The sequence below is a fragment of the Dongia sp. genome (assembly GCF_041909655.1).
Taxonomy (GTDB): domain Bacteria; phylum Pseudomonadota; class Alphaproteobacteria; order Dongiales; family Dongiaceae; genus Dongia.
The window spans coordinates 541,041-644,522 of sequence record NZ_JAYRDA010000002.1; the positions used below are offsets into that span (position 1 = coordinate 541,041).

At 63.0% G+C, this 103,482-nt stretch carries 116 protein-coding genes and 1 tRNA gene; 56 read left to right on the top strand and 61 right to left on the bottom strand.

Translation table 11 applies throughout. From position 1 onward, the window contains the following. Nucleotides 1–182: 182 nt before the first annotated feature. From ACE3PR_RS05630 to ACE3PR_RS05645, 4 genes are all read right to left on the bottom strand, one after another. A complete protein-coding gene (locus tag ACE3PR_RS05630) occupies nucleotides 183–908 on the bottom strand; it encodes an OmpA family protein (protein ID WP_374369086.1) in 726 nt (241 codons plus the stop codon). A 342-nt stretch (nucleotides 909–1,250) separates the two neighbouring features. Then, nucleotides 1,251–1,919 carry a heme exporter protein CcmB gene (gene ccmB / locus ACE3PR_RS05635; protein ID WP_374369088.1) on the bottom strand — a complete coding sequence of 223 codons (669 nt, stop codon included), beginning with the start codon at nucleotides 1,917–1,919 and terminating at the stop codon, nucleotides 1,251–1,253. Then, nucleotides 1,916–2,560, bottom strand: a complete 645-nt coding sequence (gene ccmA, locus ACE3PR_RS05640) for a heme ABC exporter ATP-binding protein CcmA (protein ID WP_374369090.1) — start codon at nucleotides 2,558–2,560, stop codon at nucleotides 1,916–1,918. The genes ccmB and ccmA overlap by 4 nt, the downstream gene beginning before the upstream one ends. 45 nt (nucleotides 2,561–2,605) lie before the next feature. Then, nucleotides 2,606–3,946, bottom strand: a complete 1,341-nt coding sequence (locus ACE3PR_RS05645; protein ID WP_374369092.1) for a TldD/PmbA family protein — start codon at nucleotides 3,944–3,946, stop codon at nucleotides 2,606–2,608. Between the two features lie 225 nt (nucleotides 3,947–4,171). Between ACE3PR_RS05645 and ACE3PR_RS05650 the strand changes: the two genes are divergently transcribed. Further along, on the top strand, nucleotides 4,172–5,893 hold the full coding sequence (locus tag ACE3PR_RS05650) for a monovalent cation:proton antiporter-2 (CPA2) family protein (RefSeq protein ID WP_374369094.1): 1,722 nt from the start codon (nucleotides 4,172–4,174) through the stop codon (nucleotides 5,891–5,893). A 17-nt stretch (nucleotides 5,894–5,910) separates the two neighbouring features. On the opposite strand, the gene ACE3PR_RS05655 is transcribed toward ACE3PR_RS05650, so the two are convergent. Next, complete coding sequence (locus ACE3PR_RS05655; protein ID WP_374369096.1) at nucleotides 5,911–7,503, bottom strand: lysine--tRNA ligase; 1,593 nt, start codon at nucleotides 7,501–7,503, stop codon at nucleotides 5,911–5,913. A gap of 120 nt (nucleotides 7,504–7,623) precedes the next feature. Further along, nucleotides 7,624–8,703: an endonuclease/exonuclease/phosphatase family protein gene (locus ACE3PR_RS05660; protein ID WP_374369098.1), complete on the bottom strand. Its 1,080-nt coding sequence runs from the start codon at nucleotides 8,701–8,703 to the stop codon at nucleotides 7,624–7,626. 193 nt (nucleotides 8,704–8,896) lie between these two features. On the opposite strand from ACE3PR_RS05660, the gene ACE3PR_RS05665 reads away from it, so the two are divergent. Beyond that, nucleotides 8,897–9,673, top strand: coding sequence for a DUF4344 domain-containing metallopeptidase (locus ACE3PR_RS05665; protein WP_374369100.1), 777 nt, complete (start codon nucleotides 8,897–8,899; stop codon nucleotides 9,671–9,673). A 37-nt stretch (nucleotides 9,674–9,710) separates the two neighbouring features. On the opposite strand, the gene ACE3PR_RS05670 is transcribed toward ACE3PR_RS05665, so the two are convergent. Together ACE3PR_RS05670 and ACE3PR_RS05675 are read right to left on the bottom strand one after the other, a co-directional pair. Beyond that, nucleotides 9,711–10,436 (bottom strand): M48 family metallopeptidase, encoded by a 726-nt coding sequence (locus ACE3PR_RS05670; protein WP_374369102.1) that lies wholly within the window; start codon nucleotides 10,434–10,436, stop codon nucleotides 9,711–9,713. Between the two features lie 153 nt (nucleotides 10,437–10,589). Then, on the bottom strand, nucleotides 10,590–11,477 hold the full coding sequence (locus ACE3PR_RS05675) for a bifunctional transcriptional activator/DNA repair enzyme AdaA (RefSeq protein ID WP_374369104.1): 888 nt from the start codon (nucleotides 11,475–11,477) through the stop codon (nucleotides 10,590–10,592). Between the two features lie 123 nt (nucleotides 11,478–11,600). Here ACE3PR_RS05675 and ACE3PR_RS05680 point away from each other — a divergent pair, with 123 nt between their 5' ends. The 3 genes from ACE3PR_RS05680 (at nucleotide 11,601) to ACE3PR_RS05690 (ending at nucleotide 13,116) form a co-directional block, all read left to right on the top strand. Beyond that, complete coding sequence (locus ACE3PR_RS05680; protein WP_374369106.1) at nucleotides 11,601–12,029, top strand: DUF1810 domain-containing protein; 429 nt, start codon at nucleotides 11,601–11,603, stop codon at nucleotides 12,027–12,029. Between the two features lie 72 nt (nucleotides 12,030–12,101). Then, nucleotides 12,102–12,683, top strand: a complete 582-nt coding sequence (locus ACE3PR_RS05685) for a biotin transporter BioY (RefSeq protein WP_374369108.1) — start codon at nucleotides 12,102–12,104, stop codon at nucleotides 12,681–12,683. A gap of 7 nt (nucleotides 12,684–12,690) precedes the next feature. Further along, nucleotides 12,691–13,116 (top strand): DUF1284 domain-containing protein, encoded by a 426-nt coding sequence (locus ACE3PR_RS05690; RefSeq protein ID WP_374369110.1) that lies wholly within the window; start codon nucleotides 12,691–12,693, stop codon nucleotides 13,114–13,116. On the opposite strand, the gene ACE3PR_RS05695 is transcribed toward ACE3PR_RS05690, so the two are convergent. Together ACE3PR_RS05695 and cobS are read right to left on the bottom strand one after the other, a co-directional pair. Next, entirely contained in the window at nucleotides 13,097–13,723 is a 627-nt protein-coding gene (locus ACE3PR_RS05695) for a histidine phosphatase family protein (protein WP_374369112.1), read from the bottom strand. The genes ACE3PR_RS05690 and ACE3PR_RS05695 overlap by 20 nt on opposite strands. Before the next feature lie 13 nt (nucleotides 13,724–13,736). Continuing rightward, the gene (gene cobS / locus ACE3PR_RS05700) at nucleotides 13,737–14,564 is read right to left on the bottom strand and encodes an adenosylcobinamide-GDP ribazoletransferase (protein WP_374369114.1); all 828 of its coding nucleotides are present in this window, start codon (nucleotides 14,562–14,564) and stop codon (nucleotides 13,737–13,739) included. A gap of 140 nt (nucleotides 14,565–14,704) precedes the next feature. Between cobS and cobT the strand changes: the two genes are divergently transcribed. The 3 genes from cobT to ACE3PR_RS05715 all read left to right on the top strand — a co-directional run bounded on the left by cobT (nucleotide 14,705) and on the right by ACE3PR_RS05715 (nucleotide 18,367). Beyond that, nucleotides 14,705–15,730: a nicotinate-nucleotide--dimethylbenzimidazole phosphoribosyltransferase gene (cobT, locus tag ACE3PR_RS05705; protein WP_374369116.1), complete on the top strand. Its 1,026-nt coding sequence runs from the start codon at nucleotides 14,705–14,707 to the stop codon at nucleotides 15,728–15,730. A 33-nt stretch (nucleotides 15,731–15,763) separates the two neighbouring features. Then, on the top strand, nucleotides 15,764–16,942 hold the full coding sequence (locus ACE3PR_RS05710) for a DNA glycosylase AlkZ-like family protein (protein WP_374369118.1): 1,179 nt from the start codon (nucleotides 15,764–15,766) through the stop codon (nucleotides 16,940–16,942). A gap of 111 nt (nucleotides 16,943–17,053) precedes the next feature. Then, complete coding sequence (locus ACE3PR_RS05715; protein WP_374369120.1) at nucleotides 17,054–18,367, top strand: sensor histidine kinase; 1,314 nt, start codon at nucleotides 17,054–17,056, stop codon at nucleotides 18,365–18,367. Here the strand turns inward: ACE3PR_RS05715 and ACE3PR_RS05720 are convergent. Together ACE3PR_RS05720 and ACE3PR_RS05725 are read right to left on the bottom strand one after the other, a co-directional pair. Then, nucleotides 18,315–19,112, bottom strand: coding sequence for an ABC transporter permease (locus ACE3PR_RS05720; RefSeq protein ID WP_374369330.1), 798 nt, complete (start codon nucleotides 19,110–19,112; stop codon nucleotides 18,315–18,317). The genes ACE3PR_RS05715 and ACE3PR_RS05720 overlap by 53 nt on opposite strands. Then, a complete protein-coding gene (locus tag ACE3PR_RS05725) occupies nucleotides 19,112–19,861 on the bottom strand; it encodes an ABC transporter ATP-binding protein (RefSeq protein ID WP_374369122.1) in 750 nt (249 codons plus the stop codon). The genes ACE3PR_RS05720 and ACE3PR_RS05725 overlap by 1 nt, the downstream gene beginning before the upstream one ends. 162 nt (nucleotides 19,862–20,023) lie before the next feature. Between ACE3PR_RS05725 and ACE3PR_RS05730 the strand changes: the two genes are divergently transcribed. From ACE3PR_RS05730 to ACE3PR_RS05740, 3 genes are read left to right on the top strand one after another with little or no spacing between them, the layout of a single operon-like run. Beyond that, a complete protein-coding gene (locus ACE3PR_RS05730; protein ID WP_374369124.1) occupies nucleotides 20,024–21,442 on the top strand; it encodes an ActS/PrrB/RegB family redox-sensitive histidine kinase in 1,419 nt (472 codons plus the stop codon). A gap of 60 nt (nucleotides 21,443–21,502) precedes the next feature. Further along, a complete protein-coding gene (locus ACE3PR_RS05735; RefSeq protein ID WP_374369126.1) occupies nucleotides 21,503–22,042 on the top strand; it encodes an ActR/PrrA/RegA family redox response regulator transcription factor in 540 nt (179 codons plus the stop codon). Between the two features lie 3 nt (nucleotides 22,043–22,045). After that, the gene (locus ACE3PR_RS05740; protein WP_374369128.1) at nucleotides 22,046–22,534 is read left to right on the top strand and encodes an NUDIX domain-containing protein; all 489 of its coding nucleotides are present in this window, start codon (nucleotides 22,046–22,048) and stop codon (nucleotides 22,532–22,534) included. 45 nt (nucleotides 22,535–22,579) lie between these two features. Here ACE3PR_RS05740 and ACE3PR_RS05745 read toward each other — a convergent pair whose 3' ends face one another. Next, nucleotides 22,580–22,981: a DoxX family protein gene (locus ACE3PR_RS05745; RefSeq protein ID WP_374369130.1), complete on the bottom strand. Its 402-nt coding sequence runs from the start codon at nucleotides 22,979–22,981 to the stop codon at nucleotides 22,580–22,582. 146 nt (nucleotides 22,982–23,127) lie between these two features. Between ACE3PR_RS05745 and ACE3PR_RS05750 the strand changes: the two genes are divergently transcribed. Further along, complete coding sequence (locus tag ACE3PR_RS05750) at nucleotides 23,128–23,892, top strand: SDR family NAD(P)-dependent oxidoreductase (RefSeq protein WP_374369132.1); 765 nt, start codon at nucleotides 23,128–23,130, stop codon at nucleotides 23,890–23,892. Nucleotides 23,893–24,029: 137 nt separating this feature from the next. Here ACE3PR_RS05750 and der read toward each other — a convergent pair whose 3' ends face one another. Genes der through ACE3PR_RS05765 form a run of 3 tightly spaced genes read right to left on the bottom strand, consistent with a single transcriptional unit; the run spans nucleotide 24,030 to nucleotide 27,512 of the window. Then, nucleotides 24,030–25,463 (bottom strand): ribosome biogenesis GTPase Der, encoded by a 1,434-nt coding sequence (gene der / locus ACE3PR_RS05755; RefSeq protein ID WP_374369134.1) that lies wholly within the window; start codon nucleotides 25,461–25,463, stop codon nucleotides 24,030–24,032. 38 nt (nucleotides 25,464–25,501) lie between these two features. Continuing rightward, nucleotides 25,502–26,839, bottom strand: a complete 1,338-nt coding sequence (locus ACE3PR_RS05760; protein ID WP_374369136.1) for a PQQ-binding-like beta-propeller repeat protein — start codon at nucleotides 26,837–26,839, stop codon at nucleotides 25,502–25,504. Between the two features lie 25 nt (nucleotides 26,840–26,864). Beyond that, on the bottom strand, nucleotides 26,865–27,512 hold the full coding sequence (locus tag ACE3PR_RS05765; RefSeq protein WP_374369138.1) for a tetratricopeptide repeat protein: 648 nt from the start codon (nucleotides 27,510–27,512) through the stop codon (nucleotides 26,865–26,867). A 223-nt stretch (nucleotides 27,513–27,735) separates the two neighbouring features. On the opposite strand from ACE3PR_RS05765, the gene ACE3PR_RS05770 reads away from it, so the two are divergent. The 4 genes from ACE3PR_RS05770 to ACE3PR_RS05785 all read left to right on the top strand — a co-directional run bounded on the left by ACE3PR_RS05770 (nucleotide 27,736) and on the right by ACE3PR_RS05785 (nucleotide 30,080). Next, nucleotides 27,736–28,110 (top strand): hypothetical protein, encoded by a 375-nt coding sequence (locus ACE3PR_RS05770; protein WP_374369140.1) that lies wholly within the window; start codon nucleotides 27,736–27,738, stop codon nucleotides 28,108–28,110. 128 nt (nucleotides 28,111–28,238) lie between these two features. Next, nucleotides 28,239–28,574, top strand: coding sequence for a DUF2794 domain-containing protein (locus ACE3PR_RS05775; protein WP_374369142.1), 336 nt, complete (start codon nucleotides 28,239–28,241; stop codon nucleotides 28,572–28,574). A 224-nt stretch (nucleotides 28,575–28,798) separates the two neighbouring features. After that, the gene (locus tag ACE3PR_RS05780) at nucleotides 28,799–29,338 is read left to right on the top strand and encodes a GcrA family cell cycle regulator (RefSeq protein WP_374369144.1); all 540 of its coding nucleotides are present in this window, start codon (nucleotides 28,799–28,801) and stop codon (nucleotides 29,336–29,338) included. A 406-nt stretch (nucleotides 29,339–29,744) separates the two neighbouring features. Further along, a complete protein-coding gene (locus ACE3PR_RS05785; protein WP_374369145.1) occupies nucleotides 29,745–30,080 on the top strand; it encodes a hypothetical protein in 336 nt (111 codons plus the stop codon). A gap of 48 nt (nucleotides 30,081–30,128) precedes the next feature. On the opposite strand, the gene ACE3PR_RS05790 is transcribed toward ACE3PR_RS05785, so the two are convergent. The 4 genes from ACE3PR_RS05790 to ACE3PR_RS05805 all read right to left on the bottom strand — a co-directional run bounded on the left by ACE3PR_RS05790 (nucleotide 30,129) and on the right by ACE3PR_RS05805 (nucleotide 35,190). Then, on the bottom strand, nucleotides 30,129–32,771 hold the full coding sequence (locus ACE3PR_RS05790; protein WP_374369147.1) for a cation-translocating P-type ATPase: 2,643 nt from the start codon (nucleotides 32,769–32,771) through the stop codon (nucleotides 30,129–30,131). Nucleotides 32,772–32,774: 3 nt separating this feature from the next. Continuing rightward, nucleotides 32,775–33,794, bottom strand: a complete 1,020-nt coding sequence (locus tag ACE3PR_RS05795) for a sodium:calcium antiporter (RefSeq protein WP_374369149.1) — start codon at nucleotides 33,792–33,794, stop codon at nucleotides 32,775–32,777. A 171-nt stretch (nucleotides 33,795–33,965) separates the two neighbouring features. After that, a complete protein-coding gene (locus tag ACE3PR_RS05800) occupies nucleotides 33,966–34,496 on the bottom strand; it encodes a hypothetical protein (protein ID WP_374369152.1) in 531 nt (176 codons plus the stop codon). 79 nt (nucleotides 34,497–34,575) lie between these two features. Then, nucleotides 34,576–35,190: a TetR/AcrR family transcriptional regulator gene (locus ACE3PR_RS05805; RefSeq protein WP_374369154.1), complete on the bottom strand. Its 615-nt coding sequence runs from the start codon at nucleotides 35,188–35,190 to the stop codon at nucleotides 34,576–34,578. 101 nt (nucleotides 35,191–35,291) lie between these two features. Here ACE3PR_RS05805 and ACE3PR_RS05810 point away from each other — a divergent pair, with 101 nt between their 5' ends. Then, the gene (locus ACE3PR_RS05810) at nucleotides 35,292–36,179 is read left to right on the top strand and encodes an NAD(P)H-binding protein (protein WP_374369156.1); all 888 of its coding nucleotides are present in this window, start codon (nucleotides 35,292–35,294) and stop codon (nucleotides 36,177–36,179) included. Between the two features lie 84 nt (nucleotides 36,180–36,263). Here the strand turns inward: ACE3PR_RS05810 and ACE3PR_RS05815 are convergent, their stop codons facing one another. Beyond that, nucleotides 36,264–36,752 carry a winged helix-turn-helix transcriptional regulator gene (locus ACE3PR_RS05815; RefSeq protein WP_374369158.1) on the bottom strand — a complete coding sequence of 163 codons (489 nt, stop codon included), beginning with the start codon at nucleotides 36,750–36,752 and terminating at the stop codon, nucleotides 36,264–36,266. Between the two features lie 100 nt (nucleotides 36,753–36,852). Between ACE3PR_RS05815 and ACE3PR_RS05820 the strand changes: the two genes are divergently transcribed. Continuing rightward, nucleotides 36,853–37,512 (top strand): glutathione S-transferase family protein, encoded by a 660-nt coding sequence (locus ACE3PR_RS05820; RefSeq protein ID WP_374369161.1) that lies wholly within the window; start codon nucleotides 36,853–36,855, stop codon nucleotides 37,510–37,512. 7 nt (nucleotides 37,513–37,519) lie between these two features. On the opposite strand, the gene ACE3PR_RS05825 is transcribed toward ACE3PR_RS05820, so the two are convergent. From ACE3PR_RS05825 to ACE3PR_RS05855, 7 genes are all read right to left on the bottom strand, one after another. Next, complete coding sequence (locus ACE3PR_RS05825) at nucleotides 37,520–37,870, bottom strand: ArsC family reductase (RefSeq protein ID WP_374369163.1); 351 nt, start codon at nucleotides 37,868–37,870, stop codon at nucleotides 37,520–37,522. Nucleotides 37,871–37,883: 13 nt separating this feature from the next. Beyond that, nucleotides 37,884–38,429: a 2'-5' RNA ligase family protein gene (locus tag ACE3PR_RS05830; RefSeq protein ID WP_374369165.1), complete on the bottom strand. Its 546-nt coding sequence runs from the start codon at nucleotides 38,427–38,429 to the stop codon at nucleotides 37,884–37,886. 19 nt (nucleotides 38,430–38,448) lie between these two features. After that, nucleotides 38,449–39,585 carry an aminotransferase gene (locus ACE3PR_RS05835; RefSeq protein ID WP_374369167.1) on the bottom strand — a complete coding sequence of 379 codons (1,137 nt, stop codon included), beginning with the start codon at nucleotides 39,583–39,585 and terminating at the stop codon, nucleotides 38,449–38,451. Nucleotides 39,586–39,705: 120 nt separating this feature from the next. Continuing rightward, nucleotides 39,706–40,134, bottom strand: a complete 429-nt coding sequence (locus ACE3PR_RS05840) for a cupin domain-containing protein (RefSeq protein WP_374369169.1) — start codon at nucleotides 40,132–40,134, stop codon at nucleotides 39,706–39,708. A gap of 45 nt (nucleotides 40,135–40,179) precedes the next feature. Continuing rightward, nucleotides 40,180–40,935 (bottom strand): SDR family oxidoreductase, encoded by a 756-nt coding sequence (locus tag ACE3PR_RS05845; RefSeq protein ID WP_374369171.1) that lies wholly within the window; start codon nucleotides 40,933–40,935, stop codon nucleotides 40,180–40,182. A 152-nt stretch (nucleotides 40,936–41,087) separates the two neighbouring features. Then, nucleotides 41,088–41,516 carry a VOC family protein gene (locus ACE3PR_RS05850; RefSeq protein WP_374369173.1) on the bottom strand — a complete coding sequence of 143 codons (429 nt, stop codon included), beginning with the start codon at nucleotides 41,514–41,516 and terminating at the stop codon, nucleotides 41,088–41,090. Nucleotides 41,517–41,579: 63 nt separating this feature from the next. Next, entirely contained in the window at nucleotides 41,580–42,632 is a 1,053-nt protein-coding gene (locus tag ACE3PR_RS05855) for a GlxA family transcriptional regulator (protein ID WP_374369175.1), read from the bottom strand. A gap of 211 nt (nucleotides 42,633–42,843) precedes the next feature. Here ACE3PR_RS05855 and ACE3PR_RS05860 point away from each other — a divergent pair, with 211 nt between their 5' ends. The 5 genes from ACE3PR_RS05860 to ACE3PR_RS05880 all read left to right on the top strand — a co-directional run bounded on the left by ACE3PR_RS05860 (nucleotide 42,844) and on the right by ACE3PR_RS05880 (nucleotide 46,973). Continuing rightward, nucleotides 42,844–43,920 carry a class I SAM-dependent methyltransferase gene (locus ACE3PR_RS05860; RefSeq protein WP_374369177.1) on the top strand — a complete coding sequence of 359 codons (1,077 nt, stop codon included), beginning with the start codon at nucleotides 42,844–42,846 and terminating at the stop codon, nucleotides 43,918–43,920. Nucleotides 43,921–43,971: 51 nt separating this feature from the next. Then, a complete protein-coding gene (locus ACE3PR_RS05865; RefSeq protein ID WP_374369180.1) occupies nucleotides 43,972–45,366 on the top strand; it encodes an MATE family efflux transporter in 1,395 nt (464 codons plus the stop codon). An 89-nt stretch (nucleotides 45,367–45,455) separates the two neighbouring features. Further along, nucleotides 45,456–46,055 (top strand): TetR/AcrR family transcriptional regulator, encoded by a 600-nt coding sequence (locus tag ACE3PR_RS05870; protein WP_374369332.1) that lies wholly within the window; start codon nucleotides 45,456–45,458, stop codon nucleotides 46,053–46,055. Further along, a complete protein-coding gene (locus tag ACE3PR_RS05875; protein WP_374369182.1) occupies nucleotides 46,055–46,354 on the top strand; it encodes a YciI family protein in 300 nt (99 codons plus the stop codon). The genes ACE3PR_RS05870 and ACE3PR_RS05875 overlap by 1 nt, the downstream gene beginning before the upstream one ends. 16 nt (nucleotides 46,355–46,370) lie before the next feature. Then, nucleotides 46,371–46,973: a DNA-3-methyladenine glycosylase I gene (locus ACE3PR_RS05880; RefSeq protein ID WP_374369184.1), complete on the top strand. Its 603-nt coding sequence runs from the start codon at nucleotides 46,371–46,373 to the stop codon at nucleotides 46,971–46,973. Here the strand turns inward: ACE3PR_RS05880 and ACE3PR_RS05885 are convergent. The 7 genes from ACE3PR_RS05885 to ACE3PR_RS05915 form a co-directional block, all read right to left on the bottom strand. Continuing rightward, complete coding sequence (locus ACE3PR_RS05885) at nucleotides 46,970–47,989, bottom strand: cupin domain-containing protein (RefSeq protein WP_374369186.1); 1,020 nt, start codon at nucleotides 47,987–47,989, stop codon at nucleotides 46,970–46,972. The genes ACE3PR_RS05880 and ACE3PR_RS05885 overlap by 4 nt on opposite strands. Nucleotides 47,990–48,002: 13 nt before the next feature. Beyond that, a complete protein-coding gene (locus ACE3PR_RS05890; protein WP_374369188.1) occupies nucleotides 48,003–48,512 on the bottom strand; it encodes a DUF1993 family protein in 510 nt (169 codons plus the stop codon). 110 nt (nucleotides 48,513–48,622) lie between these two features. Next, nucleotides 48,623–49,654, bottom strand: a complete 1,032-nt coding sequence (locus ACE3PR_RS05895; RefSeq protein WP_374369190.1) for an alpha/beta fold hydrolase — start codon at nucleotides 49,652–49,654, stop codon at nucleotides 48,623–48,625. Between the two features lie 100 nt (nucleotides 49,655–49,754). Then, on the bottom strand, nucleotides 49,755–50,171 hold the full coding sequence (locus tag ACE3PR_RS05900; RefSeq protein WP_374369192.1) for a GFA family protein: 417 nt from the start codon (nucleotides 50,169–50,171) through the stop codon (nucleotides 49,755–49,757). A gap of 39 nt (nucleotides 50,172–50,210) precedes the next feature. Then, a complete protein-coding gene (locus ACE3PR_RS05905; RefSeq protein WP_374369194.1) occupies nucleotides 50,211–51,428 on the bottom strand; it encodes an MFS transporter in 1,218 nt (405 codons plus the stop codon). A 53-nt stretch (nucleotides 51,429–51,481) separates the two neighbouring features. After that, nucleotides 51,482–51,988, bottom strand: coding sequence for an SRPBCC domain-containing protein (locus ACE3PR_RS05910; RefSeq protein WP_374369196.1), 507 nt, complete (start codon nucleotides 51,986–51,988; stop codon nucleotides 51,482–51,484). Then, complete coding sequence (locus ACE3PR_RS05915) at nucleotides 51,985–52,314, bottom strand: ArsR/SmtB family transcription factor (RefSeq protein ID WP_374369198.1); 330 nt, start codon at nucleotides 52,312–52,314, stop codon at nucleotides 51,985–51,987. The genes ACE3PR_RS05910 and ACE3PR_RS05915 overlap by 4 nt, the downstream gene beginning before the upstream one ends. A gap of 53 nt (nucleotides 52,315–52,367) precedes the next feature. Between ACE3PR_RS05915 and ACE3PR_RS05920 the strand changes: the two genes are divergently transcribed. Continuing rightward, complete coding sequence (locus ACE3PR_RS05920; RefSeq protein ID WP_374369200.1) at nucleotides 52,368–52,625, top strand: hypothetical protein; 258 nt, start codon at nucleotides 52,368–52,370, stop codon at nucleotides 52,623–52,625. 157 nt (nucleotides 52,626–52,782) lie between these two features. Here ACE3PR_RS05920 and ACE3PR_RS05925 read toward each other — a convergent pair whose 3' ends face one another. Further along, on the bottom strand, nucleotides 52,783–56,217 hold the full coding sequence (locus tag ACE3PR_RS05925; RefSeq protein ID WP_374369201.1) for an NACHT domain-containing NTPase: 3,435 nt from the start codon (nucleotides 56,215–56,217) through the stop codon (nucleotides 52,783–52,785). A gap of 396 nt (nucleotides 56,218–56,613) precedes the next feature. On the opposite strand from ACE3PR_RS05925, the gene ACE3PR_RS05930 reads away from it, so the two are divergent. The 3 genes from ACE3PR_RS05930 to ACE3PR_RS05940 all read left to right on the top strand — a co-directional run bounded on the left by ACE3PR_RS05930 (nucleotide 56,614) and on the right by ACE3PR_RS05940 (nucleotide 58,597). Next, a complete protein-coding gene (locus ACE3PR_RS05930; RefSeq protein WP_374369203.1) occupies nucleotides 56,614–56,940 on the top strand; it encodes a cupin domain-containing protein in 327 nt (108 codons plus the stop codon). Between the two features lie 85 nt (nucleotides 56,941–57,025). Beyond that, entirely contained in the window at nucleotides 57,026–57,721 is a 696-nt protein-coding gene (locus ACE3PR_RS05935; RefSeq protein ID WP_374369205.1) for a VIT family protein, read from the top strand. A 90-nt stretch (nucleotides 57,722–57,811) separates the two neighbouring features. Then, nucleotides 57,812–58,597, top strand: a complete 786-nt coding sequence (locus tag ACE3PR_RS05940) for an alpha/beta fold hydrolase (RefSeq protein ID WP_374369207.1) — start codon at nucleotides 57,812–57,814, stop codon at nucleotides 58,595–58,597. Nucleotides 58,598–58,621: 24 nt separating this feature from the next. Here ACE3PR_RS05940 and ACE3PR_RS05945 read toward each other — a convergent pair whose 3' ends face one another. Continuing rightward, the gene (locus tag ACE3PR_RS05945; RefSeq protein ID WP_374369209.1) at nucleotides 58,622–59,101 is read right to left on the bottom strand and encodes a MarR family winged helix-turn-helix transcriptional regulator; all 480 of its coding nucleotides are present in this window, start codon (nucleotides 59,099–59,101) and stop codon (nucleotides 58,622–58,624) included. Nucleotides 59,102–59,282: 181 nt separating this feature from the next. On the opposite strand from ACE3PR_RS05945, the gene ACE3PR_RS05950 reads away from it, so the two are divergent. Further along, on the top strand, nucleotides 59,283–60,071 hold the full coding sequence (locus tag ACE3PR_RS05950; protein ID WP_374369211.1) for an alpha/beta fold hydrolase: 789 nt from the start codon (nucleotides 59,283–59,285) through the stop codon (nucleotides 60,069–60,071). Between the two features lie 79 nt (nucleotides 60,072–60,150). On the opposite strand, the gene ACE3PR_RS05955 is transcribed toward ACE3PR_RS05950, so the two are convergent. Next, complete coding sequence (locus ACE3PR_RS05955; RefSeq protein ID WP_374369213.1) at nucleotides 60,151–61,002, bottom strand: universal stress protein; 852 nt, start codon at nucleotides 61,000–61,002, stop codon at nucleotides 60,151–60,153. Between the two features lie 169 nt (nucleotides 61,003–61,171). On the opposite strand from ACE3PR_RS05955, the gene ACE3PR_RS05960 reads away from it, so the two are divergent. Genes ACE3PR_RS05960 through ACE3PR_RS05970 form a run of 3 tightly spaced genes read left to right on the top strand, consistent with a single transcriptional unit; the run spans nucleotide 61,172 to nucleotide 65,246 of the window. Further along, nucleotides 61,172–61,393 carry a helix-turn-helix domain-containing protein gene (locus ACE3PR_RS05960; protein WP_374369215.1) on the top strand — a complete coding sequence of 74 codons (222 nt, stop codon included), beginning with the start codon at nucleotides 61,172–61,174 and terminating at the stop codon, nucleotides 61,391–61,393. A 15-nt stretch (nucleotides 61,394–61,408) separates the two neighbouring features. After that, nucleotides 61,409–62,476, top strand: a complete 1,068-nt coding sequence (locus ACE3PR_RS05965; RefSeq protein ID WP_374369217.1) for an NAD(P)-dependent alcohol dehydrogenase — start codon at nucleotides 61,409–61,411, stop codon at nucleotides 62,474–62,476. A gap of 55 nt (nucleotides 62,477–62,531) precedes the next feature. Then, nucleotides 62,532–65,246, top strand: a complete 2,715-nt coding sequence (locus tag ACE3PR_RS05970) for a cation-transporting P-type ATPase (RefSeq protein ID WP_374369219.1) — start codon at nucleotides 62,532–62,534, stop codon at nucleotides 65,244–65,246. A gap of 58 nt (nucleotides 65,247–65,304) precedes the next feature. Here the strand turns inward: ACE3PR_RS05970 and guaA are convergent, their stop codons facing one another. Genes guaA through ACE3PR_RS05990 form a run of 4 tightly spaced genes read right to left on the bottom strand, consistent with a single transcriptional unit; the run spans nucleotide 65,305 to nucleotide 68,901 of the window. Then, a complete protein-coding gene (gene guaA, locus ACE3PR_RS05975; protein WP_374369221.1) occupies nucleotides 65,305–66,852 on the bottom strand; it encodes a glutamine-hydrolyzing GMP synthase in 1,548 nt (515 codons plus the stop codon). Nucleotides 66,853–66,887: 35 nt separating this feature from the next. Continuing rightward, nucleotides 66,888–67,565: a hypothetical protein gene (locus ACE3PR_RS05980; protein WP_374369223.1), complete on the bottom strand. Its 678-nt coding sequence runs from the start codon at nucleotides 67,563–67,565 to the stop codon at nucleotides 66,888–66,890. 11 nt (nucleotides 67,566–67,576) lie between these two features. Next, nucleotides 67,577–68,137 (bottom strand): N-acetyltransferase family protein, encoded by a 561-nt coding sequence (locus ACE3PR_RS05985; protein ID WP_374369224.1) that lies wholly within the window; start codon nucleotides 68,135–68,137, stop codon nucleotides 67,577–67,579. Further along, nucleotides 68,134–68,901 (bottom strand): class I SAM-dependent methyltransferase, encoded by a 768-nt coding sequence (locus ACE3PR_RS05990; protein ID WP_374369226.1) that lies wholly within the window; start codon nucleotides 68,899–68,901, stop codon nucleotides 68,134–68,136. The genes ACE3PR_RS05985 and ACE3PR_RS05990 overlap by 4 nt, the downstream gene beginning before the upstream one ends. Nucleotides 68,902–69,037: 136 nt before the next feature. Between ACE3PR_RS05990 and ACE3PR_RS05995 the strand changes: the two genes are divergently transcribed. After that, nucleotides 69,038–70,345 carry a UbiH/UbiF/VisC/COQ6 family ubiquinone biosynthesis hydroxylase gene (locus ACE3PR_RS05995; protein WP_374369228.1) on the top strand — a complete coding sequence of 436 codons (1,308 nt, stop codon included), beginning with the start codon at nucleotides 69,038–69,040 and terminating at the stop codon, nucleotides 70,343–70,345. A gap of 10 nt (nucleotides 70,346–70,355) precedes the next feature. Here ACE3PR_RS05995 and ACE3PR_RS06000 read toward each other — a convergent pair whose 3' ends face one another. Further along, nucleotides 70,356–71,039, bottom strand: a complete 684-nt coding sequence (locus ACE3PR_RS06000) for an ArsR/SmtB family transcription factor (protein ID WP_374369230.1) — start codon at nucleotides 71,037–71,039, stop codon at nucleotides 70,356–70,358. A 121-nt stretch (nucleotides 71,040–71,160) separates the two neighbouring features. Here ACE3PR_RS06000 and ACE3PR_RS06005 point away from each other — a divergent pair, with 121 nt between their 5' ends. Together ACE3PR_RS06005 and ACE3PR_RS06010 are read left to right on the top strand one after the other, a co-directional pair. Continuing rightward, nucleotides 71,161–71,490 carry an NIPSNAP family protein gene (locus tag ACE3PR_RS06005; protein ID WP_374369232.1) on the top strand — a complete coding sequence of 110 codons (330 nt, stop codon included), beginning with the start codon at nucleotides 71,161–71,163 and terminating at the stop codon, nucleotides 71,488–71,490. Nucleotides 71,491–71,513: 23 nt separating this feature from the next. Then, a complete protein-coding gene (locus ACE3PR_RS06010) occupies nucleotides 71,514–71,873 on the top strand; it encodes an antibiotic biosynthesis monooxygenase (RefSeq protein WP_374369234.1) in 360 nt (119 codons plus the stop codon). On the opposite strand, the gene ACE3PR_RS06015 is transcribed toward ACE3PR_RS06010, so the two are convergent. The 6 genes from ACE3PR_RS06015 to ACE3PR_RS06040 form a co-directional block, all read right to left on the bottom strand. Next, entirely contained in the window at nucleotides 71,864–72,274 is a 411-nt protein-coding gene (locus ACE3PR_RS06015; RefSeq protein ID WP_374369236.1) for a hypothetical protein, read from the bottom strand. The two genes, ACE3PR_RS06010 and ACE3PR_RS06015, sit on opposite strands and share 10 nt — an antisense overlap. Nucleotides 72,275–72,361: 87 nt before the next feature. Next, nucleotides 72,362–72,808, bottom strand: coding sequence for a gamma-butyrobetaine hydroxylase-like domain-containing protein (locus tag ACE3PR_RS06020; protein WP_374369238.1), 447 nt, complete (start codon nucleotides 72,806–72,808; stop codon nucleotides 72,362–72,364). A gap of 1 nt (nucleotide 72,809) precedes the next feature. Further along, on the bottom strand, nucleotides 72,810–73,004 hold the full coding sequence (locus ACE3PR_RS06025) for a Trm112 family protein (protein WP_374369240.1): 195 nt from the start codon (nucleotides 73,002–73,004) through the stop codon (nucleotides 72,810–72,812). A gap of 11 nt (nucleotides 73,005–73,015) precedes the next feature. Then, nucleotides 73,016–73,723: an LON peptidase substrate-binding domain-containing protein gene (locus ACE3PR_RS06030; RefSeq protein WP_374369242.1), complete on the bottom strand. Its 708-nt coding sequence runs from the start codon at nucleotides 73,721–73,723 to the stop codon at nucleotides 73,016–73,018. Between the two features lie 15 nt (nucleotides 73,724–73,738). Then, nucleotides 73,739–74,668, bottom strand: coding sequence for a tetratricopeptide repeat protein (locus ACE3PR_RS06035; RefSeq protein WP_374369244.1), 930 nt, complete (start codon nucleotides 74,666–74,668; stop codon nucleotides 73,739–73,741). Between the two features lie 111 nt (nucleotides 74,669–74,779). Beyond that, nucleotides 74,780–75,355 carry a prolyl-tRNA synthetase associated domain-containing protein gene (locus tag ACE3PR_RS06040; protein ID WP_374369246.1) on the bottom strand — a complete coding sequence of 192 codons (576 nt, stop codon included), beginning with the start codon at nucleotides 75,353–75,355 and terminating at the stop codon, nucleotides 74,780–74,782. A 336-nt stretch (nucleotides 75,356–75,691) separates the two neighbouring features. Here ACE3PR_RS06040 and ACE3PR_RS06045 point away from each other — a divergent pair. The 5 genes from ACE3PR_RS06045 to ACE3PR_RS06065 all read left to right on the top strand — a co-directional run bounded on the left by ACE3PR_RS06045 (nucleotide 75,692) and on the right by ACE3PR_RS06065 (nucleotide 80,025). Next, nucleotides 75,692–75,766: transfer RNA gene (locus tag ACE3PR_RS06045), tRNA-Gly, on the top strand. Between the two features lie 560 nt (nucleotides 75,767–76,326). Then, nucleotides 76,327–78,012 (top strand): hypothetical protein, encoded by a 1,686-nt coding sequence (locus ACE3PR_RS06050; RefSeq protein WP_374369248.1) that lies wholly within the window; start codon nucleotides 76,327–76,329, stop codon nucleotides 78,010–78,012. A gap of 204 nt (nucleotides 78,013–78,216) precedes the next feature. Beyond that, the gene (locus ACE3PR_RS06055; protein WP_374369250.1) at nucleotides 78,217–78,609 is read left to right on the top strand and encodes a hypothetical protein; all 393 of its coding nucleotides are present in this window, start codon (nucleotides 78,217–78,219) and stop codon (nucleotides 78,607–78,609) included. A gap of 91 nt (nucleotides 78,610–78,700) precedes the next feature. Then, nucleotides 78,701–79,207 carry a sigma-70 family RNA polymerase sigma factor gene (locus tag ACE3PR_RS06060; RefSeq protein WP_374369252.1) on the top strand — a complete coding sequence of 169 codons (507 nt, stop codon included), beginning with the start codon at nucleotides 78,701–78,703 and terminating at the stop codon, nucleotides 79,205–79,207. After that, nucleotides 79,204–80,025, top strand: coding sequence for an anti-sigma factor (locus tag ACE3PR_RS06065; RefSeq protein WP_374369254.1), 822 nt, complete (start codon nucleotides 79,204–79,206; stop codon nucleotides 80,023–80,025). The genes ACE3PR_RS06060 and ACE3PR_RS06065 overlap by 4 nt, the downstream gene beginning before the upstream one ends. 10 nt (nucleotides 80,026–80,035) lie before the next feature. On the opposite strand, the gene ACE3PR_RS06070 is transcribed toward ACE3PR_RS06065, so the two are convergent. From ACE3PR_RS06070 to ACE3PR_RS06080, 3 genes are all read right to left on the bottom strand, one after another. Further along, nucleotides 80,036–80,446: a cupin domain-containing protein gene (locus ACE3PR_RS06070; protein ID WP_374369256.1), complete on the bottom strand. Its 411-nt coding sequence runs from the start codon at nucleotides 80,444–80,446 to the stop codon at nucleotides 80,036–80,038. A 20-nt stretch (nucleotides 80,447–80,466) separates the two neighbouring features. Beyond that, nucleotides 80,467–81,006: a hypothetical protein gene (locus tag ACE3PR_RS06075; protein WP_374369258.1), complete on the bottom strand. Its 540-nt coding sequence runs from the start codon at nucleotides 81,004–81,006 to the stop codon at nucleotides 80,467–80,469. Between the two features lie 134 nt (nucleotides 81,007–81,140). Further along, nucleotides 81,141–81,389 (bottom strand): ParB N-terminal domain-containing protein, encoded by a 249-nt coding sequence (locus ACE3PR_RS06080; RefSeq protein WP_374369259.1) that lies wholly within the window; start codon nucleotides 81,387–81,389, stop codon nucleotides 81,141–81,143. 149 nt (nucleotides 81,390–81,538) lie between these two features. Between ACE3PR_RS06080 and ACE3PR_RS06085 the strand changes: the two genes are divergently transcribed. Next, entirely contained in the window at nucleotides 81,539–81,931 is a 393-nt protein-coding gene (locus tag ACE3PR_RS06085) for a nuclear transport factor 2 family protein (RefSeq protein WP_374369261.1), read from the top strand. Between the two features lie 6 nt (nucleotides 81,932–81,937). On the opposite strand, the gene ACE3PR_RS06090 is transcribed toward ACE3PR_RS06085, so the two are convergent. After that, entirely contained in the window at nucleotides 81,938–82,465 is a 528-nt protein-coding gene (locus ACE3PR_RS06090; protein ID WP_374369263.1) for a superoxide dismutase family protein, read from the bottom strand. A gap of 153 nt (nucleotides 82,466–82,618) precedes the next feature. On the opposite strand from ACE3PR_RS06090, the gene ACE3PR_RS06095 reads away from it, so the two are divergent. From ACE3PR_RS06095 to ACE3PR_RS06105, 3 genes are read left to right on the top strand one after another with little or no spacing between them, the layout of a single operon-like run. Beyond that, the gene (locus ACE3PR_RS06095) at nucleotides 82,619–83,113 is read left to right on the top strand and encodes a DUF3828 domain-containing protein (RefSeq protein ID WP_374369265.1); all 495 of its coding nucleotides are present in this window, start codon (nucleotides 82,619–82,621) and stop codon (nucleotides 83,111–83,113) included. 2 nt (nucleotides 83,114–83,115) lie between these two features. Next, nucleotides 83,116–84,306, top strand: coding sequence for an aminotransferase class V-fold PLP-dependent enzyme (locus tag ACE3PR_RS06100; RefSeq protein WP_374369267.1), 1,191 nt, complete (start codon nucleotides 83,116–83,118; stop codon nucleotides 84,304–84,306). 14 nt (nucleotides 84,307–84,320) lie between these two features. Beyond that, nucleotides 84,321–84,620: a putative quinol monooxygenase gene (locus ACE3PR_RS06105; RefSeq protein ID WP_374369269.1), complete on the top strand. Its 300-nt coding sequence runs from the start codon at nucleotides 84,321–84,323 to the stop codon at nucleotides 84,618–84,620. On the opposite strand, the gene ACE3PR_RS06110 is transcribed toward ACE3PR_RS06105, so the two are convergent. Beyond that, nucleotides 84,621–85,082 (bottom strand): OsmC family protein, encoded by a 462-nt coding sequence (locus tag ACE3PR_RS06110; RefSeq protein ID WP_374369270.1) that lies wholly within the window; start codon nucleotides 85,080–85,082, stop codon nucleotides 84,621–84,623. It abuts the gene before it with no gap. 5 nt (nucleotides 85,083–85,087) lie between these two features. Beyond that, nucleotides 85,088–85,702, bottom strand: a complete 615-nt coding sequence (locus tag ACE3PR_RS06115) for a TetR family transcriptional regulator (protein ID WP_374369272.1) — start codon at nucleotides 85,700–85,702, stop codon at nucleotides 85,088–85,090. A gap of 94 nt (nucleotides 85,703–85,796) precedes the next feature. Here ACE3PR_RS06115 and ACE3PR_RS06120 point away from each other — a divergent pair, with 94 nt between their 5' ends. The 3 genes from ACE3PR_RS06120 to ACE3PR_RS06130 all read left to right on the top strand — a co-directional run bounded on the left by ACE3PR_RS06120 (nucleotide 85,797) and on the right by ACE3PR_RS06130 (nucleotide 88,386). Next, a complete protein-coding gene (locus ACE3PR_RS06120; protein ID WP_374369274.1) occupies nucleotides 85,797–86,639 on the top strand; it encodes an NAD(P)H-binding protein in 843 nt (280 codons plus the stop codon). A 103-nt stretch (nucleotides 86,640–86,742) separates the two neighbouring features. Then, nucleotides 86,743–87,822, top strand: coding sequence for an NAD(P)H-dependent flavin oxidoreductase (locus ACE3PR_RS06125; RefSeq protein ID WP_374369276.1), 1,080 nt, complete (start codon nucleotides 86,743–86,745; stop codon nucleotides 87,820–87,822). Nucleotides 87,823–87,876: 54 nt separating this feature from the next. Continuing rightward, nucleotides 87,877–88,386 carry a PAS domain-containing protein gene (locus ACE3PR_RS06130; RefSeq protein ID WP_374369278.1) on the top strand — a complete coding sequence of 170 codons (510 nt, stop codon included), beginning with the start codon at nucleotides 87,877–87,879 and terminating at the stop codon, nucleotides 88,384–88,386. On the opposite strand, the gene ACE3PR_RS06135 is transcribed toward ACE3PR_RS06130, so the two are convergent. Then, nucleotides 88,371–89,198, bottom strand: coding sequence for an SDR family oxidoreductase (locus tag ACE3PR_RS06135; protein ID WP_374369280.1), 828 nt, complete (start codon nucleotides 89,196–89,198; stop codon nucleotides 88,371–88,373). The two genes, ACE3PR_RS06130 and ACE3PR_RS06135, sit on opposite strands and share 16 nt — an antisense overlap. 103 nt (nucleotides 89,199–89,301) lie before the next feature. Here ACE3PR_RS06135 and ACE3PR_RS06140 point away from each other — a divergent pair, with 103 nt between their 5' ends. Then, entirely contained in the window at nucleotides 89,302–90,210 is a 909-nt protein-coding gene (locus ACE3PR_RS06140; protein WP_374369282.1) for a LysR family transcriptional regulator, read from the top strand. Between the two features lies 1 nt (nucleotide 90,211). On the opposite strand, the gene ACE3PR_RS06145 is transcribed toward ACE3PR_RS06140, so the two are convergent. Continuing rightward, entirely contained in the window at nucleotides 90,212–92,296 is a 2,085-nt protein-coding gene (locus ACE3PR_RS06145; protein WP_374369284.1) for an elongation factor G, read from the bottom strand. Between the two features lie 257 nt (nucleotides 92,297–92,553). Here ACE3PR_RS06145 and ACE3PR_RS06150 point away from each other — a divergent pair, with 257 nt between their 5' ends. Next, nucleotides 92,554–93,126, top strand: coding sequence for a TetR/AcrR family transcriptional regulator (locus tag ACE3PR_RS06150; protein ID WP_374369286.1), 573 nt, complete (start codon nucleotides 92,554–92,556; stop codon nucleotides 93,124–93,126). After that, nucleotides 93,123–94,109 carry a glycosyltransferase family 2 protein gene (locus tag ACE3PR_RS06155; protein WP_374369288.1) on the top strand — a complete coding sequence of 329 codons (987 nt, stop codon included), beginning with the start codon at nucleotides 93,123–93,125 and terminating at the stop codon, nucleotides 94,107–94,109. Before ACE3PR_RS06150 ends, ACE3PR_RS06155 begins: the two co-directional genes overlap by 4 nt. A gap of 28 nt (nucleotides 94,110–94,137) precedes the next feature. Here the strand turns inward: ACE3PR_RS06155 and galE are convergent, their stop codons facing one another. Beyond that, entirely contained in the window at nucleotides 94,138–95,106 is a 969-nt protein-coding gene (gene galE / locus ACE3PR_RS06160; protein WP_374369289.1) for a UDP-glucose 4-epimerase GalE, read from the bottom strand. An 85-nt stretch (nucleotides 95,107–95,191) separates the two neighbouring features. Here galE and ACE3PR_RS06165 point away from each other — a divergent pair, with 85 nt between their 5' ends. Next, a complete protein-coding gene (locus ACE3PR_RS06165) occupies nucleotides 95,192–95,683 on the top strand; it encodes an N-acetyltransferase family protein (RefSeq protein WP_374369291.1) in 492 nt (163 codons plus the stop codon). Nucleotides 95,684–95,695: 12 nt separating this feature from the next. Here ACE3PR_RS06165 and ACE3PR_RS06170 read toward each other — a convergent pair whose 3' ends face one another. Continuing rightward, nucleotides 95,696–96,157: a hypothetical protein gene (locus ACE3PR_RS06170; protein ID WP_374369293.1), complete on the bottom strand. Its 462-nt coding sequence runs from the start codon at nucleotides 96,155–96,157 to the stop codon at nucleotides 95,696–95,698. Between ACE3PR_RS06170 and ACE3PR_RS06175 the strand changes: the two genes are divergently transcribed. Next, nucleotides 96,121–97,515, top strand: a complete 1,395-nt coding sequence (locus ACE3PR_RS06175) for a D-amino acid dehydrogenase (protein ID WP_374369295.1) — start codon at nucleotides 96,121–96,123, stop codon at nucleotides 97,513–97,515. The two genes, ACE3PR_RS06170 and ACE3PR_RS06175, sit on opposite strands and share 37 nt — an antisense overlap. A 69-nt stretch (nucleotides 97,516–97,584) precedes the next feature. On the opposite strand, the gene ACE3PR_RS06180 is transcribed toward ACE3PR_RS06175, so the two are convergent. Then, the gene (locus tag ACE3PR_RS06180) at nucleotides 97,585–98,376 is read right to left on the bottom strand and encodes an Asp/Glu racemase (protein ID WP_374369297.1); all 792 of its coding nucleotides are present in this window, start codon (nucleotides 98,374–98,376) and stop codon (nucleotides 97,585–97,587) included. Between the two features lie 143 nt (nucleotides 98,377–98,519). On the opposite strand from ACE3PR_RS06180, the gene ACE3PR_RS06185 reads away from it, so the two are divergent. Next, a complete protein-coding gene (locus ACE3PR_RS06185; RefSeq protein WP_374369299.1) occupies nucleotides 98,520–99,098 on the top strand; it encodes a hypothetical protein in 579 nt (192 codons plus the stop codon). On the opposite strand, the gene ACE3PR_RS06190 is transcribed toward ACE3PR_RS06185, so the two are convergent. Continuing rightward, the gene (locus tag ACE3PR_RS06190; RefSeq protein ID WP_374369301.1) at nucleotides 99,095–99,976 is read right to left on the bottom strand and encodes an AEC family transporter; all 882 of its coding nucleotides are present in this window, start codon (nucleotides 99,974–99,976) and stop codon (nucleotides 99,095–99,097) included. The genes ACE3PR_RS06185 and ACE3PR_RS06190 overlap by 4 nt on opposite strands. A gap of 190 nt (nucleotides 99,977–100,166) precedes the next feature. Here ACE3PR_RS06190 and ACE3PR_RS06195 point away from each other — a divergent pair, with 190 nt between their 5' ends. From ACE3PR_RS06195 to ACE3PR_RS06210, 4 genes are all read left to right on the top strand, one after another. Then, complete coding sequence (locus tag ACE3PR_RS06195) at nucleotides 100,167–101,783, top strand: 5-guanidino-2-oxopentanoate decarboxylase (protein ID WP_374369303.1); 1,617 nt, start codon at nucleotides 100,167–100,169, stop codon at nucleotides 101,781–101,783. Continuing rightward, nucleotides 101,780–102,202 (top strand): VOC family protein, encoded by a 423-nt coding sequence (locus tag ACE3PR_RS06200; RefSeq protein ID WP_374369305.1) that lies wholly within the window; start codon nucleotides 101,780–101,782, stop codon nucleotides 102,200–102,202. The genes ACE3PR_RS06195 and ACE3PR_RS06200 overlap by 4 nt, the downstream gene beginning before the upstream one ends. A gap of 204 nt (nucleotides 102,203–102,406) precedes the next feature. Continuing rightward, the gene (locus tag ACE3PR_RS06205) at nucleotides 102,407–102,679 is read left to right on the top strand and encodes a hypothetical protein (RefSeq protein WP_374369307.1); all 273 of its coding nucleotides are present in this window, start codon (nucleotides 102,407–102,409) and stop codon (nucleotides 102,677–102,679) included. 161 nt (nucleotides 102,680–102,840) lie between these two features. Next, nucleotides 102,841–103,422: a tetratricopeptide repeat protein gene (locus tag ACE3PR_RS06210; RefSeq protein WP_374369309.1), complete on the top strand. Its 582-nt coding sequence runs from the start codon at nucleotides 102,841–102,843 to the stop codon at nucleotides 103,420–103,422. Nucleotides 103,423–103,482 lie beyond the last annotated feature (60 nt).

The following is a 103,482-nucleotide window of genomic DNA, read 5'->3' on the forward strand; positions in this document are numbered from 1 at the left end:
GTTATACCCGCCCAGCCCGCCCGGGGCCAGACTCCGTGTGGGGGCCAGCGTCAGTGTGGCGCAGTCAGGGAAATCCCCCCTCCTGAAAACGCCAAGGGCGCCGCCTTGCGGCGACGCCCTTGGTTGCTTCTTTCCAACAGACCTTGTCGGTCGATCAGATCGTGCAGATGGCCAACTTGGGCTTACATGCCCTTGTTGTAGGTACCATGCGGCTGCACGATGATGTCGACACGACGATTCTCTTGGTTTTCCGCGTCATCCGGACCCTCGGCTTCGCCAACGGCCATGACCGAGACGTCGGCCGCGAGCGGCACGCCGGCCTTGCCCATCGCCGCCATGACCGCCTTCGCGCGACGTTGCGCCAGGGCTTCGTTGGCATTGGTCGAGCCAACGGTGTCGGTGTAGGCGTTGATCTGGACGTGAGCGATCGGATACTGGCTGAGGAAGTTGCCGGCATCGGTCATCGCAGCGGTTTCGCTTTCGCGGACCGCGGCACTGCCCGTGTCGAAATAGATCGACGTGGTCTGCGGGCCGACATCCTGCGGGACGTGCAGCGATTCGAGATAGGCAAGACGCGCGCGGATCGGGTCGAGGAAGCGGTTGAGCGCGGCCTCGGCACGGGCACGATGCTCGGCGGCTTCTTCCGCCAGACGCACGCCTTCCTGGCGCAGCGGCAGGTTGGTGTAGAGATACGGCGCGTCAGCGTCGATGCTCTGCTTGATTTCCTCAGCTTCGCGCGACTTATCGCCGGCTTCGTTGAGGTGATAGAGCAATTCGCCGAAATCGCCTTCGCGGGTCTTGTCGACATTCGCCTGAATGTTCGACAGATCCGGTTCGCGGTTCGGCGCCGCGCAAGCCGTCACAGCCAGCAAAGCTGACCCGAGCAGCAGAAGCTTGAAGCTTTTCATGGTTTTTAACCCCCTGGGACGTTCACGTGAAAGGGTGCGAGAATCGCGGTTCGCATCCGCCCAACACCCAACCGAGTGTCGGATGATTAACAATAAGCCGATTCAACTTGTGGAATCCATGTTGATTCAGCCCGATGCCGTCGCCTGTGTCAAAATGCCCGCATCTGTGGCCATTGCGCCACAAGCGGCGTCATCGCAGGTTTTGTCGGTGCCATAGGCATTTTGGTTCGATCTTTAGGCAAATATGTGTGCACTGTCACATTTTTATCAAATGGTCAGGGCAATTTCAGGTTGTAATTCCTAATGCGTCCTGCGGCGCACCGTTGGCGGCAATAAGCGGCTTCAGCGCAGGACTTGGCGCAAAGCCGCGGCCAGAGCCCAGGGACACAACGCCAGCAGCACCAGATCGAGGGCCAAGAGGAGTTGCAGGGCGGCAACGGGGCTCTCGCCCAGCCCCACCGCCGACACAGCCCCCATGCCGAGGATCAGGATCGGGACGAACAGGGGGAGAACGATGAAGGCCAGCAGGATTCCACCGCGCCTGGCACCCAAGGTGAGGCCGGCCCCCAGCCCGCCCAACAGCGACAAAGCGAGCGTCACCCCGAAAAGGGCCAGCAGCAAAATCGGATAGAGGGCGGTCGGAAGCTGTAGCAGGAAGCCGAGGATCGGGGCCGCCACCAGCAGCGGCAACCCGGTGGTCAGCCAATGGGCCAGGACCTTGGCCATGACGACGAGTTCCAAAGCGAGCGGCGAGAGAAAAAGAAGATCGAGACTGCCATCCTCGTAATCCCCGGCAAACAGCCGGTCGAGCGACAGCAAAGCGGCCAAAGCCGCCATCGCCATGACAATGCCGGCGGCGATACGCGCCAGCAATACCGGTTCCGGCCCCAATGCGAAGGGAAACAGCACGCCGGCCGCCAGGAAGAACAGCACGACCGCCAGCAGGTCGACGCCCTGCCGCAAGGCAAGGCCCAGATCGCGCCTGAGCACGGCGAAGAAGGCCCGCCTCATGAGCGGCCACCCAGATCCAGGGTGACGCTGTCGCCGATCGCCAGGGCATCATGGCTCGAAATCACGGCGAGGCCGCCGCCGGCGAGATGCCGTTCAATAAGCCCCAGCACCAAAGCCTGGCCGTCGCGGTCGAGAGCTGTGGTGGGCTCATCCAGCAGCCAGATCGGCACGGGCCGCAGCAGCAGGCGCGAGAGACCGAAGCGCCGCCGCTGCCCGGCCGAGAGAATCTGCGCGGGGAGATCGGCATTGCGCCCCAGCCCCACTTCCGCGAGCGTATCGTCGACGGCGCGCGTGGCACCGTTGAGATCGACCCAGAATTGCAAATTCTCGCGCAGCGACAATTGCGGCTTCAAGGCATCGAGATGGCCGAGGAAGGCAAGCTCGGCGCGATACGCGGCCCCCAGCGCACCGACGTCCCGGCCGCGCCAGGCAAGCCCGCCCGCATCGATCGGCAGCAAACCAGCAACGAGACGCAGAAGGCTGGATTTACCGCTGCCATTGGGACCACGCAACAGCAAAGCCTGCCCGCCGGAAAGCGTGAAATCGAGATCGCGGAACAGCAGCCTTTCGCCGCGCCGGCAGGCGAGCTTCTCGGCCCGCAGCAAGGCTGCACCGGCGCGGTCCGTCTCCGCTGGTCTCACCTCTTCCCCCAAGGCTTTCCCCAAACTGTGGTGACGTCCGGCGGATCAGGCCCCGGCGATGGTCAGGCCGTCGATCCGCAAAGTGGGCGCGTTGGTGCCGTATTTGAAGACCAGATCGTCGGCAGGCGTCACCGCCTTGAACATGTCCTTCAGATTGCCGGCGATGGTCACTTCCGAGACAGGATAGGCGATTTCGCCGTTCTCGATCCAGAACCCGGCGGCACCCCGGCTGTAATCGCCGGTGACACCGTTGACGCCGGAGCCGATCAGCTCGGTCACATAGAAGCCCTGCTTGATCGCGCCGATGAGCTCGGCGCGGCTCACCTTGCCGGCCGCCATATGGACATTGCTGGCACTGGGCGAGGGCGGGCTCGATGTGCCGCGCGCCGCATGACCGTTGGAGACCAGACCCAATTGCCGGGCCGAGCGGCAATCGAGCAGCCAGGTCGTCAGGCGGCCATTGTCGATCAGCTTCTTGGCGGTGGTCGGCAGGCCTTCCCCATCGAAGGGCCGCGAGCGCAGGCCGCGCGCGCGGTGCGGATCGTCGAGGATGTCGATGCCCTGGGCGAACACATCCTTGTCCAGATAATCCTTCAGGAACGAGGTGCCGCGCGCGATGCCGGCACCGTTGATCGCCCCCACCAGATGACCGACGATGGAATTGCTGATGCGGGGGTCGAAGATCACCGGCAGGGATGCGGTCTTGATCTTGGTGGAATTGAGCCGTTTCACGGCGCGGTTGCCGGCGGCCTCACCCAGTTTCACCGGATCCTCGAGATCGGCGAGATAGACGGTCGAGCTGTAATCGTAATCGCGCTCCATGCCCGTGCCGGTGCCGGCGAGGACCGAGACCGAAAGCCCAAAATGGCTGGTGGCATAGCTGCCCATGAAGCCGTGGCTGGTGGCGAGCGCCACTTCCGAACGGCCATAGCCGGCTTCCGCCCCTTCCGAATTGGTGACACCCTTGACGCTGCGCGCGGCATCCTCGGCGGCGCGCACCAGTTCGGTCAGTTGCGCTTCGCTGGGTTCGGTCTTGTCGCAAAGATCGAGCTTTGGCCAGTTCTTGGCCAATTGCGCGGGCTCGGCGAGGCCGCAATAGGGATCCTCCGGCACCGCCCGCGCCATGGCGACGGCGCGCTCGGCCAATTCCTTCAAGGCCGCCGGGGCAAAATCGCTGGTCGAGACAATCGCCTGGCGCTTGCCAACGAACACGCGCAGGCCCAGATCCTGCGATTCCGCGCGCTCCAGCTTTTCCTTGTTGCCCAGCCGCTCGCCCAGCGAGAGCGAGATCGACCGGCCAATGAGCGCGTCGGCGGATTCGGCGCCGGCGGATTTGGCCGTTTTGAGAAGGGATTCGAGAAGGCTGGTCTGGTCGATCTGGGTCATGGCGCTCGATCGTCTGGTGGGGCGTATGGTGGATCGGAAACCGGCATATGGCCATTCCCGCCCAAGCCTGCAATACGGGCCTGCAACTCGGGCCCGCAAGCTGGGACAAAGCAGCGCAAAAGACAAGCCCCGCTTGCCAGCCGATGGCCGCTTCGCGTTAATGGTAAAAGATCCGCCGCCGCGCCCGCCCTATTTGCCCGCTCTATTAGCCCCTGGACCCGATACGTGCATAGCGATGCCATCACCGACATCCTGATCGTGCTCATGGCGGCGCTGGCCATCGTGCCGCTACTGCATCGCTTCGGCATTTCTTCGATTCTCGGCTATCTCGCCGTCGGCATCCTCATCGGCCCCTTCGGATTGCGCGCGATCGACGATCCGGAGGATGCCGCCTGGCTGGCGGAATTCGGCGTCGTCTTCATGCTGTTCGCGATCGGCCTGGAATTGCCGATCGAGCGGCTGCGGACCATGCGCTATTACGTCTTCGGCCTCGGCGGGGCACAGGTGGTGGCGACCGCCATCATCATCGGCCTCGGCGCTCATCTCCTCGGCCTCGGCGCCGAGCCGGCCATGATCGTGGGTGGCATTTTCGCACTTTCCTCCACGGCGACGGTTCTGAAATTGTTGATCGATCGCGGCGAAGCGGCGGCCCGCTTCGGCCGCATCGCGGTCGCTGTCCTGCTGTTCCAGGATCTCGCCGTCGTGCCCATGCTGGCCCTCATTCCCCTGATGGGCGGCGATGGCGGCAACATCATGGTGACGCTCGGCACCGCGCTCGCGAAGGCAGCGATCGCCCTCACCATCATCGCGCTCGCCGGACGCTTTCTCATCCGACCGCTTTTCCGTCAGATCGCACAGACCGGCAATGCCGAGCTCTTCACTGCCGCCAGCCTCTTCATTCTCCTGGGACTGGGCTGGGTGACCGAGCGCGCCGGCATGTCGATGAGTCTGGGCGCCTTCCTGGCCGGCATGCTGCTGGCCTCGACACCCTATCGCCACCAGATCGAGGCGGACATCCAGCCCTTCCGCGGCTTGCTGCTGGGCCTTTTCTTCGTCACCGTGGGGATGAGCTTCGATCTCGCGGCGGTGGGGCGCAATCTCGCCACCATCATGATGCTCACCTTCGCTCTCATCCTGGTGAAGACATTGGTGATGGCGGCGATCGGTTATGCCTTCCGGTTGAAAGCGGAGACCACCTGGCGCACCGCTTTGCTGCTCGCCCAGGGCAGCGAATTCGGCTTCGTGCTCATCGCCCTGGCAAGGTCGGGCGGCATTGTGCCGCCGGATCTTGCCAATCAGATCAGCGCCGCCATCGTGCTTTCCATCTGTCTGACGCCGCTCCTTGCCATGCTGGGTGCGCGCATCTCGATCACCATCCGCGATCGCCGCGGCCGCAAGGCCAGCTCGATCGCGGTGGAATCGGAGGGCCTCTCGCAGCATGTCATGGTGGCCGGCTATGGCCGCGTCGGCCAGGCGATCTGCCGCCTGCTGGATGAAATCGGCATTCCCTACGTCGCACTCGATCTCGACGTGCAGCGCGTGATGACGGCCCGTGCCCGCGGCTTCCCGGTCTATTTCGGCGATGCCGCCCGGCTCGACGTGTTGAAGGCCGCAGGCATCGACCGCGCCGCCCTTGCGATCCTGGCCATCGACAATCCGGCCAAGGCCGAGCGCATGGCGGAGGCCTTGCGCGCGGCTGTCCCCATGCTGGCCATCATCGCCCGCGCCTGGGATAGCGGGCATGCCAAGCGTCTGAGGGAGATCGGCGTCACCGAGGCCATCCCGGAAGATCTCGAAATCGGCTTTGCCATGGGCCGTCAGATGCTCAATCGCCTCGGCAAAGGCGACGACGACCTCGCCGCCCGCATCGCCGAATTCCGCGCCGCCCATGACCAGGATAGCTTCAGCGAGCCCACCGCGATCGGCGAGCGCATCAGCAAAGACTAGCTCCGCCGATCTTGCGATTAGCCGATCTTCCCCGCCAGTGCCTGGCGGATCAACGTCGCGGTCTCGTTCTTGCCGTAGAGCGCGATGAAGGTGCCCATGCGCGGGCCGGTTTCCTGACCCAGCAGCACTTCATAAAGTGTCTTGAACCAGGCGCGGAGTTCCGGGAAGGGATGCTTCTTGCCGATCTCGAAAACGATGTTCTGCAGATCCTCGGCGCTGGCCCCGGCGGGAGCGGCTTCCAAACCGGCCAGCAATTCTTCCAGTGCCTTGCGCTCCATCTCGTCGGGCGCCCGGTACTTCTTATGCGGCTTCACATGGTCGCGATAATAATTGATCGCATAACCGACCATCTTGTCGAGGAACGGCGCCGATTGCGGATTGGCCTGCGGCAGGTAGCGGCTGACGAAGCCCCACAGGGTTTCCTTGGTCTCGGCATTGGCGACCGAGGCGAGGTTCAGCAGGATGCCGAAGGACAGCGCGTTGCGCGGAATCCCATTGCCGGTGGCCGGCGGCTTGCCGTTATGGATGTGCCAGGCCGGATTCTCCAGCTTCTGTGCCGGCGCCTCTTCCTCGAACTTTTCGACGAAGGTCAGATAATCGTCGACCGCGCGCGGGATGACATCGAAATAGAGGCGCTTGGCCGCCCGCGGCTTCTGGTACATGAACAAGGCGAGGCTCTCGGGCGGCGCATATTCAAGCCACTCTTCGACACTGAGGCCGTTGCCCTTCGACTTCGAGATCTTCTGGCCCTTGTCGTCAAGGAACAGTTCGTAATTGAAACCTTCCGGCGGCGGCGAGCCCAGTTCGCGGCAGATCTTGTTGGCCAACTGCACCGAGGGGATGAGATCCTTCCCGGACATTTCGTAATCGACACCCAGCACATGCCAGCGCATCGCCCAATCGGGCTTCCATTGCAGCTTGCAGCGGCCGCCGGTCACCAACGTTTCGACCTTCGATCCGTCCTCGTCCTGATAGACGATGGTGCCGGCGCTCGCATTGGTCTCAAGCACCGGCACCTGCAGCACGCGGCCGGTCTTCGCGCATACCGGCAGGAAGGGCGAATAGCTGGCCGCGCGCTCTTCGCGCAAACTGGGCAGCATGATTTCCTGCACCTGTTCGTAATGCCGCAGCACGTCGAGCAGGCCCTGATCGAAGCGGCCCGACATGTACATATCGGTCGAGGACTGGAACTCGTATTCGAAGCCGAAACCGTCGAGGAAGCCCCGCAGCATCGCGTTGTTGTGATGGCCGAAGCTCTCATGGGTGCCGAAAGGATCCGGCACCTTGGTCAGGGGCTTCCCCAGATGCTGGGCCAGCATCTCCTGGTTGGGGACATTGGTCGGCACCTTGCGAAGGCCGTCCATATCGTCGGAAAAGGCGAAGAGCCGCGTCGGTATGTCCGAGAGGCGCTGGAAGGCCTGGCGCACCATGGTCGTACGCACAACCTCGCCGAAAGTGCCGATATGCGGCAGGCCCGAGGGGCCATAGCCGGTCTCGAACAGCACATAGCCCTTTTTCGGCGCTGCTGCTTTATAGCGTTCGACCAGCTTTCGGGCTTCCTCGAACGGCCAGGCACGCGCGGCTTGGGCATAGGTACGGTCGTCGGTCATTTCCTGTCTCGGGCACTCAATCGTGTGAAAAGGGCAAAAAGCCGCCGGAGACTAGGGATTCCGCCCCCCTGCCGCAAGGGCGAAAGGCGCAAGCGGCTGGGGATCAGGGTTGCGTCCGGATCATTGGGCCAGGCTGACGATCGCCTCGACCGGCAGATGGTCGGAGCCGACATCCGGTCCGGCGGCGAGGGAAATGACGCGGGCTTGCCCCCGCGCCATGATGTGATCGATCGGCAGGCGGATGAGTGCCGGTCCCCAGGCCGGCCAGGAGGGCACCATAAAGCCGGCATTGTCGAAACCGCTCGCCATGCGCAGATCCTGCTGGATGCGGCTCCAGGGGGCCGCATTGAAATCGCCCATCAGGATCGCATCCTCGGGCAGGCGCGCGAGGCCGGCCAGGAGCTGCGCCGCCTGCTCGGCCTGGGCGATGCGGGGCAGGCCGTCCGCGGGCGCGGTCTCATATGGACCGGTCGCAAGTTCCGCCGGCTTTGCCGGCATCAGCGGCCAAACCAGATGCGTGACGGCGATCGTCACCGATTTGCGTCCCGGCAAAGCGATTTCCCCCCAGGCCAGAACCGGCAGGCGCTGGTCGATGCGCGCCGCGCCGGATTTTGTGAAGGGATGTTTCGACAGCAGCATTTCCTCGCAACGCTGGTCGGCGGCGAGGCAATCGACGCCATAGGGATAGAGCGCACGCAACGGCGCGAGCTCCGCCTTCCAGCGCGGCGTCACCTCGACGAGGCCAATCACATCGGCACCGCTCGCCGCCAGATAATCGCGCACCGATTGATAGGAATCGCCGCGATAGAAGACATTGAGCGAGACGATCTTGAACCGCGCCTCGTTGTTCATCGGTGTCAGGACCAGATTCAATCCAGGCCAATAGGGATGAATGATCCAGACCTGGATCAGTGCGATACCGAGGACCAAAGCGAGCCAGCGCCAGCAGCGCAAGGCCAACGCCAGGACGACGAGCAGGATCGCCGCCGCCAAGATCTGAAGGGCGAAATGTTCGGCCACGGCGGTCAACGGCCAAAGCGGATGGAAGAGCGGCATCAAGGCCGCCGCCGCCAGACCCAAGGCCCCCACCGACAAGAGGCCGTGCAGCCATGATGAAATCCTGCGGCGCCCGGAAATACCCGACGCGGGCATATCCGCGCGCCGCAACGTCCCTTGTTCGCTCACATCCACCTCATCCATCGCCCCTTGCCCCGCCTCGCTCCCACATATGGCGACCGGGCGTGGCGACAATATGGCATAGCCCGTCCGTTTTGGCGGCGCGGCGCGGGTTGGTCCCGCCCCATTCTCCGGGCAGTGCCATTTTGCAGGTTTTCATGGCATATAGGACCGATAGCTGGGGGCAGATGGAAAGATCATGGCCGGGTGGCGGAAAATGGCGAAGGGCGCCTTGGCCCTATCCGGGGTTGCCCTGGTCTTCAGCCTTGCCGCGCCGGCGCGGGCCGCCGATGCCAAGGATGACATCGTTCTGGGTGCCCTCCTCGCCGAATTCTATCTCTCGGTCGCCGCCTCGCTCGGCGATACGCAGGGCGAGGTCGACATATCCAGTGAGACTATCGCCACCGCGGTTCAGCTTTCCCGCCTCGCCGCCAGGCAGGCAGACCAAGGCGGCGCCGATGCCGCCGATTTTGATCTGGCGCTCGGTGCCTTCCTCGCTTTCGCCGCCGGTCTCGAGAAGGAAGCGAAGGCGCCGCTCAGCCCGAAACAGGCGCGCGATTTCGCCTGCCATCTGGTCGGCAGCGATCAGGTGGCCTTTGCCGAGCTTGGCCGGCGCGTGAAGCTCGACGGCGAAGGGGCCGCCGCCTGCGCGCTGGCTTTCGAAAAGGCAGCCGCCGCCTGGAACGACCGCTTCAGCGCCTATCGCCGGGGTCCGGGTTTGACGCCGCCTGCCGGTTCAGGCCCGCTTTATGTCGAGATCGCCCCGGTCTTCAACCCCGCCAACGAAGCGATCGCGCAGACCTTGCGCGACAGCCAGCTCTATGACGCGCTGGCCGAGCGCTTGAATGCCGAGATGGTGATGCCGAGCGGCCGCGTGCTGCTGGTGACGGAATGCGGCGGCACCCAGGCCTTCTACAACCCGGAAAGGCGCGAGATCGTGCTCTGCGACGAACGCATCGCCGCCTGGATCACTGCTGCCGAGGCACAGCCCTAGATCGCTGCGGTTTCAGCGTCTTTCTGACGATATCGAGTTAGAACCGGCCGTAGCGATAGAGGTCGGTGCCGTTATTCTCCAGCCACTGCCGCGCGGGTTCGACCTGGCGGCAGATCTCGCCGCACAGCTTCCAGAAGCGGGGGCCGTGATTCATCTCCTTGAGATGGGCGACCTCATGGGCGATGACGTAATCCATCACATGCCGGGGGGCGAAGATGAGGCGCCAGGAGAAGGCGAGCTCGCCCTCGCTGGTGCAGGAGCCCCAGCGGCTCTTGGTGTCGCGGATCGTGATCTTCTTGATCTTCTTGCCGATCGCCTCGGCCTTCTGGATGGCACGTTGTTCGATCTCGCGCTTGGCTTCGATCTTGAGCCAGTCCTGCACCCGGCGCGGCACGTGCTCCTCATGACCCGCGACATGGATTTCTTCCTGTTCGCACCAGACCACACCGCGCGCATTGGGGCGGTGACGGATGCGATGCGGCGCGCCGAGGAAGGGAATCGTGGCGCCGTGGAGGAAGGGCACCGGCTCGTGCAATTGATCGAGGCGCTCCTCGATCCAATCCCTGTTGCTTAACGCAAATCGCTTGCCTTCATCGCGCGAAGTGCGTTTCGGCAGCACCACAATGATGCGCGATGTGCCGTGATCGAGCCGCAGGATGATGCGCCGCGCGCGGTCGTTCTGCTTGAACACCAGCGGCACTTTGCGCTGCGCGAAAGAGAGCATGTGGATGTCGCTCGCCTCGCTCATGCGCTTGCGCTTCACGCGCGCCTTTTGCACCGCGCCCGCTTTGGCACGGCTTTCTGAATTTGCCTTATTTTTCTGATCGTTCCGCATGGCCGTAGAGAATAATCCACATATCCCCAGGGTGAAGCTCCAACCCCCGGGGACCACTCTACGGCCCGCTTGATGTCGCTTTCAACCGCTTACTGTTTTTTTAGAGGAACCCTGCGGTTTCACGGTTAACGATGCGGCTTCCGCGGTGATAAGGGCCTGTTTTCGCTCGCTTCCCCAGGCATAGCCGCCGATGGCCCCATCGTTACGCAAAGCGCGGTGACAGGGGATGGCGATGGCGACCGGGTTGGCGCCGCAGGCCTGGCCGACGGCTTGGGCCGCCCCCGGTTGACCGATCGCCCGGGCGATCGCCCCGTAGGAGGCGGTCTCGCCGGTGGGAATTCGGGTGAGCGCCGACCAGACCCGGCGCTGGAAAGCGGTCATGCGAATGTCGAGCGGCAGGTCCCGGCGCGGGGCCTGACCGGCGATGCGGCGGAGAATTTCGGTGAGGTAACGCCCAAGGCCGGCATCGTCGCGGAGGATCGACTTGGCCTTGGGGAATTCCTCCCGCAGTTCGCTTTCCAGCGCCAGGAGGTCGTCGCCCAGTTCCACGCGGCAGAGACCGCGCTCGGTCGCCGCCACCAGGACCAGGCCCAGATGGCATTCACCGATCGCATAACGGATCTCGGCGCCCTTCCCACCTTCGGCATAGCTGGCAGGCGTCATGCCGAGGGCGGCACCCGCCCGTTCATAGACGCGGCTCGAGGAGCCGAAGCCGGCCTCGAAGGTCGCGGCGGCCACACCGGCACCGCTCCGGAGGCCTTTCTTGAAGCGTTCCAGGCGCAGGCTTTCCTCGTATTCGCGGGGGCTGACGCCCATGGCGCTCTTGAACTTCCGCTGCAGATGCCAGGGCGACAAGCCGCAATGGCTGGCCAGTTCCTCCAGAGTCACGGGGCCGTCGGCCTCGTCTTCCTGGCGGGCTTTGATATAGGCCGTGGTGCGGCCGATGAGGTCAGTCTGGATCTCGGTCATCTTGGCGGGCTTCCCTCTCATGCGAACCATGTCTCGTGAATCCTGCCATCAGATTAGCCGAAGCACCCGAACCCGCTATCCGGCCCTTGCGCTGCCCGGCAAGGCCTGCGCTATCCTTCCGGGATGCCGGATTCCGCCAGTCTACACCGCTTCATCGCCGTCCAGGACCCCGTCTATGCGCGGGTGCTCGCGGAATTGCGGCAGGGGCGCAAATCCAGTCATTGGATGTGGTACGTCTTCCCGCAGATTGCCGGGCTGGGCTTCAGCCAAATGTCCCGCCTTTATGCCATCGCCGATCTCGCGGAAGCGCGAGCCTATCTCGCCGATCCGATCCTGGGGGCGCGGCTGCGGGAATGCACCACTCTGGTCAACGCCATCACCGGCCGCTCGGTCCATGAGATCTTCGGGTCGCCTGACGACGTGAAATTCCAGGCTTCCATGACCTTGTTCCAGGCCGCCGCCACCGATCCGGCCGATCGGGCGCTATTTCACACCGCCCTGCAGAGGTTTTTCGGCGGCGAATCGCATCCAGGCACCCTCGCTCGGCTCTAGCGATTGCCGCCTCGACAGGGGGCGTCCGGTCAATTATCTAGGCTTTACCCAAATCCATTGAAGAGACCCGCCATGACTGAGATTTCCTCGGCCACCCTCCGCGCCACTTCGTTCAGCCCGCTGCGCCTGGAAACCCGCTCCAGAACCTTCCGGATCGGCGCTGTGCTTCTTGGCACGCTCTTCCTCGCCCTCGCCTCCTGGATCGAGGTGCCGATGTATCCGGTGCCGATGACCATGCAGACTTTCGCCGTGACGCTGGTCGGCGCCTTCTACGGCTGGCGCCTCGGTGCCGTCACGATCCTTGCCTGGCTCGGCGAAGCCATGCTGGGTCTGCCGGTCCTGGCCGGCGGCGCGGGTGGCCTGGCGCATTTTGCCGGCCCGACCCTGGGCTATCTCGTTGCCTTCCCGATCATGGGTGCGGCGGTGGGCTATCTCGCCGAGCGCGGCTTCACCCGTTCCCTGCCGGTGGCCTTCGGCGTGATGCTGTTTGCCAATCTGCTCTGCCTGGCGATCGGCGGTGCCTACCTCGCCTCGCTCATTGGCCTCGAGAAGGCGCTGGCTTTGGGCGTCACTCCGTTCATCCTGGGCGGCATCCTGAAATCGGCCCTCGCCGCGTTGACGGTGAAGGCGAGCCAGCGTCTCACCCGCCAGTAAGCAACCCGTGACGGTCAGACTGCGCGCGCATCACCTGCTCTGCATGCTCACTTACGTGGGCAAGGGATACAGCACAGCCTTCACCGAGAATTTCGACCGTATCTGCGAACGGCTGGGGCGGGGCGAGGACATCGAACTGGTCGATGGACCGGACGATGTCTGCGCCCCGCTTCTCGCAGACGAAGAGCCGCATTGCCATAACGAGAGCGTCCTCGTCCGCGACGCGGAGGCGCTGGCCGCGATCAGCCGCCAGTTTGATCGACCTCTCGCCAGCGGCGCTCGCGTGACACTAAATCCGCCACTTCTGGCGGAATGGCGCGCGGCCTTCCGCGACGGTGCGACACGCGCGGCCTGTCATTCCTGCGAATGGCACGACCTCTGTACCGAGATCGCCAATAACGAATTTCCCGAAATCAGATTGCGCGCCGGTTGACGAAGGCGACGCGCCAGGCGGCGCCGAAGCTCTGCCCCTCGATGTGATCGAGGCGTGTCACCGAGCAATTATCGACCGAGAAGCCGAGAGCGCGTTCCGGCTCGATATTGAGCGCAGCCGCCAGTGCCGCGCGAATGGCGCCGCCATGGGTCACCACGACGATGTCATTCCCGGCATGCGCCAAAGTGAGGCGCAGCAGTGCTTTCTCAACCCGCGCCACCACATCGGCAAAGCTTTCGCCATTCGGCGGCCGTTCCGTGGCGGGGGCGTGCCAGAACCGGTGATAGGCACCGTCCCGCGTGGCATCGAGTTCGGCATAGGTGAGGCCCTGCCAATCGCCGAAATGCTGCTCGACCAGATCCGGTTCAATGAGCGGCGCCAGGGGATCGCGTCCCTGCCCGCGATGCAAGGCGGCCAGCGTCTGATGCGTACGGCGAAGATGTGTGGCCACCCAGATCGCTTCCATCGGCAGAAACGTGGCCAGGCCGCGAAAGGTGGAATCGTCGCTGCAATCGGCGTCGTAATCGTCCTGGCCATAGATGCGGCCATGGGCGCCGATCACCGGCGCGTGACGCACCAGCCAGAGTTTGGTTTCCGTATGATCCATAATCGAGATCGATTCAGATGAGCGTGACCAGATTGATGAGAATCGCCATTTCCGCCACCTGCTCGACGGCGCCCAGAACATCGCCGGTATAGCCGCCGAATTTCTTCTGCGCCAGTTTGGCGATGAGCCAGGTGGCCGCAAGCGCTGCCAGCAGGGCGACCAGCGCCGCCACCGGAGCGATGGCGATGACGGCGATGATAAGGGCGATCGCCAGCGACCAATTGGCGGCGGTGACGCTGGGCCGGCCCGCTTGCGCGGCCAATCCTTCGCTGCGCGCCAATCCCATCCGGCTCATGACCAGCGGCAGGACGCCGCGCGCCAGCGCATGCGTGGCGACCAGGGCGCCAGCCACCAATTCCGGCGCGCCGAGGGCTGCCAGGGCCGAGACCTTGATGGCGGTCGCGAAAATGAGCGCCAAGCCGCCATAGCTTCCGAGCCGGCTGTCGCGCAGGATTTCCAGGCGTTTTTCGACACCGCCCCGGGCCCCCAGGGCGTCGCAGACATCGGCCCAGCCATCTTCATGGAGAGCGCCGGTCACAATCCCCGTCGCGGCCACGGCAAGCAGTGCCGCCAGCAGGGGAGAGAGGTCGATGAGGATCGCCAGATAATAGATCAGCGCGCCGATGAGGCCGACGATCAGGCCGGCCAGGGGAAAAGCGCGCACGGCATCGCTGAGCGACCCATCCACCGCTTTCACCGGCAGGCGGGTGAAAAAACCGAGGCAGAGCCAGAAATCGCGCTGCCAGGCCGCAAGCGCGCTGCCGGCCCGGGCCTGTCGGTCAGGGCCGCCGGATGCGCCCGGATTGGGGTCTTCCGCGGGGGATGGGCTGGTATCTGTCATGGCCGAGATTGGATCCCAGGATACTGGCGGGTTGGAGGCCGGCGGGTTATAGGACAGCCGCCGCTATCTGGGGCGCCGCTGGCTGGGGTCGGCGACGGAAAAATGACTGCATGCATGGCATGATTGTGGAGCAAGGCGAGATGTTGGACAACCGATCGATGGCGACTTTTGCGGAAATGCGGCGAATCATCGCTGAATTTCCGGGGCCGGATCAAGCCGCCGCGGCGGAAACCGCCGCCCGCGAGGGGCAATTGACCAAACCCGCCGGTGCTCTTGGCCGGTTGGAGGAACTTGCCGCCTGGCTGGCCACCTGGCAGGGGCGCACACCGCCTGCGATCAATCATCCCCGCGTCGCCGTGTTTGCCGGCAATCACGGCGTCGCCGAACTCGGCGTCTCGGCTTTTCCCGCCGCCGTCACCAAGCAGATGGTTCTGAATTTCACCCATGGCGGAGCCGCGGTGAACCAGCTCTGCAAGAATGCCGATGCCGATCTCCGCGTCTATGAAATGTCGTTGGACGAACCGACCCAGGATTTCACGCAAAGGTCCGCCTTGTCCGAAATCGAAACGGCGCGCGCCATGGCCTATGGCATGATGGCGGTGGAGCCGGGCGTCGACCTCGTCTGCCTCGGCGAGATGGGCATTGCCAACACGACCGCCGCCGCCGCGCTTGCTGCCGCGTTGTTCGGTGGCACTGGCACCGATTGGGCAGGTCCCGGCACCGGCGTCCACGGTGCTCAGCTTTCCCGGAAGGCCGAGGTGATCGATCTGGGCCTTGCCAAACACAAAGCGAGCTTCAACGATCCGCTGGCGATCCTCGCGGCCCTGGGCGGGCACGAGCTTGCCGCCATCACCGGCGCCGTGATCGCCGCGCGCATGGGCCGCGTGCCGGTCCTGCTCGACGGTTTCGCCACCACGGTCGCGGCATCGGTTTTGCTGAAGCTCGATCCCACGGCACTCGATCATTGCGTCGTGGCGCATTGCTCGGCCGAACCCGGCCATCGCCGCCTTCTTGAAAAGATCGGCAAGAAGCCACTCCTCGATTTCGGCATGCGCCTTGGCGAAGCATCGGGGGCCGCCCTCTGCATCCCGATCCTGCGCGCAGCCGCGCTCTGCCACAGCGGCATGGCGACCTTTGCCGAAGCCGGCGTCAGTGGTAAGGATTGATTTCCGTTCACCATTGATTCTCGCCGGAGCTGCATGAGCCAGGAACTCGCCCGCGCCTTTCTTCTCGACCGGTTGGGGCTGCGTGGGGCCTTCTGGTCGCGCGAACAGGCAAAGCCGCGGGCGGTCGGCCTCGGCATGATGCAGATCGACAGCATCCGTTCGACCGGCCTGCGCAATCACGAGATCGCCTGGATTGCCCGCACCGAGGCGCCGATCGCCGATCTCTACGAGCTCTATTACCGCGACCGCGGGATGCTGGAGACGCATTACCCGCTCTTTGCCACCAGACGCGATTGGGTGCCGTTCTTCCTCAAGGATTTTGCGAAGGCCGTCAATCAGGAGCGCCTGAAGGAAATGCGCCCGCTGATGCGGCGCGTGAAACAGCATATCGCCGCGAACGGTCCCGTCTCGCCCGCCGATCTCGACAGCGAGCGCGTGGTGGGCGGCTTCAACACGATCAAGGCGACCACGCGGGCGCTCGAATATCTCTATCATACCGGCCAGGTGCAGATTGCCGGCCGCACCGGCAATTTCCACCGCCTGTTCGATCTCACCGAACGCGTGGCGCCGGAATTGCTGACGCCGCCAGCCGATTACCGCGCGAAGCACAAGGAATTCTTCGTCCTCTCCGCCCTCGCCGTCCTCAAGATGGCGACGCCGCAGCAATTGGCCGAGCGCGTCTCGCATCATGTGGGGTCGTGGCGCGGCGGCGGCCTGCCGGTCGCGCGGAAGCTGATCGAACAGGCGCTCGATCATCAATTGATCGATTGGATCGAGGTGCTGGAAGGCGATACGCATCACCGTTTCCTCGCCTTGAAGAGCGATCTCGACGCCTTCCGGGCCAGCTACCAGCCGGCGGACGAGATCGTCCGCCTGGTGCCGCCCCTCGACAATCTGATGTTCAGCCGCCGGCGCTTCACCGAGCTCTTCGGCTTCACCTACAAATTCGAAGCCTATACGCCCGAAGACCAGCGCCGCTTCTATTTCGCGATGCCGCTTGCCTATCGCGACCGCATCGTCGGCCTCGTCGACGGCAAGAAAGAGGGCGATGATTGGCGTCTTACTGGGCTGGAACTCTATCACCCGGTGCCGATGGACGCCTTGCGCATGGGGATCCATCGCTTCGCCCGCATCGCCGGGTGCAGCCGGGTGACCGCCCCCAGCAGCATCAAGCGCGATCACAAGAAAGCGCTGGCCGGCAGGATCGAATAACCTCCCTCGATCGCCCAGATTGACGATATCCCCTTATTGTCACCCGATAATGTGAGTTTTTCGACAGCCTTGTCATCGGGTTGTCATGGATGCCATGGCACAAGCGGCTCCATGCTGCAGACAAAGGTGAGCATGGGGCCGGACATGTTGGAGCGTAGCGAAAGTGAGCTGCGTCCGGCCGAAATTTCCGTCGCCGAAACCGCCGACCGGGCCCGTGCCTTCACCCTGCTCGCCCGCGATCTCGCCAGCCCCGGGCCGGCGCTGCAACCCGAGGCGACCGGCGCCACGGTCCTCGACCTCTTCCGCAGCAATGCCGCCTTGCCGCTCCTTGCCATCACCGATGCCGACGGGATCATTTTCGGCGCGGTCGAACGCGATCATCTGCTCTCGGTCTTCGCCCAGCCCTTGTGGTTCGACGTCTATTTCAAGCGCTCGATCCAGCCGCTGATGAATCGCACGCCGCTCATCGTCGACGAGATGGTGCCGCTCGACGACATCAAGCGCCTCATCACGACGCAGCATGCGGAAGCGATCGAATCCGGTTTCCTGATCACGCGCCAGGGCCGGTTCCTGGGGATCGGCACCATGGCACGGCTCCTGGAACTCACCGTCGAACAGGCGCATCGGCGCCTCCAGCAATTGGACGAGGCGCGCAATGCCGCCGAATTCGCCGCCGCCTCGCGCGCGCGGTTCCTCGCCACCATGAGCCATGAATTGCGCACACCCTTGAACGCGATCATCGGCTTTTCCGAATTGCTCCTGGGGTTGCCCGATTCCGGCCGCGAGGCGCCGCAGCTCGGCGACTACCTCGGCGACATTCGCGGCAGCGGCAAGCATCTTCTCGATCTCATCAACGACATTCTCGACTATTCGAAGCTGGAAGCCGGCGCCTTGACGCTGGCCCCGGCACCCTTCCATCTCGACGAAATGCTGCATTCGGCCGTGGGCGTGGTGCGCGGCCAGGCCGCCGCGCGCGAGGTCGCACTCGCCTTCGATGCCATGTCGGGCCTCGATCTCGTCGCCGATGAGCGGCGCCTGCGTCAGGTGGTGATCAATTTGCTCTCCAACGCGGTCAAGTTCTCGCCCCAGGGCGGCAAGGTCCTCATCCGCGGGCATCGCGACCTCGCCGGGTCGCCGGTGATCGAGATCGCCGATCACGGCATCGGCATCGCCGCCGCCGATCTCGAACGCGTCTTCGAACCCTTCACGCAGGTGGAGAGCCATCTCAACCGCAAGAACGAAGGGACCGGCCTCGGCCTCTCGCTCTCGCGCCAGATCATGGCGCTCCATGGCGGCCGGCTGCATCTCGAAAGCACATTGGGGATCGGCACGACCGCGATCATGACCCTGCCGCCCGACTGTCTCGGCGAAACTACTCGCCGACCTGCAGCAGCAGCCCAAGTTTCCGCGCCCGCGCAAAGCTGAAGATATAGACCGCGATCCCGGCGACGATCAGGGCCGCATTGAGGCCCAAAGCCGCCATGAAATGGTCCCAGCGGAAAACACCGTCGAAGAGTGCCGCGCGCATGCCTTCAAAGACATGGGTCGAGGGAAGCGCCCAGGCAATCGCCTGCGCCCAGCCCGGCAGCACGCCGATCGGGTAATAGACGCAGGAAAAGGGTGCCAGCAGGAAAACCAGGAACCAGGCCATGTTCTCCGCTGCGAGGCCGAAGCGCAGGATCATCGCCGTGACCAGCAGGCCCAGCGCGCAGCCCATGATGAGAAGGTTGAAGAAGAAGGCGAGGAGCGGGATGCCCAAAGTGAAGATCGAAAAATCATAGAACGGAATGGCGAGCAGCATAGCGGGCAAGACGCCGATCGCCGCGCGCACGAAGGCCATCGCGATCAACGAGACGATATGCTCCAGCGGCGTCAGCGGCGAGCAATAGAGATTGGCCAGATTGCGCGACCACAATTCCTCGATGAAGGACAATGAGAAACCAAGCTGGCCGCGGAACAGCACGTCCCACAGCATGACGCCGGCCAGCAGCACGCCAAAGGCATTCGCGATATAGCTGGAATTGGTGGCGAGGAATTGCGACAGGAAGCCCCAGATCACCATCTGCATGGTCGGCCAATAGGCCATTTCCACCAGCCGCGGCCAGGATCGCCGCATGGTATAGAAATGCCGCAGGCACATGGCATTGACGCGGTTGAGCGAAAAGCCCATCACGACACCACCGCCGCATCGCCCACGCGCCGGTCGCGGGCGATGTCGAGGAAGACCTCTTCGAGATTCTGCCGACCGAAGCGATAGATGAGATCGTCGGGTGTGCCGCGATCGACGATCTTGCCACGCCGGAGCATCAGCACCTCATCGGCCAGGCGCTCGACTTCGCCCATATTGTGAGAGGCCAGCAGGATCGCAGCGCCCGTTTCCTTCTGGAACACTTCGAGATAGTGCCGCACCCAATCCGCCGTATCGGGATCGAGCGAGGCAGTGGGCTCGTCGAGCAGCAGCAATTCCGGCTTGTTGAGCAGCGCCTTCGCGAGTGCCACGCGCGTCTTCTGCCCGGCCGAGAGCGAGCCCGTGCGCCGGTCGATGAGCGCGCCCAGATCCAGCGCCTCGGTCAGTTCCGCGATCCGCTTCGCCGGTTCCCTGAGCCCATAGAGCCGCGCGAAGATGGTGAGGTTCTCGCGCGCCGACAGGCGATGCGGCAGATCGACATAAGGCGAGGAGAAATTCATCCGCGGCAGGACCCGGGCACGCTCCGTCGCGATATCGCAATCGAAGAGGCGGATGCTGCCGGCACTTGGCAACAGCAGGCCCAGCAGCATCGATATGGTCGTGGTCTTGCCGGCGCCGTTGCCGCCCAGAAGGGCCACGGTCTGGCCCGCCGCCACATCAAAGCTGATGCCGCCCACCGCGGCCATCTCGCCGAAGCGCTTTTCCAGGTTTTCGACGTGGACGATGTTCATGATGCCGTGCCGGAAGCTGTGCCACCCTCAATAGCGCAAGGCGTGCCACCTGGGAAAGAGGTCATCCCCGAGTCGCGTTCCCCTGTCGGCAAGTTTGCAAGACTCCGGGCGGGGCCTTTGCTACCCTTGCCGGGAAGCCTATCGCGTGTCCCCAAGGAATCCATGACCACCGAAACCATTCCCGCCCCCGCCCGGTTCCGTCAATTGGAGCGCCGCTCCGTCCGCGGCCGCGTCCGCCTGCAGACCCTTATCGCCATCCGCTGGGTGGCGGTCGCGGGCCAGGCCGGCTCGCTGCTCTTCGTCGATCTGGTGCTGGGCTATGAGATCCCCTTGCTGCCGGCGATCCTCGCCGTGGCGACGCTGGCCGTGGCCACCTTGGTGCCGCAGCTAAGGCGGAAATCCTCGGCCCGCCTCACCGACCGGGATTCCGCCCTCTATTTCGCCTTCGACATGGTGCAGCTCTCGGTCCTGCTCGGCCTCACCGGGGGTCTCCACAACCCCTTCTCGCTCCTGCTCCTTGCCCCGGTCACGGTTTCGGCGGCAGCCCTCAGCTACCGCTCGACATTGGGCCTGACGGCGCTGGCCATCACCTGCATCAATGTGTTGGCCTTCTTCCATTTGCCGCTGCCTTGGCCGGGAGAAAGCCATTTCACCTTGCCCCCCGTCTTCGTGCTGGGCCTCGCCATAGCGCTCGGCCTCGCCGCGGTCTTCATCTCGATCTATGTCTTCAAGGTGGCCGAGGAATCACGCCGCGTCGCCGATGCGCTGATGGCGGCGCAATCGGCCCTCGACCGCGAACAGCGCATCTCCTCGGTGGGGGCGCTCGCGGCAGCCGCCGCCCATGAACTGGGCTCGCCTTTGGGCACCATCTCGCTCATCGCCAAGGAACTGACCCGGGATCTCCCCGCCGATTCACCCTATCGGGGCGATGCCGAATTGCTGCTCTCCCAGGCCGAACGCTGCCGGCTGATCCTGGCCGAGATCGCCGCCCGGCCCGAGGAAAGCTCGAAGGACCATTTTCATGTCCTCCCCGCCCCGCTCCTCATCGAGGTGGCGGCGGAACCCTTCCTGCGCCCATCGGTCGCACTGCGCATAGAAACCTTGCCGGATAGCGGCGAAAGGCAGCCGCCCTTGCTGCCGCGCCGGCCCGAGATCCTGCATGGCCTCGGGAACCTGTTGCAGAACGCGATCGAATTCGCCAAGGAGGAGGTGCGGGTCGCCATCGCCTGGAACCGCGCCGAGATCAGCATCACCATTTCCGATGACGGCAGCGGCTTTCCGCCGGACCTTCTGGCCCGGCTGGGCGATCCCTATGTCTCGGCCTCGGCACCCTATGCCGGCAAACTCGCCGGCCGTTTCGGCGGCAAGCTCGCCGCCCGCGATGGCGCGGGGCGTCAGGGCGGCGAGGCCAAGGCCGAGCGCAAGGGCGATCATATGGGCCTGGGCATCTTCATCGCCCAGAATCTGCTGGAGCGCGTGGGCGGCCATGTGCAATTCAGCAATAACAGCTTCGGCGGTGCCGAGGTGAAAGTGGTCTGGCAGCGCAGCGCCTTTGAAGGCGACCTGCCGGAGACACGTTGAGACGATACGCGACTAAGACGATACGCGATTGAGACTGGAACCTGACGAGGGAAACGAGGCATGACCGAGACAAGCGACAAGAGCCTGCTGATCATCGATGACGACGCGCCCTATCGGCAGCGCCTCGCCATCGCCCTCGAAAAACGGGGCTTCCAGGTGACCCAGGCGGAAAGCGTCGAAGCCGGCATCGCCGCCGCCAAGGCCACGCCGCCCCGTTACGCCGTGGTCGATCTGCGCCTCGCCGATGGCAGCGGCCTCGACGTGGTGCCCGAGATCAAGAAGAGCCGCGCCGATTGCCGCGTCGTGATCCTGACCGGCTATGGCAATATCGCGACCGCGGTCGCCGCCATCAAATCCGGCGCCATCGATTACCTGCCCAAGCCCGCCGATGCGGATCAGGTCGAGGCAGCGCTCCTCGAGCACAAGGACGCCCTGCCGCCGCCGCCCGAACAGCCGATGACCGCCGACCGCGTGCGGTGGGAACACATCCAGCGCGTCTACGAGCAATGCGACCGCAACGTCTCGGAAACCGCGCGGCGGCTGCGCATGCATCGCCGCACCCTGCAGCGCATCCTCGCCAAATACGCACCGCGCGCATAGTTGATGAGCTTCTGGGACAGTTACATCGGCAAGTTGCGCCTCAAGATCGGCAACGATCTGCTCCTGCTGCCAGGCGCCTCATGCCTCTTCGTGAACGCGGCCGGACAGGTGCTGCTGGAGCGGCGCAGCGATTTCGGCGTCTGGGGCATACCCGGCGGCAATATGGAACCGGGCGAGGATATCGTCACGGGTACGCGCCGCGAGATGCTGGAAGAAACCGGCTACGAAGCGCCGGACCTCTTTCCCTATGGCTATGCGTCGGATCCCGCCACGAAGACCCTCACCTATCCGAACGGCCATCGCTGCCAGTATTTCATTCTGATGTTCTGGGCGCCCTGGCCCGCCGGCCGCGAGCCCGTCGCCTCGGCTGAATCCCTCGCCTTTGCCTGGCACGCACCGGATTCCCTGCCCACCGATTGCATGCCGTCGGTCCCCGGTTCAATCGCTGCCTATCAGCGCTTCGCGGCCACCGGCATTTTCCAGATGATCTAAAAATCTCCCGCGCAGTTTCCCCGCGCGGAAGATCGCCTCGGCGGTTCAGCTATCCTTGCCCATCTTCGCATCGACGCTCCACGGCCCCGGGCCGCGGAAGACGAAATAGAGGAAGACGAAGCAATAGAGGATCGCGGCGTCGCCGCCATTGACCGCCGGCATGAACAGACCGCCCGGGGCATGGGCCATGAAATAGGCGACCGCCATGGTGCCCGAAGCGAGGAAAGCTGCAGGCCGGGTGAAGAGACCGAGGGCGATGAGCGCGCCGCAGATGAGCTCGATCCAGCCCGCCCACCAGCCGGGTGAGCCCGCCGGGACCTCAAAGCCGAGGGGTGGCCAGCCGAGATGCTTGCCGGTCCCATGGGCGAGGAAAATCAGCCCCGACATAATGCGCAGGATGCTGAGGACCTTCGGGGCCCAAGGGTTGAGCTGTTCTTTGAGAGCCATGGGATGTTTTCCTTTGCGGGCTGAAACGATGATGTCTCGATGGAAATCTGAGCAAACCTTGGCAACCACCACGGAGGTGGGCTTGATATAGGTTAACCGAGCGACTCGGAAACCACCAAGAACGCACCAAACGGGAGAGAAGATCGATGATCACCGCGGATTTGAAGGGCAAGGTCGCCTTCGTCACCGGCGCCGCTTCGGGGATCGGTCTGGCCGTGGTCGAGCGCCTGGCCGCCAATGGGGCGGCTGTCGCGCTCAATGATCTTGCCCACAATCCGCGCCTTGCCGCCGAAATCGCGCGCCTGCGGGCCGCCGGGCACAACGTGGCGCCCTTTCCCGGCGATGTTTCGAAGCCCGACGACGTCGATGCGATGGTCGCGGCGGCGGCATCGCATTTCGGCCGCCTCGATTACCTCGTCAACAACGCAGCAACACCTGGCACGTCGAAACCCATCCCGGTCGACGATTTCGCCGCGATGGACGAGGCCTTTTGGGCAAAGCTGGTCAGCATCAACCAGATCGGTCCCTATCGCTGCCTGAAAGCCGCGGCGCCGCATTTGAAGAAAGCGGGTGGCGCGGTGGTGAACGTCGCCTCAACCGCGGGCCTGGCTTACGGCGCCTCCTCCTCGGTCTACGCCTCGACCAAGGCGGCGCTCATCCTGCTGACCAAGGAATGGGCCTATGCCATGGGGCCGGAGGTCCGCGTCAACGCGATCGCCCCCAATGTGGTGGATGGCTCCGGCTGGGATTGCCGCTTCGATCCGGCCGGCATGGCCGCCACCATCGCCAAAATGCCCTTGAAGCGCGCGGGCAAACCGGAAGATTACGCCGAGACCATCTTCTATCTGCTGGCGGGCGCGCCTTACGTCACCGGCCAGACCATCGTCATGGATGGCGGCGGGGCGCGGTAAATCTGGCGCTCTCCTTTTTTCTCCTCCCCCCTTCAGGGGGGAGGTAGGAGGGGGGCATGGGTTCGCACCATTCTTCACTTGCTTGCCCCCACCCTGCCCTCCCCCGGAAGGGGGAGGGAAACTTAGTGAAACGCCGCCTAATCCCGGTCCTTGTCGAAGGGATTGTCCGTCCGCCGCAGGATGAGCCGCACCGGTGTGCCGGGCAGGTCGAACACTTCGCGCAGAGACTTCACCATGTAGCGGTAATAGGCGTCCGGCAGATCGTCGGCCCGCGCCGCGAAGAGGGCGAAAGTGGGTGGCCGCGTCTTGATCTGGGTGATGTAGCGGATCTTGATGCGCCGGCCCGCGACCAGGGGCGGCGGATGCTGGGCGACGACGTCGGCCAGCCAGCGGTTGAGCCTTGCTGTGCCGACACGCTTGTTCCAGGTACGGTAGATCGAAAGCACGGCGCCCATCAGCTTGTCGAGACCGCGACCGGTCATGCCGCTGATGGTGACGACCGGAATGCCCTTGGCCTGCGGCAGCGACCAATCGATGCGCTCGCGCAGTTTCTTCAACTGCTCGTTCTTGTCCTCGATCGCATCCCATTTATTGGCGGCGATGATGAGGGCGCGCCCCTCTTCCACCACCTGTCTTGCGATGGTGAGATCCTGCTTTTCCAGCATGTCGTGTGAATCGAGCACCAGCACGACCACATGGGCGTATTGGATGGCGCGCCTGGTATCGGCGCCGGAGAGGCGTTCCAGTTTGCCGGTGACGCGCGCATGGCGCCGGAGGCCGGCGGTATCGATGAGCCGGATCGCCTGATCGCCCCATTGCCAATCGATGGCGATGGAATCCCGCGTGATGCCGGCTTCGGGCCCGGTCAGCAGCCGGTCCTCGCCAAGGAGCGCGTTGACCAGCGTGGACTTTCCCACATTGGGACGGCCGACAATGGCGAGCTGCAGATGCTTGGGCGCTTCGGGTTCGGGGACTTCCTCGCTCTCGCCAGTATCCTCGTCGAGATCGAGCGGGGCCACTTCCTCAAGCTCGGCATCGCGGGCGATCTTCCGGTCCGCCGCGTCTTCCGCCTTCTTCTTGATCGCGATCGGCTCCAGCGCGTCATAAAGCTCGCCCAGGCCCTCGCCATGTTCGGCCGAGATCGGCAGCGGATGGCCGAGGCCCAAGCGGAATCCCTCGAGGGCCGCGGCGCTGCCGGCATGACCTTCCGCCTTGTTGGCGATGAGGATCACCGGCTTTTTTGATTTCCTGAGCAGCCGCGCGAAATGCTCGTCGAGGGGTGTCACCCCGGCGCGGGCGTCGAACACCATCAGCGTCGCATCGGCCTCGGTGATCGCCGCTTCGGTCTGTTCGCGCATGCGCGCTTCCAGGCTGTCATCGGTCGCATCCTCGAAACCGGCGGTATCGATCACGGTGAAGCTGAGCCCGCCCAGCGAGCCTTCGCCATAGCGGCGGTCGCGGGTCACCCCCGGCGTGTCATCGACGATGGCGAGACGCTTGCCGATCAGACGGTTGAACAGGGTCGACTTGCCCACATTGGGGCGGCCGACGATGGCAATGGTTAGGGCCATAGCTTGCGAGGCCGATCATCAAACAGAATTAAGTTGTCTCAACGAAGCGCGATCAGTTCCGCGTCATCCGAGAGCATGAACACCATTTCATTGGCGACCACCGGCGGCAGATGCGACCGGTCCGGCAATTCCTGCTTGCCCAGCACTTCGCCGGTATAGGGCGAGATCGAGAGGGCGATGCCGTTGGAACCGGTCACCAGCAGCCGGTCGCCGACCAGCACCGGTCCCGACCAATAGACCGGATCTTCGCGCGCTTCCATATCCTCGAAAGGCGGCAGCGGGCGGACCCATTTGATGCGGCCATCCTCGCGGGTGACGCAGACCACTTCGCTCGACGAGGTCATCACATAGATGAAATCGCCGGCGACCCAGGGCGATTGCGTGCCGCCGAGATCCTTGTCCCAATAGCGCTCGCCGCGCCTGAGTTCGATCGAAGCCATGACGCCACCATTGCCGATGGCGATGACGCGGTCGCGGTCGATCACCGGACGGCCGCGGATATCGGACAAGGCGGCCACCGACGAGGTGCGCGCGCGGCCGGCGAGGCTGTCGGTCCACAGCGAATTGCCGTTGACCACGTCGAAAGCCAGCAGCTCACCCGAGGTATAGGCGGCGATGACGACATTGCCGAGCACCGCCGGGGTCGAACCGCCCAGCAGCCCCGCAGCTTCCTCGACGCCCGCATTCGACCACAGGCGGCGCCCGTCATCGACGGCATAGGCGACCAGCTGGTTGTCGATGGTGATGACGAAGACGCGGCCGTCGCTCACCGTCGGCGCCGAGCGCATCGGTGCGGGCGCGGTGGCGCGCCAGACGAAGGCACCGGTCTTGGCATCCAATGCATAGACCTCGGCATAGGGCGTGGTGATGAAGATCTTGCCTTCCGCCACCGCGAGACCGCCGCCGAAAAGATCGTCATCCTCGTCTTCCGGGGTCATGTCGGCCTGCCAGACGACGCTGCCGGTCTCGACATCGAAGGCGCGCACCAGCGATTCCGCGTCGAGCGTATAGACCAGACCTTCGGCGACGACCGGCTCGCTCAGCAGACGCTGCGCGGAATCCGCCGAGCTGCCGATATCGGCCGACCACACTTCGGTGAGCACATCGGCACTCGCCTGCAGATGATACATGGCATGGGTGGGATTGCCGCCGACCTGCGCCCAGCCGTCATTCACATAGGGCTTGGGCAGCCGCACCGCGACATCGGCCAGAGTGGGATCGGCGTTGAGTTCGGTATTGAGCTGCAGCACCGAGACGCGCTCGCCGGGCAACGGGACCTTGGCCTTGTCGCAGGCCGAAAGGGCAAGAGCCGCGGCGATCGTGCCGATCGCCAGCCACGCCGACCGCTTCGCCGTCATGTGAATCTGATGCTTCATGGTCTCGCTCCAGGCCCCCGGTTTCTTATTGTGCGAGACGATCGAGCATGATGGCGACACGCTCGCGCATCTGCCCTGGCGCATCATTGGCCGCCGCCAATGGCTCAAGCTGCGTGAAAATCTCGCGCGCCTTGGCGGTATCGCCGGCACCCAAGGCCACAAGGCCGGTCACTTCAAGCGCCAGCAGGCGATAGGCATTGCCCTCGGCCAGCAAAGGCTGCACCAGGGCATTGGCCTGATCGCCCTTGCCAAGATCCAGGGCAAGATAGGCACCCATCAAGGCGGCGGCACCGCGCATCGGCGTGTCGATCTTGGTATCGGCCACCATGGCGGCAAGGATATCGAGTGCCGCCGGCTTGTCGCCGGCCAGCACCGCCGCCCGCGCCATGTCGAAGCGGGCGAGGTCCGCGACCGGCCCGCCTTCCTGGGCTAGTTTGGCAAAAACCTCGATCGCCGCCTTGGGATCCTGGCTGGTGACCTGCAGCGCCGAAAGATAGGCGGCACCCGCCTGTTCCTTGACGCGCCCGTCATAAATGCGCCAGCCGGTAACACCGGCCGTCCCCAGGATCACGAGGGCAACGGCTGCGTAAACGAGGTTCTGGTACTTGTTCCACAGAGCGGAGACCTTGTCGCGCCGTAGATCCTCGTCAATTTCCTGAAAAATATCCGACACTTACTACCCCTGGAGCCACGCTGGGCATGGTTTATGAGCCGCCAATCCGGGCCAGCCGGGCAGCGATTTGGGCGCTAACATACATTCTAGGCTAGGCCCTTGCAAACCAAGGCATTGGGCGCAAGCTGGGCTGCGGCAAGTGGCCCCGGAAGCGGAAATCTCCCCGTCTGGAACAAGAATTGCTTGGTTCTTTCATATCGCCTCGGGAAGCAGGATGAGAGCCATGAAGAAGTTGCGCCTATTGGGATGCCTGGCGGGAGTAGCACTTGCCGCCGGCGGCTGCGACACCACCGCCATTCCGGCCTTTATTTCCGGAACCACGGCCTATGCGGCGGTGGAAGGCATCGCGCTCAATCAGACCGGCCGGACCGCCTCGGACCATCTGGCCTCGATGGCGACGGGCAGCGATTGCTCCCTCCTGGATTTCACCAAAACCGGCAAATACTGCCGGACGGCGGCCGAAATGGCACAGGAACAGGCCATCAAGACCCGTCCCTATCCCGGCTATTGCTATCGCAACCTCTCCAGCGTCGCCTGCTACGACCAGCAGGACCCGACCGCCACCACCGAGATCGGCGTCTATCCCAACGCCTATTGATGGCCCAACGCCTATTGACGGCCCAACGCCTATCGACGGTCAGGCTTTACGAGACGCTGGGTTTGGGCGACACTTTCTTCGGGCTCGGGAATGTGCCCCGAGTCGTTGGCAGCAACGAAAAGGAAAGCATGTCGCAGCTTGTCCTTCTTGCCGATTACCGCCGTCAGGGTCGCCGGGTCTTTTTCAACCGCGACGAACTCAATTTGTTGTTGGGTATCTACAGCCGCAAGGTGGCGCATGCCGTCTGGCGCGATTATGCTATCGACCACCGCAGCAACATGGCGGTCTTCTCGGTCTACCGCCGCGCCCAGGAACAGCCGACTTTCGCCATCACCAAGGTCCTGCTCCGGGGCGACAAGGAAGCCAGTTACGTGCTCCTCGCCGGCAAGCGCCAACTGAAATCCTCCCGCCGTCTCCCTGAACTCATCGATCTTCTGGATCGGCAGTTGAATCCCGTCGACTGACTCGTCATATTGCGCGCCGCTTCACGGGGCGCGACGGCTTAGACACTATATGTTCCCCGATTTTCCACTCTTATCCACAATATTTTGCGGATACCCTCTTGCCTCGCTCTATGTAGTGGGGTGAAATGACTTGCACTCAACATCTTGAGTTGGCCCCGGCCTGACGGCCTCAGGCGCCGACTTACTGACATCACCAGCCAATGATCCGGTGGGGAGAAGACAACATGGAATGGACCGAACAGCGCATCGAAATGCTGCGCAAACTCTGGGGCCAGGGCCAGACGGCGAGCCAGATCGCGACACTTCTCGGCGGGGTTACCCGTAACGCCGTGATCGGCAAGGCCCATCGCCTGGGCCTGACCGGTCGGCCCTCGCCCATCAAGCGGGACGGGACCGAGGCCGGCACCAGCGCGCCGCGCCGCAAATCCGCGGGCTCGCAGCGCCGCCAGCAGCCGGCGATCGCCCCGATGCCGAACCTCCGCCCGGCCGCCGCCGCCCCGTTGAACGCGGAAAGCATCCCATCGGCAGGCATTCTCAATTCCAGCGCAGCGGCCGAAGCACGGCCCAGCGAACCGGCCATGACCAAGGCACCGGCAGCGCCGCGGAATACTGCCGTCCAGGCGGGGTCCAAGACCTGCTCCTGGCCGGTCGGCGATCCGAAACAGCCGGGCTTCCATTTCTGCGGCGACGGCGCCGAGCCGGGCCGGCCCTATTGCGCCCATCATTGCGCGATCGCTTATCACCGCAAATCCGAAGCCGCCTGAGGGCGACGTTTCGGCTGCGCATTCCTGCTTCGGTGGGGGCGTCTGGGGCGACCGGTCATCCGGTCGCCCCTTTTGTTTGCCGCGACATAATATTGCGCGATTGGTCTCGGCAATGTAATTCTATAAAAGCCCCACAATAAGGTAAGGCACCAAATCATGTGCGTTTATTCACAAATGATCTCCCATATATAGGGTTAATAACGTCTGAATAATCGATAAAACCTAAGAGATTTGTCCCAAAACAGTACTAATGCCAATATAGTGTGGGATTTTTATCCACAGGATGTTGCAGGATCGAGACGCTGCCGCCATTTTCTCATGAGATATGCCGCGCGACTCGGGGAAACCCCACCGCCGCGGCAAGTTGCGAGTGACGTGGGTGAGTGGACATAGGACGGACGCGTAAATGATTTCTGCGGATACATCGGTGATCTCGGCACTGGGCGAGGCCGATCATGATCGCCTGGAGGCCGGCCCCGACAAGGACCGAACCGATCCGGGCGCACAAGGCACGCTGCTCTCTCTGGACCCGGATCTGGTGCTGGGTATGGCGGATGCGAACAATGCCCTCTTCGTGCAGGGCGATGCCGAGGACGCGGTTACCTTGCTGGGTGACTGGACCAAGGCGGCGGAAGCCTTTGTCGGCGACGACGGTCAGATCTATGACCAATTTGTCGGCCGCACCCGCGACGGCAGCCGGGTGACACTCTATGTCGATCGAAACGTCTCGACGATTTCCTGAAACGGCGGAACACCGAACGATCGGGCGCTCCCCGCTGGAGCGCCTGTTTTATTTTCGGTGCCGGATCGCCTTCTCGATCTCGACAGCGGCAAAGATGACGATCCCGGCAAGCGCGGTGAGGCCCAGATCCGCCCCATCCAGCGGCGTCACCCGCAGAATCGCGTTCCCCAGCGGCGTATAGAGCGCGGCCAGCAGGAGGAGCGGGATCGGCACGACCGCCAGCAGCAACCAGCGATTGGACCAGAAGCCGCGCCCCAGGGCCGAGCTCCGCGCCGTGTGGATCGCCATCACATGGCCGATTTGCGCGAAGGTAAGGGTCGCAAAGACCATTCCATGCATGTAGGCAGCCGGCTTTTCCAACGACAATGTCTGCGCCGCCAGCGCTAGACCAGCCATCAGCAGCCCGACCCAGAAGGCATGCAGCCACAGCCCGCCCGCGAACAGGCTCTCGCGCGGGGCCCGTGGCTTTCTGTGCATGATGTCCGGCTCGGCCTTGTCGACGGCCAAGGCAAGGCTTGGCAGGCTGTCGGTGGCAAGGTTGATCCACAGGATATGGATCGGCAGCAACGGCAGCGGCAAGCCGAGGAGCGGCGCCAGGAACAGGGTCCACAGCTCGCCCATATTGGTGGTGAGGATGTAGCGGAGGAACTTGCGGATATTGTCATAGATGCGCCGGCCCTCGCGCACGGCAGCGACAATCGATGGGAAAGCATCGTCGAGCAGCACCAGATCCGCGGCCTCGCGCGCCACATCGGTGCCGAGTTTTCCCATGGCGATGCCGATATCCGCGCGCTTCAAGGCAGGCGCATCATTGACGCCGTCGCCGGTCATCGCCGCGATCTCGCCTTGCGCCTGCAGGGCTGCGACGATGGCCGTCTTCTGCGCCGGATCGACCCGCGCATAGACCGCGATGTCGCGCACCCTTGCCTGCAATTCATGAGTGGAGAGAGCCGCGAGCTCCGGCCCGCTCAGCACCGCGCCATTGGCGGCGAGGAGTCCCAGACGGCGCGCGACTGCCGCCGCCGTCACCGGGTGATCGCCGGTGATCATCACGGGATGGATGCCGGCATGGCGGCATTCGGCGATCGCCTCGGCGACACCAGCGCGCGGCGGATCCATCATGCCGACGAGGCCCAGGAACGCGAAATGCGCCTCGCTGGCGGATAGATCGTCCGGCGCCACATCGAAGGTCGCCGTGGCGAAGGCAAGAACGCGGTAACCCTCGGCCGCCATGTCCGCCACCGCCGCCTCGATCTTGTGTCGGTCGAGCGGCGTTGCGCCCGCGGCACCACATTGCGCACGGCAGAGATCCAGCAGCGCCTCCGGCGCTCCTTTCATGAAGCCGCGCAAGGCTCCGTCCGCAGCGCTGTGCAGGGTCGTCATGCGCCGACGCTCGGAGGTGAATGGCGCCTCGTCGACGCGCGGCGCCCCTTCGCGGCAGATCGCGAGATCGATGCCGCCCGCCATCGCGCCCGCCAGCAGGGCCGTCTCGGTCGGATCACCGAGCCAGGTTGTGCGATCAGCGCCCGCAGCACTTGCATCGTTGTTGAGGCACATCGCTTCATGCAGCAGACGCCAGCGGCTGTCCTTCATGTCCGGATGGGTGGCGCCGTCCAGCCACAAACGCTCGACCAACATCTCGTTGCGGGTCAGCGTCCCGGTCTTGTCGGCGCAGATGAAGGTGACCGAGCCCAGGGCCTCGACCGCGCTCAAACGGCGCACCAGCACCTGCTGCTGCACCATGCGCACGGCGCCGAAGGCAAGGGCGATGGTGACCACGGCGGGCAGCGCTTCCGGCACAGCGGCCACGGCCAGCGAGACGGCGGTGAGCAGCATGGTCATCACCGGTTCGCCGCGCAGCAGGCCGAGAGCGAAGAAGATCGCACAGACCGCCAGCACACCCAGCGCCAGGCGTCGCACCAGATCGGCCAGCCGTGCTTCCAACGGTGTCTGCCGTTCGACCGCCTTGGCCAGTGCATGAGCGATGCGGCCGATCTCGGTCCGGGCACCGGTCGCGACGACCAGGCCCAGGCCGCGCCCCCGCGTCACCAGCGTGCCGCGATAGGCCATGTTGGTCCGGTCGCCCAAAGCGATATCGGCATCGGCCAGCGGCGCAATCGCTTTCTCGACCGGCAGCGATTCACCGGTCAGCGTCGCCTCGGCTATGGCCAGGTCGACACTCTCTATGAGGCGCAGATCCGCCGGCACCAGATTGCCGGCTTCCAGCAGCACCAGATCGCCGCTGACCAGATCGGCGCTGGGCACGTTCCGGACGCTACCCTCCCGCCGCACCAGCGCCTGGGACAAGGCAAGATGACGCAGGGCCGCCATCGCCCGCTCCGAGCGCATCTGCTGCACGAAACCGATCCCGGCATTGAGCAGCAGGATCACCAGGATGACGATGGTGTCCTGCGGCTCGCCGATGAAGGCAGCGATCGCCGCCGCCACCACCAGCAGCAGGACCATCACATCCTTGAACTGCTCGGCCAGAATCAGAAACCAGCGCCGGCGCTTTCCTTCCGGTAGAATATTGGGCCCGTACTTGGCCAGACGCGCCGCCGCCTCGGCGGCGCTGAGCCCGTTTTTGATGTCGCTATGCAGATGCTGCGCGATTGCGGCCCCCTCATCCATATGCCAGTGGCTGATATGGTGGGGATGATCCTTCGTCCCTAACCGGGCTGGTTGCGACATCTCTTAGAATCCCAGATGAAACATGACGATCGCGTTGCCGATATAGAGCAAGGTCAGAACCAGGCTCATGCTGCCGACGGCGATGCTGGGTCCGCTCGCCCGGCGATACGACATGGCGGCGATGGCGATGCCCGTCATGACGAGAGTCGTCATCGCCGTCACCGCATGAACCAGAGAGACATGCGCCAGTAACGGACCCTGGCGATAGAGAATGTCGTCGAGCGCCAGAATCACCATGTTGAACATGTTGCTGCCGAAGACATTGCCGACGGCAAGGTCGAGGGCGCCCATCCGCGCCGCCGCCATGGTCACGGCGATTTCCGGTGCCGAGGTGGCGATGGCAATCAGCAGCGTGCCGACAAAGGACTGGTTCCAGCCCATCTGCAGCGCCAGCTCGGCGCCGATGAAGGGCAACGCCGCGCCACCGGCCACCACGAAAACCGAAACGCCCGCAATCGCCAGCACCGTGCCGGATTGGGCCCCCGGGGGCGCTGCTGCGGCGACATCGCCCGGCGTCCCTTCCGCGAGATCGCGCGCGGTCGCGAAGAACACCATGCGAATACCCACCACATAGACGATCAGGATGGCTGGAACGAAGGGGCCGATGCCGAGGAACACGACATTAAGGCCAAGCTGCCGCAACAGCAATTCGCCGGCGACCAGCCCCAGCATGACGATCCCGAAAGCCGCGGGCAAAACATGGCGGCCGCCCATTTGCGCAAAGAGCGGTGTCTGCCGCCAAGTGATGATGTGAATGAGGACCAGCAGAAGCACGTTGAAGGCGGTCGAGCCCAGGATGTCGCCGATCGCGATATCCGGCGTGTCGGCCATGACGACACTGCTGAAGCCGGTGATCAATTCCGGCAGGGAAGTCACGCTGGAAAGCAGAGTGACGCCGATCCAGCTCCCACCCAAACCGGTCTCGTCGCCGAGGCGGTCGGCCAGGATCGAGAGCTTCCGTCCCGCGACGAAGATCAGGCCCAGGCAAAACATGAAGGCCAGCCAGATTGCGGTTTCCCCCACCCCGAATCCCCTTCCCTCCTGTTGCTTGGAATGTAGCTTAGTGCATGGGAACGTCGGTACAACGCACAGGATGACGCAGTTCCTCACGTGCTACCTGCTCGGCCCCGCCTGATCCGGCAGCCACCCCGCAGCCACTGGGCGTGGCGCCGCCGCGAGGCGATGCTGGCGCCGTCAGTTCTGGTACTGCGCGTTCTTGGTCAGCACCCATTCGGTGACGTCGAAATAGAGGCTGTTGTCGCCGGCGCTGGTATCGAACTCGGCCCGGACAAGATATTGGCTTTCCGGACCGCGATAGAGGTGGCCGACAAGGTCGTCGCGATCGGGAAATCGGTCGAGGAGATAATTGTTCAGAGTTTCCATCTGGGAATCAGTAGCCGGGGCGGAAAAGCGGATCGGGTCACCTGCCGTGAGGCCGCTGCCCGCGGTGTCGGCTTTCGCCGGAACGGCATCCGCCGCCGCACCGGCAAACAGCATGCCGAAAAACAAAATCAGCCGCTCATCCGGATTTCCCGACTTCATCTCGTCGAAATTGATCTGGATCTTGATGTGCTTCGCCTCACGGGTATCGCCGCTGGCGAGATAGACGTAATCCGTTGGCGGCTTAGCGGCGGTCACACGCTGCGCCGCCTCGCGGGATGCCGGGCCGCAGGCGGTGAGCACCAGCAGCAGGACGGCAGCGGCATTTCTGGCAAGGCGCGACATCGGTTGATCCTCTTGCCCGTGATGGGCCCGGGGGACCATACCATCTTTCGGCATAGGGTCAGCCTGATGATTGGGCGGGTTACCTGCTGCTTCCAGCCCCCAACAGCCATTCGGCATGGCGCAACAGCGAGGCGACCGGACCCTTGAGGCCGATCGTCTGCATGGCGACGCCGGCACCGTCCAGCAGCATCACCAATTGATCGGCGATCATCTCGGCATCCTTCAAGCCGGCAGCGCGGCAACGTGCTGCAAAGCGCTTGCGCATGCCGCGCTTGTGGGCCTCGATCACGGCGCGGCCGGGATGGTCCGGCTCCGGCAATTCGATGGCGGCATTGGTGATCGGGCAGCCGCGGCTCCCCGGCCGCTCCATCTGGCGTCCCGTTTCGGCAAGCCAGGCGAGAATGTGCCCCTTGGGGTCATCGGCATGGGTGATGGCGAGGCGGTCCCAACTGGCCTCGATCTCCGTCGCGACCTCCTGGAGGTATTCCGCAACCAGCGCATCCTTCGAGTCGAAATGGCGGTAAAGGGTCATCTTGTTGGTCTCGGCGCTGGCCGCCACCAGATCGACACCCACGGCCCGTATGCCCTGGTGATAGAACAGATCATGTGCCGCGCTGAGGATGCGCGCACGCGGCGGCTGGGCGTTCTGCGCCACCGCCATCTCCTTGGTTTTCCGAGCCTTCTTTACCGGCATGAAAATCCCGCTTGACGCTGATGTTACCGATCGGTAACAAGATGCGATGTTACCGATCGGTAACGTAACAGGAATTTGCCACTTCGCACAAGGAGAATGACATGGTGATCGGTGTAACGGGTGCCGGCGGCCAATTGGGCGGCCATATCCTCGATGAATTGCTGGCGCGCGGGCTGAAGGGTGCCGACATCATCGCCATCTCGCGCAGCCCCGAGAAGCTGCAGCGCTTTGCCGACAAGGGCGTCCAGTTGCGGAAGGGCGATTTCGACGATGCCGCGGGTCTGGTTACCGCTTTCAAGGGCATCGACCGATTGCTGATCGTCCCCACCTCCGATCTTCGCCCCGGCATCCGCCTGCCGCAGCACAAGAATGCGATCACGAGTGCGAAACAGGCCGGCGTGAAACATCTGGTCTATATCTCGACCCTGGGCGCCCATCGCGGGCAGGATCTCTTCACGACGCATATCGAGACCGAACTCGCAGTCTTTGCGAGCGGCCTCCCCTGGACCATTCTCCGCATGGGCATGTATTACGACAATCTCTGGATGGGCACGATCCAGTATGCGCTCACTGCCGGCGTCTACGCCGCGACCGCGCCGACGCCCGCCGCCAATGTGGCGCGCACCGACGTCGCCGCCGCGGCGGCGGCTCTCGTCGCGGCGTCGGGCTTCAATGGTTATATCTATCACGCGACCGGCCCGGCCGCGCAAACGCCCGCCGAAATCGCCGCCACCATCGCCGCCGTCTTCGGCAAGAAGGTCGATGCCGTCACCGTGACCCAGGATCAGTTCGACGGCGCCTTGAAGGGTGCGGGGCTGCCGGATTTCGCGGTCGATGCCATCGGCGGCATCGAGGCAGCGCGCGCCCGCGGCATGCTCGATCTCGTCACCCACGACATCGAATACCTCACCGGCCGCAAGGCCCAGACACTGGCCGAATATCTCGCCGCCACCAAGCACCTCGCCGAGGCAAAACCGGCTGGGCATTGAGTTCGTCCCTGCCAATAGCTCCTCCCCCATCAGGGGGAGGAGCAGAGCGCCGAAATGTTACGTCACCTTTGTGACGGACAGATCCTATCCTCTCGCCACTTCCGCCAGATAGGCCGCCTGTAATTCAGCGATGACCGAGCGCTTCGGTCTGGCGGCTCCCAGATGCAGATGCCGCAGCTCATTCATGAAAGCATCCCACATCTTCGGGCCGCCTTCTTCCAGCAATTGCGCGCGGATCGATAATTCCCGGGAGGCAGGCCGGTGCCGCCGGCCCCAGGCACCCAGCTGCGCCATCAACGGCACCAATTGAATCGCCGGCTCGGTCAGGCTGTAGATCACCTTCTGCTTGTGGCTGGGATCGTCGGCTTTGCTGAGCAGCCCCGCCTCGACCAGCCGCTTCAAGCGGTCTGCCAGCATGTTGCTGGCAATTCCCTCGATCGAGTGGTTGAGCAATTCGCGATAATGACGCTCGCCGCCGAACATGATGTCGCGCAGCACCACGATGCTCCATTGATCGCCCAACAATTCGATCGTCAGATTGATCGGACAGCCGGAACGCGGCTCTGCAGCCATCGGCGGATCCTCCGTTTCGAAAACCGCTTGCAAAATAGGATCAGTTTGAATATTTTACAACTGCTTGCAAAAAAGGATCAGTTAACGGGAGCGATCCATCATGAGCCTCATTCTCTACGCCCACCCCTTTTCCTCCTATTGCCAGAAGGTGCTGACGGCGCTCTATGAGAACGCGACGCCCTTCACCTACCGGCAATTGTCACCGGAGGATCCGGCGGCCTCGTCCGAGCTCGCGGCACTCTGGCCGCTGAACCGGTTCCCGGTCCTTGTGGATGAGGGCAAGACGGTACTGGAATCCAGCATCATCATCGAATATCTCGGGCTCAATCATCCCGGCCCGGTATCGCTTCTGCCGCAGGGTTCCGCGGCGGCGCTCGAAACACGCTTGATGGACCGCATCTTCGACAATTACGTGATGACACCGATGCAGCGCATCGTCTTCGATTTTATCCGACCGGCCGAAAGCCGCGACCCGCTCGGCGTCACCCAAGCGCGCGAGATGCTGGACAGGATCTATCCCTGGCTCGATGAAAAGATGAAGGATCGTCCTTGGGCGGCGGGCGACATGTTCAGCCTTGCCGATTGCGCTGCGGCCCCTGCGCTCTTTTATGCCGATTGGACGCATCCGATCGATGCCGGTCTTAAATGCTTGCGCGCCTATCGCGCCCGGCTGCTCGCCCGCCCCTCTTTCGCCCGTGCCGTCGAAGAGGCCCGCCCTTTCCGCGCCTTTTTCCCGCCGGGTGCCCCGGATCGGGATTAAGTGGCCCTTAAACCTTCACCGCCGCCGCGTAGATCTCCGGCTTGAAGCCGACCAGGCGCTTCTTCCCCAGATCCAGCACCGGGCGCTTGATCATCGAGGGTTGCGCCAGCATGAGAGCGATTGCCTTCTTTTGGTCGAGGCCTTCCCGTTCTTTCTCCGGCAGTTTGCGGAAGGTCGTGCCGGCGCGGTTGAGCAGGATTTCCCAACCCAATTCGTCGCACCAGCCTTCGAGCGTCTTCCGCTCGATGCCTTCCGCCTTGTAATCGTGAAACTCATAGGCGATGCCGCGATCCGCCAGCCAGTCGCGCGCCTTCTTGATCGTGTCGCAATTCTTGATGCCGTACATGGTGATCTTCATGGCGGGGAAATCCTCAGACAATGACAAGCGGCCAGCGACCCAGATGGTCATGCCGCCCGGCGCCGTGAAAACTGTGCACAAGCAGGAAATCGCGCACCACCCAGCTAGCCGGTTCGTCCAGGCGGATATCGGGCACCTGCGCGTGATCCCACAGCAAGGTGATGTGCGGCTTGAAGGTTTTGCGCCGGCGGCCGATCCCGGCCTGCGCCAGCGCAGCATCGAGCATTTCATGAAGCGCCGTCAGTTCCGCCGGCACGTCGCGGCAGAGCAGCACGATCGGGTGCCGCGCATCGCGGCGGAAAGTCGCCAAGCGATCGAAAGTTATTTCAAAGGGCGCCACGGTGACCGGCCGCACCGCCGCCACCGCCCGCGCCACCGCGTCCGCCGGCAGACCGTCATAGCTGCCGATCCCCATCAAGGTTACGTGCAGCCGCTCCGGCTCCGGCAGGCTGCCGGACAGGCCATATTGATAGGCTGCCCAATGCGCCCGCTCGATGATCTCGGCGGCGATGTCCGGATCCGGCTTAAGGCCGAAATAGAGATCGTCCCATGTCTCCATCGCTGCCATCGCAGCACGCTTAGGCCGCCGCTTGCGCCGGCAGCTTCGCCAGGAATTCCGACATCCGGGCCAAGCCCGCTGTCAGCACCTCGGGGTTGTTGGCATAGCCGATGCGCAAGTAACCCTCCATGTCCATGGCGCTGCCGGGGGTCAGCATGACGCCGGTCTCCTTGAGGAGCCGGACGCAGAAGTCTTCCGAACTGAGATCGGCTTCGTATTTCAAAAGCGCCGTGGTGCCGGATTGCGGCTTCACATAGGAGATGCGTGGCTCCGCGGCGACCCAGGAATCGAGAATGGCGAGATTGCCGCGCGTGATCTTCTGACTCCGCGCCAGGACCTTGGCGCGGTTCTCGAGTGCCAAGGCAGCGAAATGATCGTCCAGCATGCCGACGCTGATCGTGTTGTAATCGCGGTGGATCGAGACCGCCTGGATGAGCTCGACCGGTGCCGCGATCCAGCCCAGGCGCAAGCCGGCCAGCGAATAGGTCTTCGACATGCTCCCCGTGCTGATGCCCTTCCCGTAGAGATCGGCGATCGAGGTGGTGAAGCCATCGCCGGTCTGGTCCGTGCCGCGATAGACCTCGTCGCAGAGCACCCAGGCGCCGCAATCTTCGGCAATCTTTGCGACCGCGCGCAGGAAGGCTTCGTCCATCAGCGATCCGGTCGGGTTGTTGGGATTGTTGATCGCGATGAGCTTGGTGCCCGGAAGGGCGAGACGGCGCAATTCGTCGAGATCGGGCAGAAACCCGTTCTCCTCGCGCAGTTTCAGTATTTGCACATCGGCGCCGTAGCTGGCCGGGATCGAATAATGCTGCTGGTAGGTGGGCAGGACCGAGATCACCCGGTCGCCCGGCTCCACCAAAGTCTCATGCACCAGGGCATTGGCGCCGATGGCGCCATGGGTGACGGTGATGTTGTGGATCTTTTGCCCCGCATAGAGCGAGGCGATCGCACTCCGCAACCGCTCGCTCCCCTCGATCGCCCCATAGGTCATCTTCAAGGGCAGCAATTCCGCGAGGATCGTCCCGGTCTTCCCCGCCATCTCCAGCAATTCGGCGATGGTCAGGGATTCGACACAGGTCTCCGCCAGATTGAGCGCGCATTGCGTCTCATACTTGTTCATCCAGATCTCGACGCCGAACTCACGGATCTTCATGGGGCGGATACTCCTCTCGCAACAGGCTGCCGCCTTCTTAGCATGCGGCCTCGGTGCCGGAAAAGATAAAGGCGCCCGAGCCGATGCCCGGGCGCCCCGACACGTCCAAGGATGCGTGCCTTACTTCATCGGTGTCGTCAATTCGGTATCGGCGGTATCGACCACGAACACCGCCAGCAATTTCGACGGCTCGGTGTCGCTGGCATTGGCGCTGACACCATGCCGGCTGCCCGGCAATTCGGTGAAGCTCTCGCCCACCTTGTAGACTTTCTCCGGCTCGTCATTGACCTGGCTACGCACGGCGCCTTCCAGCACGGTCGCATAGATGAAGGCCGTGTTGGCATGGGTGTGCGATGGCGAAAAGCCACCCGGGCCGTATTCCACCAGCACGCCCTTGATGCTCTTGCCCGGCACGTTGGGCAGGGCATGTTCATAGACCAATGTCACCTTGGCGTTCTTGCCGCCGATGCTGAGGTCGTCCGCCATTGCGGGGGCGATCGCCGCGAGGCAAAGCAGGATGGCGGCAAACGAAATCTTCAACGCATTCATGTCATCTCTCCATTTGAAAAAGTTTGGGTGGGGATGGGTTGATCGTCAGCGCCCGGTCTCGCGGCCGAGCCAATCGGCCAGCCGGAGGGCGCCGATACGTGCGGTGTCGTCGAGCGGCACCAGGCTGCGCTGGGCCAGGGGGGCACCGAAATAGGTCGCCGCCGCATCCGCCCGCACCCGCCGCGGATCGGCGCGATGGCTCATCTGCCGGCCGACAAAATCGGCGATCGGGGCGGCTTCGGGACCGGCGAGTTCGACGATGCCGTTGCGCGGCGCCAGCAACGCGATTTCCGCCAACAGGGCCGCGACGTCATCGGCGGCCACGGGCTGCAGCAAGGCATCCGGCAGCAGAATTTCCTCACCGCGCGCACCCGCTTCGGCGATGCCGCCCAGGAATTCGAAGAATTGCGTGGCGCGGACGATCGTATAGGGGATGCCGCCGCCTGTGATCAGCCTTTCCTGCGCCAGCTTGGCGCGGAAATAGCCGCTTTCCGGCAGCCGGTCGGTGCCGACGATCGACAGCGCCACGTGATGCTTGACGCCGGCCTTCTTTTCGGCGGCGAGGAGATTGCGGCCCGAAATCTCGAAGAAATCGAGCACCGCCTTATCCTCGAACGAGGGCGAATTGGCGACGTCGACCACCACCGCGGCCCCGGCCAGGGCCGCGTCGAGCCCCTCGCCCGTTAACGTGTTGACGCCAGAACTCGGCGCCGCGGCCACCACCTCATGGCCCTTGTTGCGCAAATTGCTTACCAGCTTGGTGCCAATAAGGCCGCTCCCGCCAATCACAACGATCTTCATCTCGCTCTCCTCGGATTTGCGGCATCAAGACCACCCGGCCCCCCGGGCACCCATACCGCTGCTTTCCCTGAAGAGACGACCGAGCCTTGGCCGTTGTGACATGGCGGGCAAAAATAGTCAGAAAGGGAAGAAATTCCGAAGCGGAGGGCGGCCTAGAACGTGACCTTCACCGAGGGAGCGCTCCGCTTTGCCTCCCCGTGATAGACCGCCTCGATATTGTTTCCGTCGGGGTCGAGCAGGAAGGCGGCGTAATAGCCGGGATGATAGGGCCGCTCGCCAGGCGCGCCGTTATCCTTGCCGCCATGCTTGAGGCCCGCCTGGTAGACCGCCTCGACCGTCGCCCGGTCCTTGGCCTGGAAGGCGAGGTGATGGCGCCCGGTCAATTGGCCGAGGGCGGCCTGGCTCTCCGCGCTGGAGACGAAGAGTTCGTCGGCCCAGAAGTAATCCTCGGCAACACCGCCCATGGGGATGTCGAGCGTCTTGAAAATTGCCTCATAGAAGCGTCGGCTTGCGGCGAGATCCCTGACCACGAGCTGGATATGGTCGATCAGCCGGCCGCGATGCAGTTCCTGTGTTTCCATGTCGCATGCCTCATCGTAAAAAAACGCAACGCAGGATGGGAAGCGCCGGTTCCCTGGATCCGCTCACTTCCGCTTCCTGGTCGTCTGCGCATAAACGGGAATGCGGAATCTTCTCCGATAGGTTCCCGGCGTCAAGCCGGTGACGCGTTTGAAGAGGCGGCGGAAGAAGGCCGGCTCCTCATAGCCCACCTGCCAGGCGATCTCGTCCACCGCGGCCTCGGTGCGCTCCAGGCGGCGCTTGGCATCCTCGATGCGCAGGCGCTGCACATAGACGATGGGGCTGACACCTGTGGCCGCCGCGAAGCGGCGCTTGAAGGTGCGCTCGGTCAAGCCCGTGCGCCGGATCATCTCTTCGAGCGGATTTGCCGCCGCGAAATTTTTCGCGACCCAATCCTGCGCCTTCTCGATCGCGAGATCGCCATGGCCCTTGCGCCCCTCGAAAACGATATAGGGCGCCAATCCGTCCTGATGCCATTGCAGCGCGAAGAAGCGGGCGATGGTCTGCGCCGCGGTGGCGCCGGCATGGCGGGCGATGAGATAGAGCACCAGATCGTGCCAGGTCATCGAGGCGCCGGAGGTGACGAGTTCCTCGCGCTTGCCCGCGATCACCAGCACCCGTTCGGGATGGATCGTAATTTCTGGGTACGCGGCAGCGAAGGCAGCGGCATAGCCGAAATGCACCGTCGCCTCCAGCCCATCGAAGAGGCCCGTTTCGGCGATGAGGAAGATCCCCGAACAGGCCGAGCAGACGAGCGCACCCTTCTTGTGCATGGCACGGAGCCAGGCGACAAGTTCCGGGTGTCGCCCCTTCCGCCAGCCTCCCGGCGCCAGCAGGATCGAGGGCACGATGACGATGTCGGTGGTCGTGATCTCGGCGATCCCCCGTTGCACCGCGATCGGCACGCCGCTCGCCAGCTTCAGCGGACCGGTCTTCAGCCCCACGATCTCGACCTTGAAGGGGCCGGCCGGAAGTGCGGCACTCTCGGCCACCGGCAGGATGGCAAAGGCGTTCATCACGTCATAGATGCCCGAGAGCGTCGAGATCACGGCCTCGGGAATCGCCAGGATGCTCACATGGAGCGGCGCCGATCCGGTGGGAATCGTTGGTCGCGGCATGTCGGGTTCCTTCGACGCGGGATGAGAGACCCTAGCCCAGACTGCGCCGCCGCGTCACGCCTGGCGATCCATATTCAGGCGCCCCATATTCCGACATCAGATGGCACGAATGGCCCGGTTCTGGACATTCCCGCTCTGCCGCTGCCGCCGCGCCGCCGTCATTCTCCGTTCCAGCCCGGGACAGCCGGGTATTGGAACAGGAGTTAACGACATGGACGCCATCCAACCCGGCGCCATCGACCCCGCCAAGCTCGACGCCCTCATCGGCCGCGCCATCGGCGACCTTTCGGCGGGCTATGGCGGCGTGATGCTGAGCCTCGGACATCGGCTCGGCCTCTTCAAGGCGATGGCCGGGGCCGGTCCCCTGAGTGCGCGCGAACTCGCCGCCCGCGCCAAATGCGCCGAGCGTTATGTGCGCGAATGGCTGAACAGCCAGGTGGCCGGCGGTTATGTCGCCTATCACGCGATCAGCGATTCCTACGAGCTCACCCCCGAACAGGCTTTCGTGCTGGCCAATGAGGACAGTCCCGCTTTCATGCCCAATGCCTGGAACGTTCCGGCCTCGATGTGGGCGGATGAAGCCAAGGCGGAAGTGGCCTTCCGCACGGGCAGGGGCATTCCCTGGGGCGATCATGACGGGCGGCTTTATTGCGGCGTCGCCGGCTTCTACCGCAACGCCTATCGCGGCTCGCTGGTCCCCGAATGGCTGCCGGCCTTGGACGGTGTGGTCGGGAAACTGACATCGGGCGCACGCGTCGCCGATATCGGCTGCGGCCATGGCCATTCGACCGTGCTGATGGCCGAGGCCTTTCCGGCATCCACCTTCCATGGTTTCGACACGCATCGCGATTCCATTTTCGAGGCACAGAAAGTCGCGGCGGAGGCGAAGGTCGCGGCACGCGCCAATTTCACGGTGGCCGGTGCTCATAATTATCCGGGCAAAGGGTATGACCTCATCTGCTTCTTCGATTGCCTCCATGACATGGGCGATCCAATCGCCGCCGCGACCCATGCCGCCAAATCGCTGGCGCCCGACGGCACGGTGATGCTGGTCGAGCCCTTCGCCAATGACCGGGTCGAGGACAACATCTCGCCCGTGGCGCGCCTCTATTACGCCGCCTCCACCATGATCTGCTGCGCCCATTCGATTTCGGATGGCGGCCGCCTGGTGCTGGGCGCCCAGGCCGGCGAAGCCCGCTTGGCCGAGGTCTTCCGCAAGGCGGGCTTCACCCGCTTCCGCCGGGCGGCAGCAACGCCGTTCAACCTCATTCTTGAGGCCAGGCTCTAACAATCAAGCCGAGGCGGGGCACGCCCCCGCCTCGGCGCAAAGGATCCTCTCATGTCCCTCACCACGGCTGACCTTGCCCAGCAGACCGGGTCCGACGCTGCATCACGCTGGCGGCTCGGCTTCGGCGAAGCCCGCGCGCTTCTGCGCCTCGCAGCACCCATCGCGCTCATCGCCCTCGTCAATATGGGGATGAGCGTCACCGATACCGTGATGGTCTCGATACTCTTCGGCACCGATGCGCTGGCGGCCGTGGCGATCGGCAGCGATTTTTATTCGATCGTCTTCTATCTCTGCGCCGGCATTCTCGCCGGCATCTCGCCCTTCTATACCGCCGCGGTGACTCGCGCCGATGAGCGGGAGCGGGTGCGCATCACGCGGATCGGCTGGGCGATAGTCGGCCTGCTTGCCGTGCTGAGCGCGCCGCTGGTCTGGACCGCTCCGAACTGGCTTGAGAATCTCGGCCTTGAACGAGGCCTCCTCCAGGCGGGCAGCGGCTATACCCGAGCCATGGCGCTGACCCTCGTCCCGATGCTGGGGGTCATGCTCTACCGCACGATCCTGACGGCGGCCGAGAAGCCGAAAGTCTTCCTCAAGGTGACGCTCGCCATGCTGCCCCTGAACGCGCTCGCGAATTACGCCTTCATGCTGGGCATCGGGCCCCTCCCCGCTTCCGGCCCGACCGGGGCCGGCATCGCGTCGCTGCTGGTCGCCCTGGCAAGCCTCGGCGCCCTCGCTATCATCGCCCGGTATGCTACAGGCGGTAATGCGGCGCGCATAAAATCACCCTTCGACTGGCGCGGCCTCGGATCGGTCCTGCGTATCGGCCTTCCCATCGGCATCGCCACGGTGACCGAGCTCGGCATCTATCTTGGCGCCACACTCTATGCCGCCACCCTCGGCGCCGCCGATGTCGCCGCGCATACGCTCACCTTGCGGACGGCCGGCATCGCCTATGCCGTGCCCGCCGCTCTCCTCCAGGCAGCCATGGTGCGGATGGCACGGGCGGAAAGCCTCCGTGACGCGCAGCATCGTCGGACAAGCGGAAAGGCCGTGATCGCTGGCAGCCTTGGCCTCGCGCTGGTCTGCGGCGGCATCATCCTCGCGATCCTTCTGTTCGCGGCAACGCCGCTCGCCAACATCTTCTTCGATGCAAGCCCCGCCGGCATGGCGGCGGCCTGGCTCGCCGGCGGACTTCTGATGTTGCTGGGCTGCATCGAATGCGTGGCCTGCCCCGGCCTTGCCGCATCCGGCATTCTGCGCGGCTGCAAGGATACCAGGGCACCGATGACCTATACGCTGTTCGGCTATTGGGGGATCGGCGCGCCGCTCGGCATCTTCCTCTGCGAAGGGCTCGATACCGGCATCACCGGGATCTGGCTCGGCCTCGCCGCCGGCACACTGGCGACGGCGATATTGACCCTCAACCGCCTGCGTCGCCGCCCCTGATTCCGGCCCGGATTGACTTTCTAGGGCGTTTGACCTAATTATTTGGTCAATCGTCCTAGATTGCAGAGGGGAGAGAAGACTTGGCGGCGGTGGAGACGAGAAGCCAGATCGTGGCGGCGGCCGACAACCTGTTCTACCGGCAGGGTTTCGCGCACACGTCCTTTGCCGATATCGCCGCGGCGGTCGATCTCTCACGCGGCAACTTCTATTACCACTTCCGCACCAAGGACGAGATCCTGGAGGCCGTCATCGCCGCGCGCCTTGAAAAGACCCAGGCGATGCTGGATCGCTGGGAGCTTGACGGCGACAATCCACAGGCGCGCATCCGCAGCTTCATCCATATCCTGATCGCCAACCGCGCCGACATCAAACGTTACGGCTGTCCGGTCGGCACGCTCTCGACCGAGCTCGCAAAACTCGGCCACGCGGCGCAAGACGAGGCCAATCAGCTCTTCACCCTCTTCCGCCTTTGGCTGCGGCGGCAATTCGCAGCCCTCGGGCGCAAGGCAGATGCCGATGCGCTGGCGCTGCATCTTCTCGCCCGCAGCCAGGGTGTCGCCACCCTGGCCAACGCCTATCACGACGAGGCGTTCATCCGGCGCGAGGTCGCCATGCTCGAAGACTGGCTCCAGACGATTGTCGAGGGGGGCGAGACGCACACCCGGAAACCGAGACAGGAGAAAAATTGATGTTCGTCGTTCTGCTGAAATTCTCAGCCAACAAGGCTGCTGCCGGCCGGTTCATGGATGGTCACAAGGACTGGCTGAAACGCGGTTTCGATGACGGCGTATTCCTGCTGGCCGGCAGCCTGCAGCCGCAACTGGGCGGCGCGATCCTCGCACACAACACGACATTGGCCGCGCTGCAGGCGCGCGTGAACGGCGATCCCTTCGTCGCAGAGAATATCGTCGGCGCCGAAATCCTGGACATCGCGCCATCGCGGGTCCATGACAGACTGGCCTTTCTCCTCGGCGAGGCCGCGGCATGAGAAGGAAGGACACGCGATGAGCACGATCCCCGGTCCCGATGGCAAGGTGCGCTGCCGCTGGGTCGCCGCCGCACCCGAATTCCCCGCCTATCACGATGCCGAATGGGGTTTTCCCGTCGGCAACGACCGGCGCCTCTTCGAGAAGCTCTGCCTCGAGGGTTTTCAATCGGGCCTCAGCTGGCGCACCATCCTGGCCAAACGCGAGAATTTCCGCGCCGCTTTCCATGATTTCGATTTCGACCGCGTCGCCCGCTATACGGACAAGGATGTCGCACGCCTCTTGCAGAATGCCGGCATCATCCGTCATCGCGGCAAGATCGAGGCCGTCATCAACAACGCGCAGCGGGCGCGGGAGATGGTGAAACAGGAGGGCTCGCTCGCCGCCTTCCTCTGGCGCTACGAGCCGGATCCCGCGCATCTGGCGAAGCCGCAGACCGTCTCGACGTCGCCGGAATCGGTGGCCCTCTCGAAGGAGCTGAAGAAGCGCGGCTGGAAATTCGTCGGCCCCACCACGATCTTCGCCTTCATGCAGGCGATGGGCCTCGTCAACGACCATGCCGAGGATTGCGTGATCCGCGCCAAGGCCGCGAAGGCGCGCAAGAGCTTCAAGCGCCCCTAATCGCCGATCGCCTCGCCGTCCCAGTAATCGCGGGGGTTCGACATGTCGAAGATGTCCTGCCGCGACCTGAGAGCACCGACCACCATCTTGTTGGAATCGGGATACACGCAGACCTCGTTGGGATCGCGCGCGCCGATCATCAGATAACGGCATTCGCCGGCACCGCTGTTAAGGAAGGAATGGCCGATCTTCCGTCCCGCCGGAAAGCAGACATAATCGCCGGCCTTCATGAGATGCCGCTCGGCACCCAGCAGCAATGTCACCTCGCCTTCGAGGATCAGCGCATGTTCCTCTTCCAGCATGTGATAATGGCGGGGGCAGAGTCGTTTCCCGGGGGCGGGCGATTCGATCAGCATGCCGATTCGGTAATCGGCACCGGTGGCGGCATAGGTCAGGTGCCGCGCACGCCCGCCGAAATTCGTGCCGATCTGCGTCTCCTCCCATTCCACGGCATCGGAGCTGATCGGGCGCTTCGGATGGGGTTCTTCTTCGGCGGCGATCAAAGCGGCGGGCAGACTCATTGGCAGGCCGGTCTCCTCGCCATGCCAGTAATTGCGCGTTGCCGCCATGTCGAAGATTGCGTTCCGCGCCAAAGCGCGCACCATCACCTTGTTGGAATCGGGATAGACGCAAACCTCGCGCGGATTGCGTTCGCCCACGATCAGATAGCGACAGGTCTCGCTGCTATTATTGACCAGGCAATGCCCGGCGCGCTGTCCCGCCGGGAAGCAGACGTAATCGCCGGCGCGCATGTCATATGTCGCAGCGCCGAGGCGCAGCGACACGACGCCTGCGAGCACGAAGACATGCTCCTCCTCGAAGAAATGATAATGGAAGGGCGCGCTGCGTTTGCCCGGTTCCAGTTCCTCGATGGCGACACCGATCTGGTACCGATCGCCCAGAAGGGCGCGGCTGAGATGCCGCGAGCGCTGCGCGAAGTTGGGCGGGTCCGACCACACCTGCCACGGCACGTTCTCCGATGCGATCGGCCGCACGGGCCCGGCACTTTCCGTCATCGATCGCCCCCTTTCAGGCGAAGCGGCCGAGGTAATTTGCCTTCCCCACTTTCACCCCGTTATGGCGCAGGATGTCATGGGCAGTGGTGACGTGGAAATAGAAATTGGGCAGCATGAATTCGAGCGCATAGGAAATGCCGGTATAGGTGACCGCCCCGGCGCGGAACTTGATCTCGATCTCGCGCCCCTCGCTGTCGGCAAAGGCCGCCTTGGGCACGCCGCGGATGAACTCGGCGGTCTTGGCGATGCGGCCCTTCAATTCGGGCAAACTCGTCTCGGTATCGGCAAAGCTCGGCACCTCGAGCCCGGTCAGGCGCCCGATCGAGGCCTTCGCCGTATCGCTCGCCCGCTGGATCTGCCCGGCAAGGGCAATCATGTCGGGATAGAGCCGCGCATTGACGAGGATTACGGGATCATAGCCCCCCGCCTCGGCCGCTTCCGCGGCGCGGTCCATGTAATAATCCAGCACGTCGAAGCCGCGCAGGAGAGCGGGCACGGTGATATCATAGATCGAAAGGCTCATGGCGGATGGCTCCTCAAGAACAAGGTTGCCGCAATCTGCCAGAAACCAGCGTGAATGCCAAAGCGGGCCACGTCGATGGCCGTCATCAACGCCATCGATGGGAACCGCAATCAGAACCGGTCGACGTCGATGATCGCCTGGGCGAAGGCTTGGGGTGCTTCCTGGGGCGGGTTGTGGCCGATGCCGCCGGTGAAAACTCGGTGCTCATATCTGCCGGTGAACTTCTTGGCATAGACCTTGGCATCGGGGTGCGGTGCGCCATTGGCATCGCCTTCGATCGTGATGGTGGGGATCGTGATGACCGGCCCCGCCGCCAGGCGTTCTTCCAGCGAATCGTATTGCGCCTCGCCTGTCGCGAGCCCCAGGCGCCAGCGGTAATTATGAATGACGATGGCGACATGATCGGGATTGTCGAAGGCAGCCGCCGAGCGATCGAAGGTCACGTCGTCGAAGCGCCATTGCGGCGAGGCCAATTGCCAGATCAGCTTCGAGAAATCGCGCCGATATTCGGCATAGCCGGCGGCACCCCGCTCGGTCGCGAAATAGAACTGATACCACCATTGCAATTCCGCCTTGGGCGGCAGCGGCTTCCTGTTCATCTCCTGGCTGCCGATGAGATAGCCGCTGACCGAGACCATGGCCTTGCAGCGTTCCGGCCAGAGGGCCGCCACGATATTGGCGGTCCTGGCGCCCCAATCATAACCGCCGATCACGGCGCGCTCGATCTTGAGCGCATCCATCAAGGCGACGATGTCGCTGGCCAGCGCCGCCTGCTGGCCGTTGCGCAATGTCGCCTCCGACAGAAAGCGCGTCGTCCCGTAACCGCGCAGGTAGGGCACGATCACCCGGTAGCCCGCGGCAGCCAATAAAGGCGCCACATCGGCGTAAGAATGGATGTCGTAGGGCCAGCCATGGAGCAGGATCACCGCCGGCCCGTCGAGGGGACCGACCTCTGCATAGCCGACATTGAGGAAGCCGGCATCGATCTGCTTCAGCGCGGGGAACGCGGCATGGGTCCCCGGCTGGATTGCCGGCGGGTTATCCGCGCGGGCCGGGCCCATGAGGCCAAGCTCGGCCACGGCGACGCTCAAGGCTGCGGCTCCCAGGAAGCGGCGGCGGGGCAGATTGACAATCTCGGTCATGGCGGGTCCTCGCGGGTTCATCTTTATTAAAACGTATCCGATTAACTCGGATACGATCTATTAAGGCGACAGGACCCCGGATGTCAAGCCCGCCGTCCCCTCACATCGGCGGCATTTCCGCGAAGGCCGTCAGCGCGGGATCGACCCGGTCCCAGGCGGGGCCGCCGCTGCGATAGGTCACCGCCTGCGGCTGATAGCGGGCGGGATCGTCGAGGCTCGCCGCGTGGATGGTGAAGAAATCGGGCATGGCTGAGAAGGTGAGATAGACCGGCGATCCGCAGATGGGGCAGAAGCCGCGCGTCTTCACCTGGCCGCTATCGGCGGTCATCTCCCAATGCGTGGCGCGGCCTTCGAGCTTCACCTTCGGTCGTCCGGCAAAGGTGAGATAGGAGCCATGGCCGGTGCCGCTGGTCCGCTGGCATTGGCGGCATTGGCAATCGTTCTGGAACACCGGTTCCCCCGCGATCTCATAGCGCAGATGGCCGCAGAAGCAGCCGCCGGTATAGGGCTGGGTCATCGTCTTTCTCCGGTTGTGAAGGGTGGTCCGATCGGGCGATCAGGCCGCCACGGCCACCGCCGCCCGGCGGCCGGCCGGCTTGAAGGTCAGGGCGATGAGCACGGCGCCGAGGCCGATGGCCCAGGACCCGATATAGAGCCAGGAATAGCTGGCGAAACTGTCATAGATCCAGCCGCCGGCGACGGGGCCCAGCGCCATGCCGAGGCCGCCCGCGGTGGCCGTGCCGCCGATGACGGTGCCCATCATGTGCAGCGGGAAATTCTCGCGCGCGAGGACCGCATAGAGCGGCATGACGCCCGCATAGATGAAGCCGAACAGCGCCGCCACCGCGTAGAAACCGCCCAGGCCGCCGACGAAGACATAGGCCAAGGCGCCGAAGGCCTGGACCAGCAGCCCCAGGACCAGGATGCGCTTGGCGCCGAAACGGTCGCCGAGGAAACCGAAGGCGACGCGCCCGCCGAGCCCCGCCAGCCCCTCGACCGAATAGATCGAGACGGCGGCGATCATCGGAATGCCGCAGGTGAGCGCATAGCTCACGGTATGGAAGATCGGGCCGGAATGGGTGGCGCAGCAGAAGAAATTGGTCAGCGTCAGGACCAGGAATTGCGGCGAGGTCACCGCGTCCCGCAGGCTCATCCCGCCCCGCTCCATTTCGCCCTCATTCACGGCGGGCGCGGATTCGGAACCCACCAGAGCCGGCGCCGGGCGGACCAGCAACGCGGCCGGGATCATGATTGCGGCCACGACAACGGCGATGACGAGGAGCGCACTGCGCCAGTCGTGCTCCGTCACCAGCCAGGCCGCGAAGGGCGACATGGTCATCGGCGCCATGCCCATCCCGGCCGAGACCAGCGAGACCGCGAGCGCGCGCTGCGTCTCGAACCAGCCGGTGACGCAGGCCATCATCGGCGCGAAGATCGCCGCCACCGCCCCACCCACCAGCACGCCGAAGACCAGCTGGAATTCGAGGAGCGATTGCGCGCGGGCGGCCAGCACCAGAGCAAGGACGAGGAGGACCGAGCCCGTCAGCACCACCGGGCGCGGGCCCCAGCGATCGCTCAGCATCCCCCAGGCCATGCTGGCAAAGGCCATGGCGAGAAAACCGATGGTCATGGCGGTGGACACTCCGGTCACCGACCAGCCGGTATCCCGCGCGATGGGCTGCAGGAAGACCGGCAGCGAGAACATGGCCCCCACGGCAAGACAGCCCAGCAGGCCACCCGCCGCGACGATCACCCAGCGATAGTTCGACGCCATCACCCCACTCCCCCGGCTCGTTTTAGTCCGCTCGCCTCTAGTCCAGCTCACCCCTAATCCATCTCACCGGCCAGCGTGCCGACATTGTGGATCACCTTCTGCCAGCCGTTGCTCATCTTCTCATAGGCCGAGTCATTGCGGGGGAGGACGAAGCCCTCATGCACCAGGTGAAGCCGTGTGCCGCCAGCGACCTTGGTGAGCGTGAAGGTGACCACCGTGTCGAGCGGCGCGCCATAGCCGACATTCCCCGCATCGCCGCCTTTCCAGGCATAGGAGAACAGCTCGTTGGGGACCACCCGCAACACCTCGCAATGAATGGTGCCGTCCCAGGCCCCGGCCGGTGTCGTCTGGTAGGTGAAGCGATTGCCGACGACCGGGGCAAAGCCCTTGGGCTCCATGATCCAGCGCCCCATCAGCGTGTCGTCGGTCAGCGTCTTCCAGATCGTCTCCGGCGCATGCGGGAAGATCTCGTCGACGACGATTTTCCGTGTCTCGGGTTTCCGGGTTTCGGGCTTCTGTGTTTCGGATTGGGTGATGGCTTTCCGCGCAACATCGTTCATGGATCGATTTCCTTCAGCAGAGCGCGGAGATTGTCGAAGCTCTCGCGCCAGAACAGGCCGTAATGACTCATCCAGTCGACCAGCGGCTTGAGGCCCTCCGGCTCGGCCCGGTAATAGACTTTCCGCCCCTCGGGCCGCTCGGCCACAAGCCCCGCCAGCTTCAGCGATTTCAAATGCTGCGAGACAGCCCCTTGCGTGACCCCGCTCCCGCGCGTGAGTTCCACCACGGTAATCTCCGTCGCCCCCACAATGCGCTCAAACACAGCCCGCCGCGTGGGATCGGCAAGGGCCCGCAGAAGGGCGTCAATGGCGGTGGTATCGGTCATGGGGAAAATGATTAGCTGATGCTAATTCATTAGTCAATGCTAATTATAAGGCGGTGAATCCATTCGTCTGCGACAGTTCGGGACGCTTCGTCACCGATGTCACCTGGATCGGCGGCGAGCTGTGGGATGTCTCCTGGGAAAACGACGAAAGCAGCCTGTGGCGCATCAACCCCGAAACCGGCGAGGTCTTGGAACAACTCGATATGCCCGAAGGTGTCGGCGTCTCAGGCCTGGAAGCCACTGGCGACACCTTCTATTGCGGCGGCGGGCGTACCGGAAAAATCCGGGCGGTGAGGAGGCCGGGGAGGTAGGGGGGAGCCACGACGCGGCGAAATAATCCTCCCTAAGCTTCTCCCAGTGTCTCCCACACTGCGCCCCTCAGGACGCTCGGCAACCAGGCTTGCAGCCTCCTGCTCTTCACCTCTTCGTCGTATCCATGATGGCGAGTTCCCGATCATCCATTAAATTTCATTGACGTTTTGTGGCCTTCCCGCCGACTACTCTTCTGTGAGGCCAATACGCATTCCGTAATAATACTCCTTCAGGTGCTTCTCTATCTTCTAACCATGACCAAATTTTCAGCTCTGCTGCGCGATCACCTGAGATCAGCTGATGTAAAGATGTCGCCACTTGAAGCGGTGAATGGGGGCTTTCCTTTGCAGCGGCAAGTAATTCGCCGTATGGAGCGTCGACTTCATTTTGGTAGCCTTGAAAGAATCGCGACCATAAATCTGCTAGCATTATCCAAGCAGCGTGAAATATCTCAGGAGGGCTTGGTTCGCTTTTCTTGAGCTCCGTCACGCAAGATTTCACTGCTTCTTCAGAGATAAAACGATAAACAAATTGGGGCATTTGGGGGACAATAGTTGCACGAATAAGCTCTTGCCAATGTATCTCAGGGTGAAGGTCGTAGTGCTTCACTACGCCCTGCGAAAGCACTCTAACGAATGAGGGCGTCGCGCGAAGGTTTAGCCAAAAGTTATCTCGCAGATGGAGAACAGAGGAAGCAACTTTTCCAAAGTCGTTGATATCAGAAAGCTCGGCAAATCGAACTGTTTCTCGCTGTTCTGCTATTAGCGTCTTATGCCTTCTAGATAACTGGTGCCTCAAGAGCGACAGCACTCCCTCCGAATGCCCTTTAATTATGCGATGTTGCCCGTGGTCTGTTGATCGCGCGTGGCGTTTCGCGTCGCTGTAGTCTCGGTGGAGCGCTTCGACGAAAGGCAAAAGATACTTGCCATAAGGCTTGACCTTTGGGCGCTCGTTCTGCCTTGAATGGCGACCTCTAAGCGTTGCTACAATTGGAGCAGCAAGATCGTTGTCAGATCCAGCCACCGAAAATATATTCCAAAAATAGTCATGGAATGGCCCAGCGGTGCCGCTAAGGACCAGCATTAAAGCGCGCTGGAATTCTCGCTCCCAAGCAAGTGCGGGATTCCCCGCCACAGAGAATGGCATATAGATAGCACTTACTAAATTTGCTTCTGGTGACTCAATGCACCAGTGATCTCGCAGGTCTTGAATGAACTGGAGCCGTTTCGCCGACAGGCCCTTTTCCCTGGAGAAAGCATTCAACCCAACATAATCCCCCAGTGAGTTCGATACTTTCTTTGAAAAATATCGATCACTTACTACAATCTCGTCAGGGACTCCCAGCGTTATGGCTGACAAAAGAGCAACCTTTCGATTGTCGCCCACTTGACCCTTCATGTTTTTATTGAACACATTCAACAGAATTTCTTTGTTGCGTTTGTCCTTTTCTAACCATGATCGAAAATTTCTCTCAAGCAGCCTTAGATTGTCAGCCGTTTTTGCGGCTTGTGCGCAAATTAGGACGCGGTTCATGATCTCGTCGGAGGCTACTTCCGCAGGCTCAATGCCATCTAGCACTAACCCAGCTAAAAGCAGTGCGTTGTCAATTTCGCAATCAGAGTCAGAGAGCAGTTTGCTCAAAAGATACTTCTGACCTTCCCTGCTTTTTAAGCTCGCCACTAGGAGTCGAACCACTTCTCTCCATCGCGGATTATTGATATCCGCACCAATCACCTCCCAAATCTTGCTTAGACCATCTACTTCGCCTCGCGAGATAAGGTAAGTAGCGGTTAGATATTCTTGAAATGTGAGGTGCAAAAAACTGTAAAGTTCGTCTCCAGCTTCGATCAGTAGCCCAGTTCGGGACTTTACGAATTCAAGAAATTCATCTGCTTGATCTTCTGGATCTTCTGAATCTTCAGTCGGATAGGCCTCATTCTTTTCGATGAAATCGCGTAAAAATAACCTCATCTCGTTTCTTGGAACGACGGCTCGCCCTCTATCAGTGCTGACAATTCTCCGTTGCATCCAAAAGGCAATTGCCTCAATCCTCTGACGGTTTCGTCGCTCTATTCGACCTTTCGACTTCTCATCTTCATCCTTAAACTTCCATTTGTACCATGTGTTGAGCAGCGTCTCTGTGCATTTCTGATAGAGCACGACACGCTCATCAGGCAAAACCGCATCTATCCGATGAACTAGCGCAACAATTGTTAGCAGAAGCGGGTTGCGAGCAAGATCGCGAATGGCGGCACTATCCGGGTTTGCAATGATTCGACAAAGGTCGGTTACGTTAGCAGCCTGCTCTACTTCGTTCTCCACTCTCACCGCATACCAATCCCGAATAAACTTCTCAATTTCATCAAGCCGGAGCTTCGCCATTCTGAAATGATTGAACGAGGTCGGGAAACGAATCTTCCCTTCATATCCGGCTATTCTTGAAGTGATAATGATCGTCGCCAAAGGGAACACCGTGGCGAAAGCACGGATTCTTTTTTGAACAACGTCTTTGAACTTGGTAGTCGGCAACTCGTCCAGGCCATCGAACAAAACAACAGCGTGACCGCTTTCTAGATAAAAACAGAAAAATTCATCGGTGGCGTCTTTTATTGAGAACTCTCCGCGAGTCATCTCAACAATGTAGTCAAGTATACTTAAGTTAAATCGGCCCTTCAGTTCGTCTGCATACCTTCGAAGGGTAATGACGATGGGAAGCCGGCCGTCAGGCTCTGCCTTGAATCGAGTCTGGATTGATGAAGACACTCGACTAAGTGCGAGAAACGAAATCAACGTTGACTTGCCTGAACCTGGATCTCCCAATATTACGGACCGCCTTCCAGGCGACATAAGATTTATGGGGTTGGTTCGCGGAAATCGATCTTCGCTATCATCCTGATCCTCTCCGACGAGAGACAATGGAATATATATACTCTCTAGCGGAACTCCTTTAGTGGCCTCCTCTTTGTAAACCGACATGCCGACAAATTCGATGCGCCCATTTCGCTCGCTGATGGCGCTGTTATAGAGTTCTCGAACGGCTTCTATATTTAGCCGCCGAGCGGCCCCTTCCGGAACTATCTCGGGGTAGTAATAAAGTGCTAGATGCTGGGCCTGCAAAAAAAGATTCTGAAGCTTGGTATGCCCAAAATGCTCAATTTCCAGTTCAGGAAACTCTAGCTTGAGATTTTCAAACCAGCTTACATCGCCCCCACCTTTCCGACGAGAGTTAGTAAAGTCGTCTGGGGTTACGATAACCCAGTGACGAATCTTCGAGGTTGTTGACTTCTCAACTGCCCTCCGAAGACTCTCCTTAATTTCGGCTCGATGATTTGTCGAAAGCGGCGATGAGAAAAATTTGTATTGATAGCCGACGGAACCACTTCTTCTGAAACCCTTAGACAAGCTATCGAGCGCGGCATAGTCGCCCGACGCGTCGTCAAACACAGTAAAAGTTTCGTTGCGGTGACGAGCTTCATTGAATAGAAGCAGGTCGACAATTCGAGCAAATTCTTTTCCACTCTCCGTCCCAGCGGGCAGTATCTTGCTCAATGATCGGACTTTTGGAAGTCGAACAATCTTTCTCGTCTTCATTCCCCCTCCAGCAATGGCGCAATATTATTCAAGTAGATGAGCAGCGAACCCGCCAGCGCTCGGCAAGCTATGACTTTGTTAGATGAGAAGGTTGTGCTTTTGCATATATTAGTATGCATTCTCGCATATATACAATATATAGTCGTAGGCGGTAAAGTTAGTGTTTTCAAACCCACTGAAAATGAAAAGACCAAGCGCTGTAGCTCGGTCCTTTCTGCCCAACGCTTAGCGCTCGTCTCCTCACTCACACAGTATCGTTCCTGGCAGCTTCGAGGTATGCCGGCACTCGCCGCCAAGGCGCAGAGTTCGCGGGAAAACTAGAGTGCGGGAACGAGAAATCCCCGCTACGCTGAGCTATCCGAGCCACGGAGCCACCCATGCCTAAACTCTATTGGCGTGCGGGATCTCGGCTACATTCTGACCGTGCTGCCGCCGGGCAAGGTGCAATGTCCGTTCCATTCGCATCATGGCGAGGAGGAGATGTTCTTCATTCTCGAAGGCGAGGGAGAGTTGCGGTTCGGGGATGAGCGTTATCTCATCCGCAAGTTCGACGTCATCGCCTGCCCCACCGGCGGACCGGAGGTGGCGCACCAGATCGTCAATACGGGTGCGACCGAGATGCGCTATCTCGCGGTCTCGACGCTGGCCCCCATCGATGTCTGCGAATACCCGGATTCCAACAAGATTTCGGTCGTCATCACCCACCGCCCCGCCTTGCGCTAGATCACGCCCACAGCCGCCATTCTCGCCTACACTACCCGCCAGCCAACCCACAAACCCGTCACCCCACCAACCCACGGAGGTCAACATGCGTCGCTTGCATGCCGAGCATCATCTGGTGGCGCGGATTGGTTGGTTGCGGGCGGCGGTGTTGGGGGCCAATGACGGGATCGTCTCGACGGCCAGCCTGATCGTCGGCGTCGCCGCCGCCGCGGGTGGGCGATCGGAGGTGTTGCTGGCCGGGATCGCCGGGCTGGTGGCAGGCGCGATGTCGATGGCGGCGGGGGAATATGTCTCGGTCAGTTCGCAATCGGATACCGAGCAGGCGGACCTCGCCCGCGAGCGCGCGGAGCTGGCGAGCCAGCCTGCCTTGGAGCATGAGGAGCTGGCCGCCATCTATATGAAGCGCGGAATCGCCCCGGAGCTTGCGCATCAGGTGGCCGATCAATTGATGGCGAAGGATGCCCTGGGCGCCCATGCCCAGGACGAGCTCGGCATATCCGAGATCACCACCGCGCGCCCGATCCAGGCGGCCCTCACCTCGGCGGCGACCTTCGCCGTGGGGGCTGCCATGCCGTTGCTGATGGTCGTGATCTCGCCCCAGGCGATACTGGTGCCGCTGGTCTCGGCGGCGTCGCTGGCTTTCCTGGCCTTGCTGGGCGGCATCGGCGCAAAGGCGGGCGGTGCCAATATCCTCCGGGCGACCCTGCGCGTCACCTTCTGGGGCGCCCTCGCCATGGGGCTCACCGCCGGGATCGGCGCGCTGGTGGGAACCGTCGTCTAGCGCCGCCGCGCTGCACGCCCCATGCTGTAACGGCGCCGAACGCGCCGACGTAACTCTGGGTACAACCCTAAAGCCCCAGGAAGACAAACCATGACCATGACCCGACGCACATTCTCCACCGCCCTCCTGGCCGGCGCCGCGCTCTCCCTCGCCGCCAAACGCGGCATGGCCGAGACGCCCGCCGTCGCCCCCACGTCCGCGCGCAACGTGGTCCTCGCCCATGGCCTCTTCGCCGATGGATCCTGCTGGGCGCCGGTGATCGCGCGGCTGCAGGCGGCGGGGCTGAATGCCACCGCCGTGCAGAACCCGCTCACCACTTTCGAGGAAGCCGTGGCCTCGGTCACACGCGTGATCGCGCGGCAGGACGGGCCCACCGTGCTGGTCGGCCATTCCTTTGCCGGCATGCTGGTCAGCGAATGCGGAATGCATCCCAATGTTGCGAGCCTGGTTTACGTGGCGGCCCGCGCGCCCGATGCGGGCGAGGATTATCCGGCGCTCGCCAAGACCTATCCCGCACCGCCGGCCAGTGCCGGCATCGTCTTCGACGGCGATGAAGGCCGCCTGAGCGAGGAAGCGTTCCTCAATGATTTCGCGGGCGATCTGCCGGCGGCGCAGGCCCGTGTGCTTTATGCCGTGCAGCAGCCCTTCAACAAGGCGCTCCTCACGGGGAAAACGAGCGCCGCCGCCTGGCGCACGAAGCCCAGTTCTTACGCCATCTCGACCGAGGACCGCACCATCAGCCCCGATCTGCAGCGCTTCATGGCCAAACGCATGAAGGCCAAGACCATCGAGGTGAAGGCGAGCCACCTCTCGCTCATTTCGCAGCCGGAGACGATCGCGGCGCTGATCCTGGAAGCGGCGGGGCACGCGAGCTAGATAGCGCGCGGGGCGCGGCGGGGCCTAGCGCGGCCGCCAGCCACCACCGATATGGCCATAGATCGCATCGCGCAGGGTTTTGACCTTGCCGTTGAGCGCGGCGAGGTCGCCGACCGGCTGCCCGGATGCGGCGAGGAGAGCTTCGCCGAGGCACCCGGCCTTGGCCTTCAGGGCGCGGCCTTCCTGCGTGAGGGCGATGACGACCTGGCGCTCGTTATCGGGGTTGCGCGTCCGGCGCACCAGCCCGGCGGCTTCGAGGCGCTTCAGCAAGGGCGTCAGCGTGCTTGATTCCAGCGCCAGTTGATCGGCGATGGCGCCCACATTCTGCTCATCACCCCGCTCATCCCCGCGCCAGAGGATGTTGAGCACCAGATATTGCGGATAGGTGAGGCCCAATCCGTCGAGGAGCGGCTTGTAGGCCCGCTGAATCGCCATCCCCGCCGAGTAGATGGCGTAGCAGAGCTGGTCGTCGAGATCGACCGGACCTTGCATTTTCTCAACCATATCAATCTCCTGGCCGGCTTCCCGGCACTCAGCATCACGAAAATCATTATCGCGATAAAATTCCTCTGGACAAGAGGCTGGCTCTATCGTACATAGTTATCGCGATAACAATTATCGAGACATAAATAAACCGCCACCCCCGAGAACCACCCCCTAAAAACACCCCCTGAGGAGAACGACCATGATTGCCACCTTCCGGAACGTCATCATCGCCGCCGCCGCTGTCGCCGGCGTCACCGGCACCGCTTTGGCCGAGACGGCTCCCCAGCCGGTCAAGAACGTCGTGCTGGTGCACGGCGCCTTCGCCGACGGCTCGGGCTGGCGCGGTGTCTACGACCAGCTGACCGCGCGCGGCTACCGGGTCAGCATCGTGCAGAACCCGCTCACCTCACTGGCCGACGACGTCGCCGCCACCCAGCGGGTGCTGGCCCGCCAGGACGGCCCGGTGATCCTGGTCGGCCATTCTTATGGCGGCACCGTCATCACCGAGGCAGGCAACGATCCCAAGGTCGCGGGCCTCGTTTATGTGGCGGCTTTGGCGCCCGATAGCGGCGAAAGCACCGGCGATCAGTTCGCCCAGATCCCGGCCCCCAAGGGCTTCGTCATCGAGCCCCAGGCGGACAATTTCGGCTTCGTCAATCTCGCGACCTTCAAGGCCGGCTTCGCCGCCGATGTGAGCGATGCCGACGCCGCCTTCATGCGGGATTCGCAGGTGCCGATCGCCATGTCGGCCTTCGGCGACAAGGTCGGCATCGCCGCCTGGCACGCCAAGCCCAGCTGGTTCGTGGTCGCCACGCAAGACGGCGCCATCGACCCGAAGCTGCTGCGCGCAACGGCCAAGAAGATCGGCGCCGTCACGGAAGAGATCGAGGGCAGCCACGTCGTCTTCCTCAGCCAGCCCAAGGCCGTCGCCGACGTGATCGACCGCGCCGCGCAGGATGCGCTGACCAAGGGTGCTGCCAGCAACTGACCACTCAACCCGCGAAAACGAAACAGGCAGAGCCCAGGGGCCCTGCCTGTTTTTTTATGTGCGCCGCTGGCGCGATGCCTCAATGAGAGAGAAATACGGGGATCGGCGGTTGGGCAATCATGCTCTTGGTTGCACCACCCAGAATGAAGTCTCGGATGCGAGAATGCCCATAGGCTCCCATAACGAGGAGATCTGCATCGCGCGACGCAATGCAAGACTTTAGCACGTCACCGATGCCGCGACCCGCCGCATCGACCGTGTCCAGCACGACCTCCACGCCATGATGTGCCAAATGCTTTGCCAGCTCCGCGCCGGACCGTTTGGTATCAATGACTTTTTCATTGGTGATCGTCACGACGATTATCCGTTGTGCCTTCTCCAAGATTGGAAGCGCGTCTGCGACGGCCCTCGACGCGGGTCGGCTGAAATCCCATGCGACAACGATCGTATCGAGCGAGAATGCGCGCGCTCGCTGGCGCGCATGCGGTATCACCAGCGTCGGGCGGCCAGAACCAAAAATTATCGATTCGGCGAACCACTGATCGAAGAGCTCGCCGTCGGGTACCGGGACGATCGTGATATCCCTGAGGCGAGCGTATTCGACGAGCAGGTCGGGTACTTGCGACACCGGGCAATGCCTGAGTATCCGCTCTTGAAACACGCCGCGTTTCTCGGCGGCGTCCTGGAACGCCGTCAGAAGTGCTTCTGCAGTGTCCGCACTCTTCTTGGTTTCGGTCGCGGCCATCGCTTGAATGTCGAGCAGCGCATTGGCCAAGAGATTGCCCGGCGCGCGTATCTTGACCCCACAGGCAATGGCCGAGAGTTTTGCTCCGACGGCAGCCGCAAAGTCGATGGCTTCGTCAATCACTACAACCGGGGAGGGTTCAGGATAAGACGTCAGCGTTAGCAGAACATCTTTAAAAGGCATCATCGTCTCCTTTGCTGACGCGCTGGCAGAGTACCGGCCGCAAGGCGCGGTCAGAGCGCGTTGGGCGACAAACTGAGCTATTGAGCCATGACCTGCGTTGATCTCGATCAAACAGCATCAGAATTCGCTCAGATACACTCAAATCCATTGATTGTGGTTCGGGAGTACCCAAATGCTGAGTCAACAATTCCTTTCAGTGAAGGATGTCGCCGATCTTCTCAAGGTCGGCGAAACAGGTGTGCGCTCGTGGATCAAGCACGGCGACCTGCGCGCCGTCGATGTGGGGCGGGAATGGCGGATCGCCCCACGTGACCTGGAGAGCTTCCTGCTGCGGCATGCCAACCGTCCGCCAGACGACACCACCCGTCAAAACCAACCCAAACCGAAGGATTGACTCATGGCGCGGAGAATGAAGGCAGCGATTTTCGTCGAGCCAAACCGCATTGTTCTCGATGAAAAGCCGATCCCCGATGTCGGCCCCCTGGACGCATTGATCCGCATCACCACGACGACAATCTGCGGTACGGACGTCCATATATTGAAGGGCGAGTATCCGGTCGCGCGCGGCCTGACCATCGGTCATGAACCCGTTGGCGTGATAGAAAAGCTCGGTTCTTCCGTCCAGGGCTATCAGGAGGGCCAGCGCGTCATTGCGGGTGCAATCACGCCAAGCGGCCACAGCGCCGCCTGCCTCTGCGGGTATCACTCTCAGGATGGCGCCGGCACCAAACACGGGTTCAAGCCCATGGGCGGCTGGCGGTTCGGCAATACGATCGACGGGGCCCAGGCGGAATATCTGCTGGTGCCTGATGCGATGGCCAATCTCGCCGCGATCCCGGACGCACTTGCGGACGAGCAGGTGCTGATGTGCCCCGACATCATGTCGACCGGCTTCTCCGGCGCGGAAAGCGGCAAGGTCAGAATAGGGGACGTCGTCGCCGTCTTCGCGCAGGGGCCCATCGGCCTGTGCGCGACGGCCGGTGCGCGGCTGATGGGTGCCACGACCATCATCGGCGTCGATGCGGTGCCGGCGCGCATGGAGATCGCGCGCAAGATGGGCGCCGACCACGTCGTCGACTTCACCAAGGGCGACGTCGTGGAAGAGATCATGCGCCTAACCGACGGCCGTGGCGTCGACGTGGCCATCGAGGCGCTGGGGCGATCGGAGACGTTCGAGGCGGCGCTGCGGGTTATTCGACCCGGCGGAACACTCTCCTCATTGGGTGTCTATTCGGGCGATCTGAAAATCCCGCTCGACGCCTTTCTCGCCGGACTTGGCGATCACACCATCGTCACAACGCTCTGCCCAGGCGGAAAGGAGCGCATGCGGCGGCTGATGGAAGTCATCGCAGGGGGCCGCCTCGACACACGCCCCCTCGTCACTCACCGCTTCCCGCTCGACCGGATCGAGGAGGCCTACGAACTCTTCGCCAACCAGCGCGACGGCGTTCTGAAGGTGGCGATCTCGCCGCAATGAACTGCCGGCAGCCTGCCTCGACGATCACGCCATAAAACAACCCTGGGACAAGCAGTTGAACACGAACGATCGAGAAACCCATCTATATGCCATGCCCGCCGACATGGCCCTCGCAGCTGTCGACGGTCAGGCGGCCGGGCTGTCAACGGCCGAGGCGGCGCTGCGCCTGGACCGATACGGGCCCAACCGGCTGCCGGAACCACCGCGGCGCAGCGCGCTCCTTCGCTTCCTCGCCCATTTTCACAACATCCTGATTTATGTGCTGCTGGGCACCGCGGTTATTACCGCGGCGCTCGGCCATCTTGTCGATACAGGCGTGATTCTCGCCGTGGTGATCGCCAATGCGATCATCGGCTTCATTCAGGAGGGGCGCGCGGAGCAGGCGATGGATGCCATCCGCCAGATGCTCGCACCAAAATCCTCGGTACTGCGCGATGGCGAACGCCGCAGCATCGACAGCGCCGCGGTGGTTCCCGGCGATATCGTCCTGCTGGAAGCCGGCGAGAAGGTCCCCGCCGATCTGCGGCTGATCGAGGCTGCCGGCCTCCGCATCGAGGAGGCGATCCTCACCGGCGAATCCGTTCCCTCGGACAAGACGACGAAGCCCGTGGCCGCCGGCGCGCAGATCGGTGATCGGTCCTGCATGGCCTTCAGCGGCACGCTGGTTGCCGGTGGTGCCGGCCGCGGCGTGGTGGTCGGCACGGGAGCAGCGACGGAGATCGGCCGCATCAGCGGCATGCTCTCCAAGGTGGAGACCTTGACCACGCCTCTGGTCCGCCAGATGGATGGCTTCGCGCGATGGCTGACGATCCTGATCCTGCTGATCGCGGCCGTTCTCCTTGTTTACGGGTATTTCGTCGGCCACCTGCCCTTCGCTGAATTGTTCATGACCGTTGTCGGCCTGTCGGTCGCTGCAATCCCCGAGGGATTGCCAGCTGTATTGACCATCACGCTGGCCGTCGGCGTTCAGACGATGGCGCGTCGCAACGCGATCGTTCGCCGCCTGCCCGCGATCGAAACCCTCGGATCTGTTTCGGTTATCTGCAGCGACAAGACCGGGACGCTCACCCGCAACGAGATGATGGTGGCGACACTCGCGGGCGCCGGACATATCTTTTCCGTTGCCGGGAACGGATACGCCCCCGAAGGAAGCATCCGCCTCGCGGACGCTGACATCGACCCGGCGGAGCACAAGCTTCTGGTCGAGTTCGCCCAGGCATCCGCCCTATGCAATGACGCCTCCCTGCGCAGCCATCACAACGGCTGGAAGGTCGAGGGTGACCCGATGGAAGGGGCGCTCAAGGCGCTGGCCGGCAAAATTATGCGTGACGGGCCCGCGCCGTTCGCCGACTGGAGGCGGACCGACACCATCCCATTCGATGCCAAACACCGGTATATGGCCGTCCTCTACCACGATCATGAGGGGCATGCTTCGATCTACGTGAAAGGTGCGCCGGAACGAATCCTTGCCATGTGTTCGGCCGAACGGGCAGCCGACGGCAGCACTCGCCCGGTGAACGCCGATTACTGGCACAAGCGGATCGACGACATTGCCGCTCAGGGTCAGCGTGTGCTGGCACTTGCCGGACGCTCCGTACCATCAAGCCATGTTGTTCTGAACACCGCCGATTTCGACGGACAGATGGTGCTTATCGGCCTGGTCGGACTCATTGATCCACCTCGCCCCGAGGCCGTCGCCGCCGTTGCTGAGTGTCACGGCGCGGGAATCCGCGTAAAGATGATCACGGGCGACCATGCGGGCACGGCAGCGGCAATCGCGCGCCAGGTCGGGCTCCGGCACTCGGACAGCGTCCTCACCGGAGCGGATATCGAGAAAATGAGCGATGCCGAGCTGGCAGCCGCCGTCGTCGATATCGACGTCTTTGCAAGAACCAGTCCGGCACACAAACTAAGGCTCGTGACCGCGCTCCAATCAAACGGGCTGATCGTCGCGATGACGGGAGACGGCGTCAACGACGCTCCGGCGCTCAAGCGCGCGGATGCGGGCATTGCCATGGGGCAGAAAGGCAGCGAGGCGGCGAAGGAAGCCTCGGAACTGGTGCTCGCCGACGACAATTTCGCCTCCATCGCCACGGCAATCCGTGAAGGGCGCACGGTCTATGACAATATCAAGAAGGTCATCAGTTGGACGCTGCCGACAAATGCCGGAGAAGCAATGACCATCATCGTCGCACTTTTTCTCGGCATGGCGCTGCCTGTCACCGCGGTGCAGATCCTATGGATCAACCTGATCACCGGCATCACGCTCGGCATTGCGCTCGCATTCGAACCGACCGAAGACGACACGATGAAGCGGCCTCCGCGGTCACGGAATGAGCCGCTGCTGACCGCCGCGCTGATCTGGCACATCATCCTCGTTTCCGCACTGTTCCTTGCGGCAGTCTTCGGCATGTACGCCTATGCGATAGACAAGGGGCACGGCCCTGACCTCGCCCGCACCATTGCGCTGAACACACTTGTGGTGCTGGAGATTTTTCATCTCTTCTTCATCCGCAACATTTACGGCACGTCATTGACCTGGAAAGCGGTGCGAGGAACGCGCGTTGTCTGGACGTGCGTGATCGCAATCACCTTGGCCCAATTCGCGGTCACTTATGTGCCGCCACTCCAGCAGGTATTCGGGACGCAAGCAGTGCCTCTACTCGACGGGATCCTCATCGTGGCGGTCGGCGCGGTATTCTTCGCAGTGATCGAGTCGGAAAAACAGTTACGGATCGTCTTCCAGCGGGCGGAGCGCGCCATCAACTGATACCTATTCAAGAAACTCCGCGCGCTGCACCGCTCACTGCGTGCCAATCACGCTCCCCTCACTCCCACTCGATCGTTCCCGGCGGCTTCGAGGTGTAGTCGTAGACGACGCGGTTGATGCCCTTCACTTCGTTGACGATGCGGGTCGCCACGCGGCCGAGGAACTTGGGCTCGAACGGATAGAAATCCGCCGTCATGCCGTCGGTCGAGGTGACCGCGCGCAAGGCACAGACGAAATCATAGGTGCGGCCATCGCCCATGACGCCCACCGTGCGCACGGGGAGGAGCACGGCGAAGGCCTGCCAGATCTTGTCATAGAGGCCGGCCTTGTCGATTTCATCGAGATAAACCGTATCGGCCTTCCGGAGGATGTCGAGCTTCTCGCGGGTGATGTCGCCGGGAATGCGGATGGCGAGGCCTGGCCCCGGGAAGGGATGGCGGCGGATCATCTTTTCCGGCAAGCCGAGTTCGCGGCCCAAGGCGCGGACTTCGTCCTTGAAGAGCTCACGCAGTGGCTCGACCAGCTTCATGCGCATGCGTTCGGGGAGGCCACCCACATTGTGATGGCTCTTGATGGTGACTGAGGGCCCGCCGGTGAAAGAGACGCTCTCGATCACATCCGGATAGAGTGTCCCCTGCGCCAGGAAATCGGCGCCGCCGATCTTCTTCGCTTCCTCCTCGAACACCTCGATGAAGAGGCGGCCGATGGTCTTGCGCTTCACTTCCGGGTCCGAGACGCCCGCGAGCTGGCCCAGGAACAGGTCGGAGGCGTCGCGATGCACCAGCGGGATGTTGTAATGATCGCGGAACAGCGAGAGCACCTGATCCGCCTCGCCCGCGCGCAGCAAACCGTGATCGACGAAGATGCAGGTGAGCTGATCGCCGATCGCCTGATGGATGAGGACCGCGGCCACGGCGGAATCGACGCCGCCGGACAGTCCGCAGATGACGCGGCCCTGGCCCACCTGCGCGCGGATCTTGGCGATCTCCTGGTCGCGGAAGGCGGCCATGGTCCAGTCGCCCTTGCAGCCGCAAATCTTGTGCACGAAGTTGGAGAGGAGCTTCGCGCCGTCCGGCGTGTGGGCGACTTCCGGGTGGAACTGCACCGCGTAGCGCTTGTCCTTCACATTGGCGATGGCGGCGAAGGGGGCGCCGTCAGAGACCGCGACCACCTTGAAGCCTTCCGGGATCGAGACGACGCGGTCGCCATGGCTCATCCAGACCTGATATTCGCCGCCCGGCTTCCACACGCCGTCGAAGAGCGGCGTCTCTTCCTTCACGGTCAAGAGCGCGCGGCCGAATTCGCGATGGTCGGAACCTTCAACCTTGCCGCCCAATTGCGCGCACATGGTCTGTTCGCCATAGCAGATGCCGAAGACCGGCAGTTTCGAGTCCCAGACATGGCCGGGGGCGCGGGGGCCGTCCGCCGTCGTCACCGAATGCGGCGAGCCGGAAAGGATGATGCCCTTCGGATCGAAATCCTTGATCCGCTGCGGATCCACATTGAACGGAAAGATCTCGCAATAGACCCCGGATTCACGCACCCGCCGCGCAATCAACTGCGTCACCTGCGAACCGAAATCGAGAATGAGAATACGGTCGGTCATTTAATCTCCTTGGCTCATGCGCCATGAGCAAACGCTCATTGCGCCAGATTGTTCTTGGGTGACGTTTGGCCGAACATCGCATGACGAAGTCGGATTTCTTCCAAAATATCCTCGGCGCGCGCCCGGAACAGCATCGGGCTAAGCGTGAGGCGCGGGCTCTTAAGGCCGTATTTTCCTGAATTGGCGATGTCGAGCTCGACATATTGGCGCCACAGCCGGCGCGCGAGCTTGACCTCGCGAACATCGGGCCAGGCAATAAGCCCTGCAGCCATCTCATCAATGCCGATGCCGATCGGAGAAAGTACCAGTCGCTTCGGCTGGCGGGTGACATTGAACACCCCCAGCAAAACCATCAACCCCAGGAACATCGGTCCCAGGAAACTACCGGCTGTTGCCAGATCATGAATGAATGCTCCAACAGCGAGTGACCAGAACGAGCACAGAAACAACACGCGCTCTCCCGATGCCTCGGAGAAGACGCGGTCCTCCTGCGGGTTTGGCGCTCTAGTCCAAACTGGAACAGTACGCCCTCTATAAATGCTGGCGATAAACAACGGCACGAAGGAGGAAAGAAGCACCAGCCGACCAACCTCGGTGACAGTCGGTGCAATGCCAGCGCGTACGACTCCGAAGAGAGTAACGCCATAATAGATGGTTGCGAGACCAAAGATCACGATGCCGAACCACGACATGAAATTGGATCGCCGGATCATATACCGCCCCCTCAGAAGACGATCCGCGGCGCGCTCGCCGCTTGAACATGTTGCGTGTCGATGAGCTGCCCGAGATCGCGCCAGCCATAGGCGACGTCGGGGATGCCGTCATCCACGCCGTGGGCGACGAGCTTGCCGCCGATGCGTTCGTAGAAGCGGCGATAGGCATTATCGGCATAGGCCCAGAGCACGAGGGCGCGCTTGCCCGCACCCCGCCAATGGCCGGCGGCGGCGGCGATAAGAGCGCGGCCCAAGCCTTGCCCCTGCACCTCTTCGCGGCAATGGAGTGAATAGATCTCGCAATCGAAACCGAAGAGCCCGCCTTCGGTGATCGTATGTTCCTTGACCGGCCCGCCCAGGAGGAAGCCGTCGATCGCCTCGCCGATGCCGCCCACCAGGATGAGGTTCTCGGCTTGGCCGAGATATGTCTGCCAGACGGCCCGGCGCTTCTCCGGCTGCATCGCGTCGATCTGTTCCTGCGGCAGGAAGGCGCCATAGGCCAAGAGCCAGCCCTTGAGATGGATCGCCATGATCGCCTCGAGATCGCGTTCGGTCGCCTGGCGGATCATCATTGTTTCTGCCCCCAGATTGCGACAATGCGATGCGGCACCTGGATCACATCGCCGGGATAATTCCTGGCGAGCAAAGCGGCGAGCTCGGCATCGAATTTCTCAACCTCGGCCGCCCCCAGACTGGCGCTGATCCCGGCCGAGGCACGGATGCGGCCGCGCCAGGCTTCCGGACTATAGGGAATGTCGTAATCGACCGAGAAGCTCTCGCGCGACGTGAAGCCTGCTTCGGCGAGGCTGGCCAGTTCCGCCGCCCCCTGCCAGTCACGCTCGCCCAGATTCCAGTTCGGGTTGAAAGCGCGGATCAGCGCCTCGGTCATTGCCACCACATTCCCCGGAAGCGAGAGCCAGATGAGATTGGCGATGAGGAGATGGCCTTGCGCCCTGAGAATGCGCCGGGATTCGGCCGCGGCCTTCGCGGCATCGAACCAGTGCCAGCAGGTGCCGGCGGTCACCAGATCGAAATAGGCGTCGGGAAACCCGGTCGCTTCCGCCGGTACCACCTTGTAATCGATGGCGACACCCGCCTCGGCATCGAGGGTGCTGGCCGATTCCATCATGCCGGGCGCGATGTCGATGCCGGTGACCTTGGCCCCGCGCAGGGCGAAGCCCCGCGCCAGATGGCCGGTACCGGTGCCGAGATCGAGGATGCGGGAGGTCGGGGAAAAAAGCCCGAGCGTCGCCGCCCGTTCATAGAACCAGCCCGGGAATCCAGCCCGGTGCCGGGCGTAATCCTCAGCGGTGCGGTTCCAATCGGGGGCTTTCATGCGGCCTTATAGCCGCTGGACAGTCGGGCCGTAAACCGGGATTGTGGCCCCTATGAATGCGTCCACTGCAACCCCCACCCCCAGCTCTCAAATGGGCGACAAACCCCTTTCATTTCAACGCCGGAACGAAAGCGAAATGGCGGCGGAAATCGTCGCCGAAGTAGCGATCGTCGGCGGCGGGATGGTCGGCATGGCCCTGGCCGCGGCCCTTTCCGGGAACGGAATCGCCACCTGCCTCATCGAAGCGGAAAAACTGCCGGATTTGACGGGCGAGGCTTTTGACGGCCGTTCCTCCGCCATCGCCTATGGCTCGCAGCAGGTGCTCAAGGGAATCGGCGCCTGGGATTACATGGCGGATGACGCCGAGCCGATTCGCGACATCCGCGTCTCGGATGGCGCCTGGCATATGCAAGGCCCCAGCCCCTTTTTCGTCCATTATCATTTCGCCGATCTGCCGGCAGGTGCCGTCCCCGGCGCCGACGGCGCCCAGCCGCCTTTCGGCTGGATCATCGAGAACCGCGCGGTGCGGCGCGGCCTCCTGAAGCGCCTGGCCGAATGCCCGGACCTCGTTCATCTCGGCGCCGCGCAGGTGACGGGGATCGATTTCGCCGCAACCGATTCCACCGATCGGCGCCAGATCGTGCATCTCGCAGATGGCCGGCGGGTGACGGCGCGCCTCGTCATCGCCGCCGACGGCCGTCAATCCGCCGTGCGGCGTCTCGCGGGAATCGGCGCGCGCGAGCTTGGCTATCGTCACGCGGCCATCGTCTGCACGGTCACGCATGACGAACCTCATCACGGTGTTGCCCACGAGCATTTCCTCCCCGTCGGTCCCTTCGCCATGCTGCCGATGAAGGACGATGTCGATGCGACCGGCAATCACCGCCACCGCTCTTCGATGGTCTGGACCGAGGACCAGCGCATCATCCCGATGCTGCTACGGCTGTCCGACGAGGATCTGGGCAAGGAGATCGAGCGCCGCTTCGGCTCGACCCTGGGGCAGGTGCGCCCCATCGGTCCGCGCTTCACCTATCCGCTCAAGGTGGTGCTGGCCGATACCTATGTGAAGGATGGCCTGGCGCTGGCCGGTGACGCGGCCCATGGCATGCATCCGATCGCCGGCCAGGGTTTCAACATGGGCGTCCGCGACGTGGCGGCCCTCGCCGAAAAGCTGGTCGACGCCCACCGCCTCGGCCTCGATCTCGGCAGCCTCAACGTGCTCGAAGGTTATGCGCGCTGGCGGCGGTTCGACAATTTCACCATGGTGGCGGTGACCGATCTCCTGACGCGCCTCTTCTCCAACGATTTGCCGCCGATCCGCCTCGCGCGCGATATCGGCTTCTTCCTCTTCAACAAGACGAAGCCCCTGAAGCGCGTCGCCATGCGCCACGCCATGGGTGTGGTGGGCGATTTGCCAAGATTGGTGCGGGGCCTGCCGCTTTAGAAGCGCGCCTCTAGTTCGCCCCGAACATCTTCAGGAACGCCCTCTCACCGGGTGGGGTGAAGGCGATGACGCGGCCCGCTTTTTCGCGCCGCGCCCAGCCCAGGGCCTGGATGCGCGTGAGCAAGGCAGCGCCGAGGCTGCCGGCGAGATGGCTTTTCCTGACGCTCCAATCCAGGCAGTCGCGGCAGAGCGGGCGGCGGCTTTGTTCGAGGGCCACGAGGTCGATGCCGAATTCATCGCAGAAGCGGCTGCCCGCTTTCGAGAGCTGCAGGCCGTCCTCTGCCGCCGTGAAGACCTTGCGTTTCTTCAAGGCCTCATAGAGAAGCACGCCGTAATCGCCCGCGAGATGGTCGTAGCAGATGCGTGCCTTCCGGAGGGCCGGTTCCTTCGGTCCGGTGCGGGTCCGCAAGTGACCGGTCCTGGCGGCGATGCCGGTCAAGGCTTCCAGCATCTCAGCCACTTCATGATGCGCGAGGCGCCAATAGCGGTGCCGGCCTTGCGCCTGGACGGCGATAAGTCCGGCCTCTTGCAGCTTGCCGAGATGACTGCTCACCGTGGCCGCGGTAATCCCGGCCTCGACGGCCAGTTCGCTGCTGGTAAGCGCCTTTCCGGCCATCAGGGCCTCGAGAATATTGGCACGGGCAGGATCGCCGATCAGCGACGCGACACGGGAAATATCGGGACCGATGCGCATGATGGATCACCTCCTGTCACCCGCATTCTAGCAACAACCCGCCGGCGACACTTCGATGGTGGTCGAAGCATCCCCGCCGGTCAATCGGTTACATGCTGGGCCTCACCTCAGGAGAAAATCCATGTCGCTGACCTGCTTCATCCGTTACCAGATCGACCCGTTCCAGCGCGACGCCTTCGCCACCTATGCCGAGAATTGGGGCCGCATCATCCCGGCCTGCGGCGGCGATCTCATCGGCTATTTCCTGCCCCATGAGGGCACCAACGACATCGCTTATGGCCTGATTTCCTTTTCCGGCCTTGCGGCCTACGAGGCCTATCGCGCAAGGTTGAAGTCGGACACCGCCGCGCGCGAGAATTTCGCCTTCGCGGCCGAGAAGCGCTTCATCCTGCGCGAGGAACGGTCTTTCCTCGCCGAGGTGGATGCCACCCGCAACCGCCATCCCGCCTGAGATAAGGTGAGAAAGGGAGAGCCATGATCGCCATCATCTTCGAAGTCGAACCGGCGGAAGGACACAAGGATGCCTATCTCGCCATCGCCGCGAAATTGCGCACCGATCTTGAGAAGATCGACGGCTTCATCTCGGTGGAGCGCTTCCAGAGCATCACCCATCCCGGAAAGATGCTCTCGCTCTCCTTCTTCCGCGACGAGGCGGCGGTGAAAGCGTGGCGCAATCTGCCGAGCCACCGCGCCGCCCAGGAGGCAGGACGCAACGGGCTCTTTGCCGGCTATCGGTTGAGAGTCGCCGAGGTCATGCGAGATTACGGTCTCGCCGAGCGCACGGAGGCGCCCGGCGACAGCCGGTCACATCACGCCCCCTCTCCTCAAGGCTGAGAAGTCAGCGCGCGGTCGCGGTCTCTGTCCCGGGGCGGCAAATTCACCCAGCAATTGATGCCGAGGGCGATGACGCCCAGCAACATCGCCACGGCGCCGATCATGGCGAGGGCATGCCCGGTCGCAAAGGCATCGAGCTGCGTCATGGTGAGGCCGATCAGCATCAGCGGCAGGCCGATGAGATAGAGCCAGAAATGCGCCCAGGCGAAAATGCCGCCGGTGAGTTCGGGATAGTTCAGATAGAGGATGGCAACCAGCCCCAGGCTGAGCCAGCCGAGCGCGATGAAATGGGCATAGACCACGCCAAGGCGGTAATCGGCGATGAGGCCCATATGGAGCCCCAGAAGCAAAGCCAGGATGAGATAGACGATCGCAAAGGCGATCAGGATGCGCGCCATCATAGGCGTTTCCCCCGCGAATATTTGTTGGTCGGGGGATACAACGCGAGGACCGGCCAGGAGTTCCCGCCGGTCAGGTCCGGGAAAACATCAGTGCTTGTGACCGCAACCGGGACCGTGCACGTGTGCCCCGTGATCCAAACCCGGCGCCTTGGCAAGTGCCTTCGGATCGCGGCTCAATCCCTGGGCCTGAAGTGCTGCCAGATACTCGGCCCAGATCTTCTCTTTGTTGACGCCGAGCTCGTAGAGATAGCGCCACGAATAGATGCCGGTATCGTGGAGGTCGTCGAATTCCAGGCGGATCGCGTAATGGCCGACCGGCTCGATCTTCAAAATCCCCACATGCTGGCGGCCGGGCACCAGGGTCTTCTGCCCGGGCCCATGGCCCTGCACTTCGGCCGAGGGGCTTTCCACGCGCAGCAATTCGGCGGGGTAGGAGAAGGTGCTGCCGTCATCGAAGGCCACCTCCAGCCGCTTCTCCGCCTGAAGGTGGCGGATCTCAACCGGCCAATGCTCGGTGCCCATGGAATCCGACATGTTATTCCTCGATATCGAGGGGACGCGCCTCGTCGACCAGCATGATCGGGATGCCGTCGCGGATCGGATAGGCAAGGCCCGCCGCCTTGGAAACCAGTTCCTGCTTTTGCCGGTCATAGATCAGCGAGGTCTTGCTCACCGGGCAGACCAGGATTTCCAGGAGCTTCGGGTCGATACCGGTATCAAGCTCGCTCATCTCGTTCTTCCTCAATGCAGCCGGTGTTCGCCATCGGTGGCGCTGTGAACTTCGAACATCGCCGTCATCATCTCGACGACCGCGTCGAGATCCTGGCATTCCAGCAGCGATTGTTTCTCTTCCGGATCGAGCGGCGTCATCTGCGCCATGGCGACGACCAGATCGTCATCGGCCACTTCCTCGATCCCCTTCCAGTCGAGCCGCGCCTGGCGCGTCTTCAGATATTCCTGCACCACGCTGAGGAATTTCGGCCGGTCGGCCAGCTGGAATTCATGCTCGGCCATGTCATGGGCGAAGGGCGCCCAATCCGGCACCACCACGCGGAAGCCCTCCGCATCGACCGGCAATTCGCGCGCGATGCGGAAGCGGATGAGACCGGAAAGGATGATCTGATAGCGCCCGTCCGGCGTCTCCTCGAACGAGACGATGCGCCCCGCGCAACCCACCTGCCGGACCGGGGGCTGATATTCCGCCGCCTTCACATCGGCCGCCACCACCTTGTCGGCGCCGGCCTCGAGCGGCTGCACCATGCCGATCAACCGATCCGGCCGCTGCAAGGCAGCCCGCACCATCGCAAGATAGCGCGGCTCGAACACGTTGAGCGGCAGCCGCCCACCGGGCAGCAGCAGCGCATTGGTCAGCGGAAAGATCGGCAGATCCTCCGGCAGATCCGCATAGCCGGGATCGAACGGGCCGAGTGTGCTGGGGCCGGGACGCATGGCGCTTCCTTATCCTTAGCTGAACAGCAACGACGACAGGCGCCGCCGGCCGCTCAGGGTCAGCGGATCGGTGGGGCCCATCGCCTCGAAGAAGGTGACGAGCTGTTTCCGGGCCGCTTCCTCGTTCCACATGCGGTTCATGCGCACGATCTCGAGGAGGTGATCGAGGGCCGCTTCCTTCTCGCCACTGGCAAACAACGCCTGGGCCAATTCGTGCCGTGCCTCGAAATCTTTCGGGTTGGCATCGACGCGGGCACGCAAGGCATCGGATTGCCCCGCCGCCTTCTGCCCGGCCTGCGCCACCTCGAGCTGTGCGCGCGCACCGGCGATGGCGGCGTCGTTTTCCTTGCCCTTCGGCGTCCGGCCCAGGAACTCGGCGGCCTGCTCCAATTCGCCAAGTGCTATGAGGCACCGCACAATGCCGGCGATGGCTTTCAGATTTTCCGGCTCGTGTTCCAGGATCTGACCATAGATCTCGGTGGCGGTCGCATGATCGCCGGCCGCGAGGGCCGCATCGGCATGTTCCAGCGCTTCCTCGATCGGCGAGTCACCCGCCCCGCCGCCCAATTGCGCGAGGCGCCCGACAAAGGCCTTCAACTGGCCTTCCGGCTGCGCACCCTGGAAACCATCCACCGGGCGGCCCTGGAAGAAGGCATAGACCGCCGGGATCGACTGGATCCGCATCTGGCCGGCAAGCGCCTGGTTCTCGTCGACATTGATCTTCACCATGCGCACGGCGCCGCGCGCTTCCTTGACGACCTTTTCGAGAGCCGGGCCAAGCTGCTTGCAGGGCCCGCACCAAGGCGCCCAGAAATCGACGATCACCGGCACCTGCATCGAGGCGTCGATCACATCGGCCTTGAAGCTGTTCTGCGAACTGTCCTTGATCAGATCGGCCGGCACCGCGGCGGCATTGGCCAGACCGGCGCCAATCAAATTCTCCATAACCCCGAACTCCTGAAATATGGTCGCTATTTGGCCCTATAGATGGGCCTTTTCCGTCCCTGCTTCAAGCACTTAGCCGGCAAGCGCAGATTCTCGGTCGAAATCAAGAAGCTAGTCGAAATCGAGGATCTGGGGCTTGTGCCCCTCGGCCTCGAGGAATTTGACCAGGTCCTGGGGCGCGATCGCGGTGGTTTTGAAATTGACCAGGGGATGTGCGTTGACCGGATCGCATTCCAGCAGATGCCGGTCCAGCACCATCTTCACCTTGCCGGCCTTGTCGTTGATCACGGCGAAGGGTGTGACCGACCCCGGAATGACGCCGAGATAGGTCATCAGCCGGTCCGCCGACCCGAAGGAGAGCTTGGCATCGCCGCCGGTGGCCCCGGTCAGTTTCTGCCCCAGCCATTTGAGATCGACGCGGCGATCCTCCTGGACCGTCACAAGCCACATCTCTTCCTTCCGGTTGCGAAGGAACAGGTTCTTCACATGCCCGCCCGGCATGTCGTGGCTCACCTTCTGGCTTTCCTCGACCGTGAAGACGGGTTCGTGATCGGTGGTCTTGACGGCAATCCCCAGCGCCGCGAGCCGCGCCAGCAACTGGTCCGGGCTGGTCGGAATATTGGCCTGCGCCGCCATCGCCGCCGCGATCTCGGCGGCCCGGTCGGGTTGAACGGCAGTCTCGGACATCGGCATACCCCAGGTTAACGCGTGAGGCGCCGGGTATAGCCGGGGAACCGCCCCTCGGGCAATGGCAGGACAGGTTGCACCCCTCCCCCCTTCAGGGGGGAGGTCGGGAGGGGGGCGCGGGTTCGCACAATCTTCACTGCGATGCCCCCACCCTGCCCTCCCCCTGAAGGGGGAGGGAAAGATAAGGCCACCGATTCCCCTCACCCCCGCAACCTCTCGAATCCAGCCAACCCTCTGTAATCACGAGAAAATCACGGCGCTTGCAAATGCGGTCGCTATGCGTATGATGCGCCCCGCTCAGGCCGGTTTACCCCGCCTGACGCGACGAAACGGAGTGCGGGCGTAGCTCAGGGGTAGAGCACAACCTTGCCAAGGTTGGGGTCGAGGGTTCGAATCCCTTCGCCCGCTCCAGTTTCTCTTCTCTCCCAACCGGAAAACTGACAGGCGCCGATCAAGACGGTCAATCAGCCCGGTGCACCCAAGAACACAATCCTCGCTGCCCTGAGCAACTCACCGCTCGTGGGAGCTAAGCTCGTATTTAAACGTGAGCGGTCTACTGGGCGAGAAATCACCCTGAGTTACTGGCCATGCAATAACTTAGAGATAACACGCAGCCGACGGACCTCGCCAATGCTCGCAAATAACTGACCGCCTCTGCCTAAGACATACTAGGGCAGAGGATTAGTGAGGCTTGCTTTAGATTGCGCTCACTCCATTGAGATTTTTTGAGGGCGATTTTACCTCGGAACCACTAGGAACGATGGGTAGCTACGGATAACAAGTCGCTGGTGCTATTAAAAATAGATTCGTGTACTTTAGATTCACGTTAATGGATTACCGAAAGTACGCACATGTTAGTGGAGTCGGTTGTCGTTGCGTTACTTGTGGTGCTTCTAGGTCGCCTAGTAACTAGGCGATCAAAGCGCCGCATAAAAGCGGCTGGCTTTCTGTTGGCTTGCTTAGGATGCATATTGACCGTTGGCGTCGGCTACGTCTTGCAGCCTGTGATCGGAGAACTCTTTGGTCCAGCCCAAGCGAAGTATGGGCACGTTTATCATTTCGAATTTAATACCCAGAGTATGCTCATCAGCATCATCTACTTGTGGCTGGTGGGCGGTACACTCCCAGGTACAATAATTGCCGTCCTTCTTACTCATTTTTTTGACCGTCCAACTGCAGTGTACGCCAGCGTCGCTGGTGTAGGAGCCTTAGTTCTTGCTGATGTCCTGCATTTCTCCGCCGCTGCGTTGCTCTACGGAGCATCCGAAGACTCCCATTCAAGCAGTCTTGCATTCTCCATTGTCTGCGACATTCTGGGAGGCCCCTTCGCCGGGCTGATTTGCCGGTGGATATGCATAGAAGCAACAGAGATGAAGGCGAGCGACACTTCGCCACGAGCCATTGCAAAGCTCGTGGGCTTCGGGGGCTTGGCCGTCACCTGCTTTGTTTCCTTTGCCATCGTTGTGTACGCCATCTTTGTGCGGCCTGTAGGTGCGGAAACTTCCATTACAATATCTAAGCTGGTTTCGATGCGAATCGAATTTGATGACGAGAGCAGGAATGAACGAACAGCTGCCGAAGGCTCGTGGCTAAAACATATCCAGTTTTCAAAGACGTGGGACCTTAAGCCAGAAGATTTTCATCTCTCTGCCATAGGGGCAGAGAGATACAAGATTGCATTGGCAACCCACTCGATTGACAAACCATTAAAAGCCCGCATCGCCGGCACACTCGGCTGCAACTCAGCCGTTGAGGCTATAGCTGCTGCTAAGGACACTTTCGTAGCTGTCGAGTTGGATGCAGCGGACTCTGAACTGCTGCTGAACGGAATGTTTCAGGAGCTTCACATCATATCTGACGCGAATCACGCACTGACGAACACTCTAGCCATTCCTTTCGGAAGCGGACTCATTGTCGAAGAGGATGAAGAAGGGCGGAACCTCTTACTTCTTGGCGATGCCTCACTAGTGGTAAAACTTGGTTACAATCCGACGCTGGTGTTAAGCGCAATTCCGACGCTGACCGATATAAAGGACGGAGGACCACTGCCGGATAGTTTGGCTGAGATTGGCAACACATCCTTGGCCATCAAATCGGAATCGTTTCAACGCACTCTCTTACTGCCGAGAAATACATCCCGGATAGAAAGCTGCCAACCTGTAAGGTTTGTTGAGCATCCAATGCAGGAAGGAAATTTAGAAACACTGACCGGCTTTAATACTGGTCACTTCATCATTCAAATGGCAGACGCCGAAGGAGATTCGTGGCTCTCAGTGCCTATGGATGGCAATTTCGTCCACGCAAAAAAGGGTACGTTTAACTTATCTGAGAATATTGGCAGTGACGTCATAGTGAGAATGGACGCCGTTGTTGAAAATGGTGAACTTATTATGGGGACTCAGCGCCATGATTTGGCCGGACGGAATAGGATTTTCTTTGCCGGAGACGACATGTATCTCGCCGAATCTAAGGACGGCACAATTGTTGTCAGCGGGATAAATCGATACATTTTTTTAAACGGCCAGCAGCTTACACATACACTGTGGTCAGGACTCGGCGAAACTCTTCAAGGGTGGCTTGTCGCTTCTGCGGCTGCACTTTTCGGGCTTGCGTGGCGTAAGCGCATTGCAGAGCTAGCAAGGAAACTCTTGCAATAACCCACACCACATCCTTCCTGCCAGTTTGAAGTCCGTCGTCACTCCAAAAAACAAGGGTTGTGCAGCGCACTGTGTGAATTCGGCTATCAGCGATACGATCTACTTGCGTTACTAATTTGAACCGAACAGCGCATCCCCCCGGGAATAAACCCGCCCCTCGCGGCATCTCTTCTCCGTCACCTCACCCCACACGGAGAAATCGAGATGCAGATTCCAGCTTTTCGCGCCGCTTTGGCCGGCGCCGTTTTGTCAGCCCTTTTTGCCGCCACCGCCCTTGCGCAAGGAGCGCCCGTTGCCACGGGCGAGAGCGCCAAGGGGGCAATCCTGGTGGATGCCAAGGGCATGACGCTCTATACCTTCGACAAGGACACGACCGGGAAATCGGCCTGCAACGGCGAATGCGCCACCGCCTGGCCGCCGCTGTTGGCAGACGCGAATGCCGCGCCCGCGGGCGATTACAGCGTGATCACCCGCGACGACGGCGCGAAGCAATGGGCCTATCAGGGCAAGCCGCTTTACACCTGGGTCAAGGACATGAAACCCGGCGACATCACCGGCGATAATTTCAAGGATATCTGGCACGTGGTGCAGCCGTGATATTCTGACGCGCGTGCGGGCGGCTTGCGACCCCGCCGGGCCGCCCGCACCACGTCAGAGATTGACATGACACCCTTGCCAATCCGCCGCCATGGATAAGCTCGCCGGCCTGCTGGAACCGCTCATCCCGCATCTGCGGCGCTATGCCTATGCGCTGACGCGCGATCATGCGGCGGCGGACGATCTGGTGCAGGACACGCTGGAACGCGCTCTATCGCGCTGGTATTTGAAACGCGCGGAGGGCGATCTCAAGGCCTGGCTGTTTGCGATCCTGCGCAACCTCTACCTCGGCGATCTCAGGCGCAAGCGCCGCCGGGGCGTTCATATCGGGCTCGAGTCAGCGCCTGAGGAAGGCGCCCCGCCGTCGCAGGAAAGCGAGCTCACCGCCAAGGACATGCTGGCGGCCTTGGCACAGATGCCGGAGGAACAAAGGAGCCTCCTGCTTCTCATCGGCGTCGAGGATCTTTCCTATCAGGAGACGGCGCGGATTCTGAATCTTCCCATCGGCACCATCATGTCGCGCCTGTCGCGCGCCCGGGCCAGGCTGCGCGATATTTTCGAGCACGGCCCGGCGACCCTCTTGCGGAGAGTGAAATGAGCGGCGCGGACCAGAACCCGGCCCAGAACCCAACACGGCCGATCGGCGAGGACGATCTTCAGGCCTATATCGACAACCGCCTCGATGCGAAACGGCTGGCGGCGGTCGAGGACTTTATCGCATCGCAGCCGGACCTCGCCCGGCGTATCGCCGCCGAGCGGCACCAGCGCGACACCTTGCGGACAAGCCTCGTCGCGAAATTCGCCGAGCCGATCCCGACGCGGCTGCGCATTGCCCATCTCCGTGCCGCGCGGCGCGTGGGGCTCATGCGCCAGGTCCGGGCGGTGGCCGCCGTGATCGTCCTTCTGCTGGCGGGCGCCCTCGGCGGCTGGCTGGCGCGCGGCGAATTCGGGGCTTCCGAAACAGGTGCCACGCGCAACGTCACGATGGCCCTTACCCGGGATGCCGTCTCCGCCTATCGCACCTATGTGAGCGAGATCCGTCATCCGGTCGAGGTGAGTGCCGCCGAGGAAGAGCATCTGGTGAAATGGCTCTCGAAGCGCCTGGGCCGCCCCTTGCAGCCGCCCAAGCTCGATGCCTTCGGTTTCCAGTTGATGGGCGGTCGCCTGTTGCCGGCCGATGACGTGGCGGCCGCGCAATTCATGTACGAACATGCCGACGGCCGGCGCCTGACACTTTACCTGCGCGTCGGCGAAGGCGAAGAAACCGCGTTCCGCTTCCAGCAAATGGGCGAGACCGCGACCTTCGCCTGGGTCGATCAGGGCTGCGGCTTTGCGCTAACCGCCGCGGCCGACCGCGCCCAGTTGCTGCCCATCGCGGAAGCGGTCTACCGCGCCTATGATGGGGCGTGGAACTGACCGATGGGTGTCAGGGCTGGAGCACCACGTTCTTCTCGCCCTTCTCGATCATGTCGATCACCAGGAGCTTGACCGGGCCGTCGCCGACATTGGTGCCCTTGTGCCATTGGCTGACCGCCTCGACGATGAACTCGCCCTTGGTGAAGGTCTGGCTCTTGCCGATTTCGGTATTGTCGACGCGGATCGTCCCTTCCAGCACATAGGCATAGCGGGGGAAAGGATGCTCGTGCACGGGGAGCGCCGCGCCCGCCGGGATGTCGTAGGTCGAGACCACCAGCGCCGGATCCTTCTGCGGCAATTCGATCTTCTGGCCGCTGGAGGTCACATCGGTATTGAGCACGGGTGTCACCACCACATCCTGCGCCACGGCCGGCATGGCCAGCAGCAGCATCGCGAATCCGGCAAGCCAGATGGCCCTCATGATCTTCTCCCACTTGCTGTCTAGTTGCCGCCGAATAGTGCGCCGGCGGGGGCGAGGCCTCCCGGAATCGTTTCGGCGCGGCGCACGCGCTCGACAATTTCCTGATAGAGTTCAACAAAGCTCTGGTAATCCGGCATCACGCCTTGGTGCACGATCACCTTGCTCTTGTCGGATTTGATGCGGATGTACTTGTTCCGGCCGGCACTACCAATCTTGACGCTTGTGATATCCCGATAGGGAATGGTGACTTCCTGCGCCAACAGGATATGCCGCGGCAGAGTCATCGCCCGTGGCCGCAGCACAATCGCCCGCTCCGTCGTGGCGTTCACATAGAGCAAAACGAGGACCGCAATCACCATCCCGGTTGCCAGCACGCCAAGGCAGAACCAGAAGATATCGGCGCCCATTGGACCCAGCGTGATGATCCGGAACAGTTCAAGACCGCGATCTTCCGTAAAGGCACGGCCAAAGCTGACATAGCCTCCAGCGCCGAAGAGTAGGGTGCTGAGGATGAGACGAAGGCTTTTCTGCCGATAGACGTAGGTCACATTCTCGTTCATGAAAGCTCCCGCTTCGCGTCGCGCTGTCTGGCCGCACGGAGAGGTCGTGCGATGCGCGCAATTCGAGCATCCCTTGTCTAATTTTCGGTTAACGAAATGAACGATAGCGCCAGAGGCGGCGATCGCGTCCGCTCTCATCTCTTGGTCGGCTGCACGACATTGCAGGCGATGCTTTCCTCGCCCAGGGATTTCACGGCCTCCAGCCGGTGCTGGCCGCTCACCAGAACGAAGCGGGCCTTGTCGGCACGGACCAGGATCGGGTTGAGGAGGCCGTTTCCAGCGATGTCGAGGGCCAGGGCCTCGACCTTGGCCGGGTCGATCGGATTCCCGCGCAAGGCTTGCGGAATATAGATCTCGGCGATCTTGATCTTGACGATTTTCATGGCGCCCCCGCTTGATCCCCGCTGCGTCCCCGGTTGATCCGGGGCGGCACTATAATCCAGGTGCCGTCGGGCTGCGCGGTTTTTCGATGACATATGAAACCGGCCGCGCCTAATCTCGGGCGGGTTTTCAGCCAGATGGGACAAGGTCCATGGATGCCGGTTTCAAGGAGATCGTTGCCGCCCTCGAGATTTATTTCGACGGGCTCTATCACAGCGACACCAGGCGCTTGCGCCAGGTGTTCCACCCGCAGGCGATCTATGCCTGCGCCACCGAGGGGAAGCTGCTCTATCTCACCATGGACGAATATTATCCGGTGGTGGACAAGCGCCCGGCCCCGGCATCGCGCAACGAGCCCCGCAGCGACCGCATCCTCTCGATCGAATTCGCCGGGCCGGTGACGGCGCTGGCCAAGGTCAATTGTGCGATCGGCCCCAAGGCCTTCACCGATCTCCTCACCTTCGTGAAGCTCGACGGCCGCTGGCAGATCATGGCGAAGGTCTTCCATTTCGACCTCCGCCCCGATCCCGGCCAAGCGGCCTGAACGGAATTACTCGATCACGGCGCAGGCGATGCGGTCGCCGGCATCGCCTGTGGGTTGGGTTTCGTAATCGTCGGGCTTGGCGTGGATCATGAGGGCGCGGCCGAGGATGTTGTATTCGCCAGGTGCCAGCCGCACGAAGCTCTTGAAGACCTGCGCACGCAGGGTGCCGTCGGAATGGACATATTGATTGGGCATGTCGCCGGCATGGGGGCCCTTGGCGGCGAGATAGCCATGCTCGCGCCCATCGGGATTGAAATGCCCGCCGGCCGATTTGTGATGATCGGCCGGATCGCATTTGCCGGTTTCATGGATATGGAACGCGACCCATTGCGCGGGCGGCAAATTGGAGATGTCGAGTTCGATCAGCACGCCCTGCGGCGTGTCGGTGAGTTCGGCCATGCCGATATTGGTGCCGCTGCCATCGACGAAGGCGGCGCGGGCACGCTGCAAGCTGGTGGCATCCTGCCCGAAGGCAACGGTCGCACCCATCGCACCCAGGGATACGGCACCAGCCATGACGATCCATCGCATCATCTTACGCTCCTCATGAATATCTCCGCTCATACGGAACAATAGCCTGCTTCCATCGTTCCCGGCGCTCCCTATCCACCAACAATTTTGATCGACGGCCCAGCCTGCCTGCGGCAAGATCGCTGCCGTATCGTCTTTTGGGGGAGTTCTTCGATCATGATTCTGTCCCGCCGCCATTTTTCGCGTGCCGGTTTCGTCTTGCTCGGGGTATTTGCCTTGAGCGCCTGCCAAAATACCGCCACCGCGCCTGACGCGAGCCCGCAGGCATTCCTGGGCGAACTCTACAGCCATTATGACGGCAAGGGACCCGGCGCCGGCCTCAATTACAGTGAGGCCGCCGTGCTGCAACGTTATTTCACGCCGGCGACAATCGCCCTCATCGAAGCCGATTTCGCCCGCGCCGCCGCGGCGGACGAGGTTCCGGCCCTCGACGGCGATCCCTTCGTCGGCTCCCAGGAATGGGATGTGACGGGTCTCGACATCGCCATCGGCAAATCCGCGGCACCCGACAAGACCATGGCCATGGTGCGGTTCGACAGCTACGGCCGGCAAAGCGAATTCCGCCTCGACCTCGAATTGGTGAACGGCGCCTGGAAGATTGCCGATATCGATTGGGGTTACGACAAACTCAGCGCCATCCTGGTGCCGTGATCATGCTCGATCTGGAGAAGATCCGCGCCGAGACGCCGGGCATCGTGCTGGGAACCGCCGGCGCCTATCTCCACAATGCCGGCGCCGCCTTGATGCCGCAGGCGGCGCTCGACGCGCAGAAGAACCATCTCGATCTCGAAGCCCGGATCGGCGGCTATGCCGCGGCCACGCGGGAAGCGCAGCGCCTCGACGCGGTCTATGCCTCGGTGGCGCGCCTCATCAATGCGGCGCCGGACGAGATCGCTTTGGTCGAGAATGCGACGGTGGCGTGGCAGATGGCGTTCTACGGCCTTGCGCTTACCTTCAAGCCCGGCGACCGCATCCTCACCGCCCAGGCCGAATACGCTGCCAATTACGTGGCGCTCCTGCAGATCGCCAAACGCAGCGGCGCCGTGATCGAGGTGGTCCCCAACGATGCCACCGGGCAGATCGACGTCGCCGCCCTGGAAAGGATGATCGATAGCCGCGTGAAGCTCATCGCCATCACCTGGGTTCCCACCAATGGCGGCCTCGCCAATCCGGCGGCGGCGGTCGGCGGGGTGGCGCGTGCCCACAACATTCCCTATCTGCTGGATGGCTGCCAGGCCGTGGGGCAGATGGTGGTGGATGTGGTGCAACTGGGCTGCGACATGTTCTCGGCCACGGGGCGCAAATTCCTCCGGGGTCCGCGCGGCAGCGGCTTTCTCTATGTGCGCCGCGCGCTCCTCCGGAATCTGGAACCGCCGATGATCGATCATTTCGCGGCTCCCTGGGTGGCGCGCGATGCCTACGAATTGCGCGCGGATGCCCGCCGCTTCGAGAGTTGGGAGAACAATTACGCCGCCCGCGCCGGCCTCGGCGCCGCGGTGGATTATGCGCTCTCCCTCGGGCTGCCGCAGATCGAGGCGCGCTGTCGCTCCTTGAGCGCACGCCTGCGCCAGGGCCTGGGGCTCGTTCCCGGAATCACCGTGCGCGATCTCGGTGCCAGCCCCACGGCCATCGTCAGTTTCACCCATGAGAGGTTCCCCGCGCGCGAGATCGTCACGGGGGCACTTGCCGCCGGCATCACCATCGGCGCCTCGGATCCCGATTCCACGCGGCTCGATGCGGAAGCCCGCGCCCTGCCGGTGCTGGTCCGCGCCTCGCCGCATTATTACAACAGCGAAGATGAAATCGACCGGCTGATCGGCTATATCGCCGGCCTCAAGGCCTGAACCAAGGAAAAAACATGACTGCCAGGAAACCCCTCACCATCATCGCGCGCGTGCAAGCCAAGCCCGGCCAAGGCGAGGCTCTGCTGGCGCATCAAAAGGAATTGGTGGCGGGCGTGGTGAAGGAACCGGGCTGCCTGCTCTACGAGCCCCATGTCTCCAACCAGCATCCCGGCCTCGTCATCTTCGTCGAGAGCTGGGAGAGCTACGAGCTCTGGCAAGTGCATATGAAGGCGCCCGCCTTGAAGGCCTTCGAAGCCAAGGCCGGCCATCTCGTCGAAAGCGTCGTCATCGACGAGATGACGCCGGTGTTTTAGTCACGGCAGCCTTGTCACCACCTCGGTCCTGACCGAATTGGCGATGAAGCATTCGGCGTGAGCCTTCTCGTGCAAGGCTTCTTCCGTCACCCGGTCCGGCATCGTGCCCGCATAGGTGACGACCGGATTGAGAGTGACGCGGCTCACCACCATTTTGCCGGCCTCGTTCCGTTCCATGATACCCATAGCCTGATCGCGATAACTCTCGATCACGAAACCCTGGCGCCGCGCGATGTCGAGATAGGTCAACATGTGGCAGCTTGAGAGCGCCGCGACATAGGCTTCCTCCGGATCCACATTCTCGACCTTCGAGAAAGGCAGCGGCACCACATGGGGCGAGGCGGAGGCCGGCACCTCGACACCGCCGTCGAAGCGCCAGAGATGCGCGCGGCTGTAGCGGCCATCGGTGAATTTGACGCCCTCTTCCAGCACCCAGGCGATTTCGGCGGTGATCTCGATCATCGGCTTCATCCTCTTCCCCCCAATTCGCTCACGGCAAGGCGTTTATAGGCGGCGATGATGCGCGCACCTTCCGCGCGCGGCACCGAGACGGCGAGGCGCATCGCCGATTCTCCCAGCGACATGATGAGGAGGGCGGCGGCCGCGATCTCCTTCCGGTCGCCCTTGGGCCGTACTTTCAGCATCGCCTGCGCGAGGATCTCGGCATTGGCGCGGCTCTCCGCAAGCTCGAAGGCGCGCAGGCTCTGATCGGCCTGCATGCCGGACCAGACGTCGCGCCGCACGGGTTCGGCCAGGAAGGCCGCGTAATAGATGTCGATGAGGCGCCCGAAGGCGGCAACGAGGCTCTTTGCATCCTGGACGCCCGCCAGTTCCTCGGCGATGCAGCGCCGCCCCTGCTCGTTATAGCGTTCGGCCAAGGTGCGGATGATCGCCGCCTTGTCCGGGAAGAATTGATAGAGCGAGCCGATCGAGACCCCGGCCATCTGCGCCACGTCGCTCATCCGGAGGGCGTCGCTGCCCTTTTCGGCGATGATCGCCATGGCCGCTTCCAGCATCTTCTCGACCCGGAGCCGGCTCCGTTCCTGGGCCGGCGCCCGCCGCAAGGCCGCCACATCGCTCATCCCGCCGCTCCTCGAATCCGCTTGACGGCAACAATATGAGGGTTTATCACGTTTAGCAAATGTGAGTATTCCTCATGTTATGGAGAGAGCCGACATGAACCGTCATCACCCGATCCTCGTCATCGGCGGCACCGGCAAGACCGGCCGCCGCGTTGCGGCGAAACTGGCCGCCGCCGGCCATGTGGTGCGCGCCACCTCGCGTTCCGGGCCGTTTGTCTTCGACTGGAATGACCCCGCCGGCTGGGCCGCAATCCTGCAAGGGGTGCAGGCGGCCTATGTCACCTACCAGCCCGACCTCGCCGTCCCGGGCTCCGAGGCCGCGATCGCCGCCTTCACGAAGCAGGCCGCCGTCGCGGGCATCCGTCATCTCGTTCTCCTCTCCGGCCGTGGTGAGCCGGAAGCCGCGGCCTGCGAGGCGATCGTGCAAGGCTCGGGCCTCCACTGGACCATCCTCCGGGCCAATTGGTTCATGCAGAATTTCAGCGAGACCTTCTTCGTGGAAGGGATCCGCGCCGGCGAGCTGGCCCTCCCCGCCGTCGACATACCGGAACCCTTCATCGATGCCGATGACATCGCCGATGTGGCGGTGGCGGCCTTGACCGATATTGGCCACACCGGCCAGGTCTATGAGCTCTCCGGCCCCCGCGCCCTTACCTTTGCCGAGGCCGTCGCCGAAATCGCCGCCGCTACAGGACGCGAGATCCGCTTTTCCCCCGTGCCGATCGATGCCTTTGCCGAAGGCTTGCGGGCCTATGGCCTGCCCGAGGACATGATTGCTCTGGTGCGCTACCTCTTCACCACCGTGCTCGATGGCCGCAACAGCGAAACACGCGATGGCGTGCTCCGTGCGCTCGGCCGAGCACCCCGGGATTTCGCCGATTATGCGCAGGGTGCTGCCGGCGTCTGGGCGCCCGCCTTGCGCGCTGCGCAGGGATGACGCCTTGCGCGCCGCGCAGGGGTGACCCGGGCGGCGCGCTCTTCTCGTCCGGCACAGACCGCCCTAGCCTGACCCGTCACGGAACAGGAAAGGAGTGACCGCCATGTGGCCGGACCGACGCATTCTCGATCTCTTCGGCATCGAGCACCCCATCCTGCAGGCACCGATGGCAGGGCCGTGCTTCGCCGACATGGCGATCGCGGTCGCCGAAGCGGGCGGCCTCGGTTCATTGCCCACCGCCACCATGGCACCCGATCAGGCGCGCTCGGAAATTCAGATCGTGCGCCAGCAGACATCGCGGCCGATCAATCTCAACTTCTTCTGTCATCAGGACCCGGTCCCTGACGAAACGCGCGAGGCCCAGTGGCGGCGGATGCTTGGCCCCTATTACAGCGAATTCGGCATCGACCCGGCCGGTCCCATCCCGACCTCCAGCCGAGCGCCCTTCAATGATGCGCTCTGCCGGATGGTCGAGGAATTCCGGCCGGAGGTGGTGAGTTTCCATTTCGGTCTGCCCGATCCATCCTTGCTGGAACGCGTGCGCAAGGCCGGTGCAAAAATCATTTCCTCCGCCACCACGGTGGCCGAGGCGCGCTGGCTGGAGGCACGCGGCTGCGATGCCATCATCGCGCAAGGTAACGAGGCCGGCGGCCATCGCGGCATTTTCCTCAGCGACGACGTGCTTCGGGACGCGGCCGGTCAGCCCGGCACCTTCGCGCTCGTCCCCCAGGTGGTGGATGCGGTGAAGGTGCCGGTGATCGCGGCCGGTGGTATCTCGGATGCGCGCGGCATCGTCGCCGCCCTGGCCCTGGGCGCCAGCGCGGTACAGGTCGGCACAGCCTATCTCTTCTGTCCCGAGGCGCGCATCAGTGCCCCCCATCTGGCCGCCCTGAAAGCCGCCAAAGACGACGCCACCGCGCTCACCAACATCTTTACCGGACGGCCGGCGCGCGGCTTCGTCAACCGGGTGATGCGCGAACTGGGTCCGATCACCCGCGCGGCACCGGCCTTTCCGCTCGCGGGCGGCGCGCTTGCGCCCTTGAAAGCCAAGGCCGAGGGCGATTTCGGTTCGCTCTGGTCGGGCCAGGCCGCCGCTTTGGCCGCGCACCGGTCCTTGGGCGCCGGTGAGTTGACCCGTACCCTCGCCGCCGAGGCCCTGCAGCGCCTCAACCGTAACGGTTGAGACACGCCGCTATCACTGGACGCGCGCGCGGCCACGCGGCATGCTGTCCGAACGATGGGGAAGGAACCTGGCGAGAGCGGCCATATCGCCGCCCTGTTCAAATATTGGCAATCGCTCAATGGCGGCGAAGCCCCCGCGCGCGCCCAGATCGATCCGGCGGCGATCAAGCCGCTGCTGCCCCATATCTATCTGGTGGAATTCAAGACCGATCCGTTCCGCGTCTATTACCGCCTGTCCGGCACCGCGACCGATCAATGGAACGGCATCCCGCTCAGCGGACATTATCTCGACGAATTCCTGGTCGGCGACAAATACGGCGCCAACCGCCACGTGATCGACAGCTACGAACAAGCCTGGCGCAGCGGCCGGCCGGTGATCGGCCATTACCTGTGGCCGACCCGGGGCGGCTACAAGGCGGATGTCCATTTCGGCCTCTTCCCCCTCACCGTGGACGGCATCGTCGCCCAGGCGATCTCGACCGAGGATTACGAGCCCGCGCCGGTCTCCGACGAATGGATTTCGATGCGGGCCGCCGCCGAAAGGCGCGATCAGGCGCTGAAATAATTGCGCATGAAGGCGACGTATTCTTCTTCCGGCAATTCCCGCCGCGCTCTCACAAAGCCGCGCGCATCGTCGCCGATGAGATAGCGCAGGCGGTCGCTGCCATCGGTTGCCGCCTGTTCGATCATCTTCGCCACATCGTCCGCCTCGATCATGCGGGCGGCGATCATGCGGCCGAAAACGACGCCCATGCGTTCGATGAAGTCCTCATACTCATCCAGCGACTTGTCGCGCACATGATCGGCAAAACTGCGCTCGTGGAATTTGGTGCTGGTGATGCCGGCATGGGGGATGACGATCTTCACCGCGATGCCCAGCTCGGCAAGTTCATAGGACAAGGCCTCGGAAAACCCTTCGAGCGCGAATTTGCTGGCGGAATAGAGCGAGATCATCGGCAGAGTGAACAAGCCGGCGCCGGAACTGACATTGATGATCGTCCCGGCCCGGTTCGCCCGGAAATGCGGCAGGATCGCGCGAATCACGTCCATCACGCCGAAAACGTTGACGTCGAATTGCTGGATCACCTTCTCGCGCGGCACCGCTTCGAAGATGCCGTATTGGCCATAGCCGGCATTGTTGACCAGCGCGTCGATCCGCCCGAAACGCGCAATACCTTCGGCGATGGCCTGCGCGATGCTGGCCTGATCCTGCACGTCGAGGCGCTGGATGAGCACGTTGGGAAGATCGGCGAGATCGCCCGCCTGCGCAGGATCGCGCTGGGTGGCGATGACGTTCCAGCCGGCGGCCGCGAAGCGCCGGGCGCTCGCCTGGCCGATGCCGGAGGAACAGCCGGTGATGAGTATCGTCTGGGGCATGGAATCTTCCTGAAGAACGGGAGGGCTGGTCAGGAAGATAGGGGACGTCTATTGTAATGATAACCAGCACATTCATGCATGAAGTCATGCAGAAAACAGGACAATGCAGAAAAGCGGTCTCCTGGAACTGAATGCCGTGGTGGCGGTCGCCGATCACCGCAATTTTCGCGCGGCGGCTGCCGCCCTCGGCCTCTCTCCTTCGGCGCTGAGCCATGCGGTGGCGGCCCTGGAGGGTCGCCTCGGCGTGCGCCTCTTCAACCGCACGACCCGCAGCGTCTCCCTTACCGAGGCGGGCGAGCGATTCCTGGCGCGGCTCCGCCCCGCCTTGCGCGACATCGATGCCGCCATGGATGCCGTCAACCAGTTCCGGGACACACCCACCGGCACCCTGCGCCTCAATACCTCGGAAGGTGCCGCGCGGCAGATCCTCGAACCGGTGATCCTCGCCTTCATGCGGGACTATCCCGACATGCAGGTCGATCTCGTGACCGAGGGGCGATTCGTCGACATCGTGGCGGAAGGATTCGACGCCGGCATCCGCCTTGCCGAGGCGGTGCCGCAGGACATGATCGCCGTGCCGATCGGCCCGGACCAATGCTTCGCCGTCACAGCATCACCCGGTTACTTCGCGGATCATCCGCGGCCCAGGACGCCCGGCGATCTCCTCGGCCATGAATGCATCCGCATGCGCAAGGCAAGCGGCGGCCTCTATCATTGGGAATTCGAAAAGCACGGCGAGGAAATGACGCTCGACGTCAAAGGCAAGCTCACCCTCGACAATCATCACCTGATCCGCGCCGCCTGCCTGGCCGGGGCCGGCATCGCCTATCTCAACGAACCCTTCGCCGCCGCCGACATCAAGGCCGGCCGGCTCGTCCGTGTCCTGGCGGATTGGACGCCACCCTTTCCCGGCCTTTGCCTTTATTATCCCGGCCACCGACATGTGCCCGCCGGTCTCAGGGCCTTCATCGATCTCGCGCGCGGCTTCACCGCGAAGACAAGACGCGGCTAGGTCACGCCGCACCCCGCTGCGGCATCGAGGCCTGGCGGTGCTCCACCACCTTGTCGGCGAGGCGGCCGGAAAGCTCCTGCAGGTGATCGAAGCGGCAGGCGAAATGACCGATGCCCAGCGTCAATGATCTGAGCTCGATAATCATGTCATGCAGTTCCGATTGCGGCACCAGAGCCTCGACCACTTCCCAGCCGACCCAATCCTCCTTGGCCTGGAAATTGAGGATCTGACCGCGCCGCCCGGTGACCAGGTTATGGACCCGCGCGGTGAATTCCGAGGGCGCAGATATCTCGACCGCGAAGATCGGCTCCAGCAGCACCGGTCCACATTTTGGCAGGGCCTCCTGCATCGCCTGGCGCGCCACGGTCTTGAAGGCCATGTCGGAGGAATCCACTGAATGGAACTGGCCGTCGAAGAGTGCCACCGCGACATCGACCAGCGGAAAGCCCATCGGCCCACGCTGCAGCGATTCCCGCGCCCCTTCCTCGACCGAGCCGATGAATTGCCGCGGCACGGAGCCGCCCACGACACGGTCGTGGAACTCGAATCCGGCACCGCGCGCCAGCGGCCAGATTTCGATATGGATATCGGCGAACTGGCCATGGCCGCCCGATTGACGCTTGAAGCGCGCATGCTCCTTGACGCCGTGGCGGATGCTTTCCTTGTAGGCGATCTGCGGCCGGCGATGCTTCAGCGGCAGACCGAAGCGGTTCTTCAAGCGGTCGAAGGCGATGGCGAGGTGAATCTCGCCTTGGCCCGAGAGCAGCAATTCATGGGTATCCGGATCGTGGCGGAAACTGAGGGACGGGTCTTCCTCGGTGAGCTTGGCGAGTGCGGCGGTGAGCTTCACCTCATCGGCGCGGTTCTCGGCGTCGATGGCGAGCGCGAACAAGGGTTCGAGCGGCGCCGGCCAGGTGAAATCCGCGCCGCCCTTGCCGGACGCCGTCAACAGATCGCCGGTCTTGATCTCTTCCATGCGCGCCAGTGCCACCACCTCGCCGGTCTCGGCATGGGGCACTTTCTCGAAGCCATTGCCCTTGGGCTTCAGCACGCCGGCGACGCGGACACCGTTGAGGACAGCGCCCTCCGCGACACGGCCGCCGAAGACGCGCGCCAGCGAGAGCTTGCCGGCATGGGGCTGGTGATAGGTCTTGAAGACCAGCGTCGAGGCGTCGTAGCTCGAAATGCCGCGCCGCGCCGCGAGCGCCTCAGGTCCCGGCACCTCGTGACGGAGTGCCTTCAGCAGCCGCCGCACACCACCATCCTTTTCCGCTTCACCCAGCAGGACCGGCACGATGAGATCGGCGGCGAGATCCTTGGCCAATTGGGTATAGACCTCATCCTTGGGCGGGATCGCGTCGCTGAGGATTTCCTCCATGATGTGGTCGTCGAAATCGGCCAGCACCTCGAGCAGCTTGTTGCGCGCTTCCTGTTCGCGCGGCAGCAATTCCTCGGGCATCTTGACGAGATCGGATTCCTGGCCCGGATGGTATTTGTAGGCCCGCTCGCTCACCAGATCGATATAGCCGGTAACCTCGTCGTTCTGTTTCTTTTCGTCGCGGATCGGGACCTGGCGCAGCACCAGCGGCCGGCCGGAAACCGCCTGCAGCGCATCCAGCATCTCGCGCACGCGGTGGGTCGCCACATCCATCTTGTTGATGAAAAGAATGTGCGGGATCTGGTGATCGTCGAGAAACTTGAAGATGGGCGCCAGCATCAGCGCCTTGTCGACAAGCGGCTCGGCCACCACGATGGCGACATCGGCCACCATCAGCGCATTCCGGGTCTCCTGGGACAGCTCGACCGAGCCCGGGCAATCGAGAAAACACCATTTGTCGCCGAGATATTCGGTCGTGGCGGCAGTTACCTCGACCGACATCTTGCGCGCCCTTGCCTCGGCGGATGAATCCGAAACCGTATTGCCTTCCTTGGCGCTGCCTTTCCGCGGGATGGCGCCGGTCACGTAAAGCAGACTTTCCAGCAGCGCCGTCTTGCCGCTCAAGTATGGACCAACCAGGGCCGCGCAGCGGGGCGCGCCCGATCCTCTGCCGTTTTGTTGGGTTCCGTTGGCAGTGTTGTTCGCCATGTCGACCTCCCTATCGCTGCCGCGCAAGGGATGCGCGGACATGTGTTGCGTTCGGAGACAGTCTTGTTCTGGAGCCGGTTTTCTGCGGAGCCGGTATGGATCAAGTCTTTCAAGGCAAGGATGGGCTGGCAAGGGCAAAAGCTGTGGAAGGACGCCCCTTCGCATCGCAATATGAAGGTCTGTCTTGCTGACGCTTGGCAAGATTCACGCCTTGGGGCATGCTGTGAACGGATGTTCACGGCGGATTCGGGGGATGCATGCCGCGGGGCTTGGCGACACGGAATCGCATTCGCGAGGCTGCCTTGGAATTGTTCGTCGCCAAGGGGGTGATCGGCACCTCGGTGCGCGACATCGCCGCCAAGGCCGAGATCGCCGAAGGTGGCCTCTATCGCCATTACGCCTCCAAGGAGGATCTCGCCTGGAAGCTCTTTTCCGAGAATTACGCGGCCCTGGCCAAGGATTTGCAGGGCCTCGCCAAGGCCGAGAAAGATTTCGCGCGCCGCCTCGGGGCCATGGTCGCCCGCTTCTGCCGCTTCTTCGATGAGGAGCCGCTGATGTTCCGTTTCCTGCTGCTGACCCAGCACCAGGAATTGCCGAAACTGAAATCGAAATCCCAATCGCCGGTGCAGGCCTTGCGCAATCTGATCAATGATGCCGTCAAAAAGGGCGAGATCCAGGTGACCGATATCGACCTCGCCACCGCGCAGATCCTCGGCCTGCTGCTGCAGCCGGCGACCTTCATGGTCTACGGATTGATGCCGGCGGGCATGGGCAGGATCGAAGCCGAGACGGTGGCTGCCTGCCTCAAGATCGTTGGAGCGAAAGCATGACCGAACCGGTGGCCCCCATTTCCATCGCCGTTCTCATTCCCTGCTACAACGAGGAAGTCGCGGTGGGCCATGTGGTAGCGGGTTTCCGCGCCGCCTTGCCCTCGGCGGCGATCCATGTCTTCGACAACAATTCCTCGGATGCCACCGCCCAGGTGGCGCGCGAATCCGGCGCCCATGTCCACCGCGTCACAGCGCAAGGCAAGGGCCATGTGGTGCGGCGCATGTTCGCCGATGTCGAGGCCGATATCTATGTGCTCGTGGATGGCGACGACACCTATGACCCCAAGAGCGCCGGCGCGATGATCGATATGCTCATCACCGATCGCCTCGACATGGTGGTGGGCACGCGGGTCAGTGATGCGAAATCGGCCTATCGGCCGGGCCATCGCTTCGGCAATGCGCTGCTCACCGGCATGGTCGCCCGCATCTTCGGCCGTGCGTTCACCGATATTCTTTCCGGTTACCGGGTCTTTTCCCGCCGCTTCGTGAAAAGTTTCCCGGCGATCTCGAGCGGCTTCGAGATCGAAACGGAACTGACCGTCCATGCACTGCAGCTCATCATGCCCTGCGGCGAGCTGGAGACCCCCTATGGCAGCCGGCGCGAGGGCTCGCTCTCCAAGCTCAACACCTATCGCGACGGCTGGCGCATCCTGATGACCATCCAGCAATTGCTGCGCTACGAGATGCCGCTTCGTTTCTTCTCGATCGTGGCTGCGATCTTCGCCGGCATCTCGGTCCTGCTCGGCATTCCGCTGCTGATCGAGTTCATCGAGACCGGCCTGGTCCCGCGCCTGCCCACCGCGGTCCTGGCCATGGGCCTGATGCTGCTGGCGGCCCTGTCGCTGGCCAGCGGATTCATCCTCGACAATGTCACGCGCGGGCGCCGCGAAGTCAGGCACCTCTTCTATCTGCGCAATGCGGGACCACCGCTGGACCGGCGCAAGGAAAAGCGTGATCGGAATGGTGAAACGAAAGCCGTCTAGCGCCTGTGCGGTTTATTGCCTGTGCCGTTTATCGCCTGTGCCAGGCAAATGCGCTGGCGACGATCTCGTCCAGGCCGGATTGTTCGGGTTGCCAGCCAAGCTCGCGTTTCGCCAGAGCAATATCAGCGACCAGCCGCGCCGGATCTCCCGGACGGCGCGGTGCGATTTCGAATGGGACTTCCCTGCCGGTGACGCGCGCGACCGCATCCACCACGGCGCGCACGGAATGGCCCGTCCCGCTGCCCAGATTGGCGACCAATGAATCGCGGCCCTTGAGCAAGCGCTCGACCGCCGCTACATGCGCGCGCGCAAGATCCATGACATGGACGTAATCGCGCAGGGCGGTACCGTCCGGTGTCGCGTAATCGGTGCCGAAGATGCGGAATCTCGGCCCCGTGCCCAGCGCTGCCGCGATGGCGAGCGGGATGACATGGGTTTCCGGCTCGTGATCCTCGCCGATGCCGGAATCGGCAGCGGCGCCGGCGGCGTTGAAATAGCGCAAGGCCGCATATTGCGCCGCGCCGGCCTGGGCAAACCAGTGCAGCGCCCGCTCGATCGCAAGCTTGGTCTCGCCATAGGTATTGACCGGCAGCAGCGGATGATCCTCGCGCAGCAGATCTGCCTTGGGCTCGCCATAGACCGCGGCACTCGATGAGAAAACGACCCGCGTGACGCCCGCTTCCCGCGCCGCCGCGAGGAGAGAAAGGGCCGAGACGACATTCTCGTCATAGAACCGCGCCGGCTCGCGCATGGAGAGGCCGGCCTCGATGGCACCGGCGAAATGGATAAGGGCTTCAACCTTGTGCGTGGCGATCGCGGCTTTCACGGCTTCGCGATCGGCGATGCTGGCATGCACCAGCGGCCCCCAGCGCACAGCGTCGCGATGCCCCTTCGAGAGATTGTCGAGCGTCACCGGGAAATGCCCGGCCGTGGCCAGGGCAAGGCAGGTATGCGCCCCGATATAGCCGGCCCCGCCGGTCACCAGAATCACTGCCATCTTGCGTCCCCCCTCTGCCGGCCCCATGCTTCGCATGCCGGCCCCGCAAGGCAAGGCCTTTTTACGCAAGCGACAGAGGTCAGGGATGATCGATATTCGACGTGCGACGACCGCAGATGCGCCCGGTATCGCCCGCGTGCACCAAAGATCGCATATCGAGACCTACATGCCGATCTTCGGCGGCGATTATTCGGGTCCCAGCCTGGCCGAGCGAGAGCTGCACTGGCGAACTCGGCTGCAGGCGAGCGATCTTGCCTTCGTGGCGGTCGCGGATGGCGAGATCATCGGCTTCACCCATGCGCTCGAGACCGAGGATGGGGGCGCGCTTCTCACCACACTTTATCTGCTGGCCAAATGGCACCGCCAGGGCATCGGCCGCGATCTGTTTTCACACATCCGCGCGCTGATGCATGAACGAGGGCACGCGGCCATGCGCTTCGGCGTGCTACCCACCAACGCCGCCGCCATCGCCTTTTATCAATCCCAGGGCGCGCGTCCATTGGGTCATGTCGTCAGCGATCATGGGGGCGAGCCCCATGACGATATTCTTTTCGAGATCAAGACGGGACCATACTGAGCTGGCCCCGTCTCACGGTATCGGGCAGACGAGATCCTTGGCGGCCTGGTCGGCGTCGAGCTTGTAGCGCGGGCGGTTGGCGCATTCGGTGGTATAGAGAGCGGCCAGCGCGTTGTATTCGGCGACACTCTGGTTGAGGGCCGGGCGCGTATCGCTCTGGATGAGGTCGCGCAAGGCATTCTCCTGGTTGATGTAGTTCTTCAGAAGATCCTGGCCCACGATATCCATGGGATCGAGCGTCGCGCGGCGCTGGGCGATCTGGCTGGAAAGGGCGGCAAGCTGCGCGTTACGCTCGTCCAGCATGGCGCGGCGGATCGCGATATCTTCGCGCGTCGCTGCCAGTTCCTGATCCATGCAGAGGCAGCCGCGGATTTCGTCGACGGTGAGGGCACCCTTGGACTGGGCCTCGGCCGAGAGGGCGAAGCCGCCCAGGAGGAATGTCGCGAGCGCCACGCGGATCGAGAAGCGATTCATGCGGTCCTGTCCTGCCTTTCCGGGTCGTCGTTTTGGGGGACTTATCGTCTAGCCTCGATTTATGGCAATGTTGCGGCCGGTTGGACAGAAAAAAGCAAAACGGGGCGGGCATGCGGATCGTGGTACTGGGCGCGGGGCTGCTGGGTGTGACCAGCGCCTATTATCTGGCCAAGGAAGGCCATGAGGTCACCGTCATCGACCGGCGGCCGGAACCGGCGCGGGAGACCAGCTTTGCCAATGCCGGGCTGGTCAGTCCGGGCCATGCCTCGTCCTGGGCGAGCCCCCGCGCACCCTTGATCCTATTGAAATCGCTGTGGCGCAACGACACCTCGTTGCGCTACCGCCTGAAGCTCGATCCGCGCATGTGGCTGTGGAGCCTCCAGTTCCTGAGGAACTGCACCCATGTGCGCAACCGCGCCGCGACCCTCTCCAAGATGAAGCTCTGCCTCTATTCGCAAGGCGAGACCTTGCGCGTGGGGAATATGGAAGGGATCGCATGGGACCGCATCGCCAAGGGCGCCCTCTATGTCTACAGCGATGCCGGGCATTTCCGCGAAGGTAAGGAGAACATGCGTTTCCTCGCCGATCAGGGAATTGCCAGCGAGGTGCTTGATGTCGATCAACTGATCGCCTTGGAGCCGGGCTTCACCCATGCCCGCGACAAATTGGTGGGGGCCGTGCACACGCCGGGCGATGAATCGGGCGATGCGCGGAAATTCACCTTGGGCCTGGCGGAAAGATGCCAGGCGATGGGTGTCGATTTCCGCTTCGGTGCGACCATCCAGCGCATCGAGAGCAACGGCAAGCGCGTCACCGGAATTCTCACCGACCAGGGCATTCTGAGCGGCGATCAATATGTGCTGGCTTTGGGGTCCTATGCGCCGCTGCTGACGCGGCCGATCGGGTTCAACCTGCCGATCTTTCCAGTGAAAGGTTATTCCGTGACCTTGCCCATCGCCGACCCGGCGCAAGCACCCACGATCGGCGGCGTGCATGAGGATCACCTGGTGGCCTTCTCGCGTTTGGGCGACCGGCTGCGCCTCACCGCGACCGCCGATTTCGCGGGCTATGACACCGAATTCGAGCCGGGGAATTTCTCGCACATGCTGCGCGTCGCCCGCGACATGTTCCCCAACGCCGCGCTCTACGACCGACCGGATTACTGGGCCTGCCTCCGCCCCATGACCCCGGACGGCCCACCCATCATGGGTGCCTCGCCCCTTCCCAATCTGTGGCTCAATGCCGGCCACGGCCATATGGGCTGGACCATGGCCTGCGGCTCGTCCCGTATCCTGGTCGACCGCATGATGGGACGGCAGCCGGAACTGGACGATATGCCGTTCCGATATGGGCGCTGAAAAAATGGCGGAAATCCGCCAGCTAATCGATTAGCTAATCGATTAGCTAATCGGTTCGCTGGGTGCGTTTTACACCCTGAACAGCCGCCCCCAGCCCTCGATCGGTTCGGTGATTCCGGCAAGGCGCAGGCAGTGCCAGGCCATGGCGTGGTTGGAGGAGGTGACGGGCTTGCCCAATTCCCGTTCCAGGGAATCGGCGATGGCGGCCACGCGCAAGCTGGTGCACGACACGAAGACGGCGTCGACCGAGGGGTGGCGCCCGAGTTCCAAGGCGGCGGCGTAGATCGATTGGGTCGAGATGCACGCCACCTCGTTGTCGTCCTCGTGGTTGAAGCTGCCCACCACCGGCACCTCGATGCCGCGTGCCTCGAGATAGGTTTTGAAGCGGTTGTTGACGCTGTCGATATAGGGGGTGAGCAAGGCGATGCGTTTGCCACCCAGGGCCTTCAGCCCGGCCTGCAAGGCGGTGATCGGCGTCGTGCATTTGACGCCGGGCCGCGCCTCGTGAATGCGCTCAAACACCTTCTCCTCGCCGATCACCACCGAGGCCGAGGTGCAGCCATAGGCGACGACGTCCAAGGGAATGCCGGGCAGGATCACGCGGGCCGCACCGGCGAGGCCCTGCTCCATCGCCGCCAAGGTGGTGGGATTGATCTCGGGCGCGTTCTCGATCCGGGTCGCGTAATAGGCGACACCCGGCATTTGCATCAATTGCCGGAATTCATGCTCTATCGTGTGATCGGTGGCGAGCACGATGAGCCCGATCCGCGCCCGGGCGGCGACACCGCCATCAAGCTCGAAGGGCATGTGCTTCCGGTTGACCAGCAAACCCGGGGTCTCGATGCTTTCCACCGCCGCCATGCTGCCCTCCCGCGAAATTCCGCCAACTGCCATGCCAAACAGGCATGGGATTGTACGCCATGAGGCCATATGATGACGGGAAGATGAAACCAAGGCAATTGCCGCCTGTTGTGGATATGGCAGGCTCATTCGGGATCGGGAATATGCGCGCCATCGCCAGCATCGCCGCCATTGTTTTGCTGCTCACGCCGTGGGCTGCGGGTGCGCAGGAAGTGGCACCGCCCAGCCTCGCCACCATCGATACCGTGACCTATGCCCCGATCCCGCCGGGTGCTCGGCTGGTGACGCAGCCGGAAACCCAGGGCGAGATGGACGATTCCGCCTGGCGCCAGGCCAATGAAGATCTGGTGGGCCGCGGCTATCAGGTGGGGAATGACGGCAATCTGGTCTTTACCGTGGCGACGCAATTGGTCGAACGCCTGGGCACCGACAAGACCCAGGGCGAAATCGTCTCCGGCAGCGCCGTCTCCGAAGGCATGCAATACAGCACCAATGAGCGCACCCTCCTCAACCCGGAGGAGCCGATCAACCGCACCGACCGCATTTTCCGCGTCAGCGCCACGGTCTATGACCGGCAGAACGGCGCCTTCGTCTGGCGCGGCACGGCCGAGCGCAGCAATGCCGAAATCGATCCCAGCACGGCCCTGCGGCTGATGCTGCCGGCGCTTCTCGATCATTTCGGTGAAACGGCGAGCGGCGTCGCCGTGCCGATGGTTCCCTAAAGCACCAGATAGAGCAGCACCGGCAAGGTGACGAAAGAGAGCGCCGTGGTGATCACCACCATGGAGGCGACGTCGGCGGGTTCGCGGTTGTAGTATTGCGCGAAGAGATAATTGAAGACCGCGACCGGCATGGTGCTCTGGATCATCAGCACGCCGATGGCAAGATCCGAGGCGCCGGAGAAATAGCCGACCAGAAAGCCGATCGTGGCCCCGCCTACCAGGCGCACCAGCGAGAGAAAAAGATTGCGCGGCAGGCGCGTGACGCGGAGCTGCGCCAATGAGACGCCCAGAGCGAGCAGCATCAGCGGAATGGTGAGACCGCCCAGCAATTGGAGTGTGTTGCCGATATAAGGCGGCACCTCGGCCCCGGTCGCCAGCACGAAGAGCGCCGCAATGATGGCATAGATCATCGGCATCCTGAGCAGCCGCCCGATGCTGAACGAGCCGGCGGCCAGCGACATGCCGATGGTGAATTGCGCGGTGATCGAGATCGCGAAGAAGACGACGGCGAAAGCGAGGCCCTCGTCACCGAAGGCGAAGAGGGCCAGCGGCAGGCCCATATTCCCGGTATTGGGAAACATCAGCGCCGGCAGATAGGAATGGTTGGCAAGCCCCATCACCCGGAGCACGATCACCCCCAGCAGCGCAAAGCCGAGGAAGCAGAGGACCGTCAGTCCCGCCATTTCCAGGAGCGTGCTGGTTTCCATATGGATGCGGGTGAGCGCGTCGGCGGTCAAAGCCGGGGTGCCGATATTGGTGACGAGCTGGGTGATGAAACGGTTGTCGAAGGTGTTGCCGGATTTCGCCCAGATGAAGCCGATGGCAGGGACCACCAGGACGGGCAGGATAATCGCCGCCAATTGTTGCGTAAGGTCCATGCGCGCTGGGTTTCCGGCTCGGCTGAGGTTGTCGCAGTTTATTACAAGCTGGCGCCCCACCCTGCCAGGAAATCGGCCCGCAGCCTTTGCATGGCAGGACGCGTTGGGCGCATGCCGGATTGCCGCCGATAGCCCGTTTCGGCTAAGTTTCCGGGCCATCCAAACCAAAAAATCGCCAGCAGGGAACATCATGAGCGCCAACAAGGCCGATACCAAGACCAGCAACCAGATTGGCGGCCATGCCGCTGTGGCGCTCCTCGAGACCTATGGCGTCGACACCGTGTTCGGGATTCCCGGCGTCCACACCCTCGATCTCTATCGCGGTCTCGCCGACCGGAAGATGCGTCATATCGGCGTCCGCCACGAACAGGGCGCCGGCTTCATGGCCGACGGCTATGCCCGCGCCAGCGGCAAGCCGGGTGTGTGCTGCCTGATCACCGGGCCGGGTTTGATGAACGCAGCCACCCCCATCGGCCAGGCCTATTCGGATTCGGTGCCCATGCTGGTCCTCGCCAGCGTCAATGCGAGCGAGGATCTCGGCAAGGGCCGCGGGCGTCTCCACGAGATCACCGACCAGCGCGCGGCGATTGCGCCCCTGGCGGGGATCGCCCGCACAATCAAGGATGCCGCCGATTTGCCCCAGGCCATGGCCGATGCCTATGCCCTGTTTGAAACCGCGCGGCCGCGCCCGGCGGTGCTGGAATTCCCGCTCGACATGCTCTCCGGCCCGGCCGATGTAAGCCAGGCGAAGCGTGTCAAGAAGACCCGGCCGCAGGCCTGCGGCGCCGATCTCGCCCGGGCGGCGGCCCTCATCGATGCCGCCCAGGCTCCTCTGGTTATCGCCGGGGGCGGCACCGTCGACGCGGCCGCCGAGCTCCGGGCCTTCGTCGAAAAATCGGGCGCCCTCTGCGCCACCACCACCGCCGGCAAGGGCGTGCTGCCGGACAGCCATCCGCAGAGCCTCTCTGGAACACTCTCGCTTTCACCCACTCAGCGCGCGATCGGCGGCGCGGACCTCGTCATCGCCGTCGGCACGGAACTGGCCGAGACGGATTGCTGGGTTGAACGCTTGCCGATCAACGGCCAACTCATTCGCATCGATCTCGATGCCGCGACCCTGAGCCGCGATTATGCTCCGACGATCGGCCTCCTCGCCGATGCCGGCCCGACACTCACGGCGCTCACCGCCGCGATCACAGGCGGGCGGCAGCCGGATCTGGCGCAGGCGCAGGCCGTGCGCAAAGCGAATCTCGCCAACCGCAATCCGCTGCAAAGAAAACACATGAAGGTGCTGGACGCCGTGCGCGCGGCCCTGGCCCCGGATGCGATCGTGGTCAGCGACATGACCCAGATCGCCTATACCGGCAATGTGACCTTCCCGCTGGAACATCCGCGTTGCTGGTTCCATCCCAACGGCTTCGGCACCTTGGGCTATGCCATGCCGGCGGCGATCGGCGCCAAGATCGCCTGCCCGTCGCGCGAAGTGATTGCGATCGCCGGGGATGGCGGCTTCCTGTTCACGGTGCAGGATCTGGCGACCGCGGTCGAGCTGGGCCTCTCCCTCCCCATCCTGGTCTGGAACAACGATGCCTTCGGCCAGATCGCGCTGGGCATGAACGAGCGCGATATTCCCGAGCTCGGCGTGAAGCCGAAGAACCCGGATTTCCAGGGACTCGCGAAATCCTTCCATGCCTACGCGGAAAAGCCCGCGAGCCTCGCCGACCTCACCGCGGCGATCCAGCGCGCCCTCAAGGCCGACGGCCCGACCGTGATCGAGGTGCATGAGCTGGCCGATTACCTGACATGAAACCGCGCATCTCCGTCCTCACTCTGGCGGTCGGCGATCTCGAGCGGGCGCTTCGCTTCTACCGGGACGGATTGGGGCTGGCGACCGACGGGATCGTGGGAACGGAATTCCCGCATGGGGCGGTGGCGTTCTTTCGGTTGAACGACCACCTCATGCTGGCGCTCTATCCGACGGACTCCCTGGCCCAGGAGGCGCAGATCGATCCCGGCGACATGGCGACCGGCGCGGTCGCCGTCGGCCATAATGTGGCATCGAAGGACGAGGTGGATGCGGTGATGGCCGAGGCCGAGGCCGCCGGCGCCAGAATCACCGATCCGGCCCGGACCCGCTTCTGGGGCGGCTATGGTGGCCATTTCCGCGACCCCGACGGGCATCTCTGGGAAGTGGCCTGGAACCCGGCCTTCGACCTCGCCGATTGAGGAAAAGCCGCCGGAACTGGGCAGATTCTGCCGCAAAGCGGAATCCGATTCCTCTGGACGTTAACCGGTTCTTCGGGAAGGCCGGGTCTAATGACCCCAACGACTCGTGAGCGGGCCTCGACCGGCCCCAAGATCGGGTAGGCCGATGCCGCTGGCATGGGGCTTGCTGATGCTGGGGCGGTCAACCGTTCAAAGGAGATGGTGATGGAGACCGCTTTGGTGCAAAAGCACACGACGACGACGCCGATCGCAAATGACGAGGAGCAGCGCAAGGTTTGTTTCGAGATGTTCAACGCCTATTGGGCGGAGGCCATCAACAAGGGGATTCCCTTCGATACCGTGGGGACCATGTCGATCGCCGCGGCCCTTTTCGCCCTGGTTGCCAAACACGGCCCGGAAACGACCGCCGAGTTCGTCCAGGATCTGGCCAAGAGCGTATTGGAAGATCAGTTCACCTCGATCCGGCGGGCGAATTAGGCCCGTCCGGTTGGGCCTATCCGTTCAGGCCCGTCTGTTTAGGCCCCTTTGGTTGGACCCGTCCGGTCCGGTGTGATGAAGGTCACGCCGACGCCTTTGTGAACGGCTGATCTGCGCGCGGCGGGTTGCGCCTGCGGGCAAGATCGGCGATTCTCCCGGCCATGTCGATTCACCGCACCCCGCGGCGCCGTCGCGCCGCCGTCATCCATGCCGCGCTGCTGACCCTCGCTCTGGTCGCGGCGGCTTTCCTGTTGCCGGTTCAGCCGGCCTGCGCCGCTCCGGAGGATCTTGAAGAAATCCATCGCCTGGAGCTGCAGGGACAGAAAGTGGATGCCTTCCTGAAGCTGAAGGAACTGGCGCCCACAGGCGATCCGGAAGCCCAGTACAAGCTGGCCGGCTATTACCATTACGGCGATGCGGGCCCCGCCAATTACAAGCTGGCGCTGGAATGGTACGAGCGTGCCGCGCGCCAGGGCCATACCGACGCCATGCTGGGGATTGCCGTTCTCCTCGACCCGGCCAATGCGCGCATCACCAGCATTCCCGATGACCGCGGCAGGGCCTTCACCTGGCTTACCATCGCCGCGACGCTGATGACGAAGAAGAGCGACCTCGCCATCGTCGAGGGCCTGCGTGACAAATTGAAGGGCGAGCTGTCGAGCGCCGAACTCAACGCCGCCCTCGCCGAAGCCATGGCGTTCCAGCCGGCGCTGGAACAGCCCATGCTGGCACAGCCGCAATAATTCCCCACCCTTCCGACCAGATCAGATTTCAGGAGCAGGACATGATCAAGCGCCTCGACA

Excerpts from the sequence above, each read along its gene's own strand:
- ACE3PR_RS05865 (WP_374369180.1), top strand. The coding sequence starts at position 43,972 with ATGTCCCTCACCACGGCTGACCTTGCCCAGCAGACCGGGTCCGACGCT.
- ACE3PR_RS06055 (WP_374369250.1), top strand. The coding sequence starts at position 78,217 with ATGCAGATTCCAGCTTTTCGCGCCGCTTTGGCCGGCGCCGTTTTGTCA.
- ACE3PR_RS05720 (WP_374369330.1), bottom strand. The coding sequence starts at position 19,112 with ATGGGCTTTTCGCTCAACCGCGTCAATGCCATGTGCCTGCGGCATTTC.
- ACE3PR_RS05860 (WP_374369177.1), top strand. The coding sequence starts at position 42,844 with ATGGACGCCATCCAACCCGGCGCCATCGACCCCGCCAAGCTCGACGCC.
- ACE3PR_RS05685 (WP_374369108.1), top strand. The coding sequence starts at position 12,102 with ATGACTGAGATTTCCTCGGCCACCCTCCGCGCCACTTCGTTCAGCCCG.
- ACE3PR_RS06020 (WP_374369238.1), bottom strand. The coding sequence starts at position 72,808 with ATGTCGGATTCCATGGGCACCGAGCATTGGCCGGTTGAGATCCGCCAC.
- ACE3PR_RS06165 (WP_374369291.1), top strand. The coding sequence starts at position 95,192 with ATGATCGATATTCGACGTGCGACGACCGCAGATGCGCCCGGTATCGCC.
- ACE3PR_RS05990 (WP_374369226.1), bottom strand. The coding sequence starts at position 68,901 with ATGAAAGCCCCCGATTGGAACCGCACCGCTGAGGATTACGCCCGGCAC.
- ACE3PR_RS05935 (WP_374369205.1), top strand. The coding sequence starts at position 57,026 with ATGCGTCGCTTGCATGCCGAGCATCATCTGGTGGCGCGGATTGGTTGG.
- ACE3PR_RS05785 (WP_374369145.1), top strand. The coding sequence starts at position 29,745 with ATGATTTCTGCGGATACATCGGTGATCTCGGCACTGGGCGAGGCCGAT.
- ACE3PR_RS06135 (WP_374369280.1), bottom strand. The coding sequence starts at position 89,198 with ATGCCCCAGACGATACTCATCACCGGCTGTTCCTCCGGCATCGGCCAG.
- ACE3PR_RS06030 (WP_374369242.1), bottom strand. The coding sequence starts at position 73,723 with ATGCGTCCCGGCCCCAGCACACTCGGCCCGTTCGATCCCGGCTATGCG.
- ACE3PR_RS05710 (WP_374369118.1), top strand. The coding sequence starts at position 15,764 with ATGAGCCAGGAACTCGCCCGCGCCTTTCTTCTCGACCGGTTGGGGCTG.
- ACE3PR_RS05695 (WP_374369112.1), bottom strand. The coding sequence starts at position 13,723 with ATGGATCATACGGAAACCAAACTCTGGCTGGTGCGTCACGCGCCGGTG.
- ACE3PR_RS05660 (WP_374369098.1), bottom strand. The coding sequence starts at position 8,703 with ATGGATGAGGTGGATGTGAGCGAACAAGGGACGTTGCGGCGCGCGGAT.
- ACE3PR_RS06025 (WP_374369240.1), bottom strand. The coding sequence starts at position 73,004 with ATGAGCGAGCTTGATACCGGTATCGACCCGAAGCTCCTGGAAATCCTG.
- ACE3PR_RS05850 (WP_374369173.1), bottom strand. The coding sequence starts at position 41,516 with ATGGAAACACAGGAACTGCATCGCGGCCGGCTGATCGACCATATCCAG.
- ACE3PR_RS05825 (WP_374369163.1), bottom strand. The coding sequence starts at position 37,870 with ATGAAGATCACCATGTACGGCATCAAGAATTGCGACACGATCAAGAAG.
- ACE3PR_RS05925 (WP_374369201.1), bottom strand. The coding sequence starts at position 56,217 with ATGAAGACGAGAAAGATTGTTCGACTTCCAAAAGTCCGATCATTGAGC.
- ACE3PR_RS05770 (WP_374369140.1), top strand. The coding sequence starts at position 27,736 with ATGAAGAAGTTGCGCCTATTGGGATGCCTGGCGGGAGTAGCACTTGCC.
- ACE3PR_RS05960 (WP_374369215.1), top strand. The coding sequence starts at position 61,172 with ATGCTGAGTCAACAATTCCTTTCAGTGAAGGATGTCGCCGATCTTCTC.
- ACE3PR_RS06015 (WP_374369236.1), bottom strand. The coding sequence starts at position 72,274 with ATGATGGCGCGCATCCTGATCGCCTTTGCGATCGTCTATCTCATCCTG.
- ACE3PR_RS06185 (WP_374369299.1), top strand. The coding sequence starts at position 98,520 with ATGCGCGCCATCGCCAGCATCGCCGCCATTGTTTTGCTGCTCACGCCG.
- ACE3PR_RS05780 (WP_374369144.1), top strand. The coding sequence starts at position 28,799 with ATGGAATGGACCGAACAGCGCATCGAAATGCTGCGCAAACTCTGGGGC.
- ACE3PR_RS05905 (WP_374369194.1), bottom strand. The coding sequence starts at position 51,428 with ATGGCGTCGAACTATCGCTGGGTGATCGTCGCGGCGGGTGGCCTGCTG.
- der (WP_374369134.1), bottom strand. The coding sequence starts at position 25,463 with ATGGCCCTAACCATTGCCATCGTCGGCCGCCCCAATGTGGGCAAGTCG.
- ACE3PR_RS06145 (WP_374369284.1), bottom strand. The coding sequence starts at position 92,296 with ATGGCGAACAACACTGCCAACGGAACCCAACAAAACGGCAGAGGATCG.
- ACE3PR_RS05915 (WP_374369198.1), bottom strand. The coding sequence starts at position 52,314 with ATGACCGATACCACCGCCATTGACGCCCTTCTGCGGGCCCTTGCCGAT.
- ACE3PR_RS05675 (WP_374369104.1), bottom strand. The coding sequence starts at position 11,477 with ATGACCGAGATCCAGACTGACCTCATCGGCCGCACCACGGCCTATATC.
- ACE3PR_RS05880 (WP_374369184.1), top strand. The coding sequence starts at position 46,371 with ATGAGCACGATCCCCGGTCCCGATGGCAAGGTGCGCTGCCGCTGGGTC.
- ACE3PR_RS05955 (WP_374369213.1), bottom strand. The coding sequence starts at position 61,002 with ATGATGCCTTTTAAAGATGTTCTGCTAACGCTGACGTCTTATCCTGAA.
- ACE3PR_RS06065 (WP_374369254.1), top strand. The coding sequence starts at position 79,204 with ATGAGCGGCGCGGACCAGAACCCGGCCCAGAACCCAACACGGCCGATC.
- ACE3PR_RS05900 (WP_374369192.1), bottom strand. The coding sequence starts at position 50,171 with ATGACCCAGCCCTATACCGGCGGCTGCTTCTGCGGCCATCTGCGCTAT.
- ACE3PR_RS06190 (WP_374369301.1), bottom strand. The coding sequence starts at position 99,976 with ATGGACCTTACGCAACAATTGGCGGCGATTATCCTGCCCGTCCTGGTG.
- ACE3PR_RS06195 (WP_374369303.1), top strand. The coding sequence starts at position 100,167 with ATGAGCGCCAACAAGGCCGATACCAAGACCAGCAACCAGATTGGCGGC.
- ACE3PR_RS05910 (WP_374369196.1), bottom strand. The coding sequence starts at position 51,988 with ATGAACGATGTTGCGCGGAAAGCCATCACCCAATCCGAAACACAGAAG.
- ACE3PR_RS06130 (WP_374369278.1), top strand. The coding sequence starts at position 87,877 with ATGGGGAAGGAACCTGGCGAGAGCGGCCATATCGCCGCCCTGTTCAAA.
- ACE3PR_RS06080 (WP_374369259.1), bottom strand. The coding sequence starts at position 81,389 with ATGAAAATCGTCAAGATCAAGATCGCCGAGATCTATATTCCGCAAGCC.
- ACE3PR_RS06060 (WP_374369252.1), top strand. The coding sequence starts at position 78,701 with ATGGATAAGCTCGCCGGCCTGCTGGAACCGCTCATCCCGCATCTGCGG.
- ccmB (WP_374369088.1), bottom strand. The coding sequence starts at position 1,919 with ATGAGGCGGGCCTTCTTCGCCGTGCTCAGGCGCGATCTGGGCCTTGCC.
- ACE3PR_RS05630 (WP_374369086.1), bottom strand. The coding sequence starts at position 908 with ATGAAAAGCTTCAAGCTTCTGCTGCTCGGGTCAGCTTTGCTGGCTGTG.
- ACE3PR_RS06085 (WP_374369261.1), top strand. The coding sequence starts at position 81,539 with ATGGATGCCGGTTTCAAGGAGATCGTTGCCGCCCTCGAGATTTATTTC.
- ACE3PR_RS05890 (WP_374369188.1), bottom strand. The coding sequence starts at position 48,512 with ATGAGCCTTTCGATCTATGATATCACCGTGCCCGCTCTCCTGCGCGGC.
- ACE3PR_RS05980 (WP_374369223.1), bottom strand. The coding sequence starts at position 67,565 with ATGATCCGGCGATCCAATTTCATGTCGTGGTTCGGCATCGTGATCTTT.
- ACE3PR_RS05945 (WP_374369209.1), bottom strand. The coding sequence starts at position 59,101 with ATGGTTGAGAAAATGCAAGGTCCGGTCGATCTCGACGACCAGCTCTGC.
- ACE3PR_RS05840 (WP_374369169.1), bottom strand. The coding sequence starts at position 40,134 with ATGAATGCGTTGAAGATTTCGTTTGCCGCCATCCTGCTTTGCCTCGCG.
- ACE3PR_RS05800 (WP_374369152.1), bottom strand. The coding sequence starts at position 34,496 with ATGTCGCGCCTTGCCAGAAATGCCGCTGCCGTCCTGCTGCTGGTGCTC.
- ACE3PR_RS05655 (WP_374369096.1), bottom strand. The coding sequence starts at position 7,503 with ATGACCGACGACCGTACCTATGCCCAAGCCGCGCGTGCCTGGCCGTTC.
- ACE3PR_RS06105 (WP_374369269.1), top strand. The coding sequence starts at position 84,321 with ATGACTGCCAGGAAACCCCTCACCATCATCGCGCGCGTGCAAGCCAAG.
- ACE3PR_RS05740 (WP_374369128.1), top strand. The coding sequence starts at position 22,046 with ATGAGCTTCTGGGACAGTTACATCGGCAAGTTGCGCCTCAAGATCGGC.
- ACE3PR_RS06150 (WP_374369286.1), top strand. The coding sequence starts at position 92,554 with ATGCCGCGGGGCTTGGCGACACGGAATCGCATTCGCGAGGCTGCCTTG.
- ACE3PR_RS05995 (WP_374369228.1), top strand. The coding sequence starts at position 69,038 with ATGGCGGCGGAAATCGTCGCCGAAGTAGCGATCGTCGGCGGCGGGATG.
- ACE3PR_RS06040 (WP_374369246.1), bottom strand. The coding sequence starts at position 75,355 with ATGTCCGAGACTGCCGTTCAACCCGACCGGGCCGCCGAGATCGCGGCG.
- ACE3PR_RS05845 (WP_374369171.1), bottom strand. The coding sequence starts at position 40,935 with ATGAAGATCGTTGTGATTGGCGGGAGCGGCCTTATTGGCACCAAGCTG.
- ACE3PR_RS05775 (WP_374369142.1), top strand. The coding sequence starts at position 28,239 with ATGTCGCAGCTTGTCCTTCTTGCCGATTACCGCCGTCAGGGTCGCCGG.
- ACE3PR_RS05895 (WP_374369190.1), bottom strand. The coding sequence starts at position 49,654 with ATGACCGAGATTGTCAATCTGCCCCGCCGCCGCTTCCTGGGAGCCGCA.
- ACE3PR_RS06070 (WP_374369256.1), bottom strand. The coding sequence starts at position 80,446 with ATGAGGGCCATCTGGCTTGCCGGATTCGCGATGCTGCTGCTGGCCATG.
- ACE3PR_RS05645 (WP_374369092.1), bottom strand. The coding sequence starts at position 3,946 with ATGACCCAGATCGACCAGACCAGCCTTCTCGAATCCCTTCTCAAAACG.
- ACE3PR_RS05730 (WP_374369124.1), top strand. The coding sequence starts at position 20,024 with ATGACCACCGAAACCATTCCCGCCCCCGCCCGGTTCCGTCAATTGGAG.
- ACE3PR_RS05745 (WP_374369130.1), bottom strand. The coding sequence starts at position 22,981 with ATGGCTCTCAAAGAACAGCTCAACCCTTGGGCCCCGAAGGTCCTCAGC.
- ACE3PR_RS06120 (WP_374369274.1), top strand. The coding sequence starts at position 85,797 with ATGAACCGTCATCACCCGATCCTCGTCATCGGCGGCACCGGCAAGACC.
- ACE3PR_RS05830 (WP_374369165.1), bottom strand. The coding sequence starts at position 38,429 with ATGGAGACATGGGACGATCTCTATTTCGGCCTTAAGCCGGATCCGGAC.
- ACE3PR_RS05940 (WP_374369207.1), top strand. The coding sequence starts at position 57,812 with ATGACCATGACCCGACGCACATTCTCCACCGCCCTCCTGGCCGGCGCC.
- cobT (WP_374369116.1), top strand. The coding sequence starts at position 14,705 with ATGTTGGACAACCGATCGATGGCGACTTTTGCGGAAATGCGGCGAATC.
- ACE3PR_RS06110 (WP_374369270.1), bottom strand. The coding sequence starts at position 85,082 with ATGATCGAGATCACCGCCGAAATCGCCTGGGTGCTGGAAGAGGGCGTC.
- ACE3PR_RS06115 (WP_374369272.1), bottom strand. The coding sequence starts at position 85,702 with ATGAGCGATGTGGCGGCCTTGCGGCGGGCGCCGGCCCAGGAACGGAGC.
- ACE3PR_RS06200 (WP_374369305.1), top strand. The coding sequence starts at position 101,780 with ATGAAACCGCGCATCTCCGTCCTCACTCTGGCGGTCGGCGATCTCGAG.
- ACE3PR_RS05680 (WP_374369106.1), top strand. The coding sequence starts at position 11,601 with ATGCCGGATTCCGCCAGTCTACACCGCTTCATCGCCGTCCAGGACCCC.
- ACE3PR_RS06205 (WP_374369307.1), top strand. The coding sequence starts at position 102,407 with ATGGAGACCGCTTTGGTGCAAAAGCACACGACGACGACGCCGATCGCA.
- ACE3PR_RS05750 (WP_374369132.1), top strand. The coding sequence starts at position 23,128 with ATGATCACCGCGGATTTGAAGGGCAAGGTCGCCTTCGTCACCGGCGCC.
- ACE3PR_RS06155 (WP_374369288.1), top strand. The coding sequence starts at position 93,123 with ATGACCGAACCGGTGGCCCCCATTTCCATCGCCGTTCTCATTCCCTGC.
- ACE3PR_RS06005 (WP_374369232.1), top strand. The coding sequence starts at position 71,161 with ATGTCGCTGACCTGCTTCATCCGTTACCAGATCGACCCGTTCCAGCGC.
- ACE3PR_RS05725 (WP_374369122.1), bottom strand. The coding sequence starts at position 19,861 with ATGAACATCGTCCACGTCGAAAACCTGGAAAAGCGCTTCGGCGAGATG.
- ACE3PR_RS05805 (WP_374369154.1), bottom strand. The coding sequence starts at position 35,190 with ATGCCGGTAAAGAAGGCTCGGAAAACCAAGGAGATGGCGGTGGCGCAG.
- ACE3PR_RS06000 (WP_374369230.1), bottom strand. The coding sequence starts at position 71,039 with ATGCGCATCGGTCCCGATATTTCCCGTGTCGCGTCGCTGATCGGCGAT.
- ACE3PR_RS05985 (WP_374369224.1), bottom strand. The coding sequence starts at position 68,137 with ATGATGATCCGCCAGGCGACCGAACGCGATCTCGAGGCGATCATGGCG.
- ACE3PR_RS06100 (WP_374369267.1), top strand. The coding sequence starts at position 83,116 with ATGCTCGATCTGGAGAAGATCCGCGCCGAGACGCCGGGCATCGTGCTG.
- ACE3PR_RS06125 (WP_374369276.1), top strand. The coding sequence starts at position 86,743 with ATGTGGCCGGACCGACGCATTCTCGATCTCTTCGGCATCGAGCACCCC.
- ACE3PR_RS05835 (WP_374369167.1), bottom strand. The coding sequence starts at position 39,585 with ATGAAGATCCGTGAGTTCGGCGTCGAGATCTGGATGAACAAGTATGAG.
- ACE3PR_RS05760 (WP_374369136.1), bottom strand. The coding sequence starts at position 26,839 with ATGAAGCATCAGATTCACATGACGGCGAAGCGGTCGGCGTGGCTGGCG.
- ACE3PR_RS06090 (WP_374369263.1), bottom strand. The coding sequence starts at position 82,465 with ATGATGCGATGGATCGTCATGGCTGGTGCCGTATCCCTGGGTGCGATG.
- ACE3PR_RS06075 (WP_374369258.1), bottom strand. The coding sequence starts at position 81,006 with ATGAACGAGAATGTGACCTACGTCTATCGGCAGAAAAGCCTTCGTCTC.
- ACE3PR_RS05820 (WP_374369161.1), top strand. The coding sequence starts at position 36,853 with ATGAGCCTCATTCTCTACGCCCACCCCTTTTCCTCCTATTGCCAGAAG.
- ACE3PR_RS06170 (WP_374369293.1), bottom strand. The coding sequence starts at position 96,157 with ATGAATCGCTTCTCGATCCGCGTGGCGCTCGCGACATTCCTCCTGGGC.
- ACE3PR_RS05885 (WP_374369186.1), bottom strand. The coding sequence starts at position 47,989 with ATGACGGAAAGTGCCGGGCCCGTGCGGCCGATCGCATCGGAGAACGTG.
- ACE3PR_RS05735 (WP_374369126.1), top strand. The coding sequence starts at position 21,503 with ATGACCGAGACAAGCGACAAGAGCCTGCTGATCATCGATGACGACGCG.
- ACE3PR_RS05875 (WP_374369182.1), top strand. The coding sequence starts at position 46,055 with ATGTTCGTCGTTCTGCTGAAATTCTCAGCCAACAAGGCTGCTGCCGGC.
- ACE3PR_RS05790 (WP_374369147.1), bottom strand. The coding sequence starts at position 32,771 with ATGTCGCAACCAGCCCGGTTAGGGACGAAGGATCATCCCCACCATATC.
- ACE3PR_RS05815 (WP_374369158.1), bottom strand. The coding sequence starts at position 36,752 with ATGGCTGCAGAGCCGCGTTCCGGCTGTCCGATCAATCTGACGATCGAA.
- ACE3PR_RS05715 (WP_374369120.1), top strand. The coding sequence starts at position 17,054 with ATGCTGCAGACAAAGGTGAGCATGGGGCCGGACATGTTGGAGCGTAGC.
- ACE3PR_RS06175 (WP_374369295.1), top strand. The coding sequence starts at position 96,121 with ATGTCGCGAGCGCCACGCGGATCGAGAAGCGATTCATGCGGTCCTGTC.
- ACE3PR_RS05810 (WP_374369156.1), top strand. The coding sequence starts at position 35,292 with ATGGTGATCGGTGTAACGGGTGCCGGCGGCCAATTGGGCGGCCATATC.
- ACE3PR_RS06095 (WP_374369265.1), top strand. The coding sequence starts at position 82,619 with ATGATTCTGTCCCGCCGCCATTTTTCGCGTGCCGGTTTCGTCTTGCTC.
- ACE3PR_RS05665 (WP_374369100.1), top strand. The coding sequence starts at position 8,897 with ATGGCGAAGGGCGCCTTGGCCCTATCCGGGGTTGCCCTGGTCTTCAGC.
- ACE3PR_RS06035 (WP_374369244.1), bottom strand. The coding sequence starts at position 74,668 with ATGGAGAATTTGATTGGCGCCGGTCTGGCCAATGCCGCCGCGGTGCCG.
- galE (WP_374369289.1), bottom strand. The coding sequence starts at position 95,106 with ATGGCAGTGATTCTGGTGACCGGCGGGGCCGGCTATATCGGGGCGCAT.
- ACE3PR_RS05965 (WP_374369217.1), top strand. The coding sequence starts at position 61,409 with ATGAAGGCAGCGATTTTCGTCGAGCCAAACCGCATTGTTCTCGATGAA.
- cobS (WP_374369114.1), bottom strand. The coding sequence starts at position 14,564 with ATGACAGATACCAGCCCATCCCCCGCGGAAGACCCCAATCCGGGCGCA.
- ACE3PR_RS06010 (WP_374369234.1), top strand. The coding sequence starts at position 71,514 with ATGATCGCCATCATCTTCGAAGTCGAACCGGCGGAAGGACACAAGGAT.
- ACE3PR_RS05855 (WP_374369175.1), bottom strand. The coding sequence starts at position 42,632 with ATGCCGCGACCAACGATTCCCACCGGATCGGCGCCGCTCCATGTGAGC.
- ACE3PR_RS06140 (WP_374369282.1), top strand. The coding sequence starts at position 89,302 with ATGCAGAAAAGCGGTCTCCTGGAACTGAATGCCGTGGTGGCGGTCGCC.
- guaA (WP_374369221.1), bottom strand. The coding sequence starts at position 66,852 with ATGACCGACCGTATTCTCATTCTCGATTTCGGTTCGCAGGTGACGCAG.
- ACE3PR_RS05950 (WP_374369211.1), top strand. The coding sequence starts at position 59,283 with ATGATTGCCACCTTCCGGAACGTCATCATCGCCGCCGCCGCTGTCGCC.
- ACE3PR_RS06180 (WP_374369297.1), bottom strand. The coding sequence starts at position 98,376 with ATGGCGGCGGTGGAAAGCATCGAGACCCCGGGTTTGCTGGTCAACCGG.
- ACE3PR_RS06210 (WP_374369309.1), top strand. The coding sequence starts at position 102,841 with ATGTCGATTCACCGCACCCCGCGGCGCCGTCGCGCCGCCGTCATCCAT.